The organism is Geomonas propionica, assembly GCF_016458235.1.
In the GTDB taxonomy this organism is placed as follows: domain Bacteria; phylum Desulfobacterota; class Desulfuromonadia; order Geobacterales; family Geobacteraceae; genus Geomonas; species Geomonas propionica.
On the sequence record NZ_JAEMHK010000017.1, the window covers coordinates 1 to 115,343 of the forward strand.

98 protein-coding genes (1 of these 98 running past the window's edge) are annotated in these 115,343 nt (G+C 63.1%); 8 read left to right on the forward strand and 90 right to left on the reverse strand.

Going from position 1 to position 115,343, the window contains the following annotated elements:
- Window positions 1-145: 145 nt before the first annotated feature.
- The gene (locus JFN90_RS22655) at window positions 146-520 is read right to left on the reverse strand and encodes a relaxase domain-containing protein (RefSeq protein ID WP_199396662.1); all 375 of its coding nucleotides are present in this window, start codon (window positions 518-520) and stop codon (window positions 146-148) included.
- A gap of 219 nt (window positions 521-739) precedes the next feature.
- Here JFN90_RS22655 and JFN90_RS18820 point away from each other — a divergent pair, with 219 nt between their 5' ends.
- Window positions 740-1,861 carry a DUF4238 domain-containing protein gene (locus JFN90_RS18820; protein ID WP_199396663.1) on the forward strand — a complete coding sequence of 374 codons (1,122 nt, stop codon included), beginning with the start codon at window positions 740-742 and terminating at the stop codon, window positions 1,859-1,861.
- Window positions 1,862-2,043: 182 nt separating this feature from the next.
- Window positions 2,044-2,949, forward strand: a complete 906-nt coding sequence (locus tag JFN90_RS18825; RefSeq protein ID WP_199396664.1) for a DUF5677 domain-containing protein — start codon at window positions 2,044-2,046, stop codon at window positions 2,947-2,949.
- 450 nt (window positions 2,950-3,399) lie between these two features.
- Here the strand turns inward: JFN90_RS18825 and JFN90_RS18830 are convergent, their stop codons facing one another.
- The 34 genes from JFN90_RS18830 to JFN90_RS18995 all read right to left on the reverse strand — a co-directional run bounded on the left by JFN90_RS18830 (window position 3,400) and on the right by JFN90_RS18995 (window position 47,273).
- Window positions 3,400-4,041, reverse strand: coding sequence for a hypothetical protein (locus JFN90_RS18830; protein WP_199396665.1), 642 nt, complete (start codon window positions 4,039-4,041; stop codon window positions 3,400-3,402).
- 708 nt (window positions 4,042-4,749) lie between these two features.
- A complete protein-coding gene (locus tag JFN90_RS18835) occupies window positions 4,750-5,481 on the reverse strand; it encodes an SDR family oxidoreductase (protein ID WP_199396666.1) in 732 nt (243 codons plus the stop codon).
- 21 nt (window positions 5,482-5,502) lie between these two features.
- Window positions 5,503-7,473, reverse strand: a complete 1,971-nt coding sequence (locus tag JFN90_RS18840; RefSeq protein WP_199396667.1) for an FUSC family protein — start codon at window positions 7,471-7,473, stop codon at window positions 5,503-5,505.
- Window positions 7,470-7,934 carry a MarR family winged helix-turn-helix transcriptional regulator gene (locus tag JFN90_RS18845; protein WP_199396668.1) on the reverse strand — a complete coding sequence of 155 codons (465 nt, stop codon included), beginning with the start codon at window positions 7,932-7,934 and terminating at the stop codon, window positions 7,470-7,472. The genes JFN90_RS18840 and JFN90_RS18845 overlap by 4 nt, the downstream gene beginning before the upstream one ends.
- Window positions 7,935-7,994: 60 nt before the next feature.
- Complete coding sequence (locus JFN90_RS18850) at window positions 7,995-8,213, reverse strand: hypothetical protein (RefSeq protein WP_199396669.1); 219 nt, start codon at window positions 8,211-8,213, stop codon at window positions 7,995-7,997.
- A 37-nt stretch (window positions 8,214-8,250) separates the two neighbouring features.
- Complete coding sequence (locus tag JFN90_RS18855) at window positions 8,251-9,453, reverse strand: bifunctional 3,4-dihydroxy-2-butanone-4-phosphate synthase/GTP cyclohydrolase II (protein WP_199396670.1); 1,203 nt, start codon at window positions 9,451-9,453, stop codon at window positions 8,251-8,253.
- A gap of 336 nt (window positions 9,454-9,789) precedes the next feature.
- The gene (locus JFN90_RS18860) at window positions 9,790-10,710 is read right to left on the reverse strand and encodes an electron transfer flavoprotein subunit alpha/FixB family protein (protein ID WP_199396671.1); all 921 of its coding nucleotides are present in this window, start codon (window positions 10,708-10,710) and stop codon (window positions 9,790-9,792) included.
- An 11-nt stretch (window positions 10,711-10,721) separates the two neighbouring features.
- Window positions 10,722-11,498, reverse strand: a complete 777-nt coding sequence (locus JFN90_RS18865) for an electron transfer flavoprotein subunit beta/FixA family protein (protein WP_199396672.1) — start codon at window positions 11,496-11,498, stop codon at window positions 10,722-10,724.
- Window positions 11,499-11,508: 10 nt separating this feature from the next.
- On the reverse strand, window positions 11,509-13,458 hold the full coding sequence (locus JFN90_RS18870; RefSeq protein WP_199396673.1) for a (Fe-S)-binding protein: 1,950 nt from the start codon (window positions 13,456-13,458) through the stop codon (window positions 11,509-11,511).
- Between the two features lie 88 nt (window positions 13,459-13,546).
- Entirely contained in the window at window positions 13,547-14,887 is a 1,341-nt protein-coding gene (locus JFN90_RS18875) for an FAD-binding protein (protein WP_199396674.1), read from the reverse strand.
- 16 nt (window positions 14,888-14,903) lie between these two features.
- On the reverse strand, window positions 14,904-15,716 hold the full coding sequence (locus JFN90_RS18880) for an electron transfer flavoprotein subunit beta/FixA family protein (protein ID WP_199396764.1): 813 nt from the start codon (window positions 15,714-15,716) through the stop codon (window positions 14,904-14,906).
- 151 nt (window positions 15,717-15,867) lie between these two features.
- The gene (gene sucD / locus JFN90_RS18885) at window positions 15,868-16,794 is read right to left on the reverse strand and encodes a succinate--CoA ligase subunit alpha (protein WP_199396675.1); all 927 of its coding nucleotides are present in this window, start codon (window positions 16,792-16,794) and stop codon (window positions 15,868-15,870) included.
- The gene (sucC, locus tag JFN90_RS18890) at window positions 16,791-17,969 is read right to left on the reverse strand and encodes an ADP-forming succinate--CoA ligase subunit beta (protein WP_199396676.1); all 1,179 of its coding nucleotides are present in this window, start codon (window positions 17,967-17,969) and stop codon (window positions 16,791-16,793) included. The genes sucD and sucC overlap by 4 nt, the downstream gene beginning before the upstream one ends.
- Window positions 17,970-18,370: 401 nt before the next feature.
- Window positions 18,371-20,368, reverse strand: a complete 1,998-nt coding sequence (locus JFN90_RS18895; protein ID WP_199396677.1) for a heterodisulfide reductase-related iron-sulfur binding cluster — start codon at window positions 20,366-20,368, stop codon at window positions 18,371-18,373.
- Between the two features lie 182 nt (window positions 20,369-20,550).
- A complete protein-coding gene (locus JFN90_RS18900) occupies window positions 20,551-21,333 on the reverse strand; it encodes an enoyl-CoA hydratase/isomerase family protein (RefSeq protein WP_199396678.1) in 783 nt (260 codons plus the stop codon).
- A 10-nt stretch (window positions 21,334-21,343) separates the two neighbouring features.
- Window positions 21,344-22,192, reverse strand: a complete 849-nt coding sequence (locus JFN90_RS18905) for a 3-hydroxybutyryl-CoA dehydrogenase (RefSeq protein WP_199396679.1) — start codon at window positions 22,190-22,192, stop codon at window positions 21,344-21,346.
- 8 nt (window positions 22,193-22,200) lie between these two features.
- A complete protein-coding gene (locus JFN90_RS18910) occupies window positions 22,201-23,376 on the reverse strand; it encodes a thiolase family protein (protein WP_199396680.1) in 1,176 nt (391 codons plus the stop codon).
- A 242-nt stretch (window positions 23,377-23,618) separates the two neighbouring features.
- Window positions 23,619-24,593, reverse strand: coding sequence for an amidohydrolase family protein (locus JFN90_RS18915; RefSeq protein WP_199396681.1), 975 nt, complete (start codon window positions 24,591-24,593; stop codon window positions 23,619-23,621).
- 1 nt (window position 24,594) lies between these two features.
- Window positions 24,595-25,458 (reverse strand): enoyl-CoA hydratase-related protein, encoded by an 864-nt coding sequence (locus JFN90_RS18920; protein WP_199396682.1) that lies wholly within the window; start codon window positions 25,456-25,458, stop codon window positions 24,595-24,597.
- Window positions 25,455-26,354, reverse strand: a complete 900-nt coding sequence (locus JFN90_RS18925; RefSeq protein WP_199396683.1) for a methyltransferase domain-containing protein — start codon at window positions 26,352-26,354, stop codon at window positions 25,455-25,457. The genes JFN90_RS18920 and JFN90_RS18925 overlap by 4 nt, the downstream gene beginning before the upstream one ends.
- Window positions 26,355-26,364: 10 nt before the next feature.
- A complete protein-coding gene (locus JFN90_RS18930) occupies window positions 26,365-28,707 on the reverse strand; it encodes an NADP-dependent malic enzyme (RefSeq protein ID WP_236019072.1) in 2,343 nt (780 codons plus the stop codon).
- 238 nt (window positions 28,708-28,945) lie between these two features.
- On the reverse strand, window positions 28,946-31,018 hold the full coding sequence (oadA, locus tag JFN90_RS18935) for a sodium-extruding oxaloacetate decarboxylase subunit alpha (RefSeq protein ID WP_199396684.1): 2,073 nt from the start codon (window positions 31,016-31,018) through the stop codon (window positions 28,946-28,948).
- Between the two features lie 215 nt (window positions 31,019-31,233).
- Window positions 31,234-32,991: a carboxyl transferase domain-containing protein gene (locus JFN90_RS18940; protein ID WP_199396685.1), complete on the reverse strand. Its 1,758-nt coding sequence runs from the start codon at window positions 32,989-32,991 to the stop codon at window positions 31,234-31,236.
- 213 nt (window positions 32,992-33,204) lie between these two features.
- The gene (locus JFN90_RS18945; RefSeq protein ID WP_199396686.1) at window positions 33,205-34,362 is read right to left on the reverse strand and encodes an acyl-CoA dehydrogenase family protein; all 1,158 of its coding nucleotides are present in this window, start codon (window positions 34,360-34,362) and stop codon (window positions 33,205-33,207) included.
- 174 nt (window positions 34,363-34,536) lie between these two features.
- Entirely contained in the window at window positions 34,537-35,184 is a 648-nt protein-coding gene (locus tag JFN90_RS18950) for a 2Fe-2S iron-sulfur cluster-binding protein (protein ID WP_199396687.1), read from the reverse strand.
- A gap of 218 nt (window positions 35,185-35,402) precedes the next feature.
- Complete coding sequence (nuoF, locus tag JFN90_RS18955; protein ID WP_199396688.1) at window positions 35,403-37,313, reverse strand: NADH-quinone oxidoreductase subunit NuoF; 1,911 nt, start codon at window positions 37,311-37,313, stop codon at window positions 35,403-35,405.
- Window positions 37,314-37,322: 9 nt separating this feature from the next.
- Window positions 37,323-37,775: a complex I 24 kDa subunit family protein gene (locus JFN90_RS18960; RefSeq protein ID WP_236019073.1), complete on the reverse strand. Its 453-nt coding sequence runs from the start codon at window positions 37,773-37,775 to the stop codon at window positions 37,323-37,325.
- Window positions 37,776-37,811: 36 nt separating this feature from the next.
- A complete protein-coding gene (locus JFN90_RS18965) occupies window positions 37,812-38,585 on the reverse strand; it encodes a hydrogenase iron-sulfur subunit (protein ID WP_199396690.1) in 774 nt (257 codons plus the stop codon).
- A 43-nt stretch (window positions 38,586-38,628) separates the two neighbouring features.
- A complete protein-coding gene (locus JFN90_RS18970) occupies window positions 38,629-41,679 on the reverse strand; it encodes a CoB--CoM heterodisulfide reductase iron-sulfur subunit A family protein (protein ID WP_199396691.1) in 3,051 nt (1,016 codons plus the stop codon).
- Window positions 41,680-41,711: 32 nt separating this feature from the next.
- A complete protein-coding gene (locus tag JFN90_RS18975) occupies window positions 41,712-42,863 on the reverse strand; it encodes a (Fe-S)-binding protein (RefSeq protein WP_199396692.1) in 1,152 nt (383 codons plus the stop codon).
- A gap of 19 nt (window positions 42,864-42,882) precedes the next feature.
- Window positions 42,883-43,422, reverse strand: a complete 540-nt coding sequence (locus tag JFN90_RS18980) for a 4Fe-4S dicluster domain-containing protein (RefSeq protein WP_199388063.1) — start codon at window positions 43,420-43,422, stop codon at window positions 42,883-42,885.
- Window positions 43,419-45,443: an aldehyde ferredoxin oxidoreductase family protein gene (locus JFN90_RS18985; protein ID WP_199396693.1), complete on the reverse strand. Its 2,025-nt coding sequence runs from the start codon at window positions 45,441-45,443 to the stop codon at window positions 43,419-43,421. The genes JFN90_RS18980 and JFN90_RS18985 overlap by 4 nt, the downstream gene beginning before the upstream one ends.
- 127 nt (window positions 45,444-45,570) lie before the next feature.
- Window positions 45,571-46,716, reverse strand: a complete 1,146-nt coding sequence (gene oah, locus JFN90_RS18990; protein ID WP_199396694.1) for a 6-oxocyclohex-1-ene-1-carbonyl-CoA hydratase — start codon at window positions 46,714-46,716, stop codon at window positions 45,571-45,573.
- A gap of 95 nt (window positions 46,717-46,811) precedes the next feature.
- A complete protein-coding gene (locus JFN90_RS18995; protein ID WP_199396695.1) occupies window positions 46,812-47,273 on the reverse strand; it encodes an acyl-CoA thioesterase in 462 nt (153 codons plus the stop codon).
- Window positions 47,274-47,574: 301 nt separating this feature from the next.
- On the opposite strand from JFN90_RS18995, the gene JFN90_RS19000 reads away from it, so the two are divergent.
- A complete protein-coding gene (locus tag JFN90_RS19000; protein WP_199396696.1) occupies window positions 47,575-48,021 on the forward strand; it encodes a GNAT family N-acetyltransferase in 447 nt (148 codons plus the stop codon).
- A 35-nt stretch (window positions 48,022-48,056) separates the two neighbouring features.
- The gene (locus JFN90_RS19005) at window positions 48,057-48,500 is read left to right on the forward strand and encodes an Rrf2 family transcriptional regulator (RefSeq protein WP_199396697.1); all 444 of its coding nucleotides are present in this window, start codon (window positions 48,057-48,059) and stop codon (window positions 48,498-48,500) included.
- Between the two features lie 202 nt (window positions 48,501-48,702).
- On the opposite strand, the gene JFN90_RS19010 is transcribed toward JFN90_RS19005, so the two are convergent.
- The 10 genes from JFN90_RS19010 to JFN90_RS19055 all read right to left on the reverse strand — a co-directional run bounded on the left by JFN90_RS19010 (window position 48,703) and on the right by JFN90_RS19055 (window position 61,578).
- Window positions 48,703-50,016: an acetyl-CoA hydrolase/transferase family protein gene (locus JFN90_RS19010; RefSeq protein ID WP_199396698.1), complete on the reverse strand. Its 1,314-nt coding sequence runs from the start codon at window positions 50,014-50,016 to the stop codon at window positions 48,703-48,705.
- A gap of 442 nt (window positions 50,017-50,458) precedes the next feature.
- Entirely contained in the window at window positions 50,459-52,240 is a 1,782-nt protein-coding gene (locus JFN90_RS19015; protein ID WP_199396699.1) for a sigma 54-interacting transcriptional regulator, read from the reverse strand.
- A 110-nt stretch (window positions 52,241-52,350) separates the two neighbouring features.
- On the reverse strand, window positions 52,351-53,130 hold the full coding sequence (gene fdhD, locus JFN90_RS19020; RefSeq protein ID WP_199396700.1) for a formate dehydrogenase accessory sulfurtransferase FdhD: 780 nt from the start codon (window positions 53,128-53,130) through the stop codon (window positions 52,351-52,353).
- Window positions 53,131-53,164: 34 nt separating this feature from the next.
- A complete protein-coding gene (gene moaA, locus JFN90_RS19025) occupies window positions 53,165-54,148 on the reverse strand; it encodes a GTP 3',8-cyclase MoaA (RefSeq protein ID WP_199396701.1) in 984 nt (327 codons plus the stop codon).
- Between the two features lie 166 nt (window positions 54,149-54,314).
- Window positions 54,315-55,175 carry an amidohydrolase family protein gene (locus JFN90_RS19030; RefSeq protein WP_199396702.1) on the reverse strand — a complete coding sequence of 287 codons (861 nt, stop codon included), beginning with the start codon at window positions 55,173-55,175 and terminating at the stop codon, window positions 54,315-54,317.
- 19 nt (window positions 55,176-55,194) lie between these two features.
- Window positions 55,195-56,391: a thiolase family protein gene (locus tag JFN90_RS19035; RefSeq protein WP_199396703.1), complete on the reverse strand. Its 1,197-nt coding sequence runs from the start codon at window positions 56,389-56,391 to the stop codon at window positions 55,195-55,197.
- Between the two features lie 256 nt (window positions 56,392-56,647).
- The gene (gene fabG / locus JFN90_RS19040) at window positions 56,648-57,361 is read right to left on the reverse strand and encodes a 3-oxoacyl-ACP reductase FabG (RefSeq protein WP_199396704.1); all 714 of its coding nucleotides are present in this window, start codon (window positions 57,359-57,361) and stop codon (window positions 56,648-56,650) included.
- A gap of 214 nt (window positions 57,362-57,575) precedes the next feature.
- Window positions 57,576-58,385 carry a cyclohexa-1,5-dienecarbonyl-CoA hydratase gene (locus tag JFN90_RS19045; RefSeq protein WP_199396705.1) on the reverse strand — a complete coding sequence of 270 codons (810 nt, stop codon included), beginning with the start codon at window positions 58,383-58,385 and terminating at the stop codon, window positions 57,576-57,578.
- A complete protein-coding gene (gene had, locus JFN90_RS19050) occupies window positions 58,382-59,458 on the reverse strand; it encodes a 6-hydroxycyclohex-1-ene-1-carbonyl-CoA dehydrogenase (RefSeq protein ID WP_199396706.1) in 1,077 nt (358 codons plus the stop codon). Before had ends, JFN90_RS19045 begins: the two co-directional genes overlap by 4 nt.
- 263 nt (window positions 59,459-59,721) lie before the next feature.
- Complete coding sequence (locus JFN90_RS19055) at window positions 59,722-61,578, reverse strand: bifunctional acetyl-CoA hydrolase/transferase family protein/GNAT family N-acetyltransferase (RefSeq protein ID WP_199396707.1); 1,857 nt, start codon at window positions 61,576-61,578, stop codon at window positions 59,722-59,724.
- A gap of 218 nt (window positions 61,579-61,796) precedes the next feature.
- Between JFN90_RS19055 and JFN90_RS19060 the strand changes: the two genes are divergently transcribed.
- Genes JFN90_RS19060 through JFN90_RS19070 form a run of 3 tightly spaced genes read left to right on the forward strand, consistent with a single transcriptional unit; the run spans window position 61,797 to window position 66,090 of the window.
- Window positions 61,797-63,428 (forward strand): benzoate-CoA ligase family protein, encoded by a 1,632-nt coding sequence (locus tag JFN90_RS19060; RefSeq protein WP_199396708.1) that lies wholly within the window; start codon window positions 61,797-61,799, stop codon window positions 63,426-63,428.
- Window positions 63,429-63,487: 59 nt separating this feature from the next.
- The gene (locus JFN90_RS19065) at window positions 63,488-64,783 is read left to right on the forward strand and encodes a hypothetical protein (protein ID WP_199396765.1); all 1,296 of its coding nucleotides are present in this window, start codon (window positions 63,488-63,490) and stop codon (window positions 64,781-64,783) included.
- 26 nt (window positions 64,784-64,809) lie between these two features.
- Window positions 64,810-66,090, forward strand: coding sequence for a hypothetical protein (locus JFN90_RS19070; RefSeq protein ID WP_199396709.1), 1,281 nt, complete (start codon window positions 64,810-64,812; stop codon window positions 66,088-66,090).
- A gap of 12 nt (window positions 66,091-66,102) precedes the next feature.
- On the opposite strand, the gene JFN90_RS19075 is transcribed toward JFN90_RS19070, so the two are convergent.
- The 28 genes from JFN90_RS19075 to JFN90_RS19210 all read right to left on the reverse strand — a co-directional run bounded on the left by JFN90_RS19075 (window position 66,103) and on the right by JFN90_RS19210 (window position 94,094).
- On the reverse strand, window positions 66,103-67,449 hold the full coding sequence (locus tag JFN90_RS19075; protein ID WP_199396710.1) for a sigma-54-dependent transcriptional regulator: 1,347 nt from the start codon (window positions 67,447-67,449) through the stop codon (window positions 66,103-66,105).
- Window positions 67,446-69,248 carry a sensor histidine kinase gene (locus JFN90_RS19080; protein WP_199396711.1) on the reverse strand — a complete coding sequence of 601 codons (1,803 nt, stop codon included), beginning with the start codon at window positions 69,246-69,248 and terminating at the stop codon, window positions 67,446-67,448. The genes JFN90_RS19075 and JFN90_RS19080 overlap by 4 nt, the downstream gene beginning before the upstream one ends.
- 184 nt (window positions 69,249-69,432) lie before the next feature.
- A complete protein-coding gene (locus tag JFN90_RS19085) occupies window positions 69,433-70,170 on the reverse strand; it encodes a sulfite exporter TauE/SafE family protein (RefSeq protein WP_199396712.1) in 738 nt (245 codons plus the stop codon).
- Complete coding sequence (mocA, locus tag JFN90_RS19090) at window positions 70,167-70,805, reverse strand: molybdenum cofactor cytidylyltransferase (protein ID WP_199396713.1); 639 nt, start codon at window positions 70,803-70,805, stop codon at window positions 70,167-70,169. Before mocA ends, JFN90_RS19085 begins: the two co-directional genes overlap by 4 nt.
- Window positions 70,802-71,584 (reverse strand): selenium cofactor biosynthesis protein YqeC, encoded by a 783-nt coding sequence (gene yqeC / locus JFN90_RS19095; protein ID WP_199396714.1) that lies wholly within the window; start codon window positions 71,582-71,584, stop codon window positions 70,802-70,804. The genes mocA and yqeC overlap by 4 nt, the downstream gene beginning before the upstream one ends.
- 354 nt (window positions 71,585-71,938) lie before the next feature.
- A complete protein-coding gene (gene yqeB, locus JFN90_RS19100; RefSeq protein WP_199396715.1) occupies window positions 71,939-72,766 on the reverse strand; it encodes a selenium-dependent molybdenum cofactor biosynthesis protein YqeB in 828 nt (275 codons plus the stop codon).
- The gene (locus JFN90_RS19105; protein ID WP_199396716.1) at window positions 72,753-73,514 is read right to left on the reverse strand and encodes an XdhC family protein; all 762 of its coding nucleotides are present in this window, start codon (window positions 73,512-73,514) and stop codon (window positions 72,753-72,755) included. Before JFN90_RS19105 ends, yqeB begins: the two co-directional genes overlap by 14 nt.
- Before the next feature lie 13 nt (window positions 73,515-73,527).
- On the reverse strand, window positions 73,528-75,927 hold the full coding sequence (gene hcrA, locus JFN90_RS19110) for a 4-hydroxybenzoyl-CoA reductase subunit alpha (RefSeq protein WP_199396717.1): 2,400 nt from the start codon (window positions 75,925-75,927) through the stop codon (window positions 73,528-73,530).
- 10 nt (window positions 75,928-75,937) lie between these two features.
- Window positions 75,938-76,453, reverse strand: coding sequence for a (2Fe-2S)-binding protein (locus tag JFN90_RS19115; RefSeq protein ID WP_215906877.1), 516 nt, complete (start codon window positions 76,451-76,453; stop codon window positions 75,938-75,940).
- Between the two features lie 13 nt (window positions 76,454-76,466).
- Window positions 76,467-77,333 (reverse strand): FAD binding domain-containing protein, encoded by an 867-nt coding sequence (locus tag JFN90_RS19120; protein ID WP_199396718.1) that lies wholly within the window; start codon window positions 77,331-77,333, stop codon window positions 76,467-76,469.
- A gap of 97 nt (window positions 77,334-77,430) precedes the next feature.
- Complete coding sequence (locus JFN90_RS19125) at window positions 77,431-77,853, reverse strand: MarR family winged helix-turn-helix transcriptional regulator (protein WP_328755833.1); 423 nt, start codon at window positions 77,851-77,853, stop codon at window positions 77,431-77,433.
- Entirely contained in the window at window positions 77,846-78,043 is a 198-nt protein-coding gene (locus JFN90_RS19130; protein ID WP_199396720.1) for a twin-arginine translocase TatA/TatE family subunit, read from the reverse strand. Before JFN90_RS19130 ends, JFN90_RS19125 begins: the two co-directional genes overlap by 8 nt.
- A gap of 57 nt (window positions 78,044-78,100) precedes the next feature.
- Window positions 78,101-79,021 (reverse strand): bifunctional enoyl-CoA hydratase/phosphate acetyltransferase, encoded by a 921-nt coding sequence (locus JFN90_RS19135; protein WP_236019074.1) that lies wholly within the window; start codon window positions 79,019-79,021, stop codon window positions 78,101-78,103.
- A gap of 24 nt (window positions 79,022-79,045) precedes the next feature.
- Window positions 79,046-79,273 (reverse strand): MoaD/ThiS family protein, encoded by a 228-nt coding sequence (locus tag JFN90_RS19140; RefSeq protein WP_215906878.1) that lies wholly within the window; start codon window positions 79,271-79,273, stop codon window positions 79,046-79,048.
- Between the two features lie 15 nt (window positions 79,274-79,288).
- Window positions 79,289-81,016, reverse strand: coding sequence for an aldehyde ferredoxin oxidoreductase C-terminal domain-containing protein (locus JFN90_RS19145; RefSeq protein ID WP_199396721.1), 1,728 nt, complete (start codon window positions 81,014-81,016; stop codon window positions 79,289-79,291).
- A 325-nt stretch (window positions 81,017-81,341) separates the two neighbouring features.
- The gene (locus JFN90_RS19150) at window positions 81,342-82,109 is read right to left on the reverse strand and encodes an SDR family NAD(P)-dependent oxidoreductase (RefSeq protein ID WP_199396722.1); all 768 of its coding nucleotides are present in this window, start codon (window positions 82,107-82,109) and stop codon (window positions 81,342-81,344) included.
- 37 nt (window positions 82,110-82,146) lie between these two features.
- A complete protein-coding gene (gene buk / locus JFN90_RS19155; RefSeq protein ID WP_199396723.1) occupies window positions 82,147-83,220 on the reverse strand; it encodes a butyrate kinase in 1,074 nt (357 codons plus the stop codon).
- Window positions 83,221-83,233: 13 nt separating this feature from the next.
- On the reverse strand, window positions 83,234-84,154 hold the full coding sequence (locus tag JFN90_RS19160; protein ID WP_199396724.1) for a SphA family protein: 921 nt from the start codon (window positions 84,152-84,154) through the stop codon (window positions 83,234-83,236).
- A gap of 33 nt (window positions 84,155-84,187) precedes the next feature.
- On the reverse strand, window positions 84,188-85,741 hold the full coding sequence (locus tag JFN90_RS19165) for an FAD-binding oxidoreductase (protein ID WP_199396725.1): 1,554 nt from the start codon (window positions 85,739-85,741) through the stop codon (window positions 84,188-84,190).
- A gap of 45 nt (window positions 85,742-85,786) precedes the next feature.
- The gene (locus JFN90_RS19170; protein ID WP_199396726.1) at window positions 85,787-87,373 is read right to left on the reverse strand and encodes an FAD-binding oxidoreductase; all 1,587 of its coding nucleotides are present in this window, start codon (window positions 87,371-87,373) and stop codon (window positions 85,787-85,789) included.
- Window positions 87,374-87,398: 25 nt separating this feature from the next.
- Entirely contained in the window at window positions 87,399-87,818 is a 420-nt protein-coding gene (locus tag JFN90_RS19175; RefSeq protein ID WP_199396727.1) for a twin-arginine translocation pathway signal protein, read from the reverse strand.
- Window positions 87,815-88,192 (reverse strand): c-type cytochrome, encoded by a 378-nt coding sequence (locus tag JFN90_RS19180; protein WP_199396728.1) that lies wholly within the window; start codon window positions 88,190-88,192, stop codon window positions 87,815-87,817. Before JFN90_RS19180 ends, JFN90_RS19175 begins: the two co-directional genes overlap by 4 nt.
- A 23-nt stretch (window positions 88,193-88,215) precedes the next feature.
- Complete coding sequence (locus JFN90_RS19185) at window positions 88,216-89,157, reverse strand: c-type cytochrome (RefSeq protein ID WP_199396729.1); 942 nt, start codon at window positions 89,155-89,157, stop codon at window positions 88,216-88,218.
- A gap of 13 nt (window positions 89,158-89,170) precedes the next feature.
- Window positions 89,171-89,674 (reverse strand): QcrA and Rieske domain-containing protein, encoded by a 504-nt coding sequence (locus JFN90_RS19190; RefSeq protein WP_199396730.1) that lies wholly within the window; start codon window positions 89,672-89,674, stop codon window positions 89,171-89,173.
- 60 nt (window positions 89,675-89,734) lie between these two features.
- On the reverse strand, window positions 89,735-90,256 hold the full coding sequence (locus JFN90_RS19195) for a cytochrome b family protein (protein WP_199396731.1): 522 nt from the start codon (window positions 90,254-90,256) through the stop codon (window positions 89,735-89,737).
- A 36-nt stretch (window positions 90,257-90,292) separates the two neighbouring features.
- Complete coding sequence (locus JFN90_RS19200; protein WP_199396732.1) at window positions 90,293-91,036, reverse strand: cytochrome b N-terminal domain-containing protein; 744 nt, start codon at window positions 91,034-91,036, stop codon at window positions 90,293-90,295.
- A gap of 13 nt (window positions 91,037-91,049) precedes the next feature.
- On the reverse strand, window positions 91,050-92,894 hold the full coding sequence (locus tag JFN90_RS19205) for an FAD-dependent oxidoreductase (protein ID WP_199396733.1): 1,845 nt from the start codon (window positions 92,892-92,894) through the stop codon (window positions 91,050-91,052).
- A gap of 57 nt (window positions 92,895-92,951) precedes the next feature.
- Window positions 92,952-94,094 carry a hypothetical protein gene (locus tag JFN90_RS19210; protein WP_199396734.1) on the reverse strand — a complete coding sequence of 381 codons (1,143 nt, stop codon included), beginning with the start codon at window positions 94,092-94,094 and terminating at the stop codon, window positions 92,952-92,954.
- A gap of 784 nt (window positions 94,095-94,878) precedes the next feature.
- On the opposite strand from JFN90_RS19210, the gene JFN90_RS19215 reads away from it, so the two are divergent.
- The gene (locus JFN90_RS19215; RefSeq protein ID WP_199396735.1) at window positions 94,879-96,627 is read left to right on the forward strand and encodes a sigma-54-dependent Fis family transcriptional regulator; all 1,749 of its coding nucleotides are present in this window, start codon (window positions 94,879-94,881) and stop codon (window positions 96,625-96,627) included.
- Window positions 96,628-96,633: 6 nt separating this feature from the next.
- Here the strand turns inward: JFN90_RS19215 and JFN90_RS19220 are convergent, their stop codons facing one another.
- The 17 genes from JFN90_RS19220 to JFN90_RS19300 all read right to left on the reverse strand — a co-directional run.
- Window positions 96,634-97,752, reverse strand: coding sequence for a radical SAM protein (locus tag JFN90_RS19220; protein WP_199396736.1), 1,119 nt, complete (start codon window positions 97,750-97,752; stop codon window positions 96,634-96,636).
- A gap of 21 nt (window positions 97,753-97,773) precedes the next feature.
- Complete coding sequence (locus JFN90_RS19225; protein WP_199396737.1) at window positions 97,774-98,952, reverse strand: vWA domain-containing protein; 1,179 nt, start codon at window positions 98,950-98,952, stop codon at window positions 97,774-97,776.
- Window positions 98,953-98,956: 4 nt separating this feature from the next.
- A complete protein-coding gene (locus JFN90_RS19230; RefSeq protein WP_236019075.1) occupies window positions 98,957-99,814 on the reverse strand; it encodes an AAA family ATPase in 858 nt (285 codons plus the stop codon).
- A 66-nt stretch (window positions 99,815-99,880) separates the two neighbouring features.
- Window positions 99,881-100,654, reverse strand: coding sequence for an IclR family transcriptional regulator (locus JFN90_RS19235; RefSeq protein ID WP_199396738.1), 774 nt, complete (start codon window positions 100,652-100,654; stop codon window positions 99,881-99,883).
- 178 nt (window positions 100,655-100,832) lie between these two features.
- Window positions 100,833-101,375 (reverse strand): class I SAM-dependent methyltransferase, encoded by a 543-nt coding sequence (locus JFN90_RS19240; protein WP_199396739.1) that lies wholly within the window; start codon window positions 101,373-101,375, stop codon window positions 100,833-100,835.
- Between the two features lie 38 nt (window positions 101,376-101,413).
- A complete protein-coding gene (locus JFN90_RS19245) occupies window positions 101,414-102,787 on the reverse strand; it encodes an epoxyqueuosine reductase (protein WP_199396740.1) in 1,374 nt (457 codons plus the stop codon).
- 13 nt (window positions 102,788-102,800) lie between these two features.
- Window positions 102,801-103,562 carry an ABC transporter permease gene (locus tag JFN90_RS19250; RefSeq protein ID WP_199396741.1) on the reverse strand — a complete coding sequence of 254 codons (762 nt, stop codon included), beginning with the start codon at window positions 103,560-103,562 and terminating at the stop codon, window positions 102,801-102,803.
- Window positions 103,563-103,572: 10 nt separating this feature from the next.
- A complete protein-coding gene (locus JFN90_RS19255; protein ID WP_199396742.1) occupies window positions 103,573-104,607 on the reverse strand; it encodes an ABC transporter substrate-binding protein in 1,035 nt (344 codons plus the stop codon).
- Window positions 104,608-104,800: 193 nt separating this feature from the next.
- Window positions 104,801-106,474, reverse strand: coding sequence for an ASKHA domain-containing protein (locus tag JFN90_RS19260; protein ID WP_199396743.1), 1,674 nt, complete (start codon window positions 106,472-106,474; stop codon window positions 104,801-104,803).
- On the reverse strand, window positions 106,468-107,499 hold the full coding sequence (locus JFN90_RS19265) for a uroporphyrinogen decarboxylase family protein (protein WP_199396744.1): 1,032 nt from the start codon (window positions 107,497-107,499) through the stop codon (window positions 106,468-106,470). Before JFN90_RS19265 ends, JFN90_RS19260 begins: the two co-directional genes overlap by 7 nt.
- Before the next feature lie 209 nt (window positions 107,500-107,708).
- The gene (locus JFN90_RS19270; protein ID WP_236019076.1) at window positions 107,709-108,767 is read right to left on the reverse strand and encodes a uroporphyrinogen decarboxylase family protein; all 1,059 of its coding nucleotides are present in this window, start codon (window positions 108,765-108,767) and stop codon (window positions 107,709-107,711) included.
- Complete coding sequence (locus JFN90_RS19275) at window positions 108,767-109,432, reverse strand: corrinoid protein (RefSeq protein WP_199396745.1); 666 nt, start codon at window positions 109,430-109,432, stop codon at window positions 108,767-108,769. The genes JFN90_RS19270 and JFN90_RS19275 overlap by 1 nt, the downstream gene beginning before the upstream one ends.
- A gap of 95 nt (window positions 109,433-109,527) precedes the next feature.
- Entirely contained in the window at window positions 109,528-110,871 is a 1,344-nt protein-coding gene (locus tag JFN90_RS19280; RefSeq protein WP_199396746.1) for a nitrogenase component 1, read from the reverse strand.
- Window positions 110,864-112,396, reverse strand: a complete 1,533-nt coding sequence (locus tag JFN90_RS19285; RefSeq protein ID WP_199396747.1) for a nitrogenase component 1 — start codon at window positions 112,394-112,396, stop codon at window positions 110,864-110,866. Before JFN90_RS19285 ends, JFN90_RS19280 begins: the two co-directional genes overlap by 8 nt.
- A gap of 25 nt (window positions 112,397-112,421) precedes the next feature.
- Entirely contained in the window at window positions 112,422-113,378 is a 957-nt protein-coding gene (locus tag JFN90_RS19290; protein WP_199396748.1) for an ABC transporter permease, read from the reverse strand.
- Between the two features lie 7 nt (window positions 113,379-113,385).
- Window positions 113,386-114,435: an ABC transporter substrate-binding protein gene (locus tag JFN90_RS19295; protein ID WP_199396749.1), complete on the reverse strand. Its 1,050-nt coding sequence runs from the start codon at window positions 114,433-114,435 to the stop codon at window positions 113,386-113,388.
- 125 nt (window positions 114,436-114,560) lie between these two features.
- Window positions 114,561-115,343, reverse strand: the 3' portion of a protein-coding gene (locus tag JFN90_RS19300; protein ID WP_199396750.1) for an ABC transporter ATP-binding protein. The gene runs 33 nt beyond the window's last position; only the last 783 of its 816 coding nucleotides appear in the window; its start codon lies off the right edge, out of view; it ends in the stop codon at window positions 114,561-114,563.

The following is a 115,343-nucleotide window of genomic DNA, read 5'->3' on the forward strand; positions in this document are numbered from 1 at the left end:
TCACGGCAATCCTACTGTTTAGGTGCGACAGAAAACGTCTTAAAAAGCAATCTGCTGAAGATTAGCGCTAATCGGCTGATTTTATGCGTTTCTTCAGCGAAGATGGCATGAGTAACGCGTAATTTCATGGGCGTCACCCTCTGCCTCACTCGTGAGGCGGTAGTGGCAGTAGTGGGACTCCATGTGCTTCAAGACCGACTGGACCGCAGCGTCGTGCGCCTCCTTCCCCCCCCTCCACCCCGGCCACGTGGGCGACCGATACCGACTTGGGGGCGGAGAAGGTGCAGTCGTTCCCGGCCCGGCGGGTTTCCACAACCTCCCCGGTCTCCGGGTCCCGCATCGGCCTGCAGCGCACCAGCACGTTCCCGTCCGGCGCAGTCCCTGCACAAAGCGCGCGGAACTCCTCCTCACCGACAGCTCCCGAGAGCCCCAGAACCGAACCAGGAACTGCACCCGTCCTCGGCCCTCGGATGTAGTAGTCCTCCCTGGAGAAATACCCTCCGGCGTGGCCTGCGCTCATACCTAGTGAGACGGAGTCACCGGGGGACGTTGCTGAGATTTTGAGATTTGCAGACGCAACAAAGAGAGAAATGAAACAATTAATTTTCTACCTGAACTGGAATTAAAACAGGAAGTTCAGAAATAGCCACATGAATCCAAAGTTCCACGAAGTGCAGCACCGGTAAACCCGGTACGCTCTGCGTCGCTGGCAATATAACCAATAGGAAGATTGAGGTATATGGCTTCAAACAAAAACCAACATTTTGTTCCCAGATGCTATCTAAGAGAATTTACACTCAGTTCTGAAAATAAGGCAATCAATGTGTATAACATAGATACAAATAGGTGCATACCTAAAGCACCTGTTAAAAATCAATGTTCTAGGGATTACTTTTATGGAAAAGATGAAAAGTTAGAGAGCGCAATTCAACTTGTTGAGAGTGCATATGCATATGCATTGCGCGACATCATTAATGGTCCACGACAGCTAACCGACGGCCAAACAAACGTACTAAAGCGTTTCTGGTTACTCCAATATCTTAGGACTGAAGCTGCGTCCAGGCGCTCAGTCGAAACAAATAAAGGATTAACAGAGGTAGCTGGACTACAAGGAGATGATTTCAGTTTAGGAATAAAAGAAGCTGTGCAGATGGCAATGAAAACATATGCTAGCAATATGAACGTCATTGATGATTTAAAAATTTGCTTAATTTATAATAAAACGGACTTTCCTTTCGTGACCTCTGATGATCCAGCAGTTCTTTCTAATAAATGGCATTTGAATGACTGGAGAACTAGGTTCGGATCATTTGGTTTAAGTACCTGTGGTGATCTGTTGTTTCTTCCTTTAACACCAAAGATTATGTGCATTGCATATGATAGCGATGTCTATAGCATTTCTAACAAAGATGGTTGGGCAACTATTTCACATATAAATGACGTAAAAGCTTTCAATGAACATCAATTCTTAAACTGTAGAGCAAATATATTTTTAAAAAATGTCGAGCACCAATCTTTCGTATGCGAGTCATTTGATGAAATTTCCCACCATCGGCCACATGAAAGACATCGAATAAATTATGCAGTTCTGGACTGTAGCAATGGCAAGTACTCTACATACAAGGTTGTTGATCTCGCTGAAGCAGATGGACATCAACAAGCCATTATTCATACTGAAACTATTCACCATCGGCCTGCAACATGGCCAAGTGTTATAGGCTGGAGAATCAATGGAAGGGTTTACACAAATAGAAGTGGGCTAGGGTATTTGAGAGAATATCATCTCGCTGAACATCAAGGCTTTTATAAAGAACCAATAACATTAAGGAAAAAGCATCCAAAAGATCAAAACAATTGGTAGCCCGCGGGTAGAGGCGGATCTTTGCAGTTAGTGAGGGACTTTTAAGTATGATTTTATCCAGTGGTTTTATGGTTAGTCTAGTCCGCGTTATATTGATTAATTTTATGATCTAGAACATGAGAAGAAGAGGCCCCCCCGAACGGGTGGCGTCTTTCAACACAGAAACGGTCACGGGATGAAATATGGTCGATGATATTTTGTCGGAAATAAAACGGTGTGAGATTGACGAGACAGCAATTATAGGATTTGAATCCGAGTATGATTTCATGGAGTTGTCCGTAGATTTGACGATTGAAGTTGGACAGTATATTTGTTTGGCCGCCTCAATTCTTCCAGGTGACCGGAAAACGTGGTCACGAGACGAAGCGATATTGGGAGGACATCTTGTCCGCCTATTTAAACTTACAAGTGCATTCCTAGACCAGACTTGCCAGCGAAGAAGAGAAATGACCGTTGTTATCGGTCGAATGGCATTTGAATGCATTATAAACCTTAAATTTCTCCTTAAAAATGCCTCAACTGACTTATTCAAATCGTATATCTATTACTCTTTAAAACATGAAAAGCGGCTGAGATCAGAAATCCTCCTGAATATTGAAAAGCGAGGTGGCAAAATTCTCAATATAGAGAAAAGAATGCTACGATCAATCGAAAACTCATTCAAGACTTCAGAAGTGGACCCTGATGAGATAAAATCTAAGGAACTGAAAAATTGGGGTGGGAAAAATCTCTTTGAAAAAGCCAGGGATGTCGGGCTTGAAGAAGCATATTTGGCCGCAATTGGTGGGCCTTCCCACAGTGTTCATGGTAACTGGCAAGAGATGCTTGAGTACAACATCAAGTTCAGTGAGCATGGCTTTGTTCCGTCTCTTGACTGGCATACGCCTCGCCCGCAACTCGGCAATGCTATATGTTATCACGCAATCATTGTCACCATTGAATATCTAAATTACCTAAAATACTTGTCTCCGAAAAAAATTGAGGAAATAATCGAAAAGTTGGAAGAATTGTTGACACGGATTCAATTGCATGACCAATTACACGAAAAATTCCTCATATCTAAACATTCACGGCTAACAACGAGGTAGATTCTGACGCCTCAAAAAACGTCGCACAGGTCACGCCGTGAGCCGTTAGAAAATATGGGGGGGAGGAAACGCCCCCCGCTTCCCAACAGGAAGAGCACGAATTTCGGATCTAACCCGTTGGATCGGCCCCAGAACCGGGGTAGCCACCGGGGTATCAGAAATTATTTATTACTGCTTTGCCTCACAATTACACTTACTTGTACCACCTATTCGATTCCCATGTGCTTCCGCCATCGCCTACCGCATTATCTCAAAGGGTCGATTTCATCCCCCGCCTGGATTCCGCCGCAGCTCACCCCCTTTCGACTCCTTCCACCGAACAGGACAGCTTTTCTCATAATTCACCCTTTGGCCGTCCGCAACCTCACATCGGTGCTATCCCGCATAAGGCAAAAAACGCCCCCGTCCGGGAGACGACGGGGCGCGGGAATGCTTTCATGGGAAGGTATCCTAGAGCGACCTGATGCTTACAGGCAGAGACCAAGGGCCGCGGCCGGCGGAGGTGAGGATGCTGGCACGAAGCCAATATAGTTTCCCGGGCTCCCTGCCGGGAATGTGAATCTTGGAGGCCAGGGGAAAGTCATCGACGTCGAGCCACGTTGGGTTGGTGGCCGGATCCTGGTCGGTGATCTGAACCCGGTAGCTCTTGGCACCCGGATACCTGGTGATCTTGCCCGATAAGGTGCCGGACGCTTTGCCATGTGTGACTGAGAGATCGGGGGACGGCGGAGGTCCGGAAGCGGTCTTCTTCACCTGCAGCGGGCGAACCTTGAACCCCGCCCTCTTCAGGGCGTCCCGGTCACTTTCGACGGCCAGTTCGACATATTGCCCGATCCTCGCCATCCGCTTCTTGCTCGCCTGGTGAAACTCGTCCCTCTCCTTCACCATCGTCACATCGTGGTTCTGCGCCCGGAGTATCGCGGCATCCAGAAGGTCCGCGTCCTCCCCTAACCCATCGAAGGACCTCAACCATGGGGGCCACGGCTTTAGGTTTGGGTGATCATGATTGAGCAGCATGACCTTGACGGTCCTCATCATTTCTGCCGTCTCCCGAGGGGTGGAACCGTATTCAGGGGCTAGCACTGGCTGCATAAATTCCTCCTGGGGCTGATGTGATCTCGTCTTCAGGAGGAGCATATATTAAATATATTTAATTACAAGCAACTACTTTTTTACCGATCTTTGCCGAAAGGCAGCCTCGCTTCCGGGAAGCCTGGTGCAAAACAGCCGAAGGCGTGCAAAGCGGTCGGCCGTTTGTGGCAACATCGCCGATTTCCTGGAACACCTTTGCCGCCCCTTCTTTGAGCCGGAGCTAAGGTCGTCCAAAGTTCGGAAAACCCTTCACAAGCTTTTCCGATTCCTTCGCAAGGTTAGCACGAAAATACACCACCATAACCACCTGGTATCCCGAGGAGTTTTGGCAGGACGACCAGTGGTTGTCAATGTTTGGTAAAAGGTTCGCAAGGTTTAGGAAAAGTTTGACAAACTTCCGGCCGACCTTTTCAGGGTTCCGGACGGGATGGTGCAGGCGAATGGAATCCTTGTCAAACCTTCGCGCCCGGGGGCCAACTTTCGCCAGCGGCGGATGCAAGTTCGCGATGAACGTCACCAACATCGGCCGCCGGTGTGAAAGGTTTTCCGGATCCTTATCAAACTCCGCCCTTCTTTGGTCAACCGTCAGCCGAGGTTTGACAGCAACTGCCGGAACCTGCTCGCGTCAAGCAGGACAGCTCAGACCACCTCCATGGCTAGCGGTTTTCCGATGTTCCTCGCCCTCTAACTTGGGGTCTTGCCGGACATCTACGGCACCATCGCGCCGAACTGCTGTTCGACCTCTCTCGGGGCGTTGAGCAGACCGCGATACACGTCCTGGGACATCGGGTCCGGGAAGATGTACTCTTCGTCCTCTGCAATGCCATCGAGGATCATCTTGGCGACTTGCTCCGGGGTGGATTTGTCCATTTCCTGGCCGGCTGTCATCCGTGTATCGACCGGACCGGGATAAACTCCGAACACCTTGACGCCGCGCGACGCCAGCTCGGCGCGCACCCCCTGCAACAGGGAATGACCGGCGGCCTTGGAGGCTGAGTAGGTGCCGTTAACGGGGAGGTTCACAAGACCAAGGATGGAGCAGACGTTTGCTATCGCCCCCCCGCGGGATGCCAAAAGCGGCGCGAAGGCCCGGCACATGGAGAGGGTGCCGAGATAGTTCACCTTGATCTCCTGGCGGGCGCTCTCCAAACTATCGGGGCCAAGCAGGCTTTTGCAATGGTTGACGCCGGCGTTATTGATCACCAGGTCCACATCCTGGCATTGCGCGGCGGCCGTTGCCACGCTCGTCTCGTGAGTCACGTCGATCCTGAGCGCCACCACATGCCCCGGGTCGAACTTGGCTATTTCCGCTACCGCCTGAATGTTGCGGGCCGCCGCATATACCTTGGCGGCTCCACGCTCCAGCAACTCCTTCACCAGCGCCCACCCGATGCCACCGTTGGCACCGGTAACAAGAACTACTTTACCTGACAGGTCCATTCTTTCCTTCTCCTCTTTTTATTACGGTCTTTCCGCCCACAACAGCCGGTTACGCGGCTGCCGCACCTGGCCGGGATGCCCGGCCGCTCCTGCAGCTTCACTCACCACTCCCTTCATGACGGCCCCCTCTTCCAAAACGGCATACAGGGCTCGTGCGGCACGCCTCAAGAGCTCACCGGCATTGTCCGGTTGCGGGGCCAGGACCGCTATCGTCATCAGCGCTTCTCGTATGATCCGCTCGGAGGAAGGGGGGAGGTCGTTACCATTCAGTTTTTCCCACAGCGACCTGATACAGGCCGCGATGCCAAGCGCGGTCACTCCCCCCTCGACCGTCCTCAGATGTTCCGGGTCGTGACGCGCGGCCATATCCACCAGCCTGATCACCCTGTGCTGCAGCCTTTCCTGTACCCGGCCCAGCACCTGCGGCGAACCGTTCCGCGCCATGTGCACAAGGTCGCGGGAAACGGCAGCGAGAACCGAGCGCATCCGCACGCCGGGGTTGATGGGGACCAGCACGGTGTAGGAGAGCCAGGCGGTACCGACGCCGGCCACCATGGCTACGGCGCCGATGGCAAGGTCGATATGGGCGACGCTGACCGCGACACCCGGTTGGACCACGAAGATGAAGAAAAGGGTCGCATCGGTCGCGGCTATCATCGTTCGCGGGTACTGCATGGCGGCGAGCCCGAGCAGCACGAAAGGCGCGATGATGGCTACGGTAAGGTATGGGTCATGGACAGCGGAGAGCAGGAATATCCGGCAGAAGACGGCGGCAGCCGATCCGACCGCCGCACCGACGAAGATGTTGCCGACAAAATGGGCGGGATGATCCTTGTTGGAGAAGATGGTGGTCATGATCGACAGGGCCATCAGCATGAGCGGCCCCTTGCTCCAGCCGGTTGCGCTCCAGGTGAAGCCCACAGCCGCGATGACGAGCCCGGACCGAAAGGCCGCCCTGCCCGCTTCAACCCAGTCACGGTGCCGAATCAGGCGATGGCGCGGCTCATGGGCCGCATCGTCGGCGACGGCCTCCAATCCGGAGAGCACTTCTTCCATGGCAACCACCACCCCGGCGAAGGTTTCGCCCAGAAGTGGCAGGTGGGAACGCGCTTCGGCGGCCAGGGCCGCAAGCTCGGAGCAGATCGCGGCCCCAGGGGAGGATGCGAAGGTCGACGCCACTTCAAGAAGATGACGGGAGATCAGCTCGCGCCATGCAGCACCATGCCTGCCGTCGCCGTCGTTGTGACGGTCCAGGTGTTCCGCGGCGAGCCTTCCCACCGACAACAGGGAAAGCAGTGCCGCAATCAGGCTCTTCACGTGGCGCTGCCGTTGCCTGAACCCGGGTGAGGCCGCCGCGGCGGTCTCAAGAAGCAGCTCCAGGTCCGCCAATTCGATGAGCATCACCCGCTCAAGCCTCGCGACCTCGTCGCTGCGGCCGTGATTGAACAGCGCGGAGAGCCAACGCATGGCATCCCCGATCACCTCATGGAGACGCCGCTCCAGCTCCTCGCGGGGGGCGCGCGGTGTGAAAAGGGCGGTGACCGCCGTGGTGACGACGATGCCCACGACGATGCAGGCGATGCGGCCAAAGGCGATCTCGGAGACGCGGGCGGGATTCATGAAGCCGCTCATGGCGATGACGGCGCAGGTGCAGCCTGCCATCAGGAAGGCGTAGGAGCGCAGGCCGTGGAAGAGATTTCCGATGCCGACGCAACCCGTGATCCAGAAGACGAGCGCGGTTGTAACCCAAAAGGGGGATGTAGTGTACTGGAGAAGCAGCAATGCAGCCAGGGAGCCGAAGACGGTGCCGACCAGACGGTAGAAGCTTTTCTCGAACAAGAGGCCGCGGGTAGGCTGGATGACGATCAGTGCGGTCATCGCGGCCCAGTAGGGGTTCTCGATGCCGAGGAACTCGGCGACGCACAGGGCCGTCAGTACGGACAGGGTCCCGCGCAGGGCGAGGACAAGTTTCACGCGGTGGGACGGGTTCATCCTTTCAGTCTCGAGCGGGTTTCCTGCAGCCTCTTCTCCAGTCGTTCCACGAAAAGGGTCATCTGGTCGATCTCCAGGTCACTGAACTCACTCAGGAGATCATGCTCGAGGGTAGCGACCTTGGCGGTGATTTGTGTCACCATCGCGCGCCCCTGAGGAGAGAGCGCAAGCAGTTTGGCACGCCGGTCGCTGGCATCCTCGCTGCGGTCGATGAGCCGCTTCACGATCAACTGGTCGAGGATGCGTGTCAGCGTGGGGCCTTCTATGCCCAGGGAGGCAGCGAGGTCTTTTTGCCGGATGCCGTCACCCATGTGGTGCAGGTGCAGCAGCGGGCGCCATGCGGCGTCGGTGACACCCAAAGACTGGAATGCCGAGTCGAGGACCTGGCGCCAACGCCGGGTCAGAAAGCCAAGGCGGTACAGGAGGTTTTCTCTATCTACCTTTGTGGTTTCAATGGTCATGAAAAATAGATAGCATACTATCTATTATATTGCTATCTATTTCTGGCGGCGGTTATCGCTTCAGGATTTTTCGGCCGTGCTGCGGCGCTGGCTTACCCGGCGCGGCTTTCGAAGCGTGGTAGGCGGGAAGACCGCCAAGCGTCCGAGCGCTTCGCGCACCAGGTCGGAGATGGTCATGTTCTGCCCGTTCAGCAGGCGCAAAAGAAACTTCCGCTCGGCATCGGTGATCCTGACCGAGATGATGTAGCGCCTGCAATCAAGGTCTCCTAATTCGTTCATACTTCCCCCACGAGCCGCAGCGCCTTCTCCCGCATCCTCAGATGAACTGCAGCATATGTCCCATTTTCTCCCGCTTAACGCGCAGGTACTCGATATTGCTGCTGCCGGGCGCTACCTCCAGAGGCACGCGCTCGACGATGTCTATGCCGTAACCCTGCAGCCCAACCAGCTTCTTCGGGTTGTTGGTCATGAGCCGGATTTTCTTGAGCCCCAGGTGGGCCAGGATCTGCGCGCCGATGCCGTAGTCGCGCATGTCGGCCTTGAAGCCCAAGGCGAGGTTCGCCTCCACGGTATCCTTCCCCTGGTCCTGCAGCGCGTACGCCTTCAGCTTATTGGTGAGGCCGATGCCGCGCCCTTCCTGGCGCATGTAGAGGACTACCCCCCTACCCTCCGCTTCCACCAGTTCCATGGCGTGGTGCAGTTGGTCGGCGCAGTCGCAGCGGACGCTGCCGAAGACGTCGCCGGTCATGCACTCGGAATGGACGCGCACCAGGACCGGCTCGTCGCCGGCGAGGTCCCCCTTGACGAGGGCGATATGCTCGAGGTGATCGACGTCGTTCTCAAAGGCAATGGCGCGGAAGGCGCCTGCCTTTGTGGGGAGGGCGACCTCCACCGAGCGCCGTACCAGGGACTCGTGCCGGAGCCGGTAGGCGACCAGGTCCGCGATGGTGCAGATCTTGATGCCGTGCTGCAGCGCGAAGCGTTTCAAGTCGGGCATCCGCGCCATGGAGCCGTCTTCTTTCATGATTTCACAGATGACCCCGGCGGGCTCCAGGCCGGCCAGCCGAGCGAGATCGACCGAGCCTTCGGTCTGGCCCGAGCGAACCAGGACGCCGCCGTCACGGGCGCGCAGCGGAAAGATGTGCCCCGGCCTGGCGAGGTCGGAAGCCTGGGCGTCCGGCGCCACGGCGGTCAGGATGGTGTGGGCACGGTCCGCCGCGGAGATCCCGGTGCTCACTCCGGAGCGGGCCTCGATGGAGACGGTGAATGCGGTGCCGAAGGAGGAGGTGTTATCCCGCACCATGGGGGGGAGCGCCAGGTGGTCGCAGCGCTGCTCGGTCATGGTGAGGCAGATGAGGCCGCGGCCGAAGCGGGCCATGAAGTTGATCGCTTCCGGGGTTACGAACTGCGCCGCCATGGTGAGATCACCTTCGTTCTCACGGTCCTCGTCATCCACCAGGATGACCATCCTGCCCGCCCTGATCTCCTCAATGGCTTCCTCTATGCTCGCCACGGACATGACACCCTCCTTGATTTAATCGGACGTGATGTAGGTCGCACCACGCGCAGGGAAGCCAGGAAAACCCTGCGCGTGGTGCTGATGGTCCCAGGCGCTGAGTCCCGAGCCATTTCTGGAGAAAACTTCGTTTTTGTGGCCACCCTGTCGGCAGGCGGCGTGTCCCCCTCTCCCTCCGGGAGAGGGACGGGGTGAGGGCGCTGCGGCAGGCTATGTCTCACTTCGTGGCAACGCCCTCACCCGGCCTTCGGCCACCCTCTCCCTCCGGGAGAGGGGATAGCAGTCAGCCACTGCCTCAAAGTAGCCTCTCCCGTATGAAGAGATGCTACTTTTGGAGCCTTACGCGGCGCGCAGCTTCTCGGCCAGGACCGGCGCCAGCGCCAGCACGTCGGCTACCACCATGACGTCGGCGGCCTCGCTGATGGGGGCATCCTTGTCCTTGTTGATGGCGACGATGAAGTCGGATTTCTTCATGCCGGCCAGGTGCTGGATGGCGCCGGAGATGCCGCAGGCGACGTAGAGCTTGGGCGACACGGTCTGGCCGGTGGTACCGACCTGGTGGCTGTGGCCGACCCATCCGGCGTCGACCACCGGGCGGCTCGCGCCGAGTTCGCCGCCGAAAGCCTTGGCCAGATCGGCGATGACGCCCACGTTCTCCTTCTTGCCGACGCCGCGACCGGCGCTGACGATGATCTCGGCGCGTCCCAGGTCGACGTCCTTCTTCTCGGCCGGCTCGTAGCCGACAAACTGCAGCGCCGAACTCCCCTGCGAGATCTCGATCGCCTCCACCTGCGGGGCGCCGGATTTCTGGCCGGCGTAGTTGAAGGCGCCGGCCTGGACGGTGAGGACGGCGCGCGCCGCTTTCGGGCTCACGGTGCGGCGCAGCTTGCCGTTACACAGGCTCACCTCCAGCTTGCCGTCCACGATGTTGACGACCTCGGAAACCTGCCCCACCCTGAGCGTTGCGGCCACCCGGGGAGCCAGGTCCCAGCCGTAGGAGGAGTGCGGGAAGATGATGTAGTCCGGGTTCTCCTTGAGCGCCGCGGCCAGCACGATGTGCTTGTGCAGCTCGGGGCTGTACTCCCCGTATTTGTTGACGTCCGCCAGGTACAGCTTCGCGGCTACCTGCGGGGCCTGCGCCGGCGTCCCCACCAGGACCAGGCTCACCTCAGCCCCCAGGCGCTCCGCGAACGCCACCAGCTCGTAGCTGGTGTCCAGTAATTTTCCTTCCCGCTGTTCACAGACAAGCAGTGCTTTCATGGCTCACCTCCTTATTTCATGACCGTGGTCTTTTCCTTGAGAATGCCCAGCAGGCGGTCCGCAATATCCCCCAGATCCCCTTCGAGCACGATGCCGCCGCCGCTTTTCACCGGCGGGTAGAGTTTCTCGGTCCCCGTCGCTGCTTCCTCTTTCAAGAGGCTCGCCACCGGTACCAGCTGCAGCTCCTTCTTCTTGGCCTTCATGATGTTGGGCAGGGTCGGGTAGCGCGGCACGTTGAGGCCCAGCTGGCAGGTGACCAGCGCCGGGACCGGAACCTTCACCACGCTCTTGACGCCCCCCTCCAGCTCCCGCTTCGCGGTCACCACGCCGTCGGCGTACTCGAAGCCGACCAGGGTGCTGGCGCAGTTGTGCCCCAGAATTTCGGCCACGGTGACGCCGACCTGGGCCGAGCCCCGGTCCTGCGACTGCATCCCGGTGAAGATGACGTCGAAGTTCTTGTCACCGGCGAAGGCGGCGATGATGTTGGCGATCTGCCAGGGGTCCTTGCGGGCGCTGTCGTTGTCCTGGACCTGGACCGCCTTGTCGCACCCCATGGCGAGGGCCTTCTTGAGGGCCTCCCCGACGCGGTCGGCGCCAATGGAGAGGACCGTGATCTCGGGCTGGTTGCCCAGCTGCTCCTTGAGCTGCACCGCCTGCTCGACGGCGTACTCGTCGTATTCGTTCATCCTGTAGGCCAGATCGGCCTCGTCGTACCAATCCCCCGTCCCGTTCACCTTGAAGCGGGATTCCATGTCAGGAACCTGTTTGATGCAGACTAGAATGTTCATGTGCGCCTCCCTATCGGTCGTTTAGTGCCTCGGCCATTACCTCTGCGATGTCCTTTACCCGTACCTTCTCCGCACCCTGGTCCTTCAGACCGTCCTCCAGCATGGTCATGCAATAGGGACAGCTGACACAGATGGTGTCGGGCTCCTGCTTGAGGGCCTCCTTGACCCGTTCGTGGTTGATCCTCGCTCCGGTCTGTTCCTCCATCCACATCCTGCCGCCGCCTGCGCCGCAGCAAAAGCCGTTCTCGCGGTTGCGCTCGAAGTCGCCGGGTGTTCCCCCGGTGGCCGCCTCGATGACGGCGCGAGGCGCGGTGTAGGTGTCGTTGTGGCGCCCGAGGTAACAGGAGTCATGGAAGAGAACCTTGCCCTGGCTCGCCTTTTTGGGAGCCTTGAGCTTCCCGTCCCGGACCAGTTGGGCGATCAGCTCGCTGTGGTGCACCACCTCCAGCTCGATGCCGTACTGCTTGTAGTCGTTCTTCAAGGTGCTGAAGCAGTGCGGGCACGCGGTGACGATCTTCTTCACCCCACGCTCGCGGAACAGCTCCACATTGCCGCGGGCCATCTTGTCGAAGACGAATTCGTTGCCCAGGCGCCGGACGCTGTCGCCGCAGCAGATCTCGTCCTTGCCCAGGATGCCCCAGCTGATGCCGGCCCGGTCCAGGGTGGTGGCCAGGGCGAGTGTGGTCTGCTTGGCGCGGCTGTCGAAGGAACCGGCGCAGCCGACGAAGAAGAGATACTCGGTCTCGCCCGGCTTGAAGTCGCGCTCCTCCAGGACCGAGATCCACTTGCCGCGCTCGGAGGGGGCGATGCCCCAGGGGTTGCTGCGCTGCTCCATGTTCTCGAAGAGGTTTAAAAGCTCCTCCGGGAACCGGGCCTTTTCCTGCACCAGGTGCCTGCGCATCTTGACGATCTTGGGGAGGTGCTCGATGAGGACCGGGCAGACCGAGAGGCAGGCGCCGCAGGTGGTGCAGTCCCAGAGGGCCTCCTCGCAGCTCGTCCCCTCCTCTTTGGGACCGATGAGCGGCTTGCCCCCCTTCTCCAGGAGGTTCACCTTGAGATCATGCACCACGCGGCGCGGATTCAGGGATTTCCCCGTGTTATGCGCCGGACAGAGGTCCTGGCAGCGCCCGCATTCGGTGCAGGAGAAGGAATCCAGCAGATCCTTCCAGGAAAACTGCTCGACGCCGCTCACCCCAAACCTGTTCCCCATTTGGAACTCCTCGCGCGGCGGAACGGCGGGATGGTCCAGGCTTCTGAAGTAGCAGTTGGGGATGGCGGTCAGGATATGCATATGCTTGCTGCGCGGCAGCAGGTTGAGAAAAAGAAGCAACACTATGGCGTGCACCCACCACGAGGTCAGGGCCACCGCTTCCAGTGTTGCCGCAGGGAGACCCTGCATTACAAGGGAGACCGCCCGTGAGACCGGCTGCCAGGAGCCTTCCCCCGGAGCGAGGCGGGCCGCGTTCATCAGAAAGTACGCCGCCATGAGGGTCGCGATCATGCCGAGGATGAGGAGCGCCTCGCCGCTGCGGGGCTTGGTGTATTCGTTGCCAAGGTAGCTGGGGGCGAAGAAGAGCCGGCGCGCCAGGGCCACGGTAACGCTCACCAGCGCCAGGAGCGACACCAGGTCGAAGGCGAACTCGAGCGGGTGGCGGATCCCCTCGGGAAGGGCGGAAAGTCCGCCGCCCGGGAAGAGCCCCTGCCACAGGAAGTCAGCGTTGGCGACCAGAAGGAGCAGGAATGCCCAGAACAGCACGAAGTGGTTGACCCCGAACGGGCGAGACAGGACCCGCTTTTGCCCGAAGGCGTAGGACAAGACCCCGGCCAGGCGCTCCCCCGGGCGGTCGAAACGGTTCTCGGCGGCGCCGACGGTGACCAGTTGCAGCCGCTGGTAGCAGCTGTAGCAGAAGGTCAGAACGGCGACGAATAACAACGGCATGAAGTACGGGTGGCTTTGCATGTGATACCTCGCAAGCGGTTATCTGTTCCTTGAGGGGGACTGGCTCCGCAGGTGCCGGTCCCCTTCAACTCAAGCGGTCATCGATTCGTCAGACGGCGAGCCGGTCGGGGAGTCTCCCGCCGCGCTGCTCTTTCATGGTGCGCACCCTCTTGGTCAGGGCCGGGACGATCTCGAAGACGTCCCCCACGATGCCGTAGGTGGCGACCTGGAAGATGGGTGCCTCCGGGTCGCGGTTGATGGCGATGACCACGTCCGAGTCCTGCATACCGACCAGGTGCTGGATGGCGCCGGAAATGCCGCAGGCGATGTAGATCTTGGGACGCACGGTTTTGCCGGTCTGCCCCACCTGGCGGCTGTGCGGCATCCAGCCGGCATCGACGGCGCTTCTCGAGGCGCCGACCACGCCGCCCAGTTCCGCGGCAAGCTCGTGCAGCATGGCGAAGTTCTCCTTCCCCATCAGGCCGCGCCCGCCGGAGACGATGATCTCGGCCCCGGCGATGTCGATGTCCTTGCCCCCCTTGTCGCTGATGGACTCGATCACCTTGGCAAGGATGTTCTCCTCGCAGAGGTCGTACTCCTCGCTGACCACGATGCCGGTCCGCCCCGGGAGCCTTTCCGGCATGGCCATCACGTGCGGGCGCACCGTCGCCATCTGGGGGCGGAAGCGGTCGCACATGATGGTCGCCATGATGTTGCCGCCAAAGGCCGGGCGGGTCTGCATCAGGTTGCGCTTGTCGTCGATGCCGAGGCCGGTGCAGTCGGCGGTAAGGCCGGTCTTGACCACGGTGGCGACCGCCCCGGCGAGATCGCGTCCCTGGCCGGTGGCGCCCATGAGGATCACCTCGGGCCGATGCTTGTAGACCAGGTAGCAAAGCGCGTCGCAGAAGGGCTTGGTGCGGTAATGCTCGAAGACCGGGGCATCCAGCACGATGGCTTGGTCGGCACCGTAGCTGAAGGCCTCCTCGCAGAGCTCGGCCACGCCGTGACCGATGATCACCGCCGACAGCGGCACCTGGAGTTTTTTCGCCAGTTCGGCACCGGCACCCAGGAGCTCCCAGGAGACCTTGGCGACCTCGCCCTCAAACTGTTCGATGAAGACCCAGACGCCGCGATAGGTGGCCAGCATCTCCCGCAGCTTCTTTTCCGCCGGGTCGAGCTCCTCCTCGGCCGCGCCGTGCTGCGCCTCCCATTGCTTGAGAAGCTCCAACTCTTCCGGCGTGTAGAACATCTCGAGGGCGCCGGCGGCGCAGACTTTCACGCACTTAGCACAACCGATGCACTTCTCGGCGTGGATGGAAGGTTCCCCCGCCTCGTTCATGAGGATTCCGCTCACCGGGCAGGAGCTCTCGCAGCGGGCGCCGCAGGCTATGCACTTGCCGGCGACCACGCGAGCTATGCCGCGCGGCTTCTTGATCTTCTTGCTGTCCATGTCAACTCCTTGCGGGCTACAACGCTAACAGGTCTTTGCTGAGCATCTTGTCGAGCAGTAAATGGGCGGTTCCGACGGGATCCTTGATACCGTCGCCGATGATCTCCCCCTGGTCACGCTCGGGAGAGAAGATCTTGCTGACCCAGGTCGCCGACCCCTTGAGGCCGACCGTCTCGACGTCCAGGTTCAGCACCTGGTTGTCCCACACGGTCACCTCGGTCAGTTCGGCGCTAAGGCGCATCGGAACGGTTGGGTAGCGCGGCCGGTTCAGCTCCCGCACCGCGGTGATCACCACCGGCAGCGGGGCCTCGACGATCTCGTGCCTCCCCTCGAGCTTTCTCCGGACCCGTATCCTCTTCTGGTCGAGATCGAGCCACTCGATGCGGTCGACGAGGGTGAGCTGCGTGAAGCCAAGCCGGGTGGCGATACCAGGTCCCACCTGGGCGGTATCGCCGTCGATGGTCTGCTTGCCGCAGAAGACGATGCCCACTTCCTCCTGCTGCGCCAGGCGCTCGATGGCGGAGGCGAGCACCTGGCTGGTGGCCAAGGTATCGGCGCCGCCGAAGGCCCGGTCGGAGAGGAGGATTGCCTCGTCAACCCCGAGTGCGCACGCCTTTTTCAGGGTGGCGACCGTGTTGGGAGGGCCCATGGAGATGGCGACCGAGCGCAGCCCGTAGCGGTCCTTGAGCGCCAGTCCCTCCTCGAGGGCGTGGGTGTCGTAGGGGTTCACGATGAAGGGAATCCCCTCCCTCACCAGGGTGTTGGTGACCGGGTCGATCTTGACCTGGGTGGTGTCCGGTACCTGCTTGATACAGGAGATCACGAGCATGATCTTCTCCTTCAGTTTGACTTCGGTGTGCTGTTTGGTCAGAAGCAAATCCCCCCTGTCCCCCCTTCGCAAAGGGGGGAACTCTTGGGGTTGTGCGGTGTTTCAAAGCTGCTTCAGCTGTGGTGCCTTATGCTTTCCCTGCTAATCCGCCTTAAACCGCAGCGGCGGCTGCGGGGGCGGTGACGTAGTGGTGCGTGTTCTTGACGCCGGGACGGTAGATCTTCATGAGCGCCTGGGCCATCTCGGCGGGGGTCGCGGCGACACTGATGCCGCAGGACTCCAGCACGGCTACCTTCTCCGCGGCGGTTCCCTTGCCGCCGGAGATGATGGCGCCGGCATGTCCCATCCTCTTGCCCGGGGGAGCGGTACGGCCGGCGATGTAGCCCGCGACCGGCTTGGTCATGTACTCCTTGACGAAGTAGGCGGCCTCTTCCTCGGCGTAGCCGCCGATCTCGCCGATCATGATGACCGCCTCGGTGTCCGGGTCCTCCTCGAACATCTTGAGACAATCGAGGTGGCTGGTGCCGTTCACGGGGTCGCCCCCGATGCCGACGCAGGTCGACTGACCCAGGCCGTAGCCGGTCAACTGCCAGACCGCCTCGTAGGTGAGCGTGCCGCTCCTGGAGACCACGCCGACCTTGCCGGGCTTATGGATGTAGCCGGGCATGATGCCGATCTTGCACTGTCCCGGGGTGATGATGCCGGGACAGTTGGGGCCGATGAGCCTGGTGCTTTTGCCCTGCATGAACTGCTTCACCTTCACCATGTCGAGGACCGGAATCCCCTCGGTGATGCAGCAGACCAATTCCAGCCCGGCGTCGACCGCCTCCATGATGGAGTCGGCGGCAAACGGCGGCGGGACGTAGATGACGCTCGCGGTGGCGCCCGTCTCACGGACCGCCTCGGCCACGGTGTTGTAGACCGGGAAGCCGTCCACGGTGGTCCCACCCTTGCCGGGTGTGACGCCCCCCACCATCTGGGTGCCGTACTCGCGGGCGCCCTGCGCGTGGAAGAGGCCGGTGGCCCCGGTGATCCCCTGGGTTATAACCTTGGTGTTCTTGTCGACCAGGATGCTCATGCTCTACCCCCTTTGGCGGAAACGGCCATGATGATTTTCTGGGCGGCGTCGGCCATGCCGTCGGCGGCCACGATGTCGAGCCCGCTGTCGGCCAGCAGTTGCTTGCCCTTTTCGACGTTGGTCCCTTCCAGGCGGACCACCAGCGGTACGTTGAGGGATACCTGCTTGGCGGCCTGAATGACGCCGGTGGCAATGACATCGCACTTCATGATGCCGCCGAAGATGTTGACCAGGATCCCCTCGACGTTCTTGTCAGAGAGGATGATCTTGAAGGCCTCGGTGACGCGCTCGATAGTGGCCCCGCCCCCGACATCCAGGAAGTTGGCCGGGTCGCCGCCGTAGTGCTTGATGATGTCCATGGTGGCCATGGCGAGACCGGCACCGTTAACCAGGCAGCCGATGTTGCCGTTGAGCGAGATGTAGGAGAGGTCGTGCTGGCTCGCCTCGATCTCGTTGGCGTCCTCCTCGTCGAAGTCGCGCATGTCGCCGATCTGCAGGTGCCTGAAGAGTGCGTTGTCGTCGAAGCCGAATTTGGCGTCCAGGGCGAGGAGCTCGCCCGCGCCGGTAACCACCAGCGGGTTCACCTCGAGCAGCGCACAGTCGCAGGCGATGAAGGTGGTGTAGAGCGCTTCGAACATCTTGGCGGCCTTGCCGATCTGCTTCCCTTCCAGGCCGAGGGCGAAAGCAAGTTTCCTCCCCTGGAACTGGGTGAGTCCAACCAGCGGCTCGATCTTCTCGGTGAAGATCTTCTCGGGCGTCTTCGCCGCCACCTCTTCGATGTCCATGCCACCTTCGGTGGAGGCCATCACGGTCACCTTCGAGGTGGAGCGATCCACGACGAGGCTCACGTAGAGTTCACGGGCGATGTCGCAGCCGTTTTCAACCAGCACCCGGTGCACCACCTTCCCTTCCGGCCCGGTCTGGTGCGTTCTCAGTGTCATGCCGAGCATGTCGCGGGCGATCAACTGCACCTCGCTGGAGGTCTTGGCGAGCTTGACGCCGCCCCCCTTGCCGCGCCCACCGGCGTGGATCTGCGCCTTGACCACCCAGGGCCCCTCCCCGAGCCGCTTGGCCCATTCCCTGGCACTCGCGCCGTTGTAACAGACGTGGCCGTCCGGAACCGGCACCCCAAATTTCCTCAGTATCGCTTTGGCCTGATACTCGTGAATGTTCATCCTTTTTATCCTCCCAGGCGCGTGGCGCCTCCTGGTCTCGCCTATCGCGCTCATCGTCAGTCGCGTCAAGGTCCCGTGCCGCTTGGCGGCAGGGGTGCGTTCAGGTTCATCAGGACCCCCTGAAGAACCGCCTATCGGCACCTGATCATGGGGGTTTCAACAACTCGATCTCTTTGCTGCCACGGATTCCATTGCCCCTTCTGGGGCCATCTGCACATTGAATTCGGCTCATCGGTGTCCTCCGTCAGATTTTCGCCTGCCCGGAGTCGGATGCGGTACCTGCCGCTACCGGCTCTACCTCTACCGTTGACTGCTGTGGTTCTTTCATCCTGCCGCCGCCCCTCACCCTGCCCCTCTCCCAGAGGGAGATGGGAGTGTGGACGTCATGGGGCAGATTTGCGTTACCCGGCCTGCGGGGAAAGCCTTTCCAGCAGGATCTCGGAAACGTCCCGTGCCACCAGGAGCCCTTCCAACTCGGCCCCTTTGACGCCGTCCTCGAACATGGTGAGACAGAACGGACAGTTGGAGACCAGGACCCCGGCACCGGTGGCGGCGGCCATCTGCACGCGCTTCACGCTGATGCGGCTCCCCAGCTTCTCCTCGGCCATGATCCGTCCCCCGCCGGCGCCGCAGCAGAAGCTTTCCGCTTCCTTGCGCTCCATCTCCCTGATGGTGCCCCCGGCCGCCTGCACCAGGGCACGCGGCGCCTGGTAGGTCTCGTTGTAGCGCCCGAGATAGCAGGAGTCGTGGTAGGTGCACTCGAAGGCGCCCTGCTCGACCTTCAGCTTCCCTTCCGCGATGAGCCGTTCCAGGTAGGTGGTGTAGTGCTCGGTCTCGATGTCGAAGCCGAGATCGCGATAGTCCTTGGCCAGGGTGTTGAAGCAGTGCGGACAGGCGGTGACCACCTTCTTTACCCCGTACCCCTTGATGGTCTCGATGTTCTCGGTCGCGAGGGTCTGGTACAGGTACTCGTTGCCCAGCTTGCGCATCGGCTCGCCGCAGCACTTCTCCTCCTTGCCGAGGATGCCGACCTTGATGCCGGCCGCCGCGCAGAGCTTAACGAAGCTGGTGGCGATCTTGATGTTGCGCTTGTCGAAGGAGGCATAGCAGCCGACGAAGTACAGGATGTCGACTTCGGCCCCTTCGGAGAGTTGGGTGACCGGCAGCCCTTCGGCCCAGTCGCCGCGGGAGGCGAAGGACATGCCCAGCGGGTTTCCGTTCACCTCCACGTTCCCCATCGCGGTGACCACTTCGTCGCCCGGGAACTCCCCTTCCATGAGGACCAGGTTGCGGCGGATGTCGACCACCTTGTTGACGTGCTCGATGGCGGCCGGGCAGATCTCCTGGCAGGCGCGGCAGGTGGTGCAGGACCAGAGGGCGTCCTTGCCGACCGCTTCGACCAGGTTGTCCTCGACGGTCTCGCGGGCAACCTCGCCCAGTTGGGAGATGACCTTCATGGGGGAGAGTGGTTTGTCGGTGGCGTGCGCGGGGCAGCGGTCCTGGCAGCGCTTGCACTTGGTGCAGGCGTCGGTGTCGAAGATGTCCTTCCAGGTCATATCGCCGATCTTCGCCGTCCCGAAGCTCTCTGCGTCACCCTCCATGTCCACCGTCACCAGCGCCCCCTTGGGGCCGAGCGGCGCGAAGAAGTAGTTCGCGGAGGTGGTGAAGATGTGGCGGAACTTGGTGAAGGGGATGGCACAGATGAAGGCGGCGACCAGCACGAAATGGAACCACCACAGGCCGCGGTGCACCTGGGCCAGGTCCTCAGGCTGCGAGCCCGCGAGGATCTTGGCGACCATGAGGCCCACCGGCGACCAGAGCGCCAGATCGGGCTGCTGCACCACTTCCGTCACGGCCATCCTGGCTCCCTCGATGAGGAAACCGGTCACGATGATGGCGAAGAGAAGGCCGTGCATCACCGCGTCATCGCGGGTCGTTTCCAGTCCGGCTGGGCGCACCAGGTAACGTCGCACGAAGAGCCCGACCAGCGTGATGAAGGCGGCGAGGCCGGCTACGTCGAGCACCAGGGAGAAGATTTTGTAGAAGCTCCCGGTCAGGAAGCGCACGCCAAGGAGCAGGTCGGTGCCGTCGGCCTGCAGCGCCACGAGGATGGTGCCGACGAAGAGCGTGGCGAAAGACCAGAAGAAGAAGCCGTGGGCGAAGCCGGGCCCCTTGACCTTGACCACGCGACTTTGCAAAAGGACGTTCTTCACCAGCATCGAGATCCGTTCCGAGCGGTTGTCGGTCCTGTCCAGGGGCTTCCCCTTGGCGTAGATCCGCAGCCGCTGGTAGCCGTAGTAGCCGAGTAGGGCCAAGGCGGCCGCTGTGACCAGGTACATCGGGACCAGTACCGCAGCCCCGTGGCCTATGTTCCAATAAAGTTCGCGCGTCGCTTCCATGACTCACCTCGTTTTGCCGTTCCTGATTGCCGATACTTTCGCCTGTTCCCTCTCCTTCCGGGAGAGGGTGCCCGAAGGGCGGGTGAGGGGCTTGCAGGCTACCGTAATTTTGCCGATTGCAACGCCCTCACCCTGGCCCTCTCCCAGGGGGAGAGGGGATGTGGACGTACGTTTCTTGCTGCTTAAACTCCGGTGAAGGTGGGTTTCCTCTTTTGCACGAATGCCGTCATCCCCTCTTTCTGGTCCTGGCTCGCGAAGAGGGAGGCGAAACTGATCGCCTCGTGGTTCATCCCGTCCGACAGCGACATGTCCAGGCCACTCTTCACCACGTCCTTGGCGCGGGCAACGCCGAGTACCCCGTTGCCGGCGATCTTCGCCGCGGTCTCCAGCGCCTCGTCCAGCAGTCGGTCGGGCGAAAATACGGCCGCGACCAGCCCCCAACTCTTGGCGTCGACGGCGTTGACGACCTTGCCCAGGAAGATCAGTTCGTTGGCACGGCTCCTTCCCACCAGCCGCGGCAGGTTCTGGGTGCCGCCAAAACCGGGCATGATGCCGAGGGTGACCTCGGGAAGGCCGAGCTTCGCGGTATCGGAGGCGTAGGCGAAGTCGCAGGCGAGCGCCAGTTCCAGCCCGCCTCCCAGGGCGAAACCGTTGACGGCCGCGATGACCGGCTTTCTCACCCTGCCGATCAGCGCCATCAGCTGTTGTCCCTTCCTGGCGAAGGCAAGCGCCTGCTCGACGTTGTAGTCGGCCATGGCGGCGATGTCGGCGCCGGCCACGAAGGCCTTCTCACCGGCGCCGGTCAGTACCACGGCGCGCACCGACCGGTCCAGGTCGAGTACCTCGAAGGCGTGCAGCAGTTCGTCCAGTACTTCCTCGTTGAGACTGTTCAGCACCTTCGGGCGGTTCACCGTGAGCAGCGCGACCCCGTCCTTTTTCTCCAAGAGCAGATTCTGGTATGGCATGGCGTGCCCCCTAAGCGTAGTTGTAGAAGCCCCTGCCGGACTTCTTGCCGAGATAGCCGGCCTCGACCATCTTGACCAGCAGCGGACAGGGACGGTACTTGGGATCCTTGAAGCCCTGGTACAGGACCTCCATGATGGCCAGGCAGGTGTCGAGCCCAATGAAGTCGGCCAGCGTGAGCGGTCCCATGGGCTGGTTGGTGCCCAGTTTCATCGCCTTGTCGATGTCCTCCACCGTGGCAATCCCCTCGAACAGGGCGAAGGCGGCCTCGTTGATCATCGGGATGAGGATGCGGTTCACGATGAAACCGGGGTAGTCGGCCGAAACCGCCATCTCCTTGTCGAGCCGGGTCACCAGATGCGAGATGGCCTGGAAGGTCTCCTCGCTGGTGGCCAGCCCACGGATCACCTCGACGAGCTTCATGACCGGCACCGGGTTCATGAAATGCATGCCGATCACCCGGTCCGGCCTGCGGGTCACGGCGGCGATGCGGGTGATGGGGATGGAGGAGGTGTTGGAGGCGAGGATCGCTTCTTTTTTCAGCGTCTCGTCCAACTGCCTGAAAATCTCCAGCTTGAGCGACTCCTTCTCGGTGACCGCCTCGATGGCAAGGTCGCAGCCGGCCAGGTCGCTCAGCGAACGGGTAGTGCGGATAAGCCCCAGCACCTGGTCCACCGCGGCGGCGTCGAGTTGCCCCTTCTGCACCTGGCGCTCCAGGTTCTTGGCGATGCCCGCCCGAGCCTTGGAAAGCTGGGCCTCTGCTATGTCGTAGAGATAAACCTCAGTTTCGCGCTGAGCCAGCACCTGTGCGATCCCGCTGCCCATCTGCCCCGCGCCGAGTACTCCGACCTTCTTGATCATATCCCCTCCTAAACCCGTTCCAGGATTACCGCGACCGCCTCGCCGCCGCCGATGCAGAGGGTGGCGAGACCGTAGCGAGCTTTTCTTTTGTTGAGCTCCCGGACCAGGGTCGCGGTGATACGCGCGCCGCTGGCGCCCAGGGGGTGGCCGATGGCGCAAGCGCCGCCGTTGACGTTCACCTTGTCCGGGTCGAGGCCGAGCTTTTTGAAGGCGATGAGCGGCACCGCCGCAAAGGCCTCGTTGATCTCGAAGAGGTCGATGTCGGCAACGGAAAGCCCCGCCTTGGCGCAGGCCTTCTCGATCGCCCCGACCGGCGCCTCGGTGAAGTCGTCGGGGTGGACGCTGTTGGTCGCGTAGGCCACCAGGCGGGCCTTGGGCTTCAGCCCATGTTTTTTGACCGCGGCTGCGCTGGCCAGAAGGGTCATGCCGGCGCCGTCGTTGATGGTCGAGGCGTTCCCCGCCGTGATGGTCCCGTCCTTCTTGAAGGCCGCGCGGAGCTCGGGGAGCTTCTTGAAATCGACCTTGAACGGCTCCTCGTCGTCCTTGACCACCACCTCGCCACCGCGGGTTTTCTTGGTGACCGGCACGATCTCGTCCGCGAACACCCCGTCCGTCAGCGCCGCCTGCGCCTTCATGTAGGAGGCCAGCGCGTAGGTGTCCTGGGTGGAGCGGCTGAGGTCGTTCTTTTCCGCGCTCGCCTCGGCGATGACGCCCATATGGCTGCCGCTGTAGGGGTCGATGAGGCCGTCGTGGACCAGGAGGTCGAGCATCTCCGCGTTGCCCATCCGGTAGCCGTAGCGTCCCTTGCTGAGGGCGTAGGGGGCGAGGGACATGTTTTCCATGCCGCCCGCCAGCACCAGGTCCGCGTCACCCAACCGGATGGAACCCGCGCCCAGCATGATGGCCTTCAGGCCGGAGCCGCAGACCTTGTTGATGGTGAGGGCCGGAACGTTGTCAGGCAGTCCCGCGTAACGCAGCGCCTGACGGGCCGGCGCCTGCCCGCTCCCGCCGGAGAGGACCTGGCCGACGATGACCTCGTCGACGGCCTCCGCGGGGAGCCCGGTGCGCTCAAGGATTGCCTTGATCACGGCAGCGGCAAGGCGTGGGGCCTCGACATCGGAGAGAGCTCCTCCGAACGATCCAAGCGGTGTTCTCAACGATTCGACAAGGTAGACCTCGGACATGGTGTTTCTCCTCTGGGTACGGCGTCTCCGGTGGGCTACGCCGGCGCTAGTTGGTAAATAGGTACTACAATACCAATTTACTGTCAACAAAAAAAGAGAACGGTGTTACACGAATTTTGAAGTTGATGCTGGGAATGCCGGGGAACAAGTAGGTGTGGACACGAAGCGCCCTTTCCTAACTCGGAGATTCATCTGGGAATTCTTGTGAACAAGGTGATTCAGGTAATTTCACGGCGTCCATTTCAGAAAAGGGAGGCCTTTAAGCTCCCCCCTTCGCCAAGGCTACGGGGGGCAGGCTCCCCCTTTGCGAAGGGGGGCTGGGAGGGATTTGCGCCAAGGGCGCTACCCATCAGCCGGTGCGGATTGCCGACACAGACTTTGTGCAGGACCTCTTCGGAGAGCCCCAGGTCGTGCAGCGCGTCCAGGTAGTGGGCCGCGCCCTCGACCTTGTAGAGGATGGCGTCGCTCCCGAAGCAGACCCGGTCCTGGTACTGCTCAATGAAGTCGCGGTAGCTCTCCCGGTTCTCCCTCATGTGGGCAAGGAGCCCGGAGAAGTCGGTAAAAAGGTTGGGATACCGGTCGAGGAAGGGACTGAACGCCTTCCTGCCGATGCCGAAATGGGGGAAGTTCACACGCACCCGCGGGAAATCGGCCAGTAGCGCCGCCATGGTGTCGCCGTAGCGCCTGGCATCGATGTGGTACAGGACCGGGAGGTCGTTGGCCTCGGCGAAGGCGAAGATCTCCCATTCCCTCTTGCGGTACTCGGCCACGGTGATGCCGAAGGTGTCGGGGACCCCCTTTACGCCGAGGTCGTTTTCGGAATCGGGGAGGTAGATCCCCTTGATGCCGCGAAACCCCTGCCGCAGGTATCGACCCAGGGTGCCCGGCACGTCTCCCCAGAGGTAGCGGGTGTCGAGCAGCGGGACGATGGCACCTTTGGAGAGCCGCGCGTGCTCCAGGAGATCGCTGGCCTCATCGAAGAGACCGTCACCGCGGTTCTCCACCCAGTCAGGGACAAGGCCCCAGATCTGCTCGGCATCGAAGCGGTCGTTGACCATGCCCGCCACGGCGATCCGCGTGATCCCCCGCTCGCGAAGCATCGCCAACTGCCGCAAAACGTCTCCGGCCAGGGACTTGGAGGTGAAGCAGTGGGCATGGACGTCGATGATGCCGGCGCCGCCTCCCCCCTCCCCCATCGTGGTCTCCGATGTGCTCATGTCAGCGCCCCTTGTAGGTGGGCTTCCGCTTCTCCAAAAAGGCGTCAACCGCTTCCAGGTGGTCCTCGGTGTGATGCGCGAAGGACTGGAAGCAGGCGCAGAGGTCGAGGAAGTCGGGGAGGTCGCTACGCTGGGCAAGCTTCATCATCCGCTTGGTGAGTCGGAGCGTCACCGGGGGCTTGGACGCCATTTCCCGCGCCAGCTCCATGGTGCGCGGCAGCAGTTCTTCCGGTTCGACAACGTCGAGGAAAATGCCGAGTTTGAGCGCCTCGACAGCGTCGATGACCCGCCCGGTGAAGATGAGTTCCGCGGCCCGCTGGTATCCCAACAGCCGCTGCATGAACCAGGCGCCGCCGTCGCCGGGGGTGATGCCGAGGTTGATGAAGGTCTCACCGACCTTGGCGCGGGTGGAGGCGATGCGGATGTCGCACATGTTGGCAAGATCGAAACCGGCCCCGATGGCCGGGCCGTTGACCGCGGCGATGACCGGGATCTCGGCCTTGTGCAGAAGTAGCGGGATCTGCTGGATGCCGCGGCGGTACTTGTCCTGGACCTCCACCGGCGACCCGCCGAAAATGCCGCCTTTGGACTGCATTTCCTTCACGTTTCCGCCGGAGGAAAACGCCGATCCGGCGCCGGTCATTACCAGCACGGAGACGCGGTCCTCCGCGTTTACCCAGTTGACGGTGGTGATGATGTCTTCGGTGAGGGCGGTTCCGGTGAGGGCGTTGCGGACATCGTCGCGCTGGAAGGTCAGAACGGCGACTCTGTCCTCCAAGGTCAGGGTGCAATCCTTGAGCTGCGGCATGACCGGACCCTCCTTCGGATTGGTTAAGAGCGAAAACCTCCTGGCGGTGTTTTTCATGGTGAACCTCCTGTCCTGCTGCCCTGCTGTGAAAAAACCATCACCCCTCCCGCCGCCTGGAAAACTCCCTGCACCAGGGAGATCCGCTGTTCCTCCAGGTTGCGCAGTTGGTTCCCGGCCATCCGGGGAAAATCTTCGCCAAGGAGCAGTTGCAGCCCGAACGGGTTTGGCGGCGCGCCGCTGCTCTTTCGCTGCCTGCCGCGAAACCAGGCCAGCCCCTCCTCTGTCACGTCCTGGCTCACCACGGTCTCGAATCCCGCCTGCGAGATAAGTTGGCTGAACTCCTGCCGACTCACGAGGAAACTGGCCGACGGGTACCGCGCCCACGGCACCGGGAAATGGACATCCCCTCCCGGTCCCGATAACACCTCGTAGCAGGCAAGCCTGCCGCCCGGCGCCAGCACGCGACGGATCTCGTGGTAGAAGCGGCGCTTGTCCTCGATGTTCATCGAGACGTGCTGGGTCCAGACCAGATCGAAGGCACCGTCCTCGAAAGGGAGCGCCAGCGCGTCGGCCTGGAGGTAGCTGACCCTGTCGCCCATGCCGAGCCTTGCCGCGAGCATGGTCGCCACCGCGCAGTAGTCGGGACTTTGGTCGATACCGGTGACGCGGCAGTCGAAATGACGGACGAGGTACCGGGACGCGCCTCCCACCCCGCACCCCACATCGAGCACCCGCAGCCCGGGCCGGGGTTCGAGCACCGCCGCGAGTTCCCTGGTCGCGGCGGCCCCGCGCACGTGGAATTCATCGATCGCGGCCAACTCTTCCGGCCGCAGCCGGTCCGGGTCCATTCCCGCCGCAACCAGCGCCGCCAGAACCCTGCTTTCAAGATCGGGGGAGCGGTAGTGGCCGGCAACAGCTGCGGCTGCTCCCGCTGGTTCGCGCGCTGGCATCATGGACGCCTCCTCAGGCTCCTGCGTAGACCCCCTCGGACATAGGGGCGGGATGCGCTTTCCCGGTAGCCGGCATGCCGGCCGCGGTGGCCGACTTGCCGCAGTTCTGGGCATCGACGACGGCGATGGCCGCCATATTGACGATGTCCATCACGTCGTCGCCCTGTTGCAGGATGTGCACCGGCTTGTTCATCCCCATGAGGATGGGGCCGATGGCGTCCGCCCCGCCCAGTTGCCGCAGGAGCTTGTAGCAGATGTTCCCCGAGGTGAGGTCGGGGAAGACCAGAACATTAGCAGCTTTTTTGAGCGTGGTGAAGGGGAAATTCGCCTGCAGCAGCTCGGAGACCACCGCGGTGTCCGCCTGCATCTCCCCGTCGATATCGAGCCCGGGCGCCCTCTTTTTCACCATCTCGACGGCGCTTCTCACCCGGTCGGCCTGCGGATGTCGCACGGAACCGAAGTTGGACATGGAGAGCATGGCGACGCTCGGCTCGATCTCGAGCATGCGCGCCTTCTCCGCGGCCAGGATCGCCGTCTCCGCCAGTTCCGCCGCATCGGGATCGATGCAGACGGTCGTGTCGGCAAGGAAATAGATCTCCTGCTTGAAGACCATCATGTAGAGGCCGTGCACGCTGGAGAGCCCTTCCTGCTTGCCGATCACCTGCAAGGCGGGGCGAATGGTGTCCGCGTAATTGGCATCGACCCCGGCAAGGAGCGCGTCGGCGTCGCCGCGACGGACCATCATGCAGCCGAAGTGGGTACGCGACTTGCGGGCCATGAGCCTGCGGCTCTCCGAGAGGGTGACCCCTTTTCGCTGCCTCAGCAGGAAGAACTCGTTGGCGTAGGACTCGAGGTGCTCGTGGTTGGCCGGATCGATGATGGTGACGCCGCCGTTCAGGTCGATCTCCAGCGACTTGAGCGTGCAGCGGATCTTGTCCTCGTTCCCAAGGAGGATGGGCTTAGCGATCCCCTGCTCGACCAGCATCTGGGCCGCGCGCAGGACCTTCTCGTTCTCCCCTTCCGGGAAGACCACCGTTTTAGGATCACACTTGGCCTTGTTGATGATCTGGCGCAGCGTTTCCTTGGATTTTCCCTGCAGCGACTCGAGCTGCTCCACGTACTTGTCCATGTCGGCGATGGGCTGCCGCGCGACACCCGAATCCATGGCCGCCTTGGCGATCGCCGGGGCGACCCTCAACAGGGCCCTCGGGTCGAACGGCTTAGGGATGATGTAGTCACGCCCGAAGCTGAACTTGACGTTACCGTAGGCGCGGCAGACCGAGTCCGGGCATTCCTCGCGGGCCAGTTCGGCGAGCGCGAAGACCGCGGCCTTTTTCATCTCCTCGTTGATGGTGGTGGCCCGCACGTCCAGGGCACCGCGGAAGATGAACGGGAAGCCGAGGACGTTGTTGACCTGGTTGGGGTAGTCCGAGCGCCCGGTGGCGATCAGCACGTCGCCGCGGACCGCGTGCGCCTCTTCCGGGGTGATCTCCGGGTCCGGGTTCGCCATGGCGAAGATGATCGGGTTGGGCGCCATGGAGCGCACCATTTGCGGCGTGATCGCCCCCTTGGCGGAGAGGCCGTACATGACGTCGCACCCGACGGCGGCCTCTTCCAGCGTGCGCAGCGGAGTGTCGACGGCGAAGCGCTCCTTGTACTTGTTCATCCCCTCGGTTCTGCCCTTGTAGATGACCCCCTTGGTGTCGCACATGATGAGGTTTTCCGTCCGGAGCCCCAGGGAGATGGCGAGGTTGGCGCAGGCGTTTGCCGATGCGCCGGCGCCGTTGACGACCATCTTTATTTCATCGATCTTCTTCCCGACCAGTTCCAGCGCGTTGATGAGGCCCGCCGCCGAGATGATGGCCGTGCCGTGCTGGTCGTCGTGGAAGACCGGGATGTTCATGGTCTTCTTGAGTTCTTCCTCGATGTAGAAGCACTCCGGGGCCTTGATGTCCTCCAGGTTGATGCCGCCGAAGGTCGGCTCGAGCAGCTGGCACGCCTTGATGATCTCGTCCGGGTTCTCGGTCCCCAGCTCAATATCGAAGACGTCGACGTCGGCGAAGCGTTTGAAGAGGACCCCCTTCCCTTCCATGACCGGCTTGCCCGCGAGCGCACCGATGTTGCCCAGGCCAAGGACCGCGGTGCCGTTGGAGACCACCGCAACCAGGTTTCCCTTGGCGGTGTACTGGTAGGCATCCTCCGGGTTTTTCTCGATGGCGAGGCAGGGCTCGGCGACGCCGGGCGAATAGGCCAATGACAGGTCCTGGGCGGTCTGGCAGGGCTTGGTGGCGATTACCTCAATCTTCCCCTTGCGACCGGTGGCGTGGTATTCCAGTGCATCAGACATCTTCTTCATAGCAGCATCCCCTCCAAGGCAAGTGGCATTGACAACAGGATCGGTGACGAATCAATTCCCCCCTTTGCGAAGGGGGAAGTCGATCCCCTCTCCCTTTGGGAGAGGGTGGCCGGAGGCCGGGTGAGGGCGCCGATACCAAGCAGACAGTATCCCATGGCACCTCCCTCACCCCAACCCTCTCCCAGAGGGAGAGGGAGCCATTCTCCCCATTCAGAAAATGGGAACCGGCGGTTCCGCACTACTGAACGACCAGCAGGAGTTGGCCGATGTCGACGGCGTTTCCTTCCTGGATCATGATCTGGCCGACGACACCGTCCTTTTCGGCGAAGATCTCGTTCTCCATCTTCATCGCTTCGAGGATCAGGAGCAGATCGCCCGCCTGGACCGCCTGCCCCTGTTCGACCTCGATCTTCCAGACGTTGCCGGCCAGCGGCGCCACGACGCCACCCTCGGCGGGAACGGCGGCAGCTGCGGTTGCGGCCGGGGCCGTAGCGGCGGCCTGTGCGTCATCGGCGCCCACGATGGTCACCAGGGGAGCGCCGATGTCGACGGCGGTACCCTCTTCGATGTGGATGGCGCCCACGACCCCGTCGCGGTCAGCGAAGATCTCGTTCTCCATCTTCATCGCTTCGAGGATCAGGAGCAGATCTCCTTCCTGCACCTGTTGGCCCGGCTCGCATTCGATCTTCCAGACGTTGCCGGCCAAGGGCGACACGATGGTCTTGCCGGCGACAGCGGTTGGGGCCGCTGCCGGTGCCGTGCCGCCGACGGCGGAGGCCGCCGCGGCTGCGGCCGCTGCCGCGCCAGTCGCCTTGGCAACCTGCACCACAAAGGTCTGACCGCCACCGGTAACGGTATAGGTATCGCCGCCGGAGATCTCGGCTGCCGCCGCTTTTTTGGGGGCCGCGTCCTCGGCGGTCGGTACCGGCTCAAACATGCCAGGGTTATCGCGATGCTCGAGGAATTTGAGTCCAACCTGCTGGAACAGCGCGTAGGTGAGCACGTCCTCCACCTCGTGATCGCCAAACTTCAGGTGCTTCTCTTTTGAGATCTCGCGCAGCTCGGCGGTGAGTTTGTCCATCTCGGCGTTGAGGAGATCGGCCGGGCGGCAGGTGATCGGATCGGCGCCCGCCAGAACTTTCTGCTGCAGCTCCTTGTTCACCGGGGCGGAAGTCGCACCGTACTCCCCTTTGAGTACCGCCGCGGTCTCCTTGGTCATCGACTTGTAGCGCTCGCCGGTCAGGACGTTGATGACGGCCTGGGTGCCGACGATCTGCGAGGTCGGGGTGACCAGCGGGATCATGCCGAGATCCTGGCGGACCTTCGGGATCTCGGCCAGCACCAGATCCATCTTGTGCCCGGCGTTCTGCTCCTTCAGCTGGCTCTCCATGTTGGTGAGCATGCCGCCGGGGACCTGGGCGGTGATGATGCGGGCGTCGACCCCCTTCAGGGAGCCCTCGAACTTCGCGTACTTCTTGCGCACCACGGTGAAGTAGTCGGCGATCTCCTGCAAAAGCACCGTGTCGAGGCCGGTGGCTTGGTCGGTATCGGCAAAGATGGCTGCCAGGGTCTCGGTGGGGGAATGGCCGTAGGTCATGCTCATCGAGGAGATGGAGGTGTCGACGTTTTCCACCCCCGCCTCGATCGCCTTGACGTAGGCCGCCGTGGACATGCCGGTGGTGGCGTGGCACTGCATGTGGATGGGGATCTTGATCGCCTTCTTGAGCGCCTTCACGAGATCGTAGGCGGCGTAGGGGGCCATGAGACCGGCCATGTCCTTGATGCACAAGGAGTGCGCCCCCATGTCCTCGATCTTCCTGGCGAGGTCGACCCACTTCGGGATGGTGTCCACCGGGCTCACCGTGTAGGAAAGCGTCCCCTGGGCGTGCTTGCCCTGCTTGATGACCGCCTTGATGGCGGTGTCCAGGTTGCGCGGGTCGTTCATGGCGTCGAAGACGCGGAAGACGTCGATGCCGTTCACCGCGGAGCGCTCCACGAACTTCTCCACCACGTCGTCGGCGTAGTGGCGGTAGCCCAGGATGTTCTGCCCGCGGAACAGCATCTGCTGCGGCGTGTTGGGCATCGCCTTCTTCAGTTCGCGCAGGCGCTCCCAGGGGTCCTCGCCGAGGAAGCGGATGCAGGAGTCGAAGGTCGCCCCTCCCCACATCTCGATCGACCAGTAGCCAACCTGGTCCAGCTTCGCGGCGATGGGAAGCATGTCGTCCAGGCGCAGGCGGGTCGCGAACAAGGACTGGTGGGCGTCCCTGAGGACGACTTCGGTGATCCCTAACGGTTTCGTTGTCTTGGCCATCTTCGTCTCCGTAAATATCTGTGAAGTTAAGCTGCTGAAGTGTTTGTTTAAAAGATGCCTGTTAAGCTGCTGGGGGCGAAAGGCAAATCCCCCTAACCCCCCTTTTGGGGTGGGTAAGGCGGCTATCGCGGAATGGAGCGTTCCGCTAGAGGGACAGGCACCTAACGGAGCCAGTCCCTTCTGCTACCCCTCCCTCTTAGGAATGCATTCCGCACCTATCCCCTGATGATCCTCGGCAGGAGCAGCTGGTGCACCGGGGTGATCGACTTCGGGTTCTGGTAGTTGGCGCCGGTGAAGGCCTGGATGTACCTGCGCAGATCGGGGAGCTGGACGATCTCGTCCACGAACCCGCTGATGGCGCAGTACGCCGGGCGCGACTTCTCCTGGTAGTCCTGGATCATCTGGTTCATCTTGCCGATGACCGGTGCAAGATCGCCGCCGGCATCCTGCTCCTTCACCAGGCGGCGCGCATAGGAGGCGGCGGCCGCGGTCTCACCGTGCATCACGTAGATCTCGGTAAGCGGGGTGCCCAGGGTGAAGGCATTGTTGTTGTTCGCCTGCGGGCCGCACATGATGTAGTGGGCCGCCGCAGTCCCCTTCCTGAGCACGACGCACATCATGGAGAGCTCGGTCTGCTCGATGGAGTAGACCAGCGACTGCCCCAGGGCCAGGAGCTCCGCTTCCTCGGCGAGGTCGCCAACGTCGATGCCGGTGGTGTCCTGGAGCCAGACGATGGGAAGGTTGTCACGACCGCACAGCGTCACGAACTCGGCCTGCTTGATGAGCCCCTCGCGGTAATGCTTGCCCCCCACGGCCGGATAGGCGCCCTTGGCGTACTCGGGGTACCCGGGGAAGACGCCCTGGCGGTTGCCGATGAAGGCGACGGGGAAGCCGTCCACTTTGGCGATGCCGGTGTAGACCTCGCGGCCGTAGTCCGGGCGGTATTCCATGAACTCGCTGTTGTCGGTCAGGCGCGCCAGAATCTGGATAGCATCGTAGGGACGTTTCTGGTTCGCCGGCAGGATCATGTTGAGATCCTGCTCCGGGAAGCGGGGGGGCGCGGGGGCGGCAACGCGGAACATGGCAGGGTCGTAGGCGGGCATCATGCGCATGTAGTCCTTGATGCCGTCCAGGACCCCGGTTTCGGTGTCATGCACTTCGCGGAAGTAGGCGGTCTGGTCGAAATGGGTCTCGACGCGCCCCGGGTCCTTCGCCTTGAAGTTGCGGGTGGCGTCGATGAGCGCCTGCGCGGCCTCGGCGTCGATGTGCCCCTTGGGGTTCATGCCGCCGACGATGCCCGCTCCGCCTACCGCGATGTTGGCGCCGTCATGGGCGAGCAGGATGGTCGGGCTGATCCCCTGGTAGCCGCCCCCGGCGGGGTTGGTGCCGTAGATGCCGTTGAGGATCGGGATACCGAGGTGGTTCAGGTCGGCATGGCGGTAGAAGGGAGCACCGCTGGAGCGGCGACCGGCGTACACCGTCTCCTGCTCCATGAGCTTCACCCCGGAACAGTTGGTGAGCCAGACCAGCGGGACGTTGAGGCGCTTGGCCATGTCGGTGACCATGAGGATGTTCTCGGACTGCCCGGCGATCCAGGCCCCCGCCATCACCTTGTTGTCAAAGCCGATGATGACCGCCCACCGCTCTTCGATGCGCCCGATGCCGTTGACGACCCCGGTGCACCCTTCCTCGTTGTTCTTGGGGTTGTAGAGCGTGTGCAGGGGCGCCCAGGTCCCGGCATCGACCAGGTAATCGAGGCGGTCGTATATGGTCATCCCGCCGCGCTCATGGATCTTCTTGGCCGGAATGCCTGCGTTTTTCACCCGTTCCGTCTCCTGGGCGAGGAGCTGTACCTGCTCGTCGACCAGCGCCACGTTTTCCTGCGAGCGTTTCACTTCCGCATCGCTCAGCGCCTTGCCGATGTCGGCCATCTTCTCGAAGTAGGGGCGCAGCGGTGTCTGCTTTCGTGCCATGGTGGGTTCCTTTTCGTTGAATTTGGATGAGCAAGGCAAATCCCCCCTACCAGGGTTGTCCGTATCCCCCCCTCCCCTCGCGGGAGGGGGTTAGGGGGTGGGGGTAGGTGCCACATGTGCGCTGGTGGCAAGTTCACCCACCCCCCTGCCCCCTCCCGTCAAGGGAGGGGGGGAGTTGGAAACGGCCAGGAAGGGGTTCGCGCCACGACTTCTCTAGCGGTTGACGACGTCGCCTAGGGCGAAGCCGGCGATGATGGTCTTTTGGATGTTGCTGGTACCTTCCACGGTCCTGAGGGACATGGAGTCGCGCAGCCAGCGCTCGGCCGGGTATTCGGTGGAGAAGCCGTAGCTGCCGAAGATCTTCATGGTCTCGGTGGCGGCGTGGACCGCCGCCTCGGAGGCGAACAGCTTGGCCATCGAGGTCTGGTACTGGTTCGGGAGCCCCTGGTCCTTGAGCCAAGCGGCCTGGTAGACGAGAAGGCGTGCCGCCTCGTGCTCGGCAACCATCTCGGCGATGGAGGCCTGGACCATCTGATAGGAGCCGATCTTCTTGCCAAACTGGGTCCTCTCATTGGCGTAGCCGATGGCCGCCTCGATGGCGCCGGCGCCGATGCCCAGGGCCCCGGCCGCACAGCTGATGCGGGTGTTGTTCAGCTGCCACATGCAGATCTGGAAACCCTGCCCCACTTCACCCAGCACCGAGTCCTTGGGAATCTTGGCCTGGTTGAAGGAGATCTCGCCGGTCGGGGCGCAGTGGAGACCGACCTTGCTCTCGATGGCGGCGGTGATGATCCCCTCATTCCCTTTCAGGTTGATGATGAAACAGGTGAGTCCCTTGTGCTTGGCGGCCCGGTCGGTGACGGCGTAGAGCAGGCCCCAGTCACCCACGTGGGCGTTGGAGATCCACATTTTCTGGCCGTTGATCTCCCAGTGGTCGCCGCGGTCGGTGGCGGTGGTCCCCATGCTCACGACGTCCGAGCCGGAGTTGGGCTCGGTAATGGCAAAAAAGCCGAAGGACTCAGCGCTCACCCAGTCCGGGATGAAGCGTTCCTTCTGCTCCTTGCTGCCGAACCTGTTGACGGTGAGGGAGGGGCCGATGTTCTGCATGTTGAGGGGGAGCCGCGACGAGCCGCTCACCGTGGCGAGCTGTTCGGCCAGGATCACCGACTCGAGGAAGCCGCAGCCGTTGCCGCCGTACTCCTCGGGCAGGCCGCAGCCGAAGAACCCCAGGGAGGCCATCTTTTTCACAAGTTCGGGACGGAAGGTGTGGTTGGCCTCGTCCTCCTTCAGGGTGGGAAGGATCTCCTTCTGGGCGAAGTCCCTCGCCATCTCTTGCATCATTTTCTGTTCATCCGTTAATCCGAACCGCATGACGACCTCCTGGTTTTTTTTATTTGGTGAGGGGCGCACCGCCCCTTGCATCTAAGATTTCCCTCGCCCCCGGGGGTGGCCCGAGGACCGGATGGGGAACTCGCACCCCAACGATAAACACCCACCGCGGCCCCCGGGGGCAAGAGATTCACGCTCTCCCGTGACCCGACTCCGCTAGCCGCAGCTTCCCGAGCAGGAGCAGGAGCCGGCGCAACCGGCCTCCTGCGCCGCCTCTTCGGGGGGTGTGGCCAGCGCCTCGGTCAACACGTAGGCCGCCTGTAGCGCGGAGGTCGGACAAAGGGGAAAGCACTCCTTGCAGTCCCAGCATTCCTTGCCGGCGACGTCGGGGATGAAACTGATCTCGCGCCGCGGACCACGGTCGATGTAGCCGATGGCGTTCTTCTTCTTGACCTCGTTGCAGTACCTGACGCACAGGCCGCAGAGGATGCAGAAGGAGGGGTCCTTGTCGAAGCGGTCGCGGTCGGCGCCGTACTCCTCGGCCAGCTCCAGAAGCTGTGGCGCGTCCGGGGCGTGGGCCATCATCTGCTCCACCAGCACCTTGCGGATCTTGGCCAGCTTCTCGGTCTTGGTCTGTACCACCATCCCCTTTTCCGCCGGGTAGACGCAGGCGGCGACCAGCTGGTTCCTTCCGTTGGCCTCCGCCTCCACCGTGCAGATCCGGCAGGCGCCGTACGGCTCCAACTGGTCGTGGTGGCAAAGGGTCGGGATCCTGATCCCCGCCGTTTTCGCGGCCTCTACGATGGTCATCCCTTCCCGGGCGGTGACCTCTTTCCCATCTATCTGCAGGACGAATTCGCTCATGTTGTATTCCTTTCAAGAGGCCTTTTCCCCCCTCGCCCTTCGGGAGAGGGGCTGGGGGTGAGGGCGCTGCCACGATGCTTGATTGTGCCTGGTACGGACTCCCTCACCCCGACCCTCTCCCAGTGGGAGAGGGAGTGTGTGATGGTGCCTGGTAGAGACTCCCTCACCCCGGCCATCCCCCGGGGGGAGAGGGAGTGTCGGAGTAATGTTGTCGACGCTTACGCCAAGGCCCGCTTTTCCTGCGGGATCGGAGCCGGGACCGGCACGCCGGAGAGCTTGTCGATGGCCTGGAAGGCCGCCGGACAGGCCTCGATGCAGGTGCCGCACTTGGTGCACTTCTCCTGGTCGATGACGTGGATGGTCTTCTTGCCCCCCTCGATGGCGTTGGCGGGGCACTTCCTCAAGCAGCTGCCGCACCCTTTGCACTTGTCCGGGGCGATGTGGAAGGCGATCAGCTCCTTGCAGGACAGGGCCGGGCAGCGTTTCTCCTTGATGTGGGCCTCGTACTCCTCGCGGAAGTACTTCAGCGTCGAGAGAACCGGGTTCGGCGCGGTCTTGCCCAGCGCACAGAGGGCAGCACCCTGCGTCGCCATCGCCATGTTCTCGAGGAGCTCGATGTCACCTTCCTTCCCTCTCCCCTGGGTGATGTCGGTCATCACCTTGAGCATCTGCCTGATCCCCTCGCGGCAGGGAACGCACTTGCCGCACGACTCGTCGCTCAGGAACTCGAGGAAGTAGCGGGCGATGTCGACGAGACAGGTGTCCTCGTCCATGACGATCATGCCGCCCGAGCCCATCATGGCGCCCATCTTCATCAGCTCGTCGAAGTCCACCTTGACGTCGAGGTACGCCTCGGGGATGCAGCCACCCGACGGTCCGCCGGTCTGCACCGCTTTGAATTTTTTCCCCTTGGGAACGCCGCCGCCGATCTTGTAGATGATGTCGCGCAGCGGTATCCCCATCGGCACCTCGACGAGGCCGGTATTGTTCACCTTGCCGACCAGCGAGAAGATCTTGGTCCCCTTGCTGCTCTCGGTACCGACCGAGGAGAAGTACTCCGCCCCCTGGTTGATGATCACCGGGATGTTGGCCCAGGTCTCCACGTTGTTGATGTTGGTCGGCTTGCCCCAAAGGCCCTTGTTGGCGGGGAACGGCGGCCTGGACTTGGGCTCACCCGGCCTTCCTTCCAGCGAGGCGAGCAGCGAAGTCTCCTCGCCGCAGATGAAGGCGCCGGCGCCGCGGTGCACCTTGACGGTGAAGTCGAAGCCCGAGCCCATGATGTTTTTACCCAAAAGCCCGCGCCGCTCCGCCTCTTTCATCGCCACCGACAGGTTGTCGACGGCAAGCGGGTATTCCTGGCGCACGTAGATGTATCCCTCGGTGGCGCCGATGGCGTAGGCCCCGATCATGAGTCCTTCGAGGACGGTGAAGGGGTTCCCCTCCATGAGGGAGCGGTCCATGTACGCGCCGGGGTCACCCTCGTCGCAGTTCACCACCACGTACTTCTGGTCTGCCTGCGCCTTCCTGGCGAACTCCCACTTCAGGCCGGAGGGGAAGCCCGCGCCGCCACGCCCCCTGAGTTTCGCGGCCTTGACCTCGCCGATCACCTCGTCCGGGCTCATCTCGAAGAGCGCCTTGGTGAGCGCCTTGTAGCCGCCGACGGCGAGGTAGTCCTCGAGGCTCTTGGGGTCGATCTTGCGGTTAAGCCCCAGGATGAGCCGCTGCTGGTTCTTGTAGAAGGGAATGTCGTGCTCGTAGCTCGACTTCTCCCCGTTGGTCGGGTCGACGTAGAGGAGTCGCTCGACGAGCTTCTTTTCCTTGAAGGTGTGGGAGATGATCTCGCAGATGTCCTCGGGCTTCACTTTCAGGTAGCAGATCCCCTCCGGGTAAATGACCACGATGGGCCCCTGCTCGCAGAAGCCGTGGCAGCCGGTCCTCCTGAAATCGACCTGGCCGGTGAGCCCGTGGTTCTCCAGTTCCGCGACGACGGCTGCGGCAACCTTCTCGCTTCCCGTGGCGTGGCAGGCGCTGCCGGAGCAGAGCGTGATGCAGGGCCTGTCGTCGCTGCGCTTCGACAGGATGCTCCTCCTGAACTCTTCCAATTCCGCTGGCGAATTTATCCTTGGCATAAGCGCCCCTTACTCGTAGTTTTTCAGCACGTCTGCCGCCTGTGCAGGCGCCACGTTGCCGTGATATTCACCGTCGACCACCATGACCGGCCCGAGGGCGCAGCACCCGAGACAGTTGACCGTCTCGAGGCTGAACTTGAGCTCGGCGTCGGTCTCTCCCGCCTTGATCCTGGTCGCATCGGAGATGGTGTCGAGCACCCTTTGCGCGCCGCGCACGTGGCAGGCCGTCCCCATGCAGACATGGATCTGGTGGCGCCCCTTGGGAACCTGGCTGAACGCCTTGTAGAAGGTGGTGATGTGCTGGATCCGGTTCATCGGGACATCCAGCTTCTCGGCCACCCGGTCCAGCGCCTGCTTGGGAAGCCAGTGGTGCTCGGCCTGGATGTCCAAAAGGATCTGGATCAGCGAGCTCTGCTCGGCGTTGTGGTCGTCAATGATCTGGTCGATTCTCGTAATATCCATGCACATGGCAGCGGTCCTCATTTTCCTTCGTTGTGACTAAGGCAGGGCCAGCGCGTAGCGCTTCTCCCCCTCGTCGTACCTCACCAATCCCTTTCGCGACGAATCCTTCAGGTGCCGGGAGACGTCCGCCGGATTAAGGCCCAGGGCGTGGGCGATCTCGGCGCTGGTGAGCGGGTTGTCCCTTAACAGCAGGGTCATCTGGCTCACCGCCAGCTTGTCCACCACCAGGTCCTCGAAGATCCGGTTCAGCTCGTCGCTTGCGAAGTACCGGGTGTACTCTTCCTCGGTCTTGAAGCGCTGCCTGAGCCGCTCGCGCTCCACCAGTTTCACGTAGGGGACCAGCCGGTTGGCGGCCTCCATCCTGATGGTCAGGGCGCTGGGGTCGATCCCCTCACCCTTGCCCAACGGGCCCAGTTCCTTCAGCACCCGCCCGAAGTCGTTCATCACCTCGGCGTAGCGCATCCCCTCCGAGGCCGAAATCCACTCGAGCCTCAGGCGGTTCGGGTTCACCCCGATCTTCTCGAGGATCTTCTTGGCGATGTGCACGTTCTTCAGCACATCGTAGTTCCCCTCGGTGACGTAGTGGCACTCGCCCGGCCAGCAGCCGCCGATGAACACCCCGTCCGCCCCCTTCTGGAAGGCCCGCAGCACGAACCCTATGTCCACGCGGCCGGTACACATCACCCTGATAATCTTGGTCTCTGTCGTATATTGCAGTCTGGAAACTCCAGCCAGGTCGGCAGCGCCGTACGCTCACCACGTGCACAGGAACCCGACGACCCTGGGCTTTTGCTCGATTCCGGTTGTCATTGTTACCTCCTTCCCAGGTTTGCCCTGGAGTTGTTCGTGTGATCTAGCCCCGGGCCGGCGGCAGCGCCGCATCGATCTGGGCGAAGATCGCGTCGTCGGTGTAGTGCTTCAGGTAAATGGCGCGGGTCGGGCACTTGGCGTTGCACAGGCCGTCCCCCTTGCAAAGGATCGGTTCCACGCGGGCCTTCTTCCCCTTGGGGGTGTCGGCGAAGCTGATCGCCCCGTACTTGCAGGCGGTGATGCAGGCGCCGCAGGAGACGCAGCTCGATTCGTCGACGTCGCAGACCGATCCGGAGGCGGTCACCGTCTCTTTGGAGAGGATCCCCACCGCGCGTCCCGCCGCCCCCAGGGCCTGGCTGATGGTCTCGGTCAGGTGCTTGGGATAGTGGGCGGTGCCGCAGAGGAAGACGCCGTCGGCACTGAAATCGACCGGCCTCAGCTTCACGTGGGCTTCCTGGAAGAAGCCGTCCGGGTTGTTGGAGACCTTGAAGAGTTTCCCCGCCTCCTGGCTCGCCTCGGACGGGATCACCGCCGCCGCGAGCACCACGAGGTCCGCTTCCAGCTCCATCTTCTGGCCCAGGACCGGATCGGGGACGGTGACCGTGAAGCCGGCGCCTGTCGCCTCCACCACCGGTTTTCCATCCGCCTCGTAGCGGATGAACTTCACGTTCTGGTTGGCGGCCTCGCGGTAGTACACCTCTTTGAGGCCGTAGGTGCGCATGTCGCGGAAGATGATCTGGACCTCCACCTCCGGGTTGATCTGCTTGAGCTTCAAGGCGTTCTTGATCGCCTGGCTGCAGCAGACCCGGCTGCAGTAGTTGCGGTCGGCCTGGCGGCAGCCGACGCACTGGATCATGACCACGCTCTGGGCCGCTTTCACCTTCTCATCCCCGGCCGCGATCCGCTCTTCCAGCTCGAGCTGGGTCACGACGTTCTCGTTTTCGCCGTAGAGGTACTCGGTCGGCTTGAGCTCGGCGGCGCCGGTGGCGAGCACCGAGACCCCGTGCTTCACCTCGCGCGCCCTCCCCTGGGAGGTGACACGGGTGGTGAAGTTGCCGACGTAGCCGGTGACGTCCTCGATGGTGGCGTCGGTCCAGACGTGGATGGACGGGTGCCGGTACACCTTCTTCACCAGCTCGGTGAGGAAGGGCTGCACCTCGGTTCCCTCGAGGGTGTAGTGCAGGCGTCTCGCCATGCCGCCCAGGTCGTCGTCCTTCTCGACCAGGTAGACCTCGAAGCCCTGCTCGGCCATGTTGAGCGAGGCGGTCATCCCCGCGACCCCGCCGCCGACGACAAGCGCGGTGTGGTCAACCGGGAGCTGGAATTCCTGCAAGGGCTCCAGGTGGGCGGCGCGGGCCACCGACATGCGGATGATTTCCTTCGCCTTCTCGGTCGCGTTCTCCTTCTCGCGGGAGTGGACCCAGGAGCAGTGCTCGCGGATGTTGGCGAACTCGAAGAAGTACTGGTTAAGGCCCGCCTCGCGGCAGGTGTCCCTGAAGAGCGGCTCGTGCGTCCTCGGCGTGCAGGCGGCGAGCACCACGCGGTTCAGGCCCTTGGCGACGATGGCGTCGGAGATCTGCTTGGCGTTTTCCGTGGAGCAGGCGAAGAGGTTCTCACCGGCCCAGGAGACGTTGGGGAGCGTCGCCGCGTACTCGATCACCTCGGGGATGTTGACCACGCGGCCGATGTTGGCGCCGCAGTAGCAGACGACGACCCCGATCTTCAGCTCCTCCTGCGAGACGTCCTTCTCGACCGGGTAGACCCTCTCGCGCTCCAGCTTGTGGCGCCGGGCGGAGAGGAGCTGGCCGACCAGGGCGTCGGCGCCGCTGGCGGTCACGACCGACTCGGGGATGTCCAGGGGGCCCTGGAAGGCGCCGGAGACGAAGATCCCCTTTTTGGAGGTCTCGATGGGGTTGTACGGGTTGTTCTTGCAGAACTTCTGGTCGGTGAGCTCGATGCCGAACTTGGCGGCCAGCGCCTCCACGTCCTTGGGCGGGTTCAGGCCCACCGAGAGGACCACCATGTCGAACTCCTCCTCCTTGACCCCCTGGTCGACGGTGGAGTACCTGATGGTGACGTTCTTGCTGCTCTCGATCTCCCTCCCCACGGTGACGTAGCTCCGGATGAAGCGCACGTCGGAGAGCTTCTCGGCCCGCTGGTGGAAGCGCTCGAAATCCTTGCCGTAGGCGCGGACGTCGTTATGGAAGATGGTGGCCTCGAGGCTCGGGCTGTGGTCCTTGGCGAGGATCACCTGCTTTTGCGAGTAGGCGCAGCAGACGGCCGAGCAGTAGTTGTTGCCGCCCGGGGTGACCTGGCGCGAACCGACGCACTGGATCCAGGCGATCTTGTGCGGGTGCTTCTTGTCCGAGGGACGCAGCACCTCCCCTTCGTAGGGGCCGGTGGCGCAGAGGATCCTCTCGAAGTCGAGGCTCGTCACCACGTTCTGCATGCGGCCGTAGCCGAAATCGCCGCGCAGTTTCGGGTCGAAGGTCGAGTAGCCGGGGGAAAGCAGGATGGCACCCACCTCGATCTCGAAGGTCTTGGGCTTCTGGTGCAGGTCGATCGCGTTGGTCTTGCAGGCGCCGACACAGATCTGGCACTTCCCTTCCTTCAGGTAGAGGCAGGTCTCCGGGTCGACGTAGGTGACCAGCGGCACCGCCTGGGAGAAGTAGATGTGCACCGCCTTGTTCTCGGAGAGGTTCTGGTTGAACGGGTCCGGGATCTTGACCGGGCAGTAGTCCACGCAGATGTTGCACCCGGTGCACTTCTCCTCCGAGATGTACCTGGGCTTCGTGGTGAGGGTCACCTTGAAGTCGCCGGCCTCCCCTTCGACCCGGTCGACCTCGGTGTAGGTGATGATCTCGATGTTCGGGTTCCTCGAGCACTCGATGAACTTGGGGGACTCGATGCACATGGAACAGTCGTTGGTAGGGAAGGTCTTGTCCAGCTGGGACATCTTGCCGCCGAGCGCCGGGGACTTGTCCACGAGGAAGACCCTGAATCCTGAGTTGGCGAGATCGAGGGCGGCCTGAATGCCGCTGATCCCCCCGCCCACGATGAGTACGTCACCTATATTTCTCTCTGCGCTATTCATAGAAGTTATCCTTCCCCTCAGGGTTTCTTGCCTCAGATCACCTCGGCGATGATCTCCGTCAGGTCCTTTATCTCCACCTTCTCGTGGTCGGCCAGGTCGAGGCTCGAGTCGGTGAAGTTGGTGATGCAGTAGGGACAGGAGGTGGCCAGCACCTCGGCTCCGGCGTCAACCGCCTGCCTGAGCCTCAAGTCGGCGAAGCGTTCCTCCTTGGGGGTCTCCATCCAGATCCTGCCGCCGCCACCGCCGCAGCAAAGGGCGAACTCGCGGTTGTCGGCCATCTCGGTGAACTGAAGTCCCGGGACCATTTTCAGCACGTTCCTCGGCTCGTCGTAGACGCCGTTGTGGCGCCCGAGGTAGCAGGGGTCGTGGTAGGTGACCTTTTTGGCAAACTCACCCTTGATGGTGAGCCTTCCCGTCTCGATCAGCTCCTGAATGAACTGGGAGATGAAGACCACCTCGAAGTTCACCATGAACTCCGGGTACTCGTTCTTGAAGGTGTGGTAGCAGTGCGGCGAGGAGACGATCACCTTCTTGACGCCGCGGTCGATGAAGTTCCTGATGTTCTCCTTGGCGAGCTTCTTAAAGAGCTCCTCGTTGCCGGTCTTCCTGATGCTCTCGCCGCAGCAGCTCTCCTTGTCGCCGAGGATGCCGAACTTCACCCCCGCCTTGTTCAGTATCGTGGCGGTGGCCTGGGCGACCCTCCTCATCCGGGGGTCGTAGCTTAAGTAGCAGCCGGTGAAGTAGAGGGCTTCCATCCCCTCCTCGTACGGCTTCACCGGGAGGTCCTTGGCCCATTCTCCCCTCTTGGCGCGCTCACCACCGATGGAGTTACCCTCGCTGGTCAGGCTCGCCACCACGTTCCTGATCGTGGCCGCGTGACCGGGGTAGACGTCGTACTCCGCCCCCATGGTCCGAAGCGCAACGCCGGCCTCGATCTGGTTCACCCCCCTGGGGCAGCGGGAGGGACAGGTCCCGCAGGTGCTGCAGCGCCAGATCTCTTCCTGCTCGATCTCGGTGAGGCCGAAGACCCCCTGCCGCACCACCTTGCGCATGCTGAACTGCCGCACCCGGTTCCAGGGGCAGACCGAGTCGCACAGGCCGCACTGGTAGCAGTACTTGAGCGAGTCCCCACCCTTCTCCTTGATGACATCTATGATCTCTTTGAATGGAGTCACGGTTTCCACGATGCACCGTCCTTTCGCGTCAGCGTCCTTTGGTAATCTGGGCAACGGTATCAAGGAGCTTGTCGGCGCCGAACCTTCTCGCCAGCGACTCCAGGCCTATCTCCAGTTCGCCCCGCTTGGTCTCCTCCGCAGGCTCCTCCACCTCCCGTTCCGTCACGGAAAGGGCCCCGACCAGGCACCACTTGACGCACAGGGGCTCGGGTTCGCCGTCGCAGAGATCGCACTTCAGGGGAAGCCCCGAGTCCGGCTCGCGGAAGAGGTCGCGCGAAGGGCAGGAGGTCCGGCAGAAGCCGCACTCGTCGTATTCCTTGCCGTCGATGATGAACTTGTCGCGCCCCATGCACTCGCTCTCGGTGTAGTCACCGGCGTAGAGCGGGATGTAGATGTCGCGCAGCGGATCGCGCACCACGCGCACCCGGGAGCGGGCCGGGTTGTTGCTGCTGTACCTGGGCGCCGCGTGGAAGGAGGAACAGATCACCTCGCAGGCACGGCAGCCGTTGCATTTGTCCGCGTCGATATTGATGGTCTTGACGGTTCTTTTCTTGGTCTCGGTGCTCACGGCTGTACCCCCCCGACGTTAAGTGTCTCCTGCTGGCGCGGCGCGCTGGCCGGCTCCGCGGAGCCGCCGCCGTACACACCGGTCCGCTCGAATTCCGCGGCGACGTAGCCAAGTCCCAGATCCTCCAGGGTCTCCTTGGTGGGGATGCCGTCCTCGTTCCACCCCTTCAGCTGGTAGTACGAGTCGAGGAGATTCTTCTCCAGCTCGGGGAACCTGTTCTTCCAGTGGTTCGCCGGCGGCTGCTCGTCCACCCTTCTCATGCCGCGGCGGATGTTGTTCGCGCGGACCAGGGTGCGGTAGCGCTTGGCCGCCTTCATGAGCTTGTCCTTGTCCATGTCGATCCCCGCGCCGGCGGAGATGAACTTCGGGTAGTTGTGGATGTGGTACGGCGGTTTAAGCGGGAAGGAGGAGAGCCCGGCGCACTGCCCGAGGGCGTCGTCGATGTAGTGCATCATCTCCTGCCAGTCCACGATGTCGCAGCACATGTCCACGGTGGGGAAGTTCGGCATCGACTTCTCGCCGCGCGGCTCCCACTGCAGGAAGATGTCCTTGAACTTGTCGTCGGGCACCTGGACCCAGTCCTTCACGAAGGCCTCGCGCTGCTCCACCGTGGGGTACGGCGCCTGCGGGAACTGCCCCTCGATCTGGGTGATGTTGATCTTCTCCCCGGTGCAGTACATGAGGTAGTAGATGGGGTTCAGCATGGAGAGCTTCAAGGGGAGCTGCTCGTGCTTCTTGATATTGTTGTGGGCGAACTCCTCGGCGCCGTTGCCGATCTCGCGCGCGGCCCAGTAGGTGCCGTTGGCGAGGATGTCGCCGATCCCCTGCCGGTTCACGATCATGTCCAGGAGGTAGAAGAACTTCCCTTCGTTGTCCTCGGGGAGGCCGGGGAAGTCCGAATCCTTCAGGATCCCCTTCTCCAGGAGCTCCATCGCGAAGGCCATCACCTGGGGTGCCGAGAAGCCGTCCAGGCCGTACTCGGTCGCCTTCTGGGCGATCCTCAGGCCGAAGTCGAGGTCGGAGAAGGCGGCCATGGTGTAGGTGAGCTTCGTGAAGCACTTCATCATGTAGGTCGGGAGCCCCTCCATCGAGATGGTGGCGCCGCACTTCATGGGACAGTTGTAGCAGCTGATCAGCCTGGTCCGCGCCTTCTCCATGGTCTTGGCCCAGGCGTGGTCAACCTCCTCGGTCCAGAAGTCCTTGCGGCGGGTGCGGGCGTTACCCCAGTTGAAGTTCTCGGTGTGCCACTTCTCGTCGTGGACCTTCATCTCCTGCGGGCTGCCAAGCCCGGCCAGGATCGGCATCACGTCCGGAATCGGGTTATCCTCGCGATGCTTGATGTAGTCCAGCACCTCGCTGCAGAGGTCCATGTACTCCTGGGGCTTGGCGACCACGATGTCCTTGGTGCCGCGCACCACGACAGCCTTGACCCCCTTGTCACCCATCACCGCGCCGATGCCGCCGCGCGAGGCGGAGGAGCGACCCTGCTCGATGGAGGCGTAGAAGACCCGGTTCTCACCGGCGAGGCCAATGGCGGCCACCTGGGCCCGGGGCTCGTTCAGCTCCTTCTTGATGATCTCCGCGGTCTCGATGGCCCCCTTCCCTTTCAGGTGGGAGGCGTCGCGGATCTCGACCTTGTCGTTGTTGATGTAGAGATAGACCAGGTCCTTGGACTTGCCGCGCAGGACCACCTTGTCGTATCCCGCGTACTTCAGCTCCGGCGCCCAGAAGCCTCCCATCATCGAGAAGGCCATGAGCCTCGTCTGCGGCGAGATGGTGGAGACGATGGTGCGGTTACAGCCGGTGGCCGGCGTGCCGCACAAAAGGCCGGCGGCGAAGATCAAAAGGTTGTCCGGTGAAAAGGGCTCGACGTCGGCGGGGACCCTGTCCCACAGCATCTTGGCGTTGGTGCCCAGACCGCCTAAGTAGAGCTCGGTATCCCTCGGGTCGGTCGCTACCCGTTCGATGTTCCCCTTGGTAAGGTCGACTTCCAGCACATATCCTGTCTCTGCGTACCTCATAGTGTTACCCCTTGGTTTTGATTGCCTTGAGTTCGGACTCCGACGATCGGGACCGGTGCTACGCGGGGGCGCCCCCCCTGAACCCTTCCCGCGCCCGGCGGCGCCCGGCGCGGGAAGTAGCGGCGTCCTACTTGGCCGCGGCCGGCATCAGGCTGTCGACCAGGTCCTCGGTCCACGGCGTGCCGACGGCAAGGCCCTGGCGCAGCTTGACGAAATCGATCTCGCGGCCGGTTTCCTTGGTCCCCTCGTTGAAGGCCCTGAAGCCGGTCCTCGCTTCGTTCATCATGTTGAGCGCAAGCCATGCCCTCGAGTTTTCCTTGTTCTGGTTCCACGCGTTCAGCTTCGGCTTTCTCAGTTCCTCGAGGCTCTTGGTCATGCACTCGGGGAAGGTATCCAGGAGCTTCGCGCAGAGTTCCTCGACCTTCTGGTCCAGAAGCGACAGGTCGATCTCGCCGTCCTTGATCATGGCCTGACCTTCCTTGAACTGGGAGCCGGTCCTGAACTCGCCGTGGACCACACGGCCGTACTCGTCGAGGAAGCGGTCGGTGACCACGGTGGGGTTGGCAACGAACTTGCCGTCGATCTTCAGCGCCGGGACGACGTCAGCGATGATGCCCAGGCGCGCTGCCTTGTGCGCCGAGAACGGCTCGCACAGCGTTCCGGAGACCATGGCCTGCTCACAGCCGATCATGACCGGGAGGAAGTCGGTGGCGCCGCCGATGGCCGCTGAGCCGTGCTTGGGGCCGGCCTGGCCGAAGTTGGCGAGGTCGTGGGCGACCGAGAAGTCGCAGGCCATGCCGATCTCCTGGCCGCCACCGATCCTCATGCCGTTCACCCGGCAGATGACCGGCTTGTCACAGCCGAGGATCGCGGAGACCATGTCGTTGAAAAGGCGCATGTACTGGCGGTACTCCTGCGGGTTGCCGGCGTAGTACTCGGCGTACTCCTTGGTGTTGCCGCCGGTGCAGAACGCCTTCTCCCCCACCCCGGTGAAGACCACCGCGTTCACCTGGCGGTCGGCGGAAGCGCGGCGGAAGGCGAGGATGGTCGCCTTGACCATGTCGGTGGTGTAGGAGTTGAACTGCTTGGGGTTGTTGAAGATGATCCAGGCGTTGTAGAGTCCCTCCACCGCGTTGCCGTCGCGACGCTGGGCCGGCCTTTTCTCGTAGCGCACCATGCCGTCGCACAGGCTCTCCACGTCGCGGTCGATCAGGTTGTGGTCGATGAGATGGGACGGTGCGGTTCTCTTTATGATTTCGTCTGTAGTTGCCACGGCTTCCCCCTTTGCTTTCTGTTTGTGGGCTCCCGCCCCTTTTGTTGTATTACGGTACTGTAATACGATTATTGGACCAAAAAAATATCAGCGTTTTAAGAAAAGACGATATCGTCCAGGTTGATGTAGCCGGCGTGGTCGACCACGATGCCCGGCGCTCCGGTTCTGAGCATCTCGCGCACGTCCTGCGGGATCCCCATCTTCTCCATGGTCCGGGCGTCGACCAGGACGCGGACGGTCTCCGCGGAGGCGATCACCTCGGTGGTGCCGGCGATGCGGAAGTCGGTCGAGATGGTGACCGAGCTGCGTCCCAGCTGCTTCACGGCCACCGAGACTTCCAGGACCTCGTCGTAGCGCGCCGGCGCGTGCCACTTCATTTCCTGCTTCACCACCTTGTAGTCGAGATCGCCATGCAGCAGGTCCCTTCCCGGCAGGGCACGCAGGAACTCGGTCGTCGCGACGCTGACGTAGTTGCCGTAGTTGGCGTTGTACACCACCTTCTGCGCGTCGCACTCGTAGTAGCGCACCCTCATGTAGTAACGGAACATGTCGTTCATGGGAAACCCCGCTTAACCGGTCCGACCCTCTGCAACTTCGGCAGCCGACGACCGCCCGGTTCGGGCGTCCTCGTCTACGATTTAACAGAACAGCGTTACGTTGGATAAATTGGTATCACTATACCGATTTAGTGTCAAGACTTTTTTGCTGCTGATCCGGCATTATTTTCCCGCACTTGCCAGGCGGCAGTATTTATGGTACTAATTTACCACTTTAATCCGTCCCCATATCTCGGGGCCCACTTCCCGGGCGCCGTCCGCCTTCGCTAAAACGGCGGCACGCGCCGCGAGCGAGAACGACATGAACCAGCAGATAATCATAGAAGACGCGGTCCAAGACGACCTGGAAGCGGTCATCGCCCTGGACCGGGCGGGGCTCAAGGAAGACAAGATCGGCTACTGGCGCGGCGTGTTCCAGCGCTACGTCGAGAGCGGACGCGCGGACCGGGTGTTCCTGGTGGCCAAGCAGGGGAAGACGCCGGTCGGCTTCATCATCGGCGAGGTCCGCGCCTGGGAGTTCGGCTCTCCCCCCTGCGGCTGGGTCTTCGCCCTCACCGTTTCCCCTTCCGTCCGCGAGGGGGGCATCGGCAAGAAGATGTTCGACGAGATCTGCCAACGGCTCAAGGCAGCCGGTGTCTCCACCGTCCGGACCATGGTGGACATCGACAGCAAGCTCACCCTCTCTTTCTTCCGCGGCATGGGATTGCGCACCGGCCGTTACATCGAACTGGAAAAGCAAATCGACTGAGGGGACGACCACCGCCCCACTGGAGCGAGCACATCATGAAGCTGAACAAGGCAAGCCTCTTCGCGCTGATCTCGGTACTCGAACTCGCAAGCGAGCCGGAGCGGCAACTTTCCACCGCGGACATCGCCGACAAGTACGGCATCTCTTCGCACCACCTCGCCAAGGTGATGCGCAACCTCGTGCACGAGGGCGTGGTGCAAGCCATGCGCGGCGTTGGCGGCGGCTACCGCTTCGCCGGCAACGTCAACCGCACCACGCTGCTCGACATCATCCGGCTTTTCGAATCACTGGAATCGGACCTCGACCTGCCGCACTGGAGCAAGGCCGCCGATCCGGTCGTGGAGGAGTTGCACGCCATCACCAACGAGATCGACACGGTGACCCGGGCCATCCTCGACACCATCACCCTTGCCACCGCCCTCAAAAACACCCGCCTGCGCGCCGAACTGGCCGCGCAGAAGGAAGCGCCGAAAGGCTGACACCAGTCCGGCCGCCTGCAAAAGAACCTGCTTCAGATGCCCCCTGCTCTCACCGATAAAGTGCCCCTCCCCCCCGGAGGGGGGGAGGCTGGGAGGGGGGACGCCAGAGCAAGCTGCTGCACGCCCCCTCCCTAGCCCTCCCCCTCCGGGGGAGGGGATTTCATTCGCCGTATCCTGAGGGACTACTCTCCGCCGCTCGCCTCTAGATCCTGTTCATCCTCCGCGCCGCCTCCATCAGCTCGCCGCGGAAGTCCGGGTGCGCCACGTTGATGAGGTTCATGGCCCGCTGCTTCGCGGTTTGGCCGCGCAGCTTCGCCACGCCGAACTCCGTCACCACGTGGTCGACGTCGTTCTTGCTGGTGGTGATCGAGGCTCCCGGGGTCAGGGTCGGGACGATACAGGAGATGGTGCCGTTTTTCGCCGTCGACGCCGTGGTGATGAAGGCCTTCCCGCCGCGCGAACGGTTGGCGCCTCGCGCGAAGTCCGCCTGCCCGCCGGTCCCGCTCCACTGCAGGTGCCCGAACGACTCGGAACAGCACTGCCCCAGGAGGTCCACCTGGATGGTGGCGTTGATTGCTACCACGTTGTCGATGGAGCCGATGACGGCGGGGTCGTTGACGTAATCGACCGGGTGCATCTCGATCATCGGGTTCTCGTTCATGAAGTCGAAGAGCCGCTTGGTGCCGAGGGCGAAGGTCGCGAGCGCCTTGCCGCGGTGGATGTTCTTCCTGGAGTTGTTGACCGCGCCCGCGAGCATGAGGTCGACGATGCCGTCGGACATGAGCTCGGTGTGGATGCCCAGGTCCTTCTTGTTCAGCAGCGCCCGGGTGACCGCGTTGGGAATGCCACCCCAGCCAAGCTGCAGGCACGAGCCATCCGCGATCATCTCGGCCAGGTGCTGCCCGATGGCCTCCTCCACCGGAGAGATCTCCGGTATCTGCAGTTCCTTGAGCGGCTCGTTGCACTCGACGATGTGGTCGATTTCGGAGATGTGGATGTGACAGTTGCCGTGGGTGCGCGGGGCGTGCGGGTTGACCTGCACCACCACCTTCTCCGCCTTCTTCACCGCCTCCATGGTGTAGCCGACCGAAAGGCTGCAGGTGAAGTAGCCGAACTCGTCCATGGGCGACACCACCGTCCCCGCCACGTCCACCGGCCAATACTCCCTCAAGAGCTTGGGAACCTCGTGGAAGTGGTTGGGGACGAAGTCCGCCCACCCCTTCTGCACTGCCTCGCGGGAGACGTGGCTCGTGAACCACGCGTTCACCTTGATGTGCGGCACGGAGTCCTCGGTGAAATAGTCGGGACACAGATGATGCTGCTGGTTCACCACCACCCCCTCCAGCTCGCGCTTGCGCGCCGCCAGCGCCTTCACGAAGAGGGTCGGTTCGCCGACTCCGAGCGGGAAGCACAGGTGGTCGCCCGATTTGACGATCGAGGCTGCTTCAGCGGGGGTACAGAGTTTTTGCCGGTATTCCTGTTCAAAATTGCTTTTTGCCAGAGCGATACTCTTCACGGGTGGCTCCTCCATCCTTTAAGGTTGAACGTCCTGACTACAGGCTCGTGTGTTGATGGACAGTAAAGCAACCCTGATACCAAAAACTTCCTTTCCTTGACAAAAGTCATGGAACCCCGCGCAAGTGTCCGTAAATTTACCAAAACAATGTTATTAGAAATACGCATGTACGGAAGCGACGCCGGGAGTGCCATGTCAACAGCCGTTGACACTGGATGGCGACAGTTGAGAAAATATATATAAATTACGTGCAATTAGCCGCTGACACGTAATGTATACAAAACGTTTACAGTGTGGCGCGGCCGGTCCTCTCAGAAGCCGAAACTGCGGATGAGACCACGCTTGAAGCTGGCGCCACTTCGAATGACAAAACAACGTTTAGGAAAACAGGAGAGGTTGACGGGGATGGGGGAATGAGGCGGAAAGGGAGGATGCAGCGGGATCAGGAATCTTCGCCGGACTCGTACTTGTGCAGTTTCTTGTAGAGCCACTGGCGGGAGATGCCCAGGAGGTCGGCGGCCTGGAGCTTGTTCCCCTTGCTCACCTGCAGGGCCGTTTCCAGCAGGAGTTGCTCGAACTCGTCCACGATCTCGGACAGGGGCATGGCACCCAGGCGCTGGTGGATGTAACCGCCGATGTCCTGTGCAGCTGATGCTTCGGCAGCCGAAGAGTCGTGCATCCGGGCGAGCTGGTCGGGAAGATGATCGCGCAGGATAAGAGGCCCGGTCACCAGATTGAAGGCGCTTTCAATGACGTTGCGCAGCTCCCTTACGTTGCCGGGCCAGTCATAGCGCATGATGACTTCCCTGGCCTCGAGGCTCAAAGCTTGCACCTCCAATCCGAACTCTTCGTTGAACTGGTGGATGAAGTTCATGACAAGGGGACGAATGTCCTCCTTGCGCTCCCGCAGCGATGGAATACTAAGGGTGACCACTTTGAGGCGATAGTAAAGGTCCTGCCGGAACTTCCCTTCGCGGACCAGGTGCTCCAAGTTGCAGTTGGTGGCGGCGACGACCCTGACGTCGACCATCTTGGGAGCCCCGCCGCCCAGTGGCGTGAGCTCCCGCTCCTGCAGGACACGCAGCATCTTCGCCTGCATGTAGAGCGGCATGTCACCGATCTCGTCCAGAAAGATGGTCCCCAGGTGCGCCTGCTCGAATTTCCCCAGCTGCCCTCCCTTGCGGGCCCCGGTAAAGGCCCCCTCGGAGTAGCCAAAGAGTTCCGACTCGAGCAGGTGCTCCGGGATGGCCGCGCAGTTCACCTTGACGAACTGGGCGTAGCGCCGGTTGCTGGCCGCGTGGATCGCGTGCGCGAAGAGCTCCTTGCCGGTGCCGCTTTCCCCCAGCAACAGGACGTTGGAATTTTTTCCCGCGACCCGCAGCAGGGATTCCTTTAGGTCGAGGATCTTCTTACTCTGCCCGACGATGCTGTTCACGTCGTAGCGCGAACTCGTCTCTTTCCTGGTCACGCTCCCGGCCAGGGCCCGCGTCTCGGGCGCCGTCTGCAGCCGGTTCGCGATCAGGGTGATCTCTCGGATGTCCTTGAAGAGGATCTTGCCGATCCCCCCTACCACGTTGCCGTTTTTATGGATCGGGTAGAGCGAGGCGTACACCTGCTTCCCGTTGATGTAGTGGGTGATGCCGACTTGGGGAGTCTCGGTCTCCATCACGCCGGGAAGGCGCGAGGGTTGCGAGTTGAGGTAGGCTTCGTTCAGGTGCTTGCCGATGATGGCATGGGGGGTGGTGTCGAGGAGGTCGGCGAAGGCCTGGTTGACCATGACGATGACGCCGGCGCGGTCGCAGATGACGATCCCGTCATAGTTGAGGTCAAGATAGGCGCCGGCCGACTGCAGCAACTCCTTCAGGTCGACTTCGCAGTCATGGGCCTCCGGCAGAACCCGCTGCAGCGAGAGTACGCCGCCGACGACCTGGTCCGATTCCACGGTAGGGAGATAGTCGCACAGGATCCGGCGGCCGTTCACTTCGATGGGCTGGCCGTTGAAGACGGTGCCGCTCTTCATGTAGGCGCCCAGATCCGCCAGATCGGCGATCTCGTCCAGCCTGCGCCCCAGCAGAGCGTGCGGCTCAGCCCCAAGGAGAGTACCGGCGGCCTCGTCCAGGGAGACTATGCAGAGCTGGGGGTCGAGATGCAGGATCCCCGAAGAGCCCCCCTCGCCTGCGGCCTTCACTGCCGCCGGTCCGGCTATTTCTGTGGCCTGCTCCATGGTCTTACCTTTCGCTTGTACCCGGATCATAGACGGTCAGCCGCCGCCGGGAGACCTGCACCGGCCCAAGCACCCAGCTTATTGTGTATACGCAATACCACGAGCCGATGTCAACCTTCTTGATGTTGCAGGGTGACGGTTCCCACGACGTCCAGCCGGTCCGGATGGGAATACACCTCGAAGCGGTCGGCCTTCACGTACCCAATCACGGTGATCCCCGCCTCCCCGGCCATCTGCACCGCGGTCGACGTCGGAGAGGTACGGGAGGCGACGAGACCGATACCGAGCAGCGCCGCTTTCGCCACCAGCTCCGTGGAAATCCGCCCCGACGTGACCAGCATCATCCCCGTCAGGTCGACCCCCTTCAAGAGCGCCTCACCTGCGATCCGGTCGATGGTGTTGTGCCTCCCGAGGTCCTCGGAGAAAAGGGCGACGCTGCCATGCCCGACGGCGGCGGAATGGATGCCGCCGTGGGTCGCGTAGGCATCGGCCTTTTGCGCCAGTGCGTCCATCATGGTGAAGACATCGGCCGGCAGGTACCCCCTGGAACAGCTCGGGCCCATCCGGCGGGCCTGGGGGATGGTGAAGCTGATTCCCGTGCCGCACCCCGACGTCAGCACCGGCTTCAGGCTCTCCGGCAGCTCCCCTTTTATCTGCACCTTGGCCATGCCGAAGTCGTTGCAGACGGAGAGGAGGTAAAAGTCCTCGGCCCGCTCCACCAGCCCCTGCATGCGCAGGAAACCCGCCACCAGGAACCTGAGGTCGTGCGGAGAGGCGATCAGCGTGGCGAGTTCCCTGCCGTTCACGTTGAGAACCACCGGGACCTCCTCGACTACCTCGCGCTCCCGTGCCGACAACGTTCCCTTTTCATACCTGTAGACCCAGCTCATGAATCCTCCGCTCCGGTTCTGCTTGTTACCGTCTTCACCCGCCTATCCCTGACATGTGGAAGGAGGCCGGGGGAAATGCCGGCCGCCCCCTCATCTCGTGACCCACGGGCTTCGCCTGCACGATGTTCCGTATCTCCTGCCTGAGCAGGGTGTCGTCCCCGGCCGCCAGCAGCGGCCTCAGGTCCACCCCTTCGCCCGAGAACAGGCACCCCTTCGCCATTCCCGACGCGGTCACCCTCAGGCGGTTGCAGCTGCCACAGAAGTGCCCGGTCATGGCGGAGATGATCCCGAGCGACCCCGGCGCGCCGCGCACCCGGAAGTTGCTGGCAGGGCCGGAATGCTCGGTCCGCTCCAGTTTCTCGATAAGGTAGCGCTCCGCGATCCGCTCCAGGACCTCCGTACCCGGGATGGAGAAGGCGCGCCAGTTGGCCGAGTGGCCGGTCGGCATGTACTCGATGAACCGGACATTGTAGGGGCGCTCCCTGGTGAGCTCCACGAAATCCATGATCTCGTGGTCGTTCACGCCCCGCATCAGGACCACGTTGATCTTGTGCGGCGGGAAACCCGCTTTTTCCGCGGCCTCGAGGCCGGAAAGCGCATCTGAGAGCTTTCCTCCGCGGGTGATCCTGGCGAAGATCTCCGGCTTCAGCGAATCGAGGCTGATGTTAAGCCGCCGCACTCCCGCGTCCTTGAGCCCCCGGGCCATCTCGCCGAGGAGGATGCCGTTGGTGGTAAGCACCAGTTCCTGCAAGCCTGGGAGCCGCCCCAGCCGGGCCAGGAATGGGAGGATCCCCCTGCGTACCAGCGGTTCGCCTCCGGTCACCCGTATCTTGGAGATCCCGGCAGCGACGGCCTGTTCAGAGACCCTCAGCAGGTCCTCGAAGGAGAGGATCTCGTGGTGAGGAAGCATCTGAACGCCTTTGGCCGGCATGCAGTAGCGGCAGCGCAGGTTGCAGCGGTCCGTGACCGAGAGCCGGAGGTAGTTGATGCGTCTGCCGTAAGAATCGATCAGCGACATGGTCAGCCTCCTTCTAGGGAACGTGTCGTCGTCACAGTGTAAATGACCCGCCACATCTCCGGCACACTCCTCCCCCCGGAGGGGGGAGGCTGGGAGGGGGGTGCCTCTGATTGGGAATCCCCCTCCCTAACCCTCCCCCTCCGGGGGAGGGAACTGAGCCTACAACCTAAACTTTGAGTTTAAGGATCCTGGCCGCGTTCCCTCCAAGGACCGCGGTGACGCCTTCCGGCGGCAGCGGCAGTTCCGCAATCGCCTCCATGTTGTGGCGGATGCGCGGCATCGCCGGCCAGTCACTGCCGAAAATGGTCTTGCCGGTATTGCGCGCAAGCTCGGGGAAGTACGTCAGAAGCTTCGCGGGGGGTAGCCCGGAAAGCTCCATGTAGACGTTTGGGTGCAGCCGGGAGAGGAAAAAGGCGCGGTCGTACCAGAAACCGCGCCCGGAATGTGCCATGACCAGGTTCAGCGAGGGAAAGTCGACGGCCACGTCGTCGAGGTGCAGGGGGTTGGCGTATTTCAGCCTGGTCCCCTTGAAGATGGAGGAACCGGTGTGGATCAGGACCGGGATGCCGAGTTCCTCGGCGGCCTGGTACAGGGGGTACATCCTCGGCTCGTTGAGGTAATAGTGCTGGTAGCTGGGGTACAGCTTGAGGCCCCGGAACCCTTCGCTTTCGACCTTGCGGCGCAGCTCACCCCCCAGGTCGGTATGCAGGTGGGGGTTCAGGTCGCAGAAAGGGATCAGCTTCTTCCTGCCGCGGCAGAATTCACGCACGGAGTCATTACTGCAAACGCCGGTGGTGACCGGGTTCAACTCGGCGAGGATGCAGGCGTAGTCCACGCCCTCCTCTTCAAGAAGCGCCTCGAAGGCGCCGGGATCGCTGTAGCGCGCGGCGTACTCCTCGTAACCGCCGGGATGGGACTGCGCAATCCAGTCCGCCACCCAGGGGTGCATAGAGCCGTCGTAGGTGGCGAGGTGTACGTGGAAATCTATCCGCAAAGACCGCGGTTTCTGTTCGCCCGGCGCCGGCATGGTTTTTCTCCCTTTACCTTCAGACCCGCTCCACGATGGTGGCAATCCCCTGCCCAAGGCCTATGCAGAGCGAGGCGAGCCCGTAGCGCGAGCCGCGCCTTCTCATCTCGTGCACCAGCGTGGCGGTGATGCGGGCGCCGGTGGACCCCAAAGGGTGCCCGATGGCGATGGAGCCGCCGTTCACGTTGACCTTTTCCGGATCGATCCCCAGTTCCCTCATGCAGGGAATGGCCTGGGCGGCGAACGCCTCGTTCAGCTCGAAGAGATCGATGTCGTCGATGGAAAGCCCTGCGCGCTCCAGCGCCTTGCGGATGGCCGGAATGGGACCTAGCCCCATGTAGGACGGGTCGCAGCCGGCAACGGCACTCGAGACCACCCTGACCAGCGGCCGGTATCCGAGCTGGCGTGCGCGCTCCGCTTCCATGAGAAGGACGGCGGCGGCCCCGTCGTTGATGCCGCTCGAGTTGCCGGCGGTGACGGTGCCGTCCTTTTTGAAGGCTGTGGGGAGCTTCCCCAGCTGCTCCATGGTGACGTCAGGCCGAGGAAACTCGTCCCGTTCGACCAGGAGCGGGTCTCCCTTTTTTTGCGGGACGGGAACCGGCACCAGTTCGTCGGCGAACCTGCCGGCGGCATGGGCGGCGCTCCATTTTCTCTGGGTAGCGAGGGCGAATTCGTCCTGCTCCTGGCGCGTGATCCCGTAACGCAGCGCCACGTTCTCCGCCGTGTCCCCCATCCCCTCCTTGGCGTAAGGCTCCGTCATCCTCGGGTTGGTGAAGCGCCAGCCGATGGTCGAGTCGAAGACCTTCATGTCGCGGGAGAACGGGGAGTCGGCCTTGGCGAAGACGAAAGGGGCGCGGGTCATGGATTCGGTTCCCCCGGCGATGAAGACATCCCCCTCGCCCACTTTGATGGCGAGTGCGGCGGCGTTGACCGCGTTAAGCCCGGATCCGCAGAGCCTGTTGATGGTCTGCCCCCCCACGCTGTGCGGCAATCCGGCCAACAGGGCGGCCATGCGCGCCACGTTGCGGTTATCCTCGCCCGCCTGGTTGGTGCAGCCGAGGATGACGTCCTCGACCAGGGAGGGATCGAGGTTGTTGCGCTCGACCAGTTCCGCTATGCACAACGCCGCCAGGTCGTCCGGCCTGACCTTGCCAAGGGCGCCGCCGAATTTTCCAACCGGGGTCCTTACCGCATCGATAATCACCGCTTCACGCACATGAACCTCCATGCCTGCCGGGAGTTTTCGCCGGCGGGTCTAGCTGATTGATTGGTTCCCCTGATCGTCGTCACCGTTAAGCCCCCTACCGCCTTTGGAAGTACATCGATGATTCTGCCATCCGGGTAAGTCGCCAAAGCGTCCCCGCCCCCGGAGGGGGAGGGACAGGGAGGGGGAACGTAGTGGCTCGATCCGACTCCCCCCTCCCGACCTCCCCCCTCCCGACCTCCCCCCTCCGGGGGGAGGAGCGCCTGTTCTAGATGTACTGCCCTGAATCCACCCGTATCACCTCACCGGTGATCTTGCCGGCCGCGTCCGACAGGAGGAAGGCCACCGCGTTGGCGATGTCCTCGGGCTTGGCGAGGTCCGGGAGCAGGCACTCGTTCCTGGCCTTGTCGAGGATCTCCGCGGGGAGGGCGAGCGCCATGTCCGTTAGCACCATGCCCGGCGCCACCGCGTTCACCGTCACCCCCTTGGGCCCAAGCTCGCGCGCCAAAGTCTTGGTAAGCCCGATGAGGCCCGCCTTGGAGGCCGAGTAGTTGGCCTGGCCGAACTTGCCGCGTATGCCGTTAATCGAGGTGATGTTCACGATACGGCCGTAGCCGGCATCCCTCATGCCCGGAGCGAAGGCCCTGACCACGTTGAAGGCCCCGGTGAGATTAACCCCGAGCACGGACTGCCACTCGTCGTCCGACATCTTGAACACGCTGCGGTCGCGGGTGATGCCAGCGTTATTGACCAGAAGGGTCACCTGGTCCGGGATGGCAGCCACGGCGGCCGAGACGCTGGCGGGGTCCGTGATGTCGACCTTGTGGAACTGGTACCCGGCTCCCGCTTCACCATCGGCCACGTCGAACACGTGCACCTTCGCGCCGTGCTCCAGGAGCATGCGGGTGATGGAAAGCCCCAGTCCGCGCGCGCCTCCGGTGACCACCGCGGTGCGTCCCTTGAAATTCAAAAAGCTGCTCATGTCGCCCCCTATAAACCTGCTGGATGTACTCCCCCCAACCAGGCTCGTGTTCCCGTAAAGGGCGGGCAACCGAGCCATCGGGTTCCCCCCTTTGCGAAGGGGGGACAGGGGGGATTTGATCTTTGCATTGTTGGACTCCGGGGGATTGCCGCCTGTCCGAGAGAACGGCAATCCCCCTTCCCCCCTTGAGGGAGGTGAGTTCCTTATCGCACGCCTAACGATCGAGCCAGGTCGGCTGACGTTTCTCGACGAAGGCCATAAGCCCTTCGACGGAGTCGTGCGTCTTCATCATCTCTTCCAGGTAAAGCTTCTCCACGAACTCGATCTTCGCCCGCACCCGCTGCGCGAACTGGCTGCGGGCGGCCCTGACGGCGAACCTCAGGGTGCTCGCGCTCACGCCCGCGAGATGCTTGTCGAAGTAGTCGTAGGCCGCCTGATCCGGATCCTCCGCAACCACCGAGACGAGACCCAGAAGGAGCGCTTCCTCCGCACTCACGCTGCGACCCGAGAAAAGGAGGTCCTCCGCCTGCGCCTGCCCGATCCGCTCCGGCAAGAGACAGGAGGCAGCGGGCGCGAAGACGGCAAGTTTGATCTCCGGCTGTCCGAGCTGCGCGTTGGGTGCGGCGAAGATGAAGTTACCCGCCGCGACCACCTCGAGCCCCCCGCCCAGGCACTGCCCGCGCACCGCGACCAGGACCGGCACCGGGCTCTCCACGAGCTTCAACACCAGGGCGTGCAGCGATTTCAGCATCTGCCCGCAGGAGTCGGGCATATGCTCGTCGACGCTGGCCCCGAAGCTGAAATGCGGCCCTTCCGCGTTCAGCAGGACGGCCCTCAGCTCCGGACGGACAAGATACTCGTCCAGGGCAGCCTGCAAAGCGGCGATCATGGCGGCGTCGACGATATTGGCTTTCGGGCGCGCCAGGGTGAGTTTCAGGAGGCGGCCGTCGCGCTCGAGGCTCACCTTGAGCGGGGACTCGGCCGGCGCCGTCATGGTCGGTGCGGCTGCGGCGGCTTGGCTCATTGCACACCTCCGGGGACCAGGATGGCGCGCCTGGTGAGCTGGTGCGAGTGCGCCGAGGCGAAGACCTCGTTGATGTTGTCCAGCGGGTGCTTCTCGATGAAGGGGGCCAGGTTGACCTTGCCGTCCAGGACCAGGTCGAGCGCGGCCGGGTAGAGCTCGGTCAGGCAGCCCCAGTTCCCCAGCGCGCGGGCATGGAAGGCCATCAGGTTAGAGAGGCGCAGTTCGATCTTGTCCATGGTGAAGCCGACTACGGAAAGGGTGGCGCCGTAGGTAAGGAGACCAAAGGCGGTATCCTGGCCGGGAGCGCTGCCGGAGCACTCGAAGATCTTCCAGCAGGTCTCCTTGAGACCCTTCTCTTTCACGAAGGCGTTGATCGCCTTCTTCAGCTCCTTGCCGGCGATCTGGCGGGAGTTGAGGGTGAGCGCGGCGCCGTGCTGTGCCATGTTGTCCAGTTTCACCTGGTCGACGTCGATGGCGATCACCGTCGCGCCGAGGGCGTTGGCGACCTGAACCGCGTAGCCGCCTACCCCGCCGACGCCGATGACGATGGCGACGTCTCCCGGCTGCACCTCGGCCTGGACCGCGGCCTGGTACGGTGTGGTCACCGCGTCAGCGACAACGGAGATATCGGCCAGGGTAAGGCCGGAAGCGGCCAGGCGCTTCTCGTCGACCGGGCAGAGGGTCTTGGCCGGCACCACGATGTGCGACGCGAAACCGCCGTGGATGTCGTTGCCCGGCATCTGCTGGGCGCGGCAGATGGTGCCGTGGCTGGAGAGGCAGAGGTCGCACTCGCCGCACGGCATGACGGCCGGGATGAGGACAGCCTTGCCCATCCAGGTGCCGGCGCCTTCGCCGGTGGAAATAACGCGGCCGGAGATCTCGTGCCCCAGCGTGAGCGGCGCGGGATGATTGAAACGGACTCCGCTGTAGTAAAAGCCGAGGTCGGTATGGCAGACGCCGCAGCCGGCAACCTCGACCACGACCTCACCGGCTCCCGGGGTCGGGGTGAATTCGCTCTTCGCCATAGGTTCACCAACGGCCATCATAGACCAGCGATACGCTTGCTTGGACATAAAACCTCCTCCTTCGTTAGTGGCTGTCCGGGTGGTATACGGATCAGCAAAACTTTGTTTTGTGTAAATAGGTACCACAATACCAATTTAGGTGTCAAGCTCATTTAGTCATTTTTTTTGCGGGGACGTTGCTTTGGAAAGGGGGAATAGAATCCGTTGTAACCGGTGCTGTGTTGCAACGAAGCAGCGCGGAGAACGAATCCCGAGGGAAGGACAGACAACCGGCACAGCAATGGAAGTAACAGCGTTATCCAATCACCAGATCACGCCTCGAAGCGGTACTCCATGTGGAAGTTCCCGCTTTCCTGGGAGAAGACCACCGAATGCCCGAGCTCGCGGTGGTAGCGGAGCATCGCCTCGTTGGTTGGTAGAATCTCGGCCTGGAATCCCTCTACACCGTGCCCCCTGGCGTACTGCTCGAGCCGGCGCATGAGATAACGGGTGACCCCCTGGCGACGATAATCCTCGTGCACGACGACGGCGGTCTCGGCCATGGCGGTGCGAGGGTTCACTGCGTAGCGCGCCACCGCCACCATCCTCTCGTCCCCCTCCACGGTATCAAACACCGCGAGCGCCATCCGGCTGTCGTAGTCGATGCAGACGAGCTTCGCGGCCTCGCGGTGCGCCATCTGGACCTTGCTGCCGAAGAACCGGTTGTACACGCTCTCGGGGTCGAGGCTGTAGAAGAACTCCTGCAGCAGGCGTTCATCGACCGCCTTGAGCGGGCGGACCAGAAGCTCCCTACCCGCGAACCGGCGGGCCTCTTCGCACTCCCTCGGGTAACGGTCGAGCGCCTGCTGCCACACCTGCTCGTCCTCGTAGACGTAGTGCTTCTTCTTGACGAAATCAAGCAGCTCACGGCGGTAATCGGGGTGGGCTATGGAGATGAGGGCGAGCGCGCGCTCCCGTATCGTCTTGCCGTGCAGGTAGGCGATGCCGTACTCGGAAACGACGTAGTGGGCATCGCCACGGCTGGTCACCACCCCGGTGCCGTCGTCGATGCGCGGCACGATGCGGCTCGCGCTGTTGTCCCTCCCCTGGCTTCGGATCGCGATGATCGGCTTGCCGCCGCGACTCATGGCCGCGCCGCGCGTGAAATCGACCTGGCCGCCGATGCCGCTGTAAAACTTGTAGCCGATGCTATCCGCGCAGATTTGCCCGGTGAGGTCGACCTGCAGCGCTGAGTTGATGGCGACCACGCGGTCGTTGGCGCTGATCACACGCGGGTCGTTGACGTAGTCGGAGGGATAGAACTCGACGCCGGGGTTGCCGTCGACGAAGTCGTAGAGCGAGCGGCTGCCGATCACGAAGCTCGCCACGCTCTTGCCGGGGTGGACCTTCTTGAGCCGGTTGGTGATGTTCCCCTGCTCGATGAGCGGCAAAAGCTGCTCGCTGAACATCTCGGTATGGATGCCCAAGTCGCGCTTGTCGGCGATGAACTTGAGGACCGTCCCGGGGATGGCGCCGATCCCGATCTGCAGGCAACTGCCGTTCTCGACGAGCCTGGAGATGTGGTAGCCGATCTGCAGCTCCACCTCGTCGGCTTCTTTGGGCTCGGAGACGAGGATGGGTGCGTCGGACTCCACGATGGCGTTGATCTGGTCGAGATGGACGGTGGTCTCGCCGAAGGTACGCGGCATGCGCGGGTTGATCTCTGCGATCACCAGCCGTGCCCGGTCCAGCGCCGCCCGCTGGATATCCACGTTGATCCCCATGCTGCAGTAGCCGTGTCGGTCCGGCGGGGTGAGTTGCAGAAGAGCCACCTGGTTTCCCCGCTGCCCCGAACGGATCAGTTCCGGTATTTCGCTCAGGAATATGGGGGTGTAGTCGGCACGGCCGTCACAGACCGCCTCACGAATCTGGCTGCTGATGAAGAAGGAGTTGTGTCTCAGGTGCCCGAGATGGCGGCTGGTGAAATAGTCAGCGGTGCCGAAGGCGAGGAGTTGAATCAGCTCCAGGTCGTGGAAAGAGCCGGCGTTTCTCACCAGCGCGGCCAGAAGCGTCTGCGGTACCGCACAGCCGGACCCCAGAAAGACGCGCCACCCGGACTGGATTTGCCGCACCGCCTCGTCGGCCGTCGTCAGCTTTTGCCGATACTGCTCCATGAGTCGTACGTCCATATCCCCTCCCCCCTCAAACCTTTACAACCCATCCTCAGAACGTTACACGCACGCCGCGCCCGACATTAACAAGTTAACACTGTTATCAATACTCAGGCCACAAATAACGTCACACATTCAGCAACATACCATTAAAATCACCACAGCATACTCGCTTGGCCCATCTGGTGCAAAACACTATTTTACAAAATTCACACCTGCACCAAAAGGAGGCCGACATGCCGTACAGTCTGAACCTGCCGGACACTTTCAATGCCGCCGATCATTTCGTTGACCGCAACGTGCGTGAAGGGAGAGGGGGCAAAGTGGCCGTGCTCTGCGAGGACCGCTCCTTCACCTACGCCCAGATACAGGCCGGGATGAATCGCTTCGGCAACGCCCTGAAATCGCTTGGTGTCCGCATGGAGGAACGCGTAGCCCTCCTGCTTCTCGACACCGAGGTCTACCCGCAGGCGTTCTTCGGGGCTATCAAGATGGGGGCGGTCCCGGTCTGCCTGAACACGATGAACCGCTCGCAGGATTTCCAGTTTTACCTGAACGATTCCAGGACACGCGTCCTGGTTGTGGATGCGCCCCTTCTTGAGATGATCGAGCCGATCCGGGGCAACCTCCCCTTCCTGGAGCACGTGATCGTCCCCCTTCGCCAAGGCTCCCCCCTTCGCCAAGGCTACGGGGGGCAGGCCCCTTGTTGCTCGGGCGAGCCTTCTGTGAACGGCATGCGCACTGGAGATCTGGACTTCGACGCGCTTTTGGCGGCCCAGTCGGACCGGCTCGACACGGCGCCTACCTGCCGCGACGACGCCTGCTTCTGGCTCTACAGTTCAGGGTCGACCGGTTCCCCCAAGGGGACGGTGCACCTGCAACACGACATGGTGTACGCGGCCAACACCTACGGGATGAAGGTCCTCGACATCAAGGAGGACGACGTCTTCTTCTCGGCGGCGAAACTCTTCTTCGCTTACGGTCTCGGCAACGGCATCTACTTCCCGTTCCACGTAGGCGCCACGGCCGTGTACCTCCCCCAACGACCAACTCCGGAGCAGGTTTATGCCACCGTGCGCCGGCACAGCCCCACCCTCTATTTCGGGGTCCCGACCCTCTACGGCCAGATGCTGGAACAGGAAGGTTCCATGGCCGGCGTACGCCTTTGCGTCTCAGCCGGAGAGGCGCTCCCCCCCGCCTACCTGCACCGCTGGAAAGCCCGTTTCCAGCTCGACATCCTGGACGGAATCGGCTCAACCGAGATGGCGCACATCTTCGTCTCCAACCGCCCCGGCGAGATCACCCCGGGCAGTTCCGGGAAGGTGGTCCCGGGTTACGAAGCGCGCATCGTCGACGAGAGCATGCACGACGTCCCCCCCGGCGAGATCGGGACGCTGCTAGTCAAGGGCGACAGCGCCGCTGCCTACTACTGGAACAAGCATGGCAAGACCAGCGAGACCATGATGGGACAGTGGCTGAACACCGGCGACAAGTATTACTGCGACCGCCAAGGGTACTTCTTCTGCGCCGGCCGCTCCGACGACATGCTCAAGGTAGGCGGAATCTGGGTCTCACCCAACGAAGTGGAATCCTGCCTGATCGAACACCCCGATGTCCTGGAGTGCGCCGTCATCGGCGCCTGTGACGAGGACAACCTCGTCAAGCCGATGGCATTCGTGGTGCTTTCTGCCACCAAGGAACCGTCCGAACTGGTGGAGACGGAGTTGAAGGAGTTCGTCAAGTCGTCCCTCGCCCTTTACAAGTACCCGCGCTGGATCCGCTTCATGGATGAACTCCCGAAGACCGCCACCGGCAAGATCAAACGCTTCGAGCTGCGCAACCTGCTGCAGCAACAACAGGCCGCCTGAGAGCGGCTGCCAACCAAAAGGAGGGCCACGTGCTCCAGAAAAGAATCCTGTTACCTGCAATGCTGCTTCTGGCCGCCCCGGCACTGGGGCAGGAACTCGCCCCGAGCGGCGCACCCGGCTACAACTGCGACTTCAACCCCTCCTGCGAGGTGGCCCCCGGCTTCTACGGCAAGATGGCCTCCCCGGTGATGAGCAAGTTCAACATGAGCTTCGGCGGTATGGTGAAGCTCGACTACGTGCACAACTCGGTGAACCTCGGTTCCAACGGTGCCCTGGCGACCCTGCAGCAGGGGGGGATCCCCAAGTCGAGTTCGCCCGCCGGGCAGCAGGACCAGTCGATCTTCACCGCGCGCCAGTCGCGCCTCTGGTTCAAGGTAGCGGGGCCGCCGGTGCTGGGAGCGAAGACCTCGGCGCTGGTGGAGGTCGACTTCTACGGCGCCAACGGCACCAACGAATCCGGGAACCTGAGGATGCGCCATGCCTACGGGACGATGGACTGGGAGAACACCCAGCTTCTGTTCGGCCAGTACTGGGACAACTTCGGCGTCGCCTCCGCCTCCACCCTCGATTTCGGCCTCGGGGCCACCGCCGGCAACCCGCAACAGCCGCGCGTGGCGCAGGTGAGGGTCACGCACAAGGTGAAGCTTTCCGACCAGAACCTCCTGAAGCTGAGCCTGTCGGTGCAAAACCCGGTGCAGGACTCGAACCAGCAGACCGGCAGCGCCACGGACAGCTGGGGAGGGATGGTCAACGGCGCCGGGCAGGCCATGCTGCTCAGTAAAAGTCTCGGCGTTGCCCCGGGCTTCTGGGGGCTCTCCATGAACCCGCTGCAGGCCGGCTTCTTCGGCCTGTACGGCCGGGAGGATGTCGGCGGCAACAGCCAGAGCCTCGACTCCTGGGGATACGGCGGCTACCTGTTCGTGCCGGTTTTGCCCTCCAAGGATGGCAAGTCCCGCGCCATGACGGCGAGCTTCGAGGCCCAGGCGTACCAGGCCGCGAACATGTCCTTCAACTACGCCACCGCCTCGCCCCTCATCGGGCCCGCCGGGGACAAGAGACCCGCGAAAGGGTACGGCATGTTCGGGCAGGGGATCTTCTACCCGACCCAGGACCTGGGCGTCACCGCCGGCTACGGCAGGCGCAACGCCTACGACTACGGCAGCTACGCGGGAATTGCCAACTACCAGAAATGGAGCTCGCAGCTCTTTGCCAACGTCTCCTACGACATCAATGCCGCCATCCGCTTCGGCGCCGAATACCAGCACCTCGACACCCGCTACGGCAACAACACGGCGGGAAGCTCCGACACAGGAATGGCTAACGTCTACCGCCTCTCCGCCTTCTACTTCTTCTAACTTCACGCCTTAAAAAGGAGAATCGCATGGAGCAGTACACGACAAAGAGGCAGTTCAAAAGCCAGCTCGGGACCGGCGTCGCCGCCCTCGCGCTCAGTTTCGTCGCGGCGATGCTGATCTGGCCCGCCTGGTCCCTCACCGTCAAGGCCCTTTACCTCGATCTCGCCGGCGAGGGTCTCGCCGCCGCCGACCCCAAAACCGCCGGCAACCTGGTCGGCGCCGTCGCCCGGGGCACCTTCTTCTGGATGGTCATCAACACCTGGATCTGGCTTACCCTGGTAATGGGAAACCACGGCAAGAACGCCCTCACCACGCGGCAGCCCTGGACCGGGATCGGCTACACCCTGGTGGCCTGGAGCGCTGGAGTGGCCGGCTTCACCGCCTTGATCGGCTTTCTCGGGATCTGGTGGAAACCGTTCAGCTTCGCCGTCATGTTCACCCCAGGATCCGCCCAGGAGGTGCACCTGGCCCTCGAGGCGTGGGAAGCCTCGAACTTCTACGCGCTCGCCGTGATCGTGGCCCAGATCCCGCTGGTCTCGCTGTTCCAGAAGTGGCCCTTTGCCGGCAAGGGGGAAAAGCCGTTCGAGAGCTGGGCGACCCTCGCCCTTGGTACCGCCCTCACCTGGATCGCCTGGATGGCGATGATCGTCCCGAGCTGGATGAAGCTCGCCATCGGCCCGGAACAGATCGTCACCCCACCGTTTGGCTCCTGGCCCGCCTTCGCCGCCTTCTGCCAGGCCTACGTCATTTTCGCGATCATGCCGGTGGAGGGTGGCGAACTCTACCCCATGAAACTGCTGGCCAAGAAGCAGCCCCTCATGGGTATCGCCGGCTTCGCCATCGCCCTGGCCGCGGGGTTTGTGATGCCGCCCCTCATCAAAAGCATCGTCGTGCCGCTCAACCTGGTGCCGGGGCTCCCCCCCGACGTGATCGTCGCGTCCCTGGAACTCTCCGTGATCGTCTTCATGCTGGCCTGGCATCACCTTTTTGACGACTACCCCAACGCCGCGCTGGTGCCGGGGACCGGCGCGAGGATACTGTGCCGCATGGCGGCCTGGTTCGGCGGCGGGACGCTGTACGGGGTTGCCTGGCTGAAGAGCTTCAAGCTCATCCCCTACGGTGCCAACGATCTCGGCATGGGGGTCCCCCCGCTGGGGGCCCTGGCCGGGCAGTTTGCCCTGCTCATGACCTTGCTCTTCCTGAATACCTTCTTCGACAAATGGCCGCTGGTGAGAAGTGTGCCCGAGCCGGCGCTCTCCCCCGCCGCAGTCCCCGGAGTAACGACGGCCGAAGAGGGGAACTGCTGATTCGTCTGTATTTCACGTCGCCGGCTCTTCCAGCCCGTACTCCTTGAGCCGCCGGTCCAGGGTCGGCCGAGATATCCCCAGTATCTCGGCCGCCTTTTTCTTCTCGTAACTGGTGTACATAAGGACGTTCTCGATGTGTTCCCGTTCCACGACGTGGAGCGGCTTCATCACCAGGGCAAGCCGCCCCTCTTCGCGCCCCCCCCAAAGGTGCAGGTATTCCGGCAATAAGACGTTGCTTCGAGAGAGGAGTACGGCACGGCGCAGCGCATTCTCCAGCTCGCGCACGTTACCCGGCCAGGAATGGGACAGGATCAGGTCGAGCGTTTCCTGCGGCACCACGTCCACGTTCTTCCCGGTTTCTTGCCTGATCTTGCCGAGAAAGAACCGGACCAGCAAAACGATGTCGTCCTTGCGCTCCCGAAGCGGCGGCAGGTCGAGGGTCACCACGTTAAGGCGGTAATAAAGGTCCTGGCGGAACTCCCCTGCCGCCACCAGTCCCGCCAGCCCCTTGTTGGTCGCGGCGACGACGCGCACGTCGGCCTTGATGGTCTCCACGCCCCCCACCCGTTCGAATTCCCTTTCCTGGAGAAACCGCAACAGCTTCACCTGGATCTCCTGGCTCACCTCCGAGATCTCGTCGAGAAAAAGCGTCCCCCCCTGGGCCAGTTCGAATTTGCCGGGCTTGGTCCGGTAGGCGCCGGTGAAGGCCCCTTTCTCATGACCGAAGAGCTCGCTCTCCAAAACAGTGGGAGCCAGGGAGGAGCAGGCCACCGCGACGAAGGGACGGTTGCGGAAACTGCTGTTGAAATGAAGCGCCCTGGCCACCATCTCCTTTCCGGTCCCGCTCTCCCCCTGTATCAGCACCGTGGCGCGCGAGTCCGCCACCGCCCCGATCACCTTGTAGACCTCCTTCATGGCCAGCGAGCGCCCCACCATGATGTTCGGCTCGAAAGGAGGATCGAGGGAATCGCAGAAGGCGACGCCGCTTTTGGAAAGGGCGCTCATCTGGAAGATGCGGGTGATGACCTTGTCCAGCAGGTCGAGGTCCACCGGTTTACCGAGGTGGTCGATGGCGCCCAACCGTATCGCCTCGATCGCCGTCTGCATGTCGTCGTAGGCCGTTATCATCACTACCGGCAACTCCGCCCTGTGCTCCTTCATGAGCCGCAGCGCCTCGAAGCCATCCATCACTCCCAGGCGGAGATCCAGGAGCACCAGGTCGATGCGGCTCTCGGCCGCGATATCCACCGCCACGCGGCCGTTGGCGGCGGTGACCACCGAGTACCCCTCCTCGCAAAGGTGCAGCTCCAGGGTCCGCCTGATGGCGGCATCGTCGTCGGCAATCAGAATCGTTTTCACGTGACTTCTCCGTTTCCCGGGGGGCTCAGCGGGAGGGTTATGGTGAAGGTGGCTCCTTCGCCGGGCTCGCTGGTGACGGACACCACCCCGCAATGGTTCACCACGATGGTCTGCAGGATTGACAACCCGAGCCCGCCCCCCGAGGCCTTGGTGGTATAGAAGGGATCGAATAGCTGCTCACATTTGTCGCGCGGGATCCCCGCCCCGGTATCCTTTACCGCGATCAGGGCCTGCCCCCCCTGGCGCAGGGCCGTTATCCGAAGGGACCGCTCCGGACGTTCCTCCATCGCCTCCATGGCGTTCAGCACGAGGTTCAACAACACCTGGTGCACCTGTTCCGGGTCGCAAACCAGCTGCAGGCCGGGATCGATATCCGTACTGACGCCGATGCCGCGATCTTGCAGGCGCTGCGACATCAGTTGCAGGAGGCGGCCGACCATTTCGGCCACCAACACCGGCTGCAGCCTCAGGGGGCGCGGCTTGGCGAAATCCAGCACGTCCTTCAGCAGGCGGTTCAGCCGCTTGATCTCCCCTTCCACGATGGAGAAGTTTTCGTACATGACCCCGCTGGGTTCGATCCTCTTGCGGATCATCTGCATGTTCATCCTGATGGCGGAGAGGGGATTTCGGATCTCGTGGGCGAGCCCCAGCGCGAGATGGCCCGTTGCGGCCACCTTTTTGGCTACCAGCAGCTCGTCAAAGGTTGACTTGAGGCGGGCGTGCGCCTGCGTGAGCGCGCGCGTGTGCAGACCGACCTGTGCGGCCAAGGTCCGGTTCCAGTGGTAAAGGAGCGCCAGAAGGAGCGTCGCCACCCCGACTATGGTCACGAGCAGCGTGGTGGAGATGGCCTCCTGCCGTTGCAGGAACGAGGAGAGGAGCGCCTCCACCTCCCTTTCCGGTGTGGTCACCCCGACGGTCCAGAGTCGGTTTTGCAGGCGCACGGGGTGGTAACTCACCAGCTTGCGGACCTGCAGGCGCGGATCGGCCGGGTCCTCGTACTCGTACCAGCCGCTACCGGGCTTGCCGTTACCGGCGGAAATCAGCAGGTCGTAAAGACGCGGCCACTTTTGGCGCAGAGCCTCCTCGAAGGTCTGCCCGGCAATCCTGCCGTTGGGGTCGACCAGGACGGTCCTGGTGGTACTGTCCATGAGCCAGGCCTGGCCGTGCCTGCCGACCCGCACGGAGAGGACATGCTTTCGGGCCAACTGATCGAAATTAAGGGTACAGGCGACGACACCGTTGAACTCCCCGCGCGGGCCGTAGATACCGCGGGCGACAATCAGCTCCTTCACCCCCCGGTAGCGCCCCCCCTCCATCCGCATGAACGGCGAGATGTACATCCGTCCCGGCTGGCGCTGGTCGCGTACCCACCGGTAGTAGTCGCGCCAGGCGTAACTGCGCCCCAAAGTAAAGTCGTCGTGCGGTTCTATGGCAACGGCGACCCCGTTTTTGTCGAAGACGACCAGGTCGATGACCGGCGTGCCGAGAAGCGAGCCATAGACCTTTTCCAGGTGCGCCTTGACCCGCTGAGCCTGCCTGCGGTCGACCTGCTTGTCGTCGAAAAGGCTGGCGACCAGTTCCAGGTTGCGGCTGAAGGTGGCGAACATTTCATCGAGGGAATGGGCGGTGAGTTCCGCCACGAGGTACTGCTGCCGGTTGTACTGTTCGAAGAAGCGGGCCCGCGCCTCGGCGCGAACGGCGCTGTTGGCGCGGCGGATGGTGATGACGGCGCTGACGGTCAGGGCGACGATAAGCGCCAGGGCGAGCGGGAGCTTGAGTGTGCGGAAAAACGCGGTCATGAGCAATCCCTTGGGGAACATCGCCTGATTAAAAGGTACAGCAAGCTCGTCTCAGCTCGTTCCTTTATCCCCCGTCGCAAAGGGGATAAAGGCCACCATAGCAAATAATGGTATAGTGGTACCTTATTACATCATTTCGGTCAAGCTCAATTTCACGCGTACACTCCGGTGCAAGGAGCGCCCCTTACACCAGCAACATCTTGACCCCGGCCACCGTTAGCACTAACGACAGCGCCTTGACGATCCGGCGCACCGGAAGGAAGCTGCTCCCGAGGAACGAGCCGACACATCCCCCGGCGATGGCGGCCACCGCCAGAAGCGGAGCGAACCCCGGCACGAGCTGCAGGCTGCTCACGTGCCCCAGAAGCCCGGCGCTGGAGTTGACCAGGATGAACAGGGCGGCCACCCCGGAAACCTCCCGCGCCCGCCCCCACCGCAGCAGCATCATGATGGGGCTCAGAAAGATCCCCCCTCCCACCCCGGTCAGCCCCGAAAGAATCCCCAGCACGGCTCCCAGCAGCAGAGAGGCCGCCAGCGACGGACGGCGCAGCGAGGCGGCGTCCGGTTCACGGTGCACCAGGAGCCGACAGGCCGAAGCCAGCAGGACTACCCCCACCAGCGGGCGGTACAGATGCTGCGGAAGGCTGAGGTATCCACCGAGGAAGCTAAACGGTATGGAAGTGACCGCGAAAGGCCAGAAAAGGCGCCAGGAGAAATGTCCGGCGCGCCGGAAGGAGTAGGCGGCGACCGAGGCCACCATGATGTTCAGCAGCAAGGCCGTCGGTTTGAAAACCTCCGGGGCTACGCTGAAAAGGGCGAGTACCGCAATGTAGCCCGAGGCGCCGCCGTGGCCGACGCAGGAGTAGAGGACGGCAACGGTCAGGACGGCGCTGAAAAGAACGATGTACGTTTCCAGGTTCATGACGGGATCCTTTCTCTGCAGGTGAAAGTTGCCAGGGCGCCACCCCCATCGAGTTCCAAGAGCCGACGGTAATCGGCGGCGGTGTCTATGTCGAAATGGATGGAGACATCCTCCACTGGGACCTTCAGCAGGCGCTCCCGGTACTTCTCGAAGAGCGGCCTCGCTCCGCAGTCGGCCGGCAGTTCCATCATGGCGGGGAAAGTCTCGCGGTCGAAGAGGACCGGGTTGCCGCGCCGCCCCTGGTACACCGGCATCACGATGGGGTGCGCCGAGCATCGGTAGGCGCGGATCAGGGAGTCGATAACCGCCGGCGTGATGAGCGGCTGGTCCCCCAGGAGAAAGAGCGCCGCATCGGTTTCCGGCCCGAGGGACCGGAGCCCGCAGTTGAGCGAGGAGCTCTGCCCCCGGCGGTACTCCGGGTTCAGCGCCACCTCCACGCCGCCCCCCTCGATGAGCGGGACGATCCGCTCCGCTTCGTGCCCCACAACCACCACGACCCTGTGCAGCGTCGAGGCAAGCGCGCTCTGCACCACCCACTCTAGGATGCTCTTCCCCCTGAAGGGGAGGAGCTGCTTGGTCGTCCCCATGCGGCTCCCCTCCCCCGCCGCCAGGATGATGCCCGCGACCCGTCTCATGGCGCCACCAGGGGGTAGAGGGCGTGCAGGGTGACGCCCTCCAGTGCCGTCCCCACCAGCAGCGCCTCCGCAACCGGGGGCGCCTCCTCTTGCACGGCGGCAGCGATCTCGGCGGCGAGCGCCTTGCGCTGCGGGGTGTCCGCCTTGTTGAGGAACAGGAAACGGCGCGCATCTTTGGGGGCGCCGGTGAAGAGCCCCTCGGGATGGAGGATGATCCGGATCAAGTCCGCCGCGCCAATGGTGTCGCCTATGGCCAGTCCCATCAAGGGCGCGGCGAGCTCGGGACGAAAGACCCACTCTTCATTCAACGGCTGCCCCAGTACGTCAAGACCGGCCACGGCCACGAGCACGGTGCTACAGGATGGGATCACCGGTTCGTGGCTCGCGTGAGCCTTGAGCGGGCGCCGCGCCGAGCCATCGGCCTCCACGATGATCCAGTCGAACCGGCCCGAGCGGTGTAGGGAGTCGATGTCCTCCGGCGCGAACCCCAGCAGCTTTCCGGATTCCGTGTCGTGTCGCGCCGCCGCTGTCACCGGTTCGTGTGCGGAGTGACCTGCTGCCCACCGCCCGATCGCCTCCAGGTCCGTATCTACCAGCACCCTGCAGCATTGCCTGGCGGTGGGGGGATAGATCTTGGTGGTGGTGGTAACCAGCACCCGTTTCCCCGACTGCGACAGGACGCGGGCCAGGTAGAACATGAGGCTCGTCTTCCCCCCGGCTCCGGTGATGCTCACTACCCCGCGCGGTGCCGGGCAGAGTACGTCTTCTATCGGTTGCATGGTGCCTCCTTTTTCCGCCCGTCCCGCTGAAAATGCCTCGCACGCGAGATATCAACCGGTGGGGGATGTGCCCTGGGACTGCCACTAAAGCTCGGAGGCAGAAACAAGGAGCAAATCCCCCCTGTCCCCCCTTCGCAAAAGGGGGGGACGTGAGGGGTTGTCACGTCCTGCGTGGCAACAGCACCTGGGTCCACGCTGCAGTCCCCCCCTCCCCTTGCGGGAGGGGGTAAGGGGGTGGGGGAAGGTGCCATCATTTCTGCTGCTTGCGGCTTCCCCCCCAGCCCCTCCCGTCTTCGCGGACCGAAGCGCTACGGCGCGCAGGCCCGTCAAGGGAGGGGGTGTTATCAACGTCGCCTAGCAGTTGTAGCGCTCCAGCAGGGCTTCCAGGACCGCGCCGCCCAGCGCGCGGGCTTTCTCCGAGACGGTCACGCAGTAATCCTTGCGACCGCGCGGGTCGATATCCCCGATCTTCAATCCGGCCTTAACCACGGCGCCGGGCCTGATCATCCCGCGCAGGACACCGTCGATTGCGGCCCGTACCTCGACCTCACCGATCCGCCCTACCGTCTCCCCCAGCTGCACCAGGTCGCCTATAGCCCGCTCACTCTCGAAGCGGCCGGCAACCGGCGCCCGGAGCACCCGCTCGCTGGTATAGCCGCCAATGGCACCGGGAATGCCGGTATCGGCCTCCGCCGGCCCGGCCCCGATCACCCGGCCGAGATCGTGGCCGCGGTTGGTCTCCACCACCAGGTGACAGTCAACCCCGGCGCTGAAGCCGGGTCCCAGGCCCACCACCAATGGCGCGTCGCCAATGGAAATGCCGAGGTTTCTCTTGGCGAGGGTCGCATCGAGCAGGAGGTCGGGTCGCACCGTGTAAAGGCTCTCCGCTGCCGGGTCCACGAGGACGCCGATCCTGCCGGCGCTCCATATTCCGGCGACATCCTCGACCCGGTCGGCCCTGACGGCCGTGACCCCCTCCACCGTGATCTCCCCGTCGTGCACCGCCTCGCAGAAGGAGACCAGCCGGCGCACCGCGAGGGGAAATCCGGTTTCCAGCATCAGGATGCGGCGCACGTTGGCCCGGTACAGCCGGCAGGCGATGCCGCTGGCCTGCTCCCCCGCGCCCCGGATCACCACCACCCGCTCGGAGAGGCGCTTTCCTGATTTGCTATTCGCGGTCATGGCTGGTAGCGAAAAGCTGGCTGGCGATGCTCACCGCGATCTCGCGCGGTGAGTTGCCGCCGTTGTCGTGTCCGACCGGGCAACGCACCCGGGACAGGTCGTGGCCCAGCCCCTCCAGGTTCGTCTGGATCTTGGCCCACTTGGACTTGCTCCCCACCATGCCGATGAAGCGGGCAGGCTTCGGCAGCACCTCCGCCAGCACCTGCTGGTCCACCGCGCCGTTGTAGGTGAGGATGGTGGTGTAGGTCCTCTGGTCGCACCAGTTCGCCTCACGGATGAAGTCGCTGTAGTGCCGCTGGTGCCGGATCACGCCGGCCGGCAGCGACGGGGCGTTGATCCATTCGCTTCTCTCGTCCACCAGGTGGACCCGGAAGTGGGTGCCGTCCAGCACGTGGCACAGCGACTGGGCGATGTGGCCGGCGCCGAACAGGTACAGGCGCGGGTTGTCGTTCACCAGTTCCATGTAGAGCTCCATGGTGCCGCCGCAGGCGGGAAACTCGCCCCGCTGCTCGAGCGGAACGGTGGTGGTGGTGTCGCGCATCAGTTCGAAACACTTCCTGGCGTCCTCCAGGGCGAAGTGCTCCGGCACCCCTCCGCCGACGGTGCCGAAAAAGGTGCCGTCAGGGAGTACGATCATCTTCGCCCCCTTCTTGCCGGGGGTCGATCCCGCGCTCTTGGTGACCGTGACCAGCACCGCCAGTTGGTCACGGCGCCGCAGTTCATCGAGTTTTGCTACCCAGTCCCACATATCTCCTCCTATCTCAAGCTGGATTGGCGTAAAGCGGTGGCAGAGCGGGGTCCGTTTCCCGCTGGGCGTCCGCCCGCCGGCCCTGCGCCTCGCGCCGGGCATCCTGTTCCCGTTGGGCCGCCTCCTCCCGCTCGCGCTTTTCCTTCAGGGCGCGCCACACCTTCTCGTAGGAAAGCGGCAGCGAGTTCACCCGCACCCCCATGGCATCGAAGATGGCGTTGGAGAACATCCCCAGGGTCGGGTTGGTGGCACCTTCGCCCACCTCCTTCACCCCCCAGGGGCCGCTCGGCTCGTAACTGTCCACCACCTCGGAGGTGATCGGGGGCATGTCCACCGCGGTCAGCAGGCGGTAGTTGGCGAGTTCGGCGTTCTTGATCCTCCCCTTGTCGTCGAAGAGGACCTCCTCCCAGACCGCCTCGCCCATCCCCATGTAGAGGGCGCCGTGCACCTGGCCGTGCAACAGGCGCGGGTTGATCACCTTGCCGCAGTCGTGCACGTCCCAGATCCCGACCACGGATATCTCGCCGGTCTCCTCGTCGATGGCGACCTCTCCCACCTGGGCCCCGAAGCTGTAGGCGGGTGAGGTGCCGACGGCCGCCCCCTTGAAGCTCCCCCCCAGTTTGGGCGGCGTGTAGGAGCCGCGTCCAAGCAGCGGTCCTCTCAGCACGAAGTGCTTGCGCGCCACCTCCTCGAAGGTGAGACTCTTGCCGCCGCGGGATTTGGAGAAGATCATGCCGTCGCCGCAGTCGAGGTCATCGGCCGGGAGCCCCAGCATCGACGATGCCATGTCCAGGATCTGCCGCTTCACCTCCTCGCCGGCCTGCTTCACCGCCGCCCCGGACATGTAGGTCTGGCGGCTCGCATAGGCGCCGAAGTCGAGCGGAGTGATCTCGGTGTCGGCGGCGACGATCTTCATCTGCTCGTAGCGGTACCCCATCGCCTCGGCTGCCATCTGGCAGAGCACCGTGTCCGAGCCCTGGCCGATGTCCACGGAACCGGTGTAGAGGGTGGCGGCGGTGCCGTCCTCGCAGACCTTGATGAAGGCGGCGGCATGCGGCAGGTCGGTGCGGTAGATGGGATATCCCGCGCCGGTGACGAAGCTGCCGGTCGCGACGCCGATCCCCCTGCCGTGCGGGAGGTTTTTCTTCTTCTCGTCCCACCCCGACATCACCCGCACCCGTTCCAGGCACTCCTTGATCTTGCAGGAGTTGACCCGAAAATCGTTGGGGGTCACGGTGTTGGGGCGCCGGGCGTTGATGATCCTGATGTCCATGGGATCTATCCCCAGGTCCGCCGCCACGTTGTCCAGGTGGCTCTCGAAGGCGTACTTGGGCTGCGGTGCGCCGTGGCCGCGCTGGGCGCCGCAGGCCGGGAGGTTGGTGTAGACCCGGAACATGTCGAACTGGTAGTTGTCGAACTCGTAGGTGAGCGGCAACAGGGCGCCGGCGTAGTAGGCGCTGGCGATGCCCAGGCTGGTGTAGGCGCCGCCGTCCATGATGAAGTTGGCCTTGGCGGCGAGGATCTTGCCGTCTTTGTCCACGCCGGTGGTGATCTCCATGTACTGGGCATGGCGGCCCCGGTTGTGGGCGAACATCTCGGCGCGATCGTAGAAGGTCCGCACCGGCCGCCCGGTCAGCTTCGCCAGCACCGCGCCGGCGAACTCCAGCCCCGTCGGCTCCAGCTTGCCGCCGAAACCGCCCCCGAGGTACGGCTTGATGATGCGCACGTCCCCCATGGGCATGTCGAACTCGCGGGCGATGTAGTGCTGGAAGTAGTGCGGCGACTGGGTGCTGGAGTAGATCGTCAACTTCTCCCCATCCCACATAGAGATGGCGGAGTGCGGCTCGATGGGGGACTGGTAGGTCCTCTGCCCCACGAAGGTGTCCGTGCGCACGTGGTGCGCCTCGGCCAGGGCCTTCTCCACGTCGCCAAATTCCTGGTGGATCTCGGTGTTGATGTTTCTCGCGTACTCCTCGTGCACCTGCGGCTGCCCCTCGTCCATGGCGTGCAGGAAGTCGAGCGCGGCGGGAAGCACCTCGTACTCCACCTTGATCAGCTTGAGTGCCCGGTAGCAGGTGTCCTCATCGAGGCAGGCCACGGCGGCCACCTTGTCGCCGACGAAGCGGACCTTGTCGCTGCAAAAGATGCTCTCATCCCAGCGCGCCGGGCTCAGCCCGTACTTCAGCGTGGGCACGTCCTTGTGCGTGATCACCGCCTTCACCCCCGGGAGCCTTTCCGCCGCCGAGGTGTCGATGGAGAGGATCCGGGCATGGGCGTGGGGGCTGGTCAGGATCTTGCCGTAGAGCATGTTGGGGAACTTCAGGTCCCCGGTATATTTGGCCGCCCCGGTGACCTTCTCCGGGCCGTCGATGCGGGGCACGCTGCGGCCGATTACCTTGTGGTTGTCGCTCATCTTTATCTCCTTAGTGGTCGTCCGGCGTTAGCCGCCCCTGGGCGGTGGCCATGACGGCCTCCACGATGTGAACGTACCCCGTGCAGCGGCAGAGGTTGCCGCTGATCGCCTCGCGCACCTCCTGCTCGCTAGGGTTCGGGTTCCTGGTCAAAAGCGCCTTGGCCGAGAGCACCATGCCGGGGGTGCAGTAGCCGCACTGCACGGCGGCGTGGTTGATCATCGACTCCTGGATGGCGTCGAGCCGGCCGTTTTCCATCACCCCCTCGATGGTGGTGATCTCCCGCCCGTCCGCCTCGATCGCGAGGACCAGGCAGGAATCGACGGGCTTGCCGTCCAACAGCACGGTGCAGGAGCCGCAGTCCCCCAGCTCGCACCCCTTCTTGGTGCCGGTCAGATCCAGCTGCTCGCGCAGCACGTTGGTGAGTATCGCGTTCCCCTTCACCAGCAGAGTGTGGGCGTCGCCGTTCACATTGAGGGTGATGAGATAACGCTTCACCCCGTCCTTGTCCGTAATTGCCTGAGCCATATATCCCTCCTTTCTAGGCGTGACCTTCGTCGATCGCCTTTCTGAGCGCGCGTTTCGTCAATACCTCGACCAGGTTCCTGCGGTACTCCGCCGAGCCCCGGATGCTGTCCCTGGGGCTGCTCGCCTGGGCCGCCAGGTACCCCGCCTCCGCCAGCAGGTCGTCGTCGATCCTGCGTCCCACGAGGCTTCGCTCGGCGCCGGTTACCCTGATAACGGTGGGTGCGGCGGAGGCGAGCACGATGCGGACGCCGTGCAGGGTCTCCCCGGCCACCTGCACCGAAACCGCGGCAGCGGCAACGGCCAGGGCTCCCGAGCGGCGCAGGCCGAACTTGAGGTAGGTGCTCCCCGTGCTGGCCTGGTCCGGGATCTCGATCTCCGTGAGGATCTCCCCCTGCTCGATGCGGGTCTGCGCCGAGCCGTGGAAGAAATCCTCCAGCGGCATGGTCCGCTCGCCGTGGGCGCTGGTGAGGCGGATCGAGGCATTGAGCGCGATCAGGATCGGGGGGAGGTCGGCCGAGGGGACGCCGTTCACGATATTGCCCCCCACGGTCCCCAGGTTGCAGATCTGGTTCGAGGCCATGGTGTGGGCGGCCATGGGAAGCGACAGGTAGCGCCTTTGCAGCAGTCTCGAGGTGTAGATCTGGTTGTGGCTCGCCAGCGCGCCGATCACCACGCGGCCCGGTTCCTCCCGGATGTCGCGCAGCTCGTCCAGGTGTTTCAGCGACACCAGGTGCTCCGGTGCGAGTTTGCCTACCTTCATCTTGTGGAGGACGTCGGTCCCCCCTGCGAGCACGGTCGCGCGGTCCCCCAGCTCCGCCAGGATGGCGCAGGCCTCCGCGACGCTCTTGGGTGCGTGATACTCGAAATCGGGCACGTACATGGTTGTCTCCTTGGTGGTTTTTCTGTCTAAATCCCCCTTCGCAAAGGGGGGACATAATCTCTTGCATGCGAGGGATACCGGCAAAAAAGGGAACGGATCACTCCTTGATGCTGCGCAGGAAACGCTTGCAGAGCACCTTCTCCTCCAGCGAGAAGCCGTGCAGCAGCGCGTCGTTGGTGCGGTTTACCGCGCTGCACAGTTGCGGGATCACCTCCCGCGCTTTCTGCGTCAGGTAAACGCGGGCGACCCGCCCGTCCGCCGGGTCGCTCTCCCTGAGCACCCAGCCGCCGTTGACCAGACGGTCCAGGATGCCCGCCAAAGTGGCGGTGTCGAGGGCGATGCGGCGCCCGATCTCCCCGACGCTCAGCCCCTCCTCGGAACAGAGCGACTCCATGAACAGGCATTGCATCGGGGTGATACCCAGGGGCTGGAGGTGCCCCTTGAGCACCCCCTGGGTCCTCTGGTGGGCCTTCGCCACCAGGAACACGATGTTCTCGGTGAGGGGGAGGTGGTCAGACACGGCTGTTCCCCTCCCCGCCATGCGCCTCGCCGCCGCCGATCTCCCTGGGTTCCTCCCCCTGCGCCCCCTTCTTGAAGCTCCTCAGCGCGCCCCCGACGGCTCCCCCGACCCCCGCCAACCGGGCAGGGCCCGCAACGATGACCAGGATGGCCAGGACTATGATCAATTCAGGCACTCCGAATCCGAACATGGCATTCTCCTTTCTTGCGGCGGTGGCTCGAAATCCCCCCCTTGCGGGGGCCTTAGATCAGGAAACGTAGGTGGCGATGGCTATCGAGTAGAGCTTGGTATCGGTGGTGTCGGCCCGGGACGTCATCACGATGGGAACCTTCGCCCCGACCACCGCGGCGGCCACCTTCCTCTGCGACAGATAGGTGAGCCCCTTGTGGATGGCGTTGCCCACCTGGAGGTTCGGGACCAGCACGATGTCCGCCTGCCCCGCCACCGGCCCGCCGATTTTCTTCTGCTTCGCCGCCGCGACCGAGATGGCGTTATCCAGTGCGAAGGGACCGTCGACCAGGGCGTTGGCGATCTGGCCGCGCTCAGCCATCTTGCTCAACACCGCGGCGTCCATGGTGTCGGGCATGGTCGGGTTCACCACCTCCACCGCGCAGAGCACTGCCACCTTGGGCTGCTGATAGCCAAGGCTCATGGCAAGCCCCACCGCGTTCTCGATCAACTGCTTCTTCTCCTCGAGGGTCGGCGTGATATTCATGGCGCAGTCGGTGAACATGAGGAGCCCGTCCCCTTCCGGTTTCTCGGTCACGGTGATCTGGCTGATCAGGTTGCCGCCGCGCAGCCCCTTCTCCTTGTCGAGGAGGGCCTTCAGAAACAGCGCCGTCTGCAGCTCACCTTTCATCACCAGGTGCGCCTTCCCCTGCACCACGAGGCTCACCGCCTTTTCCGCCGCCTCCTTGTGGCTGGCACAGTCGTGAATCTCGAAGTCGGACGGCTCCAGCCCCTGCTGGCGCAGCAGTTCGGTGATGCGCTTGGCGTCGCCGGTGAGGATGAAGCGGGCGATCCCTTTCTGCACCGCCTGTTGCACCAGCTTTATGATGGCCTCGTCCTCGGCTACCGCGACGGCGATCGACTTGACCTCCTTCTCCCTCACCGCGGCGTAGAGGTCATCCAGGCATCTGATCATGGTCATGTCTCCTTTGTTTTTCATACAGTCCCCCTTTGTGAAGGGGATTCACCCTCCCGCGATCCAGGGGGCCAGGTGCAGGACGTCGCCGTGGGTTAGGGGGTGGGCCATCGGGGCATGGCGGCCGTTCACCAGCGCCATCCCCACCTCCCTCTCGGTGATCCCCATGCCGGAGACCACGGCTCCCACCGTGGTCCCCTCGGGAACCTGCTGCTGCTCTTCCTTAAAGCGATCGGTCCTGAAGGTCGCCAAAAGATTCACGGTCACCTCGATCATGGCTCTACCCCCTTTCTAGAAGTTCCAGAACTGGTCGATCTCATCGCCGGTGAAGTCCCACACCGCGCCGCTGGGAGCAAGCGGCTCGCGGAAAAACTCGGGGAGCCGGTCGTGCTCGCTGGTGAAGCCGGCGGCCTGGTTGAAGGCGCGCTCGGTCTTCAGCGTGGTGATCCCCAGTCCGCCGAACCACTCCGGGGTCAGCTCCAACCCGAAGCGGGCGTTGAGCATGTCCACGATGGCCGGAACACAGGTCGGGTCATCCGCGGAGGGGAAGCCGATGAAGAGGCACAGCCCCAGGGAGTCGAGCATCACCGTGGCGATCTGCAGGTGCCGCGACAGCTCCACCTGCCCGTCCTTCTTGAGCGGGTCGACCACCCCGCCGCCAACGCCCATCAGGTTGGTGGCGACCGCGTAGCCCGCGGTGTGGTCGGCGCCCATGGTGCTGGTCGCGTAGGTGATGCCGATCCCCTTGATGGCCCTTGGGTCGTAGGCGGGAATAGCCTGGTTCTTCACCACCGGCACCCGGGTCACCCCATACAACTTTCCGACATTCCCCGCGCCGCTGCCGATGGTGCGCCCAAGCGGGGTCCCAGCACGCAGATCCTCGCGCAGCAGCCTCAGCACCCCCTGTCCGTCGCCGAAGGGAAGCACGCCGCCGTCCATGGCCACGCCGATGGCGACCGAGGTCTCGATGGAGTCGATGCCTATGTCGTCCATGAGGTGGTCCGCCTCGGCGATCACGTCGAGGTCGCCGATCATGGCGTTGGCGCCCAGGATCTCGATGGTCTCGTACTCGAGGCCGGAGGTGACGTATTTCCCCTTCTTGTCCACGAAGACCTGGGAGCACTTGATGACGCAGCCGGACTGGCAGCCGTGGCTCGGGTTGCCGCCGCGCTCGATGATGGTCTCGCGCAGGGTCTCGCCGGAGATCTTCTCGTTGTCATGGTACTGGCCGTGCAGGAAGTTCCTGGTGGGGAGCCCGCCGGCCGCGTTGACGATGTTCACCATCTCGGCGGTGCCGTAGGTGGGGAGCCCCTGCCCCGTGCCGGGGTGGTTCATGATGGCCTGGGCAAAGGTGCGCGCCGCTTGGGTGAACTTGGCGGAATCCGCCAGGGAGACCGCCGTGGTGCCTTCTCCGTCGAGCGCGATGAACTTGATCCTCTTGGACCCCATCACCGCGCCCAGGCCGCCGCGCCCGTGGCTTCTGAGCTTGCCGTCGATGTCCCGCACCGAGATGTTGGCGGCGAGCATCTTCATCTCGCCGGCCGGGCCGATGGTGAGGACGCCGGTCTTGCCCAGGCGCTTTTCCAGCGCCTCGATCACCGCGAAGTTCCCCTTGCCGATCAGCTCCGTCTCCTCGACGATGGTGACGCCGTCACTGTTCACGTGCAGACCGTACCAGCCGTCCCCCTTGGGGATACCCTCGATGATCAGCGCCTTCACCCCCAGGCGCGCCAGCACCTGCGCGGCGGTGCCGCCGGCGTTACTCTCCTTGATGGTGCCGGTGAGCGGGCTCTTGGCGCCGGCCGACAGGCGGCCGCTGTTAACGGCGGTGGTACCGCTCAGCATTCCCGGGGCGAAGACTAGCTTGTTGTTCTCCCCGAGCGCGTGGCAGGTGGGAGGGACCTCTTTGGCCACGATGGCCGAGGTGAGAGCACGCCCTCCAAGCCCCGCCCACGGGGTCGGGACCGGCTCGACGGAGCACTGCAAAGACGACATGTTCACACGGTAGATTTTGTCCATAGCTATCCTCTCCTTTGCTGCGAATGTCCCGGGGAAGTGCGTTTCCAGGGTACTTCCTCAAACTCCGGGTGAACTGCCCCCCCCTCCCCTTGCGGGAGGGGGTTAGGGGGTGGGGGAAGTAGCCATCGTTTCCCCTGCTTGCGGCTTCACCCACCCCCCAGCCCCCTCCCGCCTTCGCGGACCGAAGCGCTACGGCGCGCAGGCCCGTCGAGGGAGGGGGAGATCATGGAAACATGGCCCCGGAGTCCTCGAAAGCCCCTTTTGGCTTCATCCGGGAGCGCGGAACGGCCCAGGTACCGCCCCGCGCTCCCCCCGCCGTTCTCCCCTAGTGGAAGGAGAGCCCGCCGTCGTGGACGATCATCTGCCCGGTGATGAAGGCGGAGTCGTCGGTGGAGAGAAAGAGCGCCAGGCCGATCAGGTCCTCCGGCACCGCCTCGCGCTTGATGCAGCGGGCGTTCAGCTGCAGGGTTTCCAGCGGCGGGATGTCCATGGCCTTGTTCTTGTCGAAGTTGTTGCCCCCCTCCGAGTGGGTGAAGCCCGGGGCGATGGTGTTCACGTTGATCTTGTAGTCCCCCATCTCGCGGGCCATGGAACGGGTGAGCGCCATGATGGCCCCCTTGGAGGCGACGTAGTGCGGCATCCCGGGGACCCCCTCGTTGACGGAGGAGGAGCCGATGTTGACGATCTTGCCCCCTTTTTGCTTCATGAACGGGAAGACCGCCTTCATGCAGTGGAACTGCCCGACCACGTTGATCTCCAGCACCTTCATGAACTCCTTGGTGGTGTATTCGGTGAAGGGTTTCATGACGATGCTGCCGAAGACGGCCGCGTTGTTGACCAGGATGTCCACGCTGCCGAAACGTTCCCTGGCGGCGGCGGCCATGGCGTCGCACTGGGCCTGGTCGGTGACGTCGGTTTTGACGTAGATCGCCTCGCCCCCCGCCTTCTGGATGTCCTGTACTGCCTTCTGCCCGTCAATGACGTCGGCGATCACGACCTTCGCCCCCTCTTTCGCGAACCCCAGTGCGTAGGCAGCCCCGATCCCCTGTGCGGAACCCGTGATGATGGCAACTTTTCCGTTGAGTCTTCCCATGGTCGTATCTCCTTTTTAGGTTGGTTTATTGGTGATGCTACGAATAGACGGCCAGCTCCTCTTCCCTGTTGAAATACCTGAGCACCGCGTCGGCCAGCGCCTCCATCTCGTTCTCCCCCGGGTTCAGGTGCACCGGTGCGATGAAGGAGATCTTTCTCAGTAGGCTCTCCAGGAGCACCTTGGAATAAACCAGGCTCCCCGTAAGCGCGATGGCGTCCACCTTCCCTTCCAGGACCGCCGCGGCGGCGCCCACTTCCTTGGCCACCTGGAACACCATCGCCTCGTACACCTCGGCGGCCTTTTGGTCCCCCTGGGCGATCCGCCTCTCGATCTCGATGGCGTTGGTGGTGCCGAGGTAGGCGTAGAGCCCGCCGCGCCCGGTGAGGAGCTTCAAGACCTCGTCCCTGGTGTACTCACCGCTGAAGCAGAGCTTCACCAGGTCCCCGGCCGGAATCGTCCCGGCCCGCTCGGGGGAGAAGGCGCCGTCACCGTCGAGCGCGTTGTTCACGTCGATGATCTTGCCGTTTTTGTGCGCGCCGACCGAGATGCCCCCCCCCAGGTGCACTACGATCAGGTTCAGCTCCTGGTAGCTTCTCCCGAGCTCCACCGAGACCTTGCGGGCGGTCGCCTTCTGGTTCAGCGCGTGGAAGCTGCTCTGCCGCGCGATCTGCGGGATGCCGGAGTAGCGGGCCGAGGCGCAGAGTTCGTCGGTCATGGGTGGATCTGCCGTGAAGACCGGGATGTCGTGCTGCCTGCCGAGATCGTAGGCCACGAGCCCACCGACGTTGATCGGATGCGCGCCGTAGATGCCGCTCTTCATGTCCTCGATCATCCTGTTGCAGACCCGGTAGGTCCCCCCCGGCAGCGGCTTCACGTTGCCGCCGCGGCAGGCGATCGCGTTCATGTCCCTAACCGAGAGCCCGTTCTCGGACAGCACCCCGAGGATGGCGTCCTTCCGGTAGTCGTACTGGTGCCAGATGGTCGGGAACGTCCTCAGCTCCTCGTCCGCGTGCTTCACCGATTCGTTCACCTTCATCTCGCCGTCCAGGTGCACCCCGATCTTGGTCGAGGTGGAACCGGGGTTGATGATCAATATCTTGGTGCTGTTCATGGTTGGCTCCTTGTCAGAAGGAATAGACGAGGTCGATCCAGGTCTGGTTCGCCTCGATGCGGTTCTCGGCCGTCACCGGTATCACGTACTTGCCCACGAGGCCGAACTTCCCGTTCTGGTAGCGCACTGCGGGGCCCATGGAGAATTCGCGGTCTCTCGTGTCGGGGCGCCTGACGCCGCCGATCTTGTCATCCTGCAACCCCTGCCAGATCCAGCCGGTAACGCCGAGCTTGAGGCTCGGGGTGACGGCGTAGTTCAGCATGTAGTCCATGTGCACCGCCTGGCCGGTCTGGTAGCCGCGCAGGCCGGTGCCGGCCTCGATGTAGTCGGAGTTCTTGGTGTGGTAGGAGTACATGAGCTTCGCGCTCGCCTCGACGCCGTTGTCGAAGAGGCCGGTCACCGCGACGACCGGCTCGATGATGAAGGCGTTGTTGCCGGCGTTGATCGGCTTGGCGGGATCGAAGGCGCCGGTGGGGGTGATCACGTCCAGCACGGTCAGCCAGTGCCAGGTTTTGGTGTGCCACGCCATGCCGACCCCGAAGTAGATGTCGCCCAGCCCGCCGTCATGCCCGTTGACGCTTACCGGCCCGCCGGGCGTCTGGGCGGTCACGTTGGCCTCCACGGAAAGGATCGGGATGATGGAGTGCACCAGGAAGTTCCCCCCGAAGAGCCCCTTGTCCGAGACGTAGATGGGACGGAAGGCGATGGCGGTCAGCGTCCCCTCGCCGTCGGTGATTCCCTGCCCCTTGTTCTGGACCTTCTTGATGTCCAAAAACACGTTGTAATCGATCAGGTGCAGCCCCGGCGGCGGCGCGGCCCCGGCGTAGAAGTCGGCGGTTCCGTTGAAGGAACTGCTGTTGAAGGCGTGGGCCGGGGGGCAGATGAAGAGTGCCGCCAGAAACAGGGCGAAGATCGAAATCCGTGCGTGCGTCATTGGTGCCTCCTGTCGTTCATTGCAAGTAAAGGGTCAGGCCAGGGTGATACCGGACTTCCCCGGGGCCACGATGTTGTTCGGGTCGAGGGCTTTCTTCACGGTCTTGTTGAAGCGCCGCATGGCCGGGCCGTAGGTGTCCGCTACTTGGTTCATGAAGGCCGGGGTGGTGCGGTTGATCCCCCAGCCGCGCTTGGTGAAGGACCTGGTCAGCTCTTCATAGCACTGCTGCGCCCGGCGGGACTCGGCCGCGTCGGCTGGGTTGAAGCGCAGGTCGATGACGTGGCGGGCGTCGCGCCAGAAGAAGACCAGCTCGCTCAGGTAGTCGAAGCCGTGCCGGTTCACGATCTCGGTGGCGAGCTTCACCTGCTGGGCGATCTCGCCGGGGCGGGCCGCCGCCGTCGGCTGGAAGCGCATGGAACCGCCGCCGGGGCGCCAGGAGTCGAGCGGATCGTTGCTGGTCACCTCACCCTTCATGAGCTGGGCGCGGTACAGGAAGGCCGGGTCCCCCTTCGCCTCCTTCTCGGTGATGATCTTGATCTTGTTGCCGAAGGCCTTGGTGAAGGTGCCGAAGACGTATTTCCAGTTCAGCTCCACCTGCTCCGGCGAGCCGTACACCGCCCCGTAGAGGTTCCAGGCTCCCACGCCGTACCGCTCCTGCACCTTCCGGGTGGCGAGGGTCCCCTTGCCGCCGTTCACGAAGCCGCTCTTTTTCCCCTGGGCCACCGTGGCCGCCTCCCACCCGGCGTTGACCAGGGCGCAGGCGTTGGGGACGATCTGGGTCTCGCGCAGGAACATGAGCGGCTTGACGATGTGCCCCACCATCTCGCTGCTGGGAAAGCGGATGCAGAACGGCTTGTAGCCGCCCGGCGGCGGTGGGGGCATGAGCCACCCTCCCACCTTGGTGACGATGCCGCTGTTACCCTGCGAGAAGAGGCCGTCCACGTAGGGGCCGAAGCCCCACTTGAAGACCTGCCAGCTGGTGGTCTTGGGGATTCCCCCCATGCCGGTGCGGATCAGGCTGCCGTCACCCAGCACCACCTCCATGCCGCAGGAGAAGAGGAAGGACTCGCTGTAGGGGGTGTAGCCGGTGCCGCGCTCGAGGATGTTGCCGGCGATGCTCACCCCGGCCGCCGGCGCCGGCGTGTCCAGCCAGAGGTCGATCTTGTTCTTAGCGAGGTAGCGCTGCAGGTCGTCATAGGTGACCCCCGGCTCCACCAGGCAGTAGCCCAGCTCGCGGTCCACCTCGATGATCTTTTTCATCCCGGAAAGGTCGAGGACGATCTGTCCGTCGGTGGCCGGCGCCGCGCCGCCGTAGCCCCGGTTCTCGCCGCCGTAGCAGGTCCAAAGCGGGGTCTTGTAGCGGTTGGCGATCCTGACCACCCCCTGCACCTCGCTTTCGCTGGCCGGGTACAGGGCCGCCGAGGGGCGGTGCTGGGCGGTCGGCGCCAGCGCGTTGTTGAGATAGCGCTGCAGGGACGCCGCGTCGGTCCGGACCCGGTTCTCCCCCAAAAGGGAGCGGTACTCCCGGATCGCCTTGGCGAAGGTGTCTTCGTTAATCCCCTTGGGGAGTGCCATAAAGCTGCTCATCTGGATGCCTCCTCGACTGTGGTGGTCTGTTGCCCGGTGCCGGCGCTAGGCCTGCAGGTTGATCCCGGACTTGCCCGGCGCCAGGATGTTGTTGGGGTCCAGCGCCCGCTTCAGCTTGTGGTGGATGTCGCGCATCCCCTCCCCGTAGCTGCGGGAGACCTTGTCCATGAACGCGGTGTTGGTCCGGTAGGTCCCGTAGCCGTTCTTGGTGAAGACGGTGAGGAGCTCGTCGAAGCACTTGTAGGCGCGCTTCATCTCCTCGGGCTGGGTGCGGTCGTAGAGCAGGTCGATGATGTGGTGCATGTCGCGCCACCCGACGATGAACTCGGAGACGTAGTCGAAGCCGTACTTGTTGAGGATGTCGGTCGCCACTTTCATCTGCTGCTCGCACTCCGAGGGGCGCGCCGCCACCGGGGCGAACCACATCGAGCCCCCGCCGCCGCGCCAGTTGTACAGGCCGAACTCCTGGAGCGTGGAGCCCCCCATCATCAGCTGGCGGCGGTACTCGAAGATCGGGTCATCCTTCGCCTCCTTCTCGGTGATGATGCGAACGTCCTTGCCGAACTTCTGCTTGAAGGCCCCGGAGACGTACTTCCAGTTGAGCGCCACCTGCTCCGGGGAACCGTACAGCGCCGCGTAGAAGTTCCAGGCCCCCACGTCGTACTTGTCCATGATCTGCTGGAATACCTTGGGGGGGAGCGAACCCTTCCCCTTGTAGAAGGTCTCCCGGTTGGTCCCCTTGCCGTTCTTGTCGTAGGTGAAGTACCCGGCCGCCTCCCACCCCGCGTTCACCACGATGCAGGCGTTAGGGATGATCTGGCTCATGCGCAGGGGCATCAGGGTCTTGATGATGTCGGGAAGCATCTCCACCTTGGGAAACTTCATCAGGAACGGGTAGTAGCCGCCCGGCGGGGGCCCTTTCATGAGCCACACCCCGAGCTTGGTGATGATCCCCAGGTTGGACTGGGTGAACAGGCCGTCCACGTAGGGGCCGTTGCCCCACTTGTTGGTCTGCCAGGAGCTCGAGTTGGCGAGCCCGCCGGTGCCGGTCCTGATGACGTCACCGTTGGCCAGCACCACCTCCATGCCGCAGGAGAACAGGAAATGCTCGCCGTAGGGGGTGTACCCGACGCCCCGGTCGGCGGTGTTGCCCACCGGGCTCGCCATCGCGGACGGAGCCGGCACGTCGACCCAGAGGTTCATCCGGTTCTTCTTGAAGTGCTGCTGCAGGTCGTAGTAGGTAACCCCCGGTTCCACCAGGCAGTACCCGAGTTCCTCGTCCACGTGGACGATGCGGTTCATGGTCTTCAGGTCCAGGACGATCTGGCCGCGGGTCGCGGGAGCCGCTGTGCCGTACCCCATGTTCTTCCCGGTCGAGACGGTCCAGAGCGGGGTCTTGTACTTGTTGGCGATCCCGACGATCTTCTGGATCTCCTGCACCGACTTCGGGTAGATCACCGCCGACGGTTTGTGCAGCTCCTCCGACTCCGGGATCATGATCTTCATGTAGGACTGCAGGGAAGCGGGGTCGGTCCTCACCCTCCCCTCGCCCAAAAGGGCGCGGTACTCGCTGATCGCCCGGGCGAAGGTTTCTTCCGATACTCCCTTGGGAAGCGCAACGAAACGGCTCATCTGATACCTCCTGGTCTGTGGCGTCCTATACCTCTACGGAGAAGGTGACCCGGTCCGCCCCGTTCTGGGTCACGTAGTGGAAGCGGCCGCCGCGATCGACGATGGCCTCGTGCACGACGGCGAAGCTCGCCTGGTCCAGCACCCCGACGAAGGTGTTGGTGCTCCCCCTTTTGGCGTCCTCGAAGAGAAGCGCCGCCTGGAAGTAGCAGTCGGTGAGGGAGCCGGACAGGGGCTGCACGTTCCACGCTCCCGGCGCGCTCTTTTGCATGCTCTCCACGAAATCGCGGGCACTGCCCAGGCCCGGGGCGTAGACGCAGACGCCGTTGATCGCTCCCGCGGTGGCGGCGTGCGCGCTTCCTGCCAGGGTGCCGGTACCGGAAACCGCCATGGCCGCTCCGGCGGCTATCACCGTCTTGAAAAAGGACCTTCTGTTCTGGCTGATCATTTCTTTGCCCCTCCTTTTTGGGCCGGAACCGGCCGGTATGTGGGGTTGATCTTTCTGTAGGCGGCGACCTCCTTCAGGTAGGCCACGAAGCCGTCCAGTTCCTTGGGCGGCACCTCGGAGAGCCTGAAGGCGGGCATGGCCTTCATCCCGAAGCGGACGTTGTTCCTTATGTACTGCTCGTGCAGCGGGTTGCCGCTTTTACTCTGCATGTCGAAGATGCCGGTGGGGCCGATCTGGACCCCCTGCTGGTGGCACATCACGCAGTACATCTCGAAGGCGTACGGCATCTTGGGCGGACCCGTCACGGCCGGCGCCGGCGTGGTGACGGCCACCAGGGAGAGCGCCGCCGCTACCGATAAGATGGTTTTTTTCATATCTCGCTCCTGTGTTGGTCCGGTTAAAGGCGCAGGTCCCGGTTGCCGTCAGCTTCCACCTTGGACGTGGTGCCAAGTTCCGGCTCGGGGAGCACCGTGTCCACCCGGGGCGGCAGGTAGCCCGCGCGCAGTTTCGGGGTGTACTTGCGGGTGAACTCCCTCTGGTTCAGGCTCAGCACGTAGCTCGCCAGCGCCTCGACCTGCTTGTCGCTCATGGCGTAGCCGCGCATGGGGGAGCCGGGGGAGACCCGCTGCGGGTCCTGGAAATGCTCGATGACCCAGTTCTGCTTGGAGCGGCTCCCCTTCAGGTTCTCCAGCGAGAAGTTGCTGGGGTCCTTGTCCGCGAAGGAGCTCAGGTCGGGGCCGACCGCGCCCCCCTGGCCGTTGATCTGGTGGCAGCCGGCGCAGTGCAGCTCCTGGTAGAGGGCGCGCCCCGCGATGAGCTTGTCCGCCTTGATCGCCTCGAAGTCCTTGTGGCAGTAGCCGCAGCGCGACTGCATCAGCCCCTTGGTCACCAGGGTCACCGGCCAGTTGTGGATCGGTTCGTGCGAAGAGCCGTAGTAGGTGGTGGCGAGCCCCTGGCCGCCGTGACAGATGGTGCAGCCGAACCGCTCCACCGGGTGCTGCTTCAAAAGCTCCGGGTACGGGTGGGTCTTCAGCGGCTGGCCGGCCTGGGCGAAGAGCGGGTCCTCGATCGAGATGTGGCAGGTGACGCAGCGGTCCACCGTCTGCCATTCGGTCACCACCACCTGTTTCAGTTCCGGTTTCATCTCGGCCACCCGCTGGTACATGGCGGGGTTCTTGTCCCGGCCCAGCTTCCCCATCAGCTTTTCCCGGTAATCCTCCTGGTAGTACTTCCATTCCCGGTTGGTGTCGCGGAACCCCGCCACTCCCAGGAGGACCAGGCAGACGAGCCCGCAGACGACGCAGAGTGTGGTGAGCTTACGCAAGACTGCTTTTTCCATCTCCATGCCCTCCCTAGACGACGAGTTTGGTCCGCTCGCGGTTCACCTTGGAGGTGTCCACCACGAGGGCGCCGGTGTGGTCCATGTACATCTCGTACCAAGGGAGGTCCTTGGGGGCCGGCCCGCCCAGCACCTCCCCCTTGTGGGCGAAGGTGGAGCCGTGGCAGGGGCAGGCGTAGGCCACGTCCGGGTCGTTCTCCACCTGCTTCACCAGGCACCCCAGGTGGGTGCAGGTCAGGGAAACGGCGTGGATGCCGTCGCGCTCCCTGACGATCTCGACCCCGCGCCCCTCGATGACGATGCGGCTGCCGATGGGGAAGATGGAGAGGTCCCCCACCTTGAAGGCCCGGGCCGGCTCGTAGAGCACGTTGGGCTTCAGGAACCGCCCGGTCTGCAGGGCGATGCCGCCCACCCCCAGGGCAAGCGTCGTCGCCGTCACCTTCTTCACGAAACTCCTGCGTCCCTCGTCCAGCCCGTCGGGCATGGTCGCCGCACCCCCGAAGTTGTTCAGTTCCATGACGTATCCTCCTTGTTGTCTTTCGCTGTTGAAGTCCCCCTTTGCGAAGGGGGAAACCCGTCAATGCCAGGGGAGGTTCAGGGTCCAGTTCGGCCCGCGCAGGAACTGCCCGATCACGATCAGGATCCCCATGGCCACCACGAAGACGGTAAAAATGCTGGTGGCGACCCTGCGCTCCTTGGCGAACCAGACCCCGACGCCGGCAGGGTTACGGTCCAGGTACGGGAGAAACAAAAGCGACAGCACGATGGCCGCCGGGGCCACGATTCCCCCCAGGAAGGCGGAGTAGCTGACCAGCTCCTGGATCCCGACGAAGTACCAGGGCGCCTTGGCTGGGTTGGTGGAGTGCAGGGCGTTGGCCGGTTCCTCGAGCGGCGCGTTGAACAGAAGCGACACGGCGACGACCGCGATCCCCACCACCAGGAAGACCAGCAGTTCGCGCAGCACTAGGTGCGGCCAGCTGGAAACGGTGTCGCCGGGGTCCTTGTCCACCTGGAGCGAGTCCCCGTCCACGATGGCCATCAGCGAGTAGGTCTTGTTCGGGTCCCTCGGGAAAATCTCTTGTTTTTTAACCACGTGCATGGCTGCACCTCCTCTCGGTCTGAATTCGATGCCGCATTAACGGTCCGCCGGGCGGGACAGGCCGCCGTCCTTGCGGATCCTCCAGAAATGCACCCCCATGAGGACGAGCGCCGCCACGGGGAGCAGGGCCACGTGCAGCACGTAGAACCTGATCAACGCCATCTGCCCGACCTCGTTACCCCCGAGCATCACGAAGCGGATCTTCTCCCCGATCCAGGGGGCGTAGGCCGCGATGTTCGAGCCCACGGTGATGGCCCAGAAGGCGAGCTGGTCCCAGGGGAGGAGGTAACCGGTGAAGCTCAGGAACAGGGTCATCAGCAAAAGGCAGATCCCCACCACCCAGTTGAACTCGCGGGGGGCCTTGTAGGAGCCGGTGTAGAAGACCCGGCACATGTGCAGGAACACGGCGGCGACCATGGCGTGGGCCGACCAGCGGTGGATGTTGCGCAGGATCACCCCGAAGGAGACCACGTACTCCAGGTCCTTCATGTTGTGGTAGGCGAGCTGCGTGGACGGGGTGTAGTAGAACATGAGCAGCGTCCCCGAGATGGCCAGGATCAGGAACAGGTAGAACGAGATCAGCCCAAGCCCAAGCGTGTAGCCAAAGCGCAGGGAGTTCTCGTGCACCCGCGCCGGGTGGATGTGCAAGAAGACGTTGCCGAAGACCGCCGCCGCCCGCGCCTGTTCCGGAGTCCCCTCCACGGGGCGCAGCACGGAACTCCTGATGTTCTTGGGGAGGTTCTTGATGGAATCTCTGATGCTGTAGACCGTTGCGCTCATAGGTTTTCTCCTCCTATTCCCATTCCTCGTCGAGGTTGAACTCCGCCATGGTGATGGCGCCGCCGGGGCAGCGCCGGGCGCACATGCCGCAGGAGACGCACCTGCTTTCGTCCTTGATGATCGCGGTCCTCGCCCTGGTTCCCGGCGCCCCCTTTGCCAGGGCTGCGGTAAGCTGCACCAGCTTCTCGTCCCCCTCGACCTCCTCCAGGCGCACCAGCTTCAGCGTCCCCTGGGTGCAGGTGTCGACGCAGGTGCCGCACAAAAGGCAGCGGGAGCGGTCGAAGACGGTCTGGATGCTGCACTGCCGGCAGCGCGCCGCCTGCTCGCGGGCCTCCTTCTCCTGGAAACCCAGGGTGATCTCCTCCCGGGTCCTCACCCTTTCCTCCGCCTCCCGCTTGGGGATCTTGGCGGCGGCGATGGTGTCGCAGCGCGTGTTGACGAAGTCCGCCGGCAGGGCCCTCATGTACCCCCTCTGCCTGACCTGCAATGCTTCGCCCCGCAGGTAGCCGTGGATGGAGCGCGCCGCCTTCTGCCCGTCGGCGATCGCTTCGGTGGCGTTTCGGGCGAAGCGCCAGCGCACGTCCCCTCCGGCGAAGACCCCGGGGAGGCTGGTGGACATGTCGTCGCCCGCCTTGATCTGCCCGGCCGGGGTGACCTCCAGCCCCTCGAGCCCCTTCAGGGAGGCGAGATTCGAGGCCTGTCCCACCGCGAGGATCACCGAGTCCACCCGGATCACGTGCTCCGAGTCGGGTTCGAAAGTGGGCTTGAACCTCCCCTCGCCGTCGAAGATCGAGGCCACCTTCATGAACTGGACCCCGGTCACCCTGCCGTCCTCTCCCAGGAAGCGCTGCGGCCCCAGGGAGGGGTGGAAGGTGATCCCCTCTTCCTGCGCGTCCTCGATCTCGACACGGCTGGCAGGCATGGTCTCCCACGATTCCAGGCAGGCGATCATCACCTGCTGCGCCCCCTGGCGCACCGCGTGCTGGGCACAGTCAATGGCGACCCCGCCCCCCCCGATCACCAGGCAGCTTCTCCCCAGCTCGATCTGGTCATGGTTTCTGACGTAATCGATGCCGTTGTAGACGCCGCGCAGTCCGGTCCCCTCGATCTCGATGCGCATTGGGTCCTGCAGGCCGATGGTGAGGAGCACCGCCTGGTACCCCTGCTCGCGCAGCCGGGCAAGGGTCAGCTCGGCGCCCACCACGGTGTTCAGCCGAAGCTCCACCCCGAGCTCCAGGATGGCGTCAATCTCCTTTTGCAGGACGTCCTTGGGGAGGCGAAAGGCCGGGATCCCGGAGCGGAGCTGACCGCCGGCGTGGGGAGCCGCCTCGAAGATGGTCACCGCGTACCCCAACAGCGCCAGGTCGTGGGCCGCGGTAAGCCCGGTGGGGCCGGAACCGACGATGGCCACTCGCGCCCCCTGGGCCGCGGTCGCCTGCTTGGTCCTGGCCTTTTCGACCTGTCTGGAGAGGTTCAGCACGTGGTTGCCCGCGCGGTCGCTCACCCAGTCGGCGCGCCGGGACAGCTCGTCCAGCCGCTGCACCACGCGTTTCGTGGAAGCGGCGCCGTGCTGGTCGCAGGCGAAGCGCTTCAGGGCCCGGATGTCCACCGGGGTGCCGGTCTCCCCCTTGCGGCAGGACTTCTCGCAGGGCGCCGTGCAGACCCTGCTGCAGACCGAGACCAGCGGGTTGGTCTGCCGGGCGATCAGGTAGGCCTTCTCGTAGTCACCCCTGGAGATGGCGCTCACGTAGCGCTTGGTGTCCGTCCCCACAGGGCAGGCGCTCTGGCACGCGGTCAGCGCCCGGTACTCCTCGATACCCAGGATCTTCACCTGGTACTTGCCGGTTTGTTGTTCCATTTCCGACTCCTCTTTGGCAGGTGGTGCGTTCTTTCCGGATCACTCACGTGCGGACGGCTACTGGGGCGCGGGAGGAGGACCGCTGGGGGGAAGCGGCGCCCTCAGGAAATAGAAGTTGTGAATCAGCGTCAAAAGGGCCACGAAGTGGAGGGTGAACAGCACGGAAACCACGTTCAGGTCGAAGGGAAGCCCCGCCGCCTGGACCCTGGCCACCACCGGAGGCATGATGAGCCGCATCAGGGCAATCCAGCCGAAGGCCAGGACGATCTCCGTGACGAAATTGCAGAGACCGCGCCTGGGCTGCTTGTACTTCGCGAAGGGGTAGTAGCCGAAGATGGCGCCGTGGAAGTTCTGCATCCCGATGATGGAGCCACCCAAGGCGGCGAAGGAAAAGGTCGGCGCCATGAACTTGAGGCTCACGGTCCAGCAGAGCCAGCCGAGGACGACGCAGACGGCGGTGTTGGCGATTTCCCCCAGGGGCTGCCGCATCTTGTAGAAGGGCCACTGCTGGAAGGTGAGCACGTTGGAGAATGCCTGGATCCAGACGATGATCCAGACCAGCAACCCGAAGAACCACTCCGCCTGGAAAGGACCCTTTGGGTCGTAGGAGGCGCCGGCGAAGGGGGTGCCGGAGAGATTCACCAGCTGCCACAAGAGTGCGGTGATGCCGACGATGACCGCCCCGCCACCGATGCCGCGCACCGCCGGGGAGCAGTTCTGGTTCAGCGGCCACCCGTTCCACGAGAAGGCGTACCAAAGGGTCACCGTGAAGAGGATGATGCCCCACCAGAACCCGACCGGGAACAGCGGGAAGCGGGGGTAGAGGTTGGTGGTGGCCAGGGGGCCCGCGATCGCGACCACGGTGAGCAGCGCCGTGGTGGAGAGGCCGGGCTTCCAGATGCCGTCGCCCGGCTTCCAGTTCCCCAAGGGAGGCGCGAAGGGCCAGCCACCCGAAACCAGCGGGGAGAAGACGACGATGCCGAACAGCACGTAAAAGGAGGCGGGGAGGAACACGGTGAAAAGCGCCCCGGTGGGGATGAAGTACATCATCGACCAGCTGATCCCCATGAACACCGCCAGGTAGACCACGAGCTGCCCGAATCCCGGGGCTGCGGCCACGCGACTCTCCCCGGCATCCAAGCAGGCCGTCTCGATTGCTTCCATGGTCACACCGTCCTGCCCATCCCCCGATATACTCATGGCGCGTCCTCCCTTATGGATATCTTCCACAAACAGTTTTATGTGAGACTAAAATCGGTTCGCATCTGGCAACGCCAGTGTGACAGCCACCAGTTTGTTCATTTGTTATTATCGTTGTTACAGTTACTTACACACCTAATACTGTGACCGGCACGGGACAAGCCACCGTACCAGGACCTGCAGTCATCGTTTGCCCGCTGACACCCCCTTCCAAAAGCACGGGCAATGCCAAAACATCGTTATCGCTTGTATGCAAGATTATCGTTCCTGGAAAAACCATGTGAAATCGGTTAGGTGCGGATATGCGAGGGGCGTAATTTTTGTCGCACGCGATTTATCTGCGGCGAAAAGGCCCGCGCAGCTGTTCACCAATTGATGAAATTCGAGGGTGGTGCCCCGGCGGTTTTCATCATTTGATGAACTCCATGTGGTAAGCACCGCAGCGGCGCAACCCGGCAAGATTTCATTATCAATTTGATATCACTGAACAATAGTAAAGAGACGTGCATTAGCCCCTACAGGGCACCCTGCGCGAGCAGATGGGAAGGAAGTTGAGCAACACTAGCGGCGGGAAAAAAGTAGCGAGCTACGGATGGTTACGCGCGCACCGCAGAAAGCGGCTTGCAAATGTCTACAAATGAATATAACATTGTTCTTCGTATTTTGGTATTGATATACCATTACTCATACCCCCCCCTCCGGTAGCGGGAGAGGGTCAGAGAGTAAGGGCAGGTCCTGGTCGCATTTTTGTTGTAATTGGACCGATCTGGAGGGCAGGACGAAGATGAGCAAATCGCAGAAAAAGAAAAACATTCCCGGCGATGCCACCAGGAACAAGGTACGCTCCCTGGTGCACTTTTGCGCCGATACCGGCAACATCTGGCTGCACGAACACCGCATGCTGCTGATCCACGCGGAGGCGCAAGGGGCCATGCGCCGGGAACTGATCGACACCCTCGGTATGGCCCGCGCCAGAGCCCTGCTCATGCGCATGGGTTTCGCTTCCGGCGTTCAGGACGCGGAGGTGTTCAAAAGACAGCTCGAAGGGGTCTCGGACCAGGAGGCGTTCCTGGTCGGGACTCAGCTGCACACGCTGGAAGGGGTCGCCAAGGTCACCACGCTGGAATTGGAGGTCGACCGTACCGCGGGGAAGTTCTCCGGTCAGTTCATGTGGGAGAACTCCTGGGAAGGGAACTGGCACATGAGACACTACGGTCCCCACTCAGCCCCGACCTGCTGGAGCCAAATCGGCTATGCCTGCGGCTACACCTCGGCGCTCATGGGGCGCCCCATCCTGTACAAGGAGGTGGAGTGCATCGGCAAGGGGGACAAGCATTGCCGCACCGTCGGCAAGCCCCTGGAGGAATGGGATGACACGGAGGAGTTCAAAAGGATCTTCCACCCCGATCCGATAGCCGAAGAGCTCAGGGAACTGCAGAACCAAGTGGTGGAGCTGCGCTCGGCCATTAACGAGAAGGAGAAGCTCCCCGCGGACGTGGTGGGCAAATCACCGGCGTTTTTGTCGGCTTACGGCCTGCTCAAGCAGGCGGCGGGAAGTCAGATCACGGTCCTCTTGCAGGGGGAGACCGGGGTCGGCAAGGAGGTGTTCGCGCGCACCCTGCACGAGCGAAGCAGCAGGAGCAAGGCCCCGTTCATCGCTGTGAACTGCGCCGCTATCCCCCATGACCTGGTGGAATCGGAGCTGTTCGGCGTGGAAAAAGGGGCCTACACCGGCGCGCTCGCATCACGCCCCGGGCGCTTCGAGCGGGCCAGCGGCGGCACCCTGTTCCTTGATGAGATCGGTGATCTGCCACTGCCGGCGCAGGCGAAACTTCTGCGCGTGTTGCAGGAGGGGGAAATAGAGCGGCTGGGAGACCACAAGATTCGCAAGGTGGACGTAAGGCTGGTGGCGGCCACCAACATCGATCTGAAACAGCTGGTGAGTGAAGGGAAGTTCCGCTCGGACCTCTACTATCGTCTCAACGCGTTCCTGGTCAAGATCCCGTCGCTCAGGGAGAGGAAGGAGGACATCCTGCTGCTCGCTGAGCGCTTCATGGAGAAATACGCGGCGATACAGGGAAAGAAGCTGCGGGGCTTCACCGACAAGGCGAAGCGGGCCCTGCTGGCGTACCCGTGGCCCGGCAACATCCGCGAACTGCAGAACATGGTGGAGCGCGGGGTGATCCTGGCGCAGCACGGCGCCCGCATCGAGCTGGAGCAGATGTTCTCCTCGACCGTGGAGGAAGCAAACCAGGAGTATAGCCTCAACAGCACCGGCAACCTCGACCTCAATCGCAGTTCGGCGGGAAAGGCGCTGTGCGAGGCGGTTCTGGAAGGCGGTCTACCCCTTGAGCAGTTGGAGAACATGATTATCAGGGCAGCCGTGGAGAAGGAGGGGGGCAATCTTGCCGCTTCGGCGCGTGCGCTGGGGCTCACCCGCCCGCAGCTTGCCTACCGCCTGGGGAGCCTGCAGCAGAAGGGGGAGGACTCGTTCCGCCTCCAGGATCCTTTTGTCAACCCCGACGTCTGCTGAGGGTCACTAGTAGATCCCCCGTCTCATCCTCTCCTGCATCATCTCGTGCACCCGCTCATCCACGTTCGCCGCAGTGATCCCGGATTTTCGGCACATCTCCCGCACCGGGTCGACCCGTTCGGGGCGCTGCAGGTCGTCGAGCCGCTGCAGGTGTCCCGTCCTTTTTCCCACTTGGTACAGCACCCGCTGTTCCGGTTCCAGCTCCATGAACCTCGTGGGGACGGCGACCATGCACACCTTGCCGCCGGGAAAGGCGCCGTTGATCTCCTGGAACAGGTTGAAGCCATGGTCGCTTCTGACCGCGCTGGTGATGCCGTCGAGGCGTTCCAGGAAGGTGCGGATCTCCCGTGCCAGCACCAGGTCGGGCGCCGGACGGAAGCGTATGTCGCCGCTGTCCGGGAAAAGGTCCCGCCCGTCCAGTATGTGCAGCGCCCTGAAACGGATGAAGTCCGGGTTGATCCGGTTGATGACGTCGGCGCTCTCTTCGGCGTGCTCGCGCGAAAGCTCCGTCCCCCCCAGACCGGCAAGGAAATACTCCGAGAGTTCCATCCCCGCACCCTTTACCTTGAGCCCCGCCGCGACCTGCTCCTCCTTCCCCACCCCCTTGCGCACCAGCTTGAGCAGCGTCTCCGAACCGCTCTCCATCCCCACGTGAATCCGGTTCAGCCCGGCCGCGGCAAGTTCCTTCAGCGCGCCGTCAGGGGTTCGGGCGAGGCTCGCGGAGCGGGCATAGCAGGTGACCCGCTTCACCCCTGGAAACCTCTCGCGCAGGTGGTGGAGGATCCGCAGCAGGTTTTCCGGCCGATAGGTGAAGCTGTCGGCATCCTGCAGGAATACCGACTCCATGCCGGCGCAGTACCAGCTCCAGGCAGCGAGCACTTCCTGCTGGTCCCCTCTTAGGGATTGCGGTGGCGCCCCCGCGGCGATCTCTTTGGTGAAATGGTGGATGGTGTCGATGTCACGGATGACGTCCTCGACCGGCCGGATGGAGAACTTCCGCTTCTTGTAGAGGGAGCAGAAGGTGCAGCGGTTCCAGGGACAGTTCCGGTTCACGCGGATTAAGAGGCTGTCGGCCTCGCTGGGGGGGCGGATCGGGCCCTGCTCGAACCCGGCGTATGGTGTCATGGGAACCTCCTGAAGGGGGCGTTACCTGTTCAGCAGCTCGACGGCCTGCCCTACCCCGTCCACGGTCAGCGGGAACATGCGGTTCTCCATCAGCCGGCGGACGATGCGGACGGAACTGGTGAGGTCCCACTCGCGCTGCGGCACGGGGTTCAGCCAGACGGCGCGCTGGTACTGGGCCAGCAGCCGGGACAGCCACACCGACCCCGCCTCGGCGTTGTCGTGCTCCACGCTCCCCCCCGGCCACTCGATCTCGTAGGGTCCCATGGTGGCATCCCCGACCAGGATCAGCTTCCAGTCCGGCCCGAAGTGGTGGATCAAATCGAGGGTGGGGAGATGATGCTGGTGACGGCGCCTGTTGTCGCGCCAGAGCTTTTCATAGACGCAGTTGTGGAAGTAGAAATGCTCCAGGTGCTTGAACTCGCTGCGGGCGGCGCAGAAGAGCTGCTCGCACTCTTCGACGTGGGGGTCCATCGACCCGCCGACGTCCAGCAACAAAAGCACCTTCACCTTGTTGTGCCGCTCCGGGACCATGCGCAGATCGAGGTACCCGGCGTTTTTGGCGGTGGCCCGGATGGTGGCAGGAAGGTCGAGTTCCTCCTTGGCCCCCTCGCGGGCAAAATCGCGCACGCGGCGCAGGGCCATCTTCATGTTGCGGGTGCCGAGTTCGGCTGACCCGTCGAGGTTACGAAACTCCCGCTTATCCCACACCTTGACCGCGCGGCGATGACGCGACTCCGCCTGCCCGATCCGGATCCCCTCGGGGTGGTAGCCGTAGGCGCCGAAGGGAGAGGTGCCGCCGGTGCCGATCCACTTGCTTCCCCCCTGGTGCCGCTCCTTCTGCTCGGCAAGGCGCTGCCTCAGCGTCTCGAGGAGCTTGTCCAGCCCCCCCAGCGCCTGGATCTGGCGTTTTTCCTCCTCGGAGAGGAACTTCTCCTTGATCTTGCGCAGCCACTCCTCGGGAATCTCGGCGAAAAGTTCGCCTTCCCCCACCGTTGCCCCCTCGAAGAACAACATGAAGACGCGGTCGAACTTGTCGTAGTTGACCTCGTCCTTCACCAGGATAAGGCGCGCCAGGAAGTAAAATTCCTCGGCGCTGCCAAACGCCAGCCGTTTCTCCAGTGCCTCGAGCAGGGTCAGGAACTCGTTCAGCGTGACCGGGACTCCGGCCCGCTTCAGCCCCAGGAAGAAGTCGATCAGCACGTCGTCAGGCCCGGAAGCCCAGTCCCGCGCGCCGGGCCGGCGTCTGGAACAGCTGCAGGTCCTGCTCGTTTTTCAAAAGCGCCCCATGCAGGGGAGGCATCCCCCGCTCCTTTGCCGCAGCCTGCAGGGCCTTGGGAGAAATCCCTTCCGCTGCCAGGATCTTGAGCCAGTCGAGAAGCTCGGAAGTGGACGGTTTCTTCTTCATGCCGGGCATCTCCCTGACGCCCAGGAACACCTCCAGGGCCTCCGTCACCAGGGCTCGGTCCAGGCCGGGATGGTGCACCGACACGATGGACTCCAGCGTCTCCCGGTCCGGAAAAGTGATGTAATGGAAGAAACAGCGGCGCAGGAAAGCGTCGGGAAGTTCCTTCTCATTGTTGCTGGTGATGATGATCACCGGGCGGTGTCTCGCCTGCACCAGTTCCTTGGTCTCGTAGACATAGAACTCCATCCGGTCCAGCTCGCGCAAAAGGTCATTGGGGAACTCGATGTCCGCCTTGTCCACCTCGTCGATAAGCAGCACCGCCTGCCGTTCCGACTCGAACGCTTCCCAGAGCTTCCCCTTCACGATGTAGTTCCCGATCTGGTGCACCCGCGCGTCGCCAAGTTGCGAATCCCTCAGGCGCGACACCGCGTCATACTCGTAGAGCCCCTGCTGCGCCTTGGTGCTCGACTTGATGTGCCACTGGAACAGCGGCTTATCCAGCGCGCGGGCCACCTCTTCCGCGAGCATGGTTTTCCCCGTTCCCGGTTCCCCCTTCACAAGCAGCGGCCTCCCCAGCACCATGGACGAGTTGACGGCAAGCTTCAGGTCTTCCGTCGCTATGTAAGACTCAGTTCCCGCAAATTTCATGTCGTTCATGTTGTTCCCTGTGAGCATCGACCTGCAGCCAATGCCTTGGCGTTGAAGAGCCGTGACGCTCCTCGATTAATAGCCGAACCTGGCGGAGATATCGGCGGCCCCCTGTTTCAGCAGCGGCACCAGTTCCTGCTCCATCCTTTCGAGCGGAAAACGCTGCGAAGGTCCCAGGATGCTGAGGGCGCCGATGACGCGCGACGTGTAGTCGCGGATGGGGGCGCCCACGCTGGTAACGCCCAGGTCCAGTTCCTCAACCTCCACCGCGTACCCCTGTTGGGCGATCACCCGCAGTTGGCGCTTCCAGCGCACCGGATCGACGATGGTGTGCGGCGTGTGCTTCTCGAACTTGTTGGTGGAGGCGTATTTGACGATGGCCTCCTCCGCGAAGTGGGCCAGAAGCGACTTACCGGGTGCTGTGCAGTAGGCCGGCAAATGCACACCAAGAGCAGGCATGACCCGCAGGTTGTGGTCACACTGCACCGCATCGAGATTGATCACGCTGTAATCCGCCATGATGGAGACGCACGCCGTCTCGTTGCATTCGCGCACAAGCCGCTCCATCACCGCCCGAGATCGTCCCAGGCCTCGCTGCCGGAAGGCGTTCTGAGACAGTTCTACCGTCTTGTACCCAAGGCGGTAGCGCTCAGTCACCTCGTCCTTGCTGATGTAGTCGCGCAGTTGCAACGTGGCCAGCAACCGGAACACGTTGTTCTTAGGCAACTTGAGGCGTCGACTCAGGTCAGTCAAGCCGACTTCGTGATCCTCCCCAAGAAACTGCTCCAGAACATCCAGCGCCCGGCTGACACTTCGGTTATAGCTCGTCTTTTCCCTGCCCTTTGTCATGATTGGCTTCCTCTGTACTGCCCTCCGTACCTGTGCAAAGCCGCATAATATAGTAATGAAGTACTTCAATACCATATTAAGATAAGCGTGTCAAACACCTAACTGCCGGAGTCCGGTTCGGATGTGCCCTCTCCTCAATCGACAGCTTTTAAGGGGACCATTCTGGTCCCAACACCAACTACGAAAACCTTTGATACAGAACCGCGACGGAGTGGCGGCGGTAGTAGTGGCTAACGCGCCTGAATCCCTGCGACTCGACCAGTTGATCGAGTTCCAGATGGGAGTAGGTCTTGATGCAGTTCGGGCAGCTCGCCCCGTGCGCGCAGCCACTGCTGCATTGGGGCACTGAATTCCGGCAGCGCACCTCGACCAGGAGGTACCCATCGGGGCGCAGGTTGAGGACTATGTTCTTCAGATACCGGCTCTTCTCTGTGCCGTCGGGGATGATGTTCAAGACGTAACTGGAGAGCACCAAGTCCACATCGAGCGTGCCGTGGCTTAGCTCATCGACGGCAAGAACACCGGCAAGCTTCCTGGCACTATCCATCTTCACGATGCGGGCTACCTGTACCGGAAGGTCCGCCGCATACACCCGGAAACCTGCCTCGGCCATGAAGGCCGAATTGCGCAGGGTGCCCGCGCCGTAATCGAGGACCGAGCGCACCTCTTTCTTGCGGAAAAACTCCAGGTATTTGCTGACACTTATTGCTGCGGTCGCCATATGTGCTCCTGATACGGCGGTGACAGCGGATCATCCGGTCACAACCGCGGCTTGAGTTGAAGGGTTTTCCTGATGCGGGGCGGAATTTGCCTGGCACACGGAATCTGGGTGGAACAGTGCCCGCAGGAACCGTAGTTCCAGGCGGAGAAGTGCTCCTTATTGCCGTGCGTTTCGCAGCGCCCCGGGATCTTGCCGGTCTTGGTGATCGCTCCCGTCGGGCAGCGCCTGATGCAGGCGTCACAGCTCCCGTCGAAAGCGTAGAGACAGTACTGGTAAACCTCGGTGTAGGGACGTGGCGTTGGGGTGAGTTTCAAATCGGTGATCACGCTGCACAACCGCCCGAGCGCGCCTTTTTCGGATATGAAATTCTGATGCAGCCCGAAGGTGCCGAGGCCGGCGGCGAAGGCGGTATGCCGCTCGGACCAGAACGGGCGCCAATCGTCGGAATCGTAGCGGGGATCGATATTGGGCGCGACCGCCCTCCCCCCGTGACGCTCGGCGAAACGGATCAACGACCGGCGCACCACGTTCAGGAATTTGGAGCCGTTCCACTTCCCTGAGGAGAACTCGATGGCGGAGTAGCGTTGATCCTTGGCGTAGTGTTCGGTGATGTGCCCAGTGAAGGGGAGGAAAACGCTGATGATGGAACGGGCGCCGGGGAGCCACTCCTGCGGCAACCGGTGCATCGGGCCGACCACCTCCGGGTCCTGGAACCGCTCGAAGAGCGGATCTTCGGCCGAGGCAACGCCGATCAGGGGGAGGTCCCATATGGGCGGGTTATCTCCCTCAGGCAGGGCGTTGCGGAAGTCCCTGCGCACCAGGTCAGTCACGTGGCGCAGCACTTCCTCCAGCGCGACATCATCCGCCCCTTCCCGTTCCACGACCGAGACGGGAGCTGGATCGGGAAGGTAGAAGTCAGGGTTGACCCCTTCACGCCGCGCCTCGTCCCGGGTCACTTGCTCCGGATTCGCGTGCAGAGATCCTTTGACGATCGCCGGCTGGTCGAAGGGCTTTCGGAAGCCGGGAGGAGAACCCTTGGTGAGATCGTAGGCGACCCAGATGTAGAGCTGTTCGAAGGTCCCATCCAAAAGTCGGGAGGCGAGTTCGCCCGGGGTCTCCCCCTCCCCTAGTTTGGTCATCCCCGGCTCCGGAAAGATCTCCCCTTCAATGAAGTAGTACACCTCCTGCCGCAGCGGCGCCGCGAAGTTGCGCAGCGTGGCGGTGCGGTCGCTGCTGCGCACGGCCAACATTTTGCGGGAATCGGGGCGGTAGCCACGGTAGTTGGCCCCGAGAATATAATCCGTCAGGGCCTCCAGCACCGACTGGCGGTCCAGCTTGCGGGGATACGGCTCGCCCCATTTAGGGATCTCGTTTTCAAACAGGGACTTGCTGGTGTCGGTATTTTCGCTCATCGGGTGCCTCTCGTCAGCGTTTGCCGGTCCAGTGCAGCATGCGGCGCTGCACCAGGTCGAAAAGTTCCATGATCAGGATGATCACCAGCGACATGAAGAGCATGCCCGCCAGGACCTTGGGATAATCGGAGAAGTCGGCGTTGTACTGGATGAAATGCCCCATGCCGGACTTGGCGCCGAACATCTCGGCGACGGTCAGCAGGATGAAGCTGAAGACCAGCGCCATGCCGGCGCCGCTGAAGATCATGGGGAGCGCGCCGGGGAGGATGACGTTGCGATAGAGGCGGAATCCACCCAGCCCCAGAGTCCTGGCGTTCTCGATGTAGCGCTCCTCCAGGTGCACCACACCATGAATGGTTCCCATCAGGATGGGCCAGAAGGCGCCGGCGAAAATGATGAAGGCGGAGGAAAGCCAGAAGGTCGGGAGTATGGCGATGGCGTACGGGATCAGCATGGTCGGCGGGATCGGGCTCACGCCGCGGAAAACCGGCATGAGCAGGCCGCGCAGCCATGACGAGGAGCCAATAACCAGCCCGCCGCCAATACCCAGGGCCAGCGCCAGGAAATAGCTCGGTGCCAGCATTCCCATGGAGTTGCCAAAACCCAGCACCAGTTTCGGGAACGATTTACCGAATGCCGGCAGGATCTTGGATAGTCCCGGGAAAAGCACCGGCTCCAGCCAACCGGACCAGTCCGTGGCTGCCTCGAAGAGCAGCACCAGCAGCAGGATGACTGCCGCCGATCCGCTGTACTTTTTGATCAGTTGCTCAACCATGACGATTGCCTCAATTCTGGCGGTCGAAGCGCTTTTTCGCCTCGCGATAGAACTTGTCCTTGGGGTTGCGCCGCTGCAGTTCCTTAAGGGCGTTGCGGTAGAGATCGACGTTCACGTAGCGGTTCAGGTCGATGTCCCCTTCCACGTAGTCGATGCTTTTCATGTCGTGCCACATCTGCGCGACCCCCTTCCGGTTCGGGTCGGCATGGGTTTCCTGGTGCGGCTCCAGGGTGAACTCCCGCGCCATCTTGTCGTCGATGTTCAGGACGCGCTTGTTCACCTCCACCGCCAGTTCCGGGTTCTGGGTCTTGATCTTTTCCGCCTGCAGGATCGCTCTCAGGAACGCACGATAGGCTTCGGGATCTTCCTTGACCGCCTTGCCCCTGGCGACGATGCGGCAGCAGGGGTGCTGGGGAAAGAAGTAGTTGCTCCAGCCGACCACCGCGACGCCGGATTCCTTCGCCTTGAGAAGTATCGACGACGCGCCGATGCCGACGTCAGCCTTGCCGGATTTGACCGCTTCGAGTACCGCCGAGGGGTTCTTCAGTTCGATGATCTTGACGTCCTTGTTGGGGTCGAGGCCGGCACGCTTCAGGGCGCCGCGCCAGACGATGTCGGCGGTGTAGATGCGCGGGGTCGCGACGGTCTTGCCGCGGAAGTCCCCGATGGTCTTGAAGTTCTGCGCCTTTCCCGGCAGAGCGATGACCGGGTGCCCGCCCGAGAGGTGGCCGCCGATGATGGAGAAATCGCTTCCCTTGGAGATGAAGGTAAGTGGACCGGCGGTGCCGAAAGAGACGCCGATGTCGATCTTGCCGCTGTTGAGCGCGTTGAGCCCGTCCGAAGAGCTGGCGAACTGCACCAGTTCCACCTCTACCCCCTCTTTCTCGAACAGCTTCTGATCCTGCGCCAGGAAGGTGAGGACGCTCCCCCCGCCCGGCGCGTACCCTACCTTCAGCTTTGTCTTGGCAACCACGGCGTCAGCCTGCGCCGCCAAGCCCAGGGCGGCAACTGCCACCACCATCAGTCTCTTCCATATCGATCTCATCGTTCGCTCCTTTGTTCGTGGAAATAAAAAAGGCCAGGCTAGACGGTTTCATCACCGTACTTGCCTGGCCTCCAGTGTCTCTGGTCAGCCACCACTATTGAACTGTGGTGGCAAACATAGCACCGGCCGCGACCGGAGTCAACAATAAAAATATAAAGCCTATAAGTTTTATAGTGTAATCTTCAGGCGGCGCTCAAAACGACAGGGCCGCCACGAAGACTTGGTCGAAGTCCTTGCAGTTAGCCAGCTCCACGACCTGGACCTGCTGCACAAGATCGCTCATCTCGCGGCGGGAGGCGCTGTTCAACAGGAACGCTTCCCCTCCGCTTTTGGCGGTGTTGCCGACGAAACTGATCCGTCCGGCGGTGCCGGCGGGGAGTAATCCGATGGTGGTGAGACTTTCGGCGGTGAGATGGTAGCCGAAGGAACCCGCGATCAAGACCTGCTGCAGTTCGTTCACCGGGACGGACGCCTCGCGCAACAGGAATTCCACGCCGGCGCGGATCGCCCCCTTGGCGAGTTGCACCTGGCGCACGTCCTTCTGCGTCAGCCAGACCTTCTCGGTAAGCAGGAACGCCGGTTTGCCATCCCGCTCCACCAGCCGCTCGGCCAGCTTGGCGGGGAGCCCCCCGCTGTCGGGTCGCACGAATTTGCCGTTCTTGCCGACCACGCCATGCGCGACCAGTTCCGCCACGATGTCCATCAGACCGGACCCGCAGATGCCGACGGCCTCTGTCCCGGCAATGGTCCGGAGCTCCAGCGAGCCGTCCGCCTGGAAGCTGCAGCGCTCTATGGCCCCCTCCCCCGCTCTCATGCCGAAGCGGATGTTCATCCCCTCGAACGCGGGTCCAGCTGCGGTCGAGGTTGCCCAGAGCTTGCCGTCGCGGGCAATCGCCATCTCGCCATTGGTGCCGATATCCACGAAGAGCACGGTCTCCTCGCTTTCGTGCAACCGGACCGCCTGCAGCCCTGCCGTGATGTCGGCGCCGATGTACCCGGAGATGACCGGGGGGAGGTAGACGAGCCCGCCGTGGGCGATCTCGATACCGGTGGCCTGCGCTGGGAGCCAGGCGACGCAGGTCAGGGTCGAGGTGTAGGGATATTTACCGAGAGGCGCGGGGTCTGCCCCGGCGGCCAAGTGCAGCATGCAGGTGTTGCCGCTGAAGATCACTTCGTAGATCCGGTCCCTGTCGACTCCGGCCTCGGCAACAGTCTGGCCGATGAGGGCGTTGATCTCGCCGATGACTCCGCTGCGCAACTCCTCGAGTCCGCGCTGCTCCGATCCGATCTTGATGCGGGACAGGACGTCCTGGGCGTGGCGGCTCTGCGGGTTGAGAGCCGAGGCCGCTGCCAATTGGCTTCCCGATGTCAGGCTCACCAGTGCGACGACCAGGGTGGTAGTACCTATGTCCACGACCACGCCATAGCTCTCGTCGACAGTATCCCCCTCCTCTTCGATCAACAGCGCTCCACCCGCGTACACCCGCGTCGCGTTCAGTTCCGGCAGGTATGCCTTGGTAATGTGCGGCGCCAGTTCGACGGCGGCAGCCTCGCCGTGACTGCGGATTTTTAGATCACGCAGCGACGCCCCCTCGGGAACCACGACGGTGATATCGCCATGCACCTCGGCCGCGCAGGCGAGCACCTGCCCGCGCGATCGTTCTTCGGCGGAAAGCTGATGCGCCCCCTTCTCGACCACCCGCGCCAGATCATCAGGGGAGAGCTGCACCACGCACTTGCCGCAAACCACCGCGCCATTACAGGGGGAATCGATGGTGACGCCTGCGGCGCGAGCGGCTTCAAGGATGGTGGAACCCGCCGGCACGCTGATCCGTTTATCATCCGGTAGAAACTGGACCGTTACCATCCGCGGCCTCCATCCTTCACCGTTTGAGTCATCGCCTGGATATTGCCGACCGCGGATGCGGTACTCAGGCCGCAAGCGGGCGAGATGATGTCGATGCCGTCCCGCACGAGCCCGGCGGTGTGCCGCGAAACCTTGTCGGGATCGCCCAGTTCCAGCAGGAAGGTGCTCAGGTTGCCCATGGTGGTGAGCTGCGGGTATTCCTCTTTCAGTAGTTTCAGGTTCACGAAGGCGTCGGTGCTGATGGCGTCGCTGTGCAGCTTCGGGATGGAAGGCGTCACGGCTTTCATCTCGCCGCAGATGTGCACCAGGACGGGCACGCCGGTGGCGTGGATGCCGTCGATAACCTTGTTCAGGTAGGTGACGGCATACTCCTGGAACAGGCGCGGCCCGAGGATCTCGCCGGTAGCGGTGGGGTCGCCGATGCAGATGGCGCTGGCGCCACCCTCGACCAGTAGCCGTGCAAAGGAGATCAGGAACTCGCTCACGTAGTCGAGGACGCGGTGGGAATCTTCCCGCTTTTTATGCAACTCCTTCAGAAAGGTCATGGGATCGACGATGGAGGCGGCGGTGCTGACCGGTCCGGTAATGCTGCCGATGACGGGGACATCCGGGTTGGAACGGCTCAAAAGGAGCGCCGCCTCGGCCACCTGCCGGATGCGCCCGGAGTCGAGCATCGTGTCGATATCGCGAAACTGCACCAGGGCATTCGAGGCGAAAGATTCGTGCGTGATCTTCGGCTCGCAGGCAAGGGTGCCGAAGTCGATCTCGCTGCCGAGCACCTCCGCCTCGACCGTCATGCAAAACGGGATGCCGAAGTTCTCGAAGCCGGTGTCGTGGTTGACGTCAGTGGCGAGTTCCGCCATCAGGTCGGAGCGGAAGTGTCCTTCCGGGAGGGTGTGGCCGGTGCGGGTCATGACATCCACCACGGCGGCGTTCATCATGCCGCCGGTGCAGATCACCGGCGGTCGGTCTACCTTCTTCTTGGCGAGGGTGTCGAGCAGCCGCTCTTTTGGGCTTAGGCTCATATCGGGAACTCCTGTGTCATTCTGGCAATCATGTTCACCCCAGCGTCCCCGCCCCCGGAGGGGGAGGGCCAGGGAGGGGGCGCGCAGCGGCTCAGACGGGCAAAGCTGCCTTTGGTCCCCCCTCCCCTTTCGGGAGGGGGTGAGGGGGTGGGGGAAGGTGCCACCTTCATTGGTCATGGCAGCGTCACCCACCCCCCGGCCCCCTCCCGTCAAGGGAGGGGGAGAGTCCGTGCCGGCCAACCGGCGGCGCGAACGGTGTCGAGCATGGCGTGGATGTTGGCGAAGGGGGTCTCTGTGGGGAGGCTGCAGCCGGAGGCGACGATGAATCCCTTGGGACTGTCCTTCGCCTGGGCGAGACAGGAGAGCGTCGCCCGGCCCACCGCGTCGGGGATCCCTTGCAGCATCACCTCGGAAGGGTGCACGTTGCCCATGAGGCGCACCCGGTCGCCGACGGCGAGACGCGCCTCGCCCAGGTCGGCATCGTTGTCGATGCTGAGGCAATCGGCACCCGCCTCCACCATCGCTTCCCAGATGCCGGCGGTCTTGCCGCAGATGTGCAGCGTGACGCTCGTGCCGCGGCCATGAATGTAGTCGATGAGCCGTTCCAGGTAGGGAAAGGAGAATTCCCTAAACTGGCGCGGGCTGATCACGGACATGGAAGACATGGCATCGGTCAGGCTCGGCGTGCAGCCGGCGTCTATGATGGCGCCGGCGTAAGCGATGTTGGTCTGCAGCGACAGCTCGCACAGGTGGTGCACCTTTTCCGGCGCGCGCATCATGAGGCGGACCAGCTTGTCGGCTCCGACCAGGAAGGAGGCGTTGGTGAAGGGGCAGGTCACCGCTCCCGTCACCGCCACCTCGTTCCCCACCTGATCCACCGCGCGGCGCATCGCCTCCAGGTGCTGAGGCAAATAGCCGTCCCGATAGGGATCTGCCGGGCGCAGGCGGTCGATGTCCCCAAGGTCGTCGATGGCTGGGGCCGCGAGGAAGGCGGTCTCGTCCTCCGGATAGGTCACCTTGGCACCCATCGCTTCAGCCTGGGTGTAGAGGTCGGTGAAGATCCTGATGATGTCGTAGCCGAAGAGTCGGTACGCCGCCACCTGCGCCTCGGCGATCAATGCGCCGTTGCCCCTGAAATCGCCGACCTTCACCCCGATCACCCGCGCCGCCGTGTTCCCCACGATCGGAACGCAGGGGAGCCGGTCGACAGGCGCGCCCGCACCGTAGGCCGCCAGGCGTTCAAGCGGTGTCATCTGGTCGCGACGCATCAGGCGGCGGCCTCAGCGGGTGCTACCAGCGACCTGGCCAGGCGAATGGCGTCCGCGGCGTTGACCGCGTAGCCGTCGGCGCCGATGCGGTCGGCGAATCCCTGCGAGATGGGGCCGCCGCCGACGATGACCTTGAAGCGATCCCGGATTCCCTCCTCGCTCAACTGGCGCACCACCGCCCCCATCCCCTCCATGGTGGTGGTCATCAGGGTGGAGAGGGCGATGATGTCGGCACCGATCTCCTTGGCGGTCTCCACGAAGCGGCCTGGCGGGATGTCGCGTCCGAGGTCGGTCACGGCGAAACCGGAGGTCTCCAGCATGATCTTCACCAGGTTCTTGCCGATGTCATGGGTGTCCCCCTCGACCACGCCGATCACCACCTTGCGCTTCTCGGCCACTTCGTCGCTGCGCAGATGCGGCTTCAGGACGTCCATGCCGGCGTACATGGCATCGGAACACATGAGGAGTTCGGGGATGAAATATTCCTCCTCGTCGAAGAGCTGCCCGGCCCGCTCCATCCCGGCTGACAGCCCCTGCTCGATGGCCCGGTAGGCGTCGATGCCGCGCTCTACCACCTCGTTGGCAACGGCTACCGCCTCATCCTCGTCCATTTCCACTACGGCATCGGAAAGCCGCTGGAAAAGTTCCCGCTCGCTAGCACTCATTATCTTTCCTCCTTTAGTTGTTGCGTCTGGCCGATCTGCTATCCCTCTCCCGGGGGGAGAGGGGGTGCAGGCCTCTGTGGAAGGTGGCAAAGAGATTACCTGTTCGCCACTATCTGCCCGAAGACGTCCTCGGCGAGCCTCAAGCCGCCACGAAAGCCGGTGTAGCCACGGTCGAGCACGGCACGGTTGGCAACCGGGAAGGAGACCGAGAGATGCGGCGCCCCGAGCTGCAGCGCGAGTTCTCGATCCAGAGAACTGCCAACGACGAAGGCCGGGCTGAAGGAGTTGTAATACTTCTGCCCCGCCGCGCGCGGCCAGACACGGTTCAGGTGCCCGAGTACCTGCGAGGCGTCGGACTCGAAGACGACGTTGGTGCTGAAGCCGGAGGCAAGCCGCTCCACGCGGGTAGCGATGGCCGGCTGGCCGCTCTCGTGCACCCTGTCGGTGACCACGGTCAGCACCGGTAACCACCCCAGGTCGTCGGCGAGAAAGCGGGTCAGCGCCACGGCGTAGTTCGCATCGCCGACCACCACGGCGTAACGCTGCAGGTCAAGGTCGTTATAGCAATCCGTGAGCGGCTCCAGGATCTGGTAGTAGTGCCGCTTTTCCCGGTCGATCACCCGCTGCACCAGTTCAGGGTCGAGCGACAGCGCCGCTCCGACCTGGCGCAGGAAAGCCTCCGAAGCGGAAACGCCGATGGGAAGCGACGTGGTGACAAAGGGGGTGCCGTGCTTTTCCTGGAACACCTGGGCCGCCCCCTGGCCGTAGAGGTCGGAGAGGACGATATTGAGTTCCGCCGAGCCGGCCTCCCTTATTCCTCCCAGCGTGTCCGCGGATGTAAAGAAGGAATTGACCTCAAGGCCCAGCAGTTCCAAGAGATGCCGCGCGCCTTCGAGGTTGCCGCGCCAGAACGGGTCCATGTACGGCACCACGCCCCAAAGGTTCACCCGCCCCTTTACCTTGGCGGCCCCCTTGGCCACGTAATCCTTGACCAACGCCTGGAGCACCAGGTCGTAGCCCCAGTAGGAATCGCCGCGGAAGCCGCCGGTGACGGCGCCGATGATCGGCACCCCCTCCCCGCGGAAATCGTTAACCACCGCGAAGGTGTCGTCGCCGATCACCTCGGGGACGCAGCCGGTAAGCACCACGTAGAGGCCGCCCTTCATCACCTTGAGGGTCGACGTGATCTCCTCGCGCAGCCGGTCCTCGCCGCCAAAGACCACCTCCGTTTCCTGGACGTTGGAGCTGGGGACGGTGAGTCCCCCGCAGTACCCGCCCACCTGCAGGCCGCTGCCGCCGTTCTGGGTCCAGGCGAAGTTGCCGGCGCACCCCGATGCGGAATGGAGGATCGGAATCCCCCCGGGCAGGGCGGTCACGGTGGCGGCGGCCCCGCCCAGGGAGCAGAGATAGCGTGCCCTTTCTACAAAATTCTCACTCATTGACGCTCCTCCCGCGGGTGTTGAGATAGGAAAACGGCTCGGCCTCGTACCAGGCGTCGCTGTAGGGGAGCCGCAGGTTCTCGGCCAGGTTCCTGTTGTAGGCCGGGTTCGAGAGTTGGCGGTGCAGGCGGCGCGCGAGCTCGTAGACGCCGCGGTAGCCGATGTAGGCAAGCCCCGTGTTGTAGATGACGTGGGTGGGGATGCCGAGCTTCGCCGCGGTCATGTTGCCGTTGGCATGCCCGAGGAAGAGATCAGGCTTGAGCCGGTTCAGAAGGTTCGCCTCCTCGAAGGGCTGCACGTTGGCGATGTCGACCACGTAATCCGTCTTCGCCTCGCGGGCGAGCTTCTCGTACTCCACCTCTGCGAAATGGTCGTGGTGGAAGGAGCGTATCCCGACCACCTCGAGGCCGATCTCCTGGAGCAGGCGCGCGGTCGCCAGGGCGCGGAACTCGCCGGCGCTGACGAAGACCTTTTTCCCCTGGAAGAGCGGACGGAACTCAGCAAGCGCCTCTCTCAGTTCCGCCTCCTCGGCTGCGATCAGCCGCTCTGCCTGCTCCTCGAAGCCGAACACCTTGGCGACATCCCTGATCCAGAGGCTCGTGTTCTCGATGCCGATCGGCATGTGCTTGATGATGGAGGGGACGTTGAAGCGCTCCTGCAGGTAGCCCAGGAAGTAGTCGTCATGGGTCGGGCAGGTGCTGATGGAAAGCGCCGCGCGGGTCGCCTTGACGAAGGAATCCGGGTGGGCGAACACGGGAAAGACGTTCACCTCCAGGCCAAGGCTCGCCAGCAAGCGCTCCAGTTCCTGCTCGTCCACCCGCCCCATGGACGAGACGTTCATGAGGTTGACGGTACGCGCCAGCCGCTCCTGCTCGCGGAGCACTTCCAGCTCGTCCTGCGGCGTGTACTCCGCCACCCCCTTCTCTACCAGCAGGTTGCGGCCGATGGTGTGATAGACCGCATCGTAGGCGGTGGCCCAGATCTTGGTCTTGAAACCTTGGCAGTGCACGGGAAGGAGCTTCGCGCTCACCTGGGGTTGCAGCCTCTGCGCCACCCCGTCGATGTCGTCGCCAATGATCCCGGGGACGCATCCCGCCACGATGGTGATGCTCGCCGGGCGGTAACGCCGGTCCGCCTCGATGATGGCCCGCTCCAGCTTGTCCTCGCCGCCGCTGATGACGTCCGTTTCGTCGAGGGCGGTGGAGAGCCAGATGCCGTCCTGCGCCTTGCCCCTGCGGGCGTTACTCCCCATGCGAACGTTGGCGTTTTGGGAATGGGTGCAGGAGCCGCAACCAAGCGCGCTGTGCAGGAGCACGACGTTGTCCGGCAGGGAGTTCAGCATGGCGAGGGCCGGCAGCAACAGGCAGATGGTCCCCTGGGTGAAGCCGCGTTCGCCGTCGTCGATGAGGCAGCTTTTGCCCCCCTTCCCTTTCCGGGCCAGGCCGCAGATGCTGTCCTGGTGGGCGATCACGGCGTTGAGACGGTCCTCGCGCTTGGGCGGGACCTTGTTGTCGAAATAACTCATGATGTCTTAGCTCCTTGTAGCGTGTTCAGTTGCGCCAGCGCAGCAGGCGGCGCTCCAGGCGCTCGGTGCCCCAGGTGATGACGGTAACGACGATGCTGATGAAGATGATGCCGACCACCACGCGCTGGTAATCAGCGAAGTCGGCGAAGTTCTTCACGTACCAGCCGATGCCCGAGTTGGCGCCGATCAGTTCCGCGGCAGTCAGAAGCACCAGGGCGAAGACAAGGCCCAAGGTGGCGCCGGTGCAGATGGACGGCATGGCCCCGGGGAGGATCACCCTGAAGAGCAGGGTCCGCTCGGAAAGGCTCAGCACCCGCGCCGAATCGAGGAGCCCCTTGTGGATGTTGAAGACCCCGTTCACGGTGTTGATGAAGACCGGCCAGAAGGCGCCGATGAAGATGACGAAAATCGAGGCGGCCCTGAAGCTCGGCAGGAGCGCTATCGCGTAGGGGATGTACACGATGGGCGGGATCGGCCCGAGCACCTTGGTGAAGGGGTGCACCGCCTTGAAGACCCGCACGCGCCAGCCGACCAGGAGTCCTAAAGGGATGGCGGTGCCAAGCGCGATCAGGTAACCGCTCACCAGCAGGATCAGGGAGTTGACGAGCCCCTTCAGCATGTCCGGGAGTTCGCTCACGAACAGACGCAGCACCGGTTCCGGCTTCGGGAAGAGCATCTTGTCAACGAGCACGAAGCGGGTGGTGCAGAGGTGCCAGGCCAACAGGATCCCGAAGATGATGGCGGCGACGTCACCGGCGGCCGCCACGCCCTTGTCGCGCCGCACCAGGCTCAGGCGCACCAGGTAAACCAGCTCCACCGCGGCGGTCAGGGCCAGCAGGTAAGCGGGATATGCCTCGCCCGGTACCGGCCAGAACAGTTCCGCAAGGAGCAGGACGAAAACGACGCTCGCCGGGGAGAGGATCAGGCGTCTGGCGATGCTGGCCCGCTCGACGCGGGCTCCCGCTGATAGGACGGCTTCCATGGCAACCTCAGTGTTTTTTGATGTGCAGGGTCGGGTCCCCGTCACGGAAATCCCGGTCCAGGCTGGCCCAGAGTTTCTCCTTGGGCTCGCGCCTGGAGAGGTTCGTCAGGGCCTGTGCGTAAAGGGCCGTGTTGATGTGCGGTTCTATGGCGTCCCTGGACTTGATGTAATCGGCCTTCTTCATGAAGTCCCAGAACTGCACCACGCTCTCCTTGTGCGGGTCCGGGCTCACCAGCAGGTGTCCGCCGTAGATGTCCTTGTTCAGGTCCGCCTTGTCGATCTGGACGTACTTGGCCACGATGTCCACGGTTTCCTTGTGGTTCCCCTGGTAGAAGCGGTACGCCTTCAACAGCGCCACCATGAACTTCTCGAAATCGGCCTGGCGCGCCTTCACGGTGGAGGTCAGGGCCACCTGGCGGCAGCAGGTGTGCGACTTGATGACGTCGCCGGAGTATTTCACCACCGCAAGCCCCTGCTTCTCGGCCATCGTGTAGTAAGGGATCCAGGTGAGGCCCGCGTCGACCGCGCCCTTTTTCACCGCCTCCTGCACCGCCGCGGGCGAGTCGAACTCCTTGATGGTCAGGTCCTTGCGCCAGTCGAGCCCGGCCTGGTGCAGCGCGGCGCGAAAGACGACGTCGCCGGTGGCGAGACGGATGGCGCCGATGGTGGCGCCGCGGTAATTCTTGAGATCCTTGAAGCGGGCCGCGTTCTCGGGCTTCGCGATCAGGGCGTGCCCCTCTCCCATCTGGCCGCCGAAGATGGTGAAGTCGGCGCCGTTGGCGATGAAGGCTAAGGGAGCCGAGGTACCGAAGGAGCCGATGTCGAGCTTGCCGCTCTTGATGGCGGTCAGCCCCTCGCCGGAGTTGGTGAAGCGGAACAGTTCCACGTCGAGCCCTTCCTGCTGAAAGAACCCTTTTTCCTTGGCGACGAAGTAGAGCAGGTGTCCGGAGGTGGGGAGATGTCCCACCTTGAACTTGTGCAGTTCCGCGGCCCCCGCGGTCACTCCGCCCAGCGCGAGCAGCGCCAGGGAGAGGATGATGGTAACGATGCGTTTCATGGTATGGCTCCTTGTGCGCCGGCTGGCGCGTATCAGTTGTTCTTTTTGTAGAAGACCAGCATCTGCTGGTACACCTTGTCCTTGGGCTTGCGTGGCAGAAGAATCGACGAAGAGGCGCCGCATGCTTAGATCGCCTCGCCGGCGCTTTGCACCGTGCGGCCGCCGTCCAGTTCCTGGAGCACGTCCGCGTTGAGTTCGCGGATCAGCTGATCCCGCAGCCTGGTAAAGGCGGGGTCGCTGTACAGGTCCTGGCGCTGGCGGGGGCGCGGGATGTCCACTTCGAAGACGCCACGTACCGACCCGGGGTTGAGCCCCATCACGACCACGCGGTTGGCGAGCAGGATCGCCTCCTCCACGTCGTGGGTCACGAAGAAGACGGTCTTGCGCTCCCGAGAGTTGTGCTGCCACAGCTGTAAAAGCAGATCCTGCAGGCGCGCACGGGTGATGGCGTCGAGCGCCCCGAAGGGCTCGTCCATCAAAAGGACCGGCGAGTTGATGGCGAAGGCCCGGGCAATGGCGGCCCTCTGGCGCATGCCGCCGGAAAGAGCACCGGGGAGCTTGTCGAACACGTCGCTCAGCCCCACCATCTCCAGGTAGGCCTGGGCGGTCTCGGCCTGCTCCGCCTTTGACTTGCCCGGGAAGGCCTGGTTCAGTGCCAGGATCACGTTCTGCCCCGTGGTCATCCAGGGGAACAGGCTGTAGTCCTGGAACACGACGCCACGGTCGAGGCCGGGGCCGGTGATGGGGCTGCCGTCAAGGGTCAAGCGGCCGGAGGTCGGTTGACCCAAACCTGCCAGCAGCCGCAACAGCGTGCTCTTGCCACAACCGGAGGGGCCCAGGAGGCAGACGAACTCACCGGCGTAGGCGGTGAAGTTGATCTCCTCCAGAACGATCTGGCTTCCGTAGGA

Excerpts from the sequence above, each read along its gene's own strand:
- JFN90_RS18875 (WP_199396674.1), bottom strand. The coding sequence starts at position 14,887 with ATGGACAGCAAGAAGATCAAGAAGCCGCGCGGCATAGCTCGCGTGGTC.
- JFN90_RS19170 (WP_199396726.1), bottom strand. The coding sequence starts at position 87,373 with ATGAGCCGTTTCGTTGCGCTTCCCAAGGGAGTATCGGAAGAAACCTTC.
- JFN90_RS19295 (WP_199396749.1), bottom strand. The coding sequence starts at position 114,435 with ATGAAACGCATCGTTACCATCATCCTCTCCCTGGCGCTGCTCGCGCTG.
- JFN90_RS18910 (WP_199396680.1), bottom strand. The coding sequence starts at position 23,376 with ATGTCCGAGGTCTACCTTGTCGAATCGTTGAGAACACCGCTTGGATCG.
- JFN90_RS19080 (WP_199396711.1), bottom strand. The coding sequence starts at position 69,248 with ATGACCGCGTTTTTCCGCACACTCAAGCTCCCGCTCGCCCTGGCGCTT.
- JFN90_RS18970 (WP_199396691.1), bottom strand. The coding sequence starts at position 41,679 with ATGAATAGCGCAGAGAGAAATATAGGTGACGTACTCATCGTGGGCGGG.
- JFN90_RS19185 (WP_199396729.1), bottom strand. The coding sequence starts at position 89,157 with ATGGAAAAAGCAGTCTTGCGTAAGCTCACCACACTCTGCGTCGTCTGC.
- mocA (WP_199396713.1), bottom strand. The coding sequence starts at position 70,805 with ATGAGACGGGTCGCGGGCATCATCCTGGCGGCGGGGGAGGGGAGCCGC.
- JFN90_RS19005 (WP_199396697.1), top strand. The coding sequence starts at position 48,057 with ATGAAGCTGAACAAGGCAAGCCTCTTCGCGCTGATCTCGGTACTCGAA.
- JFN90_RS19175 (WP_199396727.1), bottom strand. The coding sequence starts at position 87,818 with ATGATCAGCCAGAACAGAAGGTCCTTTTTCAAGACGGTGATAGCCGCC.
- JFN90_RS19015 (WP_199396699.1), bottom strand. The coding sequence starts at position 52,240 with ATGGAGCAGGCCACAGAAATAGCCGGACCGGCGGCAGTGAAGGCCGCA.
- JFN90_RS19215 (WP_199396735.1), top strand. The coding sequence starts at position 94,879 with ATGAGCAAATCGCAGAAAAAGAAAAACATTCCCGGCGATGCCACCAGG.
- JFN90_RS19070 (WP_199396709.1), top strand. The coding sequence starts at position 64,810 with ATGGAGCAGTACACGACAAAGAGGCAGTTCAAAAGCCAGCTCGGGACC.
- JFN90_RS19235 (WP_199396738.1), bottom strand. The coding sequence starts at position 100,654 with ATGACAAAGGGCAGGGAAAAGACGAGCTATAACCGAAGTGTCAGCCGG.
- JFN90_RS19130 (WP_199396720.1), bottom strand. The coding sequence starts at position 78,043 with ATGTTCGGATTCGGAGTGCCTGAATTGATCATAGTCCTGGCCATCCTG.
- JFN90_RS19045 (WP_199396705.1), bottom strand. The coding sequence starts at position 58,385 with ATGAGCCAAGCCGCCGCAGCCGCACCGACCATGACGGCGCCGGCCGAG.
- JFN90_RS18925 (WP_199396683.1), bottom strand. The coding sequence starts at position 26,354 with ATGATGCCAGCGCGCGAACCAGCGGGAGCAGCCGCAGCTGTTGCCGGC.
- JFN90_RS19250 (WP_199396741.1), bottom strand. The coding sequence starts at position 103,562 with ATGGTTGAGCAACTGATCAAAAAGTACAGCGGATCGGCGGCAGTCATC.
- fdhD (WP_199396700.1), bottom strand. The coding sequence starts at position 53,130 with ATGAGCTGGGTCTACAGGTATGAAAAGGGAACGTTGTCGGCACGGGAG.
- JFN90_RS19270 (WP_236019076.1), bottom strand. The coding sequence starts at position 108,767 with ATGCGTCGCGACCAGATGACACCGCTTGAACGCCTGGCGGCCTACGGT.
- JFN90_RS19145 (WP_199396721.1), bottom strand. The coding sequence starts at position 81,016 with ATGGACAAAATCTACCGTGTGAACATGTCGTCTTTGCAGTGCTCCGTC.
- JFN90_RS18960 (WP_236019073.1), bottom strand. The coding sequence starts at position 37,775 with ATGGATATTACGAGAATCGACCAGATCATTGACGACCACAACGCCGAG.
- JFN90_RS18835 (WP_199396666.1), bottom strand. The coding sequence starts at position 5,481 with ATGGACCTGTCAGGTAAAGTAGTTCTTGTTACCGGTGCCAACGGTGGC.
- buk (WP_199396723.1), bottom strand. The coding sequence starts at position 83,220 with ATGAACAGCACCAAGATATTGATCATCAACCCCGGTTCCACCTCGACC.
- JFN90_RS19030 (WP_199396702.1), bottom strand. The coding sequence starts at position 55,175 with ATGCCGGCGCCGGGCGAACAGAAACCGCGGTCTTTGCGGATAGATTTC.
- JFN90_RS18840 (WP_199396667.1), bottom strand. The coding sequence starts at position 7,473 with ATGAACCCGTCCCACCGCGTGAAACTTGTCCTCGCCCTGCGCGGGACC.
- fabG (WP_199396704.1), bottom strand. The coding sequence starts at position 57,361 with ATGAGCAGCTTTTTGAATTTCAAGGGACGCACCGCGGTGGTCACCGGA.
- JFN90_RS19060 (WP_199396708.1), top strand. The coding sequence starts at position 61,797 with ATGCCGTACAGTCTGAACCTGCCGGACACTTTCAATGCCGCCGATCAT.
- had (WP_199396706.1), bottom strand. The coding sequence starts at position 59,458 with ATGTCCAAGCAAGCGTATCGCTGGTCTATGATGGCCGTTGGTGAACCT.
- JFN90_RS18825 (WP_199396664.1), top strand. The coding sequence starts at position 2,044 with ATGGTCGATGATATTTTGTCGGAAATAAAACGGTGTGAGATTGACGAG.
- JFN90_RS19275 (WP_199396745.1), bottom strand. The coding sequence starts at position 109,432 with ATGAGTGCTAGCGAGCGGGAACTTTTCCAGCGGCTTTCCGATGCCGTA.
- sucC (WP_199396676.1), bottom strand. The coding sequence starts at position 17,969 with ATGAACATTCACGAGTATCAGGCCAAAGCGATACTGAGGAAATTTGGG.
- JFN90_RS19120 (WP_199396718.1), bottom strand. The coding sequence starts at position 77,333 with ATGTACGTGCCCGATTTCGAGTATCACGCACCCAAGAGCGTCGCGGAG.
- JFN90_RS18830 (WP_199396665.1), bottom strand. The coding sequence starts at position 4,041 with ATGCAGCCAGTGCTAGCCCCTGAATACGGTTCCACCCCTCGGGAGACG.
- JFN90_RS19260 (WP_199396743.1), bottom strand. The coding sequence starts at position 106,474 with ATGGTAACGGTCCAGTTTCTACCGGATGATAAACGGATCAGCGTGCCG.
- JFN90_RS18820 (WP_199396663.1), top strand. The coding sequence starts at position 740 with ATGGCTTCAAACAAAAACCAACATTTTGTTCCCAGATGCTATCTAAGA.
- JFN90_RS18995 (WP_199396695.1), bottom strand. The coding sequence starts at position 47,273 with ATGAACGACATGTTCCGTTACTACATGAGGGTGCGCTACTACGAGTGC.
- JFN90_RS18950 (WP_199396687.1), bottom strand. The coding sequence starts at position 35,184 with ATGAGCGAATTCGTCCTGCAGATAGATGGGAAAGAGGTCACCGCCCGG.
- nuoF (WP_199396688.1), bottom strand. The coding sequence starts at position 37,313 with ATGCCAAGGATAAATTCGCCAGCGGAATTGGAAGAGTTCAGGAGGAGC.
- JFN90_RS19150 (WP_199396722.1), bottom strand. The coding sequence starts at position 82,109 with ATGGGAAGACTCAACGGAAAAGTTGCCATCATCACGGGTTCCGCACAG.
- JFN90_RS18940 (WP_199396685.1), bottom strand. The coding sequence starts at position 32,991 with ATGGCACGAAAGCAGACACCGCTGCGCCCCTACTTCGAGAAGATGGCC.
- JFN90_RS18945 (WP_199396686.1), bottom strand. The coding sequence starts at position 34,362 with ATGCGGTTCGGATTAACGGATGAACAGAAAATGATGCAAGAGATGGCG.
- JFN90_RS18920 (WP_199396682.1), bottom strand. The coding sequence starts at position 25,458 with ATGAAAAACACCGCCAGGAGGTTTTCGCTCTTAACCAATCCGAAGGAG.
- JFN90_RS19245 (WP_199396740.1), bottom strand. The coding sequence starts at position 102,787 with ATGAGCGAAAATACCGACACCAGCAAGTCCCTGTTTGAAAACGAGATC.
- JFN90_RS18865 (WP_199396672.1), bottom strand. The coding sequence starts at position 11,498 with ATGAACATTCTAGTCTGCATCAAACAGGTTCCTGACATGGAATCCCGC.
- JFN90_RS19190 (WP_199396730.1), bottom strand. The coding sequence starts at position 89,674 with ATGGAACTGAACAACTTCGGGGGTGCGGCGACCATGCCCGACGGGCTG.
- yqeC (WP_199396714.1), bottom strand. The coding sequence starts at position 71,584 with ATGCAACCGATAGAAGACGTACTCTGCCCGGCACCGCGCGGGGTAGTG.
- sucD (WP_199396675.1), bottom strand. The coding sequence starts at position 16,794 with ATGAGCATCCTGGTCGACAAGAACACCAAGGTTATAACCCAGGGGATC.
- JFN90_RS19000 (WP_199396696.1), top strand. The coding sequence starts at position 47,575 with ATGAACCAGCAGATAATCATAGAAGACGCGGTCCAAGACGACCTGGAA.
- JFN90_RS18850 (WP_199396669.1), bottom strand. The coding sequence starts at position 8,213 with ATGAACGAATTAGGAGACCTTGATTGCAGGCGCTACATCATCTCGGTC.
- JFN90_RS19055 (WP_199396707.1), bottom strand. The coding sequence starts at position 61,578 with ATGGACGTACGACTCATGGAGCAGTATCGGCAAAAGCTGACGACGGCC.
- JFN90_RS19135 (WP_236019074.1), bottom strand. The coding sequence starts at position 79,021 with ATGAAAAACAAAGGAGACATGACCATGATCAGATGCCTGGATGACCTC.
- JFN90_RS18930 (WP_236019072.1), bottom strand. The coding sequence starts at position 28,707 with ATGAAGAAGATGTCTGATGCACTGGAATACCACGCCACCGGTCGCAAG.
- JFN90_RS18900 (WP_199396678.1), bottom strand. The coding sequence starts at position 21,333 with ATGCCATACCAGAATCTGCTCTTGGAGAAAAAGGACGGGGTCGCGCTG.
- JFN90_RS18880 (WP_199396764.1), bottom strand. The coding sequence starts at position 15,716 with ATGCTCGTGATCTCCTGTATCAAGCAGGTACCGGACACCACCCAGGTC.
- JFN90_RS19265 (WP_199396744.1), bottom strand. The coding sequence starts at position 107,499 with ATGAGCCTAAGCCCAAAAGAGCGGCTGCTCGACACCCTCGCCAAGAAG.
- JFN90_RS19230 (WP_236019075.1), bottom strand. The coding sequence starts at position 99,814 with ATGAACGACATGAAATTTGCGGGAACTGAGTCTTACATAGCGACGGAA.
- JFN90_RS19290 (WP_199396748.1), bottom strand. The coding sequence starts at position 113,378 with ATGGAAGCCGTCCTATCAGCGGGAGCCCGCGTCGAGCGGGCCAGCATC.
- JFN90_RS19065 (WP_199396765.1), top strand. The coding sequence starts at position 63,488 with ATGCTGCTTCTGGCCGCCCCGGCACTGGGGCAGGAACTCGCCCCGAGC.
- oadA (WP_199396684.1), bottom strand. The coding sequence starts at position 31,018 with ATGGCCAAGACAACGAAACCGTTAGGGATCACCGAAGTCGTCCTCAGG.
- JFN90_RS22655 (WP_199396662.1), bottom strand. The coding sequence starts at position 520 with ATGAGCGCAGGCCACGCCGGAGGGTATTTCTCCAGGGAGGACTACTAC.
- JFN90_RS19160 (WP_199396724.1), bottom strand. The coding sequence starts at position 84,154 with ATGACGCACGCACGGATTTCGATCTTCGCCCTGTTTCTGGCGGCACTC.
- JFN90_RS19195 (WP_199396731.1), bottom strand. The coding sequence starts at position 90,256 with ATGCACGTGGTTAAAAAACAAGAGATTTTCCCGAGGGACCCGAACAAG.
- JFN90_RS19285 (WP_199396747.1), bottom strand. The coding sequence starts at position 112,396 with ATGAGTTATTTCGACAACAAGGTCCCGCCCAAGCGCGAGGACCGTCTC.
- JFN90_RS19200 (WP_199396732.1), bottom strand. The coding sequence starts at position 91,036 with ATGAGCGCAACGGTCTACAGCATCAGAGATTCCATCAAGAACCTCCCC.
- JFN90_RS18845 (WP_199396668.1), bottom strand. The coding sequence starts at position 7,934 with ATGACCATTGAAACCACAAAGGTAGATAGAGAAAACCTCCTGTACCGC.
- JFN90_RS18915 (WP_199396681.1), bottom strand. The coding sequence starts at position 24,593 with ATGAGCACATCGGAGACCACGATGGGGGAGGGGGGAGGCGGCGCCGGC.
- JFN90_RS19205 (WP_199396733.1), bottom strand. The coding sequence starts at position 92,894 with ATGGAACAACAAACCGGCAAGTACCAGGTGAAGATCCTGGGTATCGAG.
- JFN90_RS19240 (WP_199396739.1), bottom strand. The coding sequence starts at position 101,375 with ATGGCGACCGCAGCAATAAGTGTCAGCAAATACCTGGAGTTTTTCCGC.
- JFN90_RS18860 (WP_199396671.1), bottom strand. The coding sequence starts at position 10,710 with ATGAAAGCACTGCTTGTCTGTGAACAGCGGGAAGGAAAATTACTGGAC.
- JFN90_RS19165 (WP_199396725.1), bottom strand. The coding sequence starts at position 85,741 with ATGAGCAGCTTTATGGCACTCCCCAAGGGGATTAACGAAGACACCTTC.
- JFN90_RS18985 (WP_199396693.1), bottom strand. The coding sequence starts at position 45,443 with ATGAGGTACGCAGAGACAGGATATGTGCTGGAAGTCGACCTTACCAAG.
- JFN90_RS19210 (WP_199396734.1), bottom strand. The coding sequence starts at position 94,094 with ATGAGTATATCGGGGGATGGGCAGGACGGTGTGACCATGGAAGCAATC.
- JFN90_RS18870 (WP_199396673.1), bottom strand. The coding sequence starts at position 13,458 with ATGCAAAGCCACCCGTACTTCATGCCGTTGTTATTCGTCGCCGTTCTG.
- JFN90_RS19115 (WP_215906877.1), bottom strand. The coding sequence starts at position 76,453 with ATGGCTCAGGCAATTACGGACAAGGACGGGGTGAAGCGTTATCTCATC.
- JFN90_RS18855 (WP_199396670.1), bottom strand. The coding sequence starts at position 9,453 with ATGTCCGTGGCGAGCATAGAGGAAGCCATTGAGGAGATCAGGGCGGGC.
- yqeB (WP_199396715.1), bottom strand. The coding sequence starts at position 72,766 with ATGACCGCGAATAGCAAATCAGGAAAGCGCCTCTCCGAGCGGGTGGTG.
- JFN90_RS19105 (WP_199396716.1), bottom strand. The coding sequence starts at position 73,514 with ATGTGGGACTGGGTAGCAAAACTCGATGAACTGCGGCGCCGTGACCAA.
- hcrA (WP_199396717.1), bottom strand. The coding sequence starts at position 75,927 with ATGAGCGACAACCACAAGGTAATCGGCCGCAGCGTGCCCCGCATCGAC.
- JFN90_RS19220 (WP_199396736.1), bottom strand. The coding sequence starts at position 97,752 with ATGACACCATACGCCGGGTTCGAGCAGGGCCCGATCCGCCCCCCCAGC.
- JFN90_RS19140 (WP_215906878.1), bottom strand. The coding sequence starts at position 79,273 with ATGATCGAGGTGACCGTGAATCTTTTGGCGACCTTCAGGACCGATCGC.
- JFN90_RS19085 (WP_199396712.1), bottom strand. The coding sequence starts at position 70,170 with ATGAACCTGGAAACGTACATCGTTCTTTTCAGCGCCGTCCTGACCGTT.
- JFN90_RS18895 (WP_199396677.1), bottom strand. The coding sequence starts at position 20,368 with ATGGAAGCGACGCGCGAACTTTATTGGAACATAGGCCACGGGGCTGCG.
- JFN90_RS19280 (WP_199396746.1), bottom strand. The coding sequence starts at position 110,871 with ATGAGTGAGAATTTTGTAGAAAGGGCACGCTATCTCTGCTCCCTGGGC.
- moaA (WP_199396701.1), bottom strand. The coding sequence starts at position 54,148 with ATGTCGCTGATCGATTCTTACGGCAGACGCATCAACTACCTCCGGCTC.
- JFN90_RS18905 (WP_199396679.1), bottom strand. The coding sequence starts at position 22,192 with ATGATCAAGAAGGTCGGAGTACTCGGCGCGGGGCAGATGGGCAGCGGG.
- JFN90_RS19180 (WP_199396728.1), bottom strand. The coding sequence starts at position 88,192 with ATGAAAAAAACCATCTTATCGGTAGCGGCGGCGCTCTCCCTGGTGGCC.
- JFN90_RS19255 (WP_199396742.1), bottom strand. The coding sequence starts at position 104,607 with ATGAGATCGATATGGAAGAGACTGATGGTGGTGGCAGTTGCCGCCCTG.